The following is a 113,050-nucleotide window of genomic DNA, read 5'->3' as shown; positions in this document are numbered from 1 at the left end:
AGAATGCGGGTGTTGGGGCTGGTGGCCCCTGCAGTCGCTGCAAGAGCATGGTCTTTCAAGGTTGCGCGCGCCATGTCCAGCAGGGCTTCCTTGTCGGCGCGGATCCAGGGCGTTCCGCTGGCAAAAAACAGGGTCGCCAGGCAGCGATTCCCGTCCAGCCCGGTAGGGCCATTCATCAGCCGTTGGTCATTTGCGCGCAAGGTCCCGCGCTCCAACCAGACGCCGGGTATCTCCAGGTGTTGTTCCAGACTGCCTTTCAGAAAAGGCAGTTGCGCGTGGGGCAGGCCCAGCGCTGTCACATCCCAGCCCAGGCACTGCGATCCGGGGGCGAGTTGCAGACGCAGGCGGTTGACCGCATGGCAGGCGTCATAGCAAATCGCCTCCAGCGGCAGCCATTCCAGGCGAGCACCTTCTTGGAGGGTGAGAGTGGTTTCCTGGGTGGCTACCGGACCTTCGGAGCGGTAAAATCGGGTGGCGCCCGGCGTAGTGACCAGGCCGTGTGCGCCGCTGCCCACCGTGATGTCCAAGTTCAGTGTGTCACCACCGACCAGTCCACCAGGCGGGTGTACCAGTACGTTGTGGCAAATGTCGTCGCCTTCAGGGTAAAGGCTTTGCAGGATACGCAGCGGGCCGCTGTGCTCGTAGCGGGCCACGCAACGCTCTGCTTCGAGGCGGTAATCCAGTTGTAAACGTGCGTGCCAAACCATGGCTCAATTGTTGTGTGCGTTGCTGGCGCTTCAGCGCTGCCAGAAGTGTTGATGCAAGGCGGCGATGGCTTCTTCGACTGCCGGCACCGGCCCGATGACGGTGACCTGCTTCTGGCCTGCCGCCAGCACCGTGCGGCTGGGCAGGTCCATCGTCGGGTTTTCTTCGTGGTTGCCGGTCAGCTCCAGGAGGCGGCGTTCCGTCATGCCGAACACCAAGGTACCGATATTGGCCCAGTACTGCGTGCCCGCGCACATGGCGCAAGGTTCCACGGTGGTGACCAGTGTGCAGCCCCACAGGTAATCCGGGGTGAAGTTGGTGGCTGCCGTGCGCGCCAAGGTGGATTCGGCGTGGTTGACCGTATCCACATTGCCTTGCTCCGCCAAGACGGTTTCCCCATTCGGCGCCACCAGAATGGCGCCGAACGGGTGTTTTCCTAATGTCAGCGCGCGCTGCGCCACCGCGTTGGCACGCAGCAGGTGGCGGGCTATCTGTTCAGGCGTCATCAGTGGTTCTGCGAGCCGCGATGCGCCCAGGCGGTAGTGTGCTTTTCAATCGCGCTGAACAGCTCGTACATCACCATGGCCATGGCGCCCACCACCACCAAGCCGGCAAATGCCAAGCCCATTTGCATGGCCGAGCCTGCACTGATCAGCAGGTAGCCGATGCCTTCGTTGGCGGCTGTCATCTCGGACACCGTGGTACCCACAAACGCCAGGGTGATGGCGACTTTGAGCGAGCCGTAGAAGTAAGGCATGGAACGGGGCAGGCCCACCTTCACCAACACATCCCAGCGCTTGGCGCCCAGCACCCGCAGCACATCTTCCAGCTCCGGCTCCAGGGTGGCCAGGCCGGTGGCAATGTTCACCATGATGGGGAAGAAGCTGATCAAAAAGGCTGTCAGGATGGCCGGGCCCACGCCGATGCCGAACCAGACCACGAGGATGGGCACAAACGCAGCTTTGGGCAGTGCATTGAATGCCGTCATCAGCGGGTACACCGCCGCATAGGCCAGTCGCGAACTGCCGATCACAAAGCCCAGCAACACCCCCACCACAATGGCAATGCCGAAGCCCGCCATGGTCACCCAGAAGGTGCGCCAAGCGTGGCCGGCAATGATGCCCTTGAACTCCCAGAACTGTGTCCAGATACGTGCCGGGCTGGGGAAGACGAACTCTGACACTTCAAATACGCTGCACAGCAATTGCCACAGCAGAATGAAGACCACCAGCAGCACCCACGGTGCCCAGGTCTCGATTTGTTTTTTGCTCATGGGCAGCCTTTATTGGGTAATCGCGCCAGAGGCTGCCGGGGCGTTCGAGCGCATGGCGCCGATGTGCCCGCGCAACTCGTGCACGATGTCGGTGAACTCTTTGGTGTAGGTGATCTCCAGGTCGCGCGGGCGCGGCAGGTCGATCTCGCGCTTCACCACAAAGCGGCCTGGGCTCTTGCTCATGACATAGACCGTGTCGGCCAGGAACACCGATTCACGCAAGTCGTGCGTCACCAGAATCACGTTGAACTGTTGTTCGGTCCACAAGTCGCGCAAGATGCACCACAGCTCCTCGCGGGTGAACGCATCCAGCGCGCCGAAGGGCTCGTCGAGCAGCAGCATCTTGGGTTCATGGATCAGTGCGCGGCATATGCTGGCCCGCTGCTGCATGCCCCCCGAGAGCTGCCACGGGAACTTGTCTTCATAGCCGCCCAAGCCCACTTTTTGCAGCAGCTTGCGCGCACGCTCTTCGTATTCTTTGCGCTTGGCTTTGAAGTTGCTGCGGTAGGGCTCCACGATTTCCAACGGCAAGAGCACGTTGTCCACGGTGGTGCGCCAAGGCAACAGGGACGGCGCCTGAAATGCCATGCCGGAAATCTTCAACGGGCCGGTTACCGGCTCGTTGTCAATCAGGATCTTGCCCTTGGAGGGCATCTTCAGACCGGTGGTCAGCTTCATGAAGGTGGACTTGCCACAGCCGGACGGGCCGACGATGGCAATGAATTCCCCCTTGCGCACCTGCAGGTCGATAGCTTCGACCGCAAAGTGGTTCTGCTTCAGCAGCTCATCGTTGTAAGCAAGCCAGACATCCTGGAAATCGACAAACCAGGGAGATGCTGACTCATGGATGGGCGCACTCATGCTTACTTCTTGGGCAGTACGCTCAGCTCGGCCTTGGAGGGCAGGAAGCTGCCGTTCCACACCACATCGGGGTTCACACGGGTTTTGGTGTTGAAGGCGTCCGACACTTGCGATGCCATCAGCGACAGGCGTGGGCCGTTGACCTGGCCGAAGCCTTCCGCACGGGCGTTAGCACTGTTGATGGCGGAGTCGATCGCCATCTTCAGGCGGCGAGTTTCCAGCTCGGCGTTGATGATGCCGTCGCGGGCCTTCACATCCCCTACAGCAGCTGCGGGGTTGCCGATCACGTCTTTCATGCCCTTGGCAAACGCAACCAAGAAAGCTTTGATTGCAGCCGGGTTCTCTTTGATCATCTTGGGCGAAGCAATGATTGCGTTGCCATAGAGCTTCACACCGAAATCAGGGTAGGGCAGGACTACGATGTCCTCGGCCTTGACGCCACGCGCCTCCAAGTTGAGCACTGAGGTGAAAGTGAAGCCGGTGATGGCGTCGATGTCGCCACGGGCCAGCATGGTTTCACGCAGGGGAGGGTCCATAGCGGTCCACTGCACACCACTGATGTTGTTGGCTTTGGCAAAGATGGGGAAGGCGCGGCGGCCGGCGTCAAACACGGGTGCGCCCAGCTTCTTGCCGTTCAGGTCGGCCGGAGTCTTGATGCCGGACTTCTTGAGCGCCATCACCGAGGCGGGCGTGTCGTTGTAGACCATCATCACCGCCACGGGCTTGTTGGGCGCGTCGGGGTTGTTGGCGTGGAACTCCATCAGCGCTGCCAGGTCAGCAAAACCCATGTCGTAAGCGCCGGAGGCCACACGGGTGACCGTGCCGCCGGAGCCGTTGCCCGCGTCGATGGTCACGTCTAGCTTGGCATCCTTGAAGTAGCCCTTGGCAGCAGGTGTCAGAAACAGGGCCGCAGGTCCTTCAAAACGCCAGTCCAGTTGGAACTTGATCGGTGTACTTTGGGCCATAGCCGAACCGGCGGCCAAGGTAGCGGCGGTCAATGCGATCGCGTGGAGAAACTGTCGTTTTTTCATGGGAGCTCCTGGAAAGTGTTGGATGAACCGGTTCAAGCAAGAAAGATGCCCAAATTTGGGGCGTGTATACAAAGTTGCTGACTTCATTCTCTTGCGCTCCATGGGCACGCGGGGCAGTAAATACCCTTTAACGCCGAGCGGAATGCTCGTTGCAGGGGTGTTGACAGGAAAAGGGCCCTTGAGGGCCCTGTGTTTGTTTTGCAGCGGGTTGCTTCAATGGGAATCGGCTTGCTTGGCCGCATGGATCGCCGCAGCGTCATCCTGCCGGGTGCCATTGAAGTAGACGTTCAGGAGTACCGCACTGACCGAGGCCAGCAGGATTCCGGACTCGATCAGGGGGTGGATGTTGTGCGGCATCCATTGCAGGAATTTCGGCGCAATCAGGGGGATCATTCCGAAACCGATCGAGATGGCCACGATAAACAAGTTGTTGCGGTTTTTTTGATAGTCCACAGACGCCAGGATGCGAATGCCTGTGGCCGCGACCATGCCGAACATCACCAGACCTGCGCCACCCAGTACAAAGGTGGGCAAGGACTCTACAAGGGCCGCCATTTTGGGCACCAGGCCCAGCAGAATCAAAATTACCCCGCCAGCCACACAGACAAAGCGGCTCTTCACGCCAGTGACGCCCACCAAGCCTACGTTTTGCGAGAAGCTGGTGTAGGGGAAGGTATTGAAAATGCCACCGATCAGGGTGCCCAAACCATCGGTGCGAAGACCGGCTTTCAACATCTTTTGATCGACTTTTTTGGATGTCATGTCCCCCAAGGCGAGGAACATGCCGGTGGACTCGATCATCACCACAATCATCACCAGTGTCATGGTCAATATCAGGATCGGGTCGAACACCGGTGTTGCAATTTCAAAGGGCAGCACCAGATCAAACCAGCCGGCCTTGGCCACGCGGCCAAAGTCCATCAGGCCGGCGGCAGTGGCGACCACTCCCCCCACGATGATGCCGAGCAACACGGAGATGTTGGCCACAAACCCTTTGGCATATTTGGCAATCAACAGAATGGAAACCAGCACGATGGCGGCAATGCCGATGTGCGGGAGCTGCGCATACTGGGGGTTGGGCACCGTCCCCACCAGATTGAGGCCGGCAGGTACCGGAGGGATGGCGCCGGCACCGGCAGCTTGTTTTGCTGCATCCAGCCACGCCAGATGTTCCGGGTTCGGAATGCTGGGAGCGGTGGGGCCGAAAGGGTTGCCGAAAATCCAGTTGATGCCTACACGCATCAGGCTGATGCCGATCACGGCAATGATGGTGCCCGTGACCACCGGCGGGAAAAAGCGCAGCATGCGGCTGATCACCGGCGCAATCAGGATGGACACCATCCCGGCGCCAATGATGGCTCCAAATATCAAACCAGCACCTTGGGGGCCGGGGTTGCTATTGGCCATGGCGACCATGGGAGCCACGGATGCGAACGTAACGCCCATCATCACCGGCAGCTTGATACCGAACCACTGCGTAGCCCCCAGTGATTGGATCAAAGTCACGATGCCGCAGCAAAACAGGTCGGCAGATATCAGCATGGCCACTTGCTCGGGGCTGAGCTTGAGCGCGCGACCCACGATCAGGGGCACCGCGACGGCACCCGCGTACATCACCAGTACATGTTGAAGGCCCAAGGCCGAAAGTTTGCCTGCGGGCAGGACTTCATCCACCGGGTGGACGATCTGTGACATAGCGCATTCTCCAGATGAGGGCGTCTCAGCCTTGAGGCTTAGACTGGTCTACGGGTTTAAAAACTGTATACAAATTTTGTATACAAAATTTTCAAGCCCTCAGCGGGGAAACCCTCGTCCCGGGAAAACAACGCGTCTCAGTGGGCCTGCAACAAGTCCAACAGTGTTCGCGCTACCACCTTGGTGGCTTTGCGCAGGTCGTCCAGGCTCACGCGCTCATCCGCCCGCTTGGCGTGCGATTCCAGCACGGTGCGGGGACCTGCGCCGTAGATGACGCCGGGAATGCCGCGCTCAGAGAACAGACGCATATCGGTATAGAGCGGGGTGCCCATGGCGGGGATGGGTTCGCCAAACAAGGTTTCGCCATGTTTTTGCAGCGCATCCACCAATGGCTTGTTGCCCGCCAGCGGGCGCATGGAATTGGCCAGCAGCAGGCGTTTGATGTCTACCGAGATGCCGGGCACCTGGGATGCGGCATCTGCAATCACTTTGCGGATAGAGGCTTCTACCTCCATGGGGTTCTCCTCGGGGATCATGCGGCGGTCCAGCTTGAAGACCACTTTGCCGGGAACCACATTGGTGTTGGTACCGCCTTCGATGCGGCCCACGTTCAGGTAGGGGTGATTGATACCGTCCACCTCGGAGGTGACTTGCTTGTACAGCGTGTTCTGGGCGTACAGCGCGTTCAGGATGTGCACCGCGCCTTGCAGGGCGTCCACACCACTTTCGGGAATGGCGGCGTGCGCCATCTTGCCGTGCACGGTCACCTCCATTTGCAGACAGCCGTTGTGTGCGGTGATGACCTGGTAAGAAAAGCCCGCCGCCAGCAGCAGGTCGGGTTTGGTGAGGCCCTTTTCCAACAACCAGCCGGGGCCGAGTTCGCCACCGAATTCTTCGTCGTAGGTAAACAGCAGTTCCACACCGCCCTCCAGCGGCAGTCCCAGCGATTCGAGGGCGCGCACCGCAAAGGTGTAGCTGGAAAAGTCGCTCTTGCTCACCGCAGTGGCGCGGCCGTACATGTTGCCGTCGGCAATCTCACCGCCGTAGGGGTCATGCGTCCAGCCTTCGCCGGGGGGCACCACGTCGCCGTGGGCATTCAGGCCGATGGTGATGCCGCAGCGGCCCGCGCCGTCTGCGGCGCTTTGCCCGTACTGGCGACGCACCACCAGATTAGTGACGCTTTGCATGCCGGCGGCCTGCACTTCGCTGGCGGGCACGCTGTGTTTTTCGGCCTGCAGGCCCATGGCGGCCAGCAGCTCGGCGGTGCGGTCTGCGTGCGGGGCGTTGTTGCCGGGCGGGGTGTCGGTGGGCACGCGCACCAGTTCTTGCAGAAAGCGCACTTGCTCGTCAAAGTGCGCGTCAATCCAGGCGTCGAGTTGTTCGTAAGGGGTGGTCATGGCGGGGCAAACATTCAGGCCGCGTGGGCCAGTTGGTGCAGCAGATGGCGGAAAGCATCGACGGCGAGTTGCATGTCGTCGCTGGTGGTGGATTCCAGCGGGTTGTGGCTGATGCCGGAGTTCAGGCCGCGCACAAACAGCATGGCTTGCGGCAGGATGGTATGCAGCTTCATGGCGTCGTGCCCGGCGCCGCTGGGCATGCGGTGCAGGGGTACGCCCAGGGCGGTGACTGCGGCTTCCCAACGCTGCTGCCATGCGGACGCGCTGGGCGCCGCGCTGGCTTGCATGGTGCGGGTGAGGCTGTGGTGCAGACCACGCCGCTCGCAGATCAGGCGCAGGCCGGTGAGTATTTTGGCCTCCAGTGCATCGCGCTGCGCATCCGACGGAGCGCGCAAATCCAGCGAGAAGGTGCAACGCCCGGGCACCACATTGATGGAGCCATTGGGCACTTGCAGCTGACCCACGGTGCCTACCGAGTCACCATCTTGAGCGGCGCAGTGTTCGACCAGCAAGATCAGCTCGGCCACCGCAGCAGCGGCGTCGCGCCGCTGGCCCATGGGCGTGGTGCCTGCGTGGCTGGCCATGCCGGTGATCTCGCCTACATAGCGCACGCTGGCGTTGATGGAGGTGACCACGCCCAGTGGAATGTCCAGCGCGTTGAGCACCGGGCCTTGTTCGATATGGACCTCCACAAAGCCTTGGTAATCGGCAGGGTTGCGGCGGATGGCGCCAATCGCATTCACGTCCAACCCCGCTTTCGCCATGGCGTCGCGCATGCTGATGCCGTCGGCATCTGTCTGGTCCAGCCAAGCGGGGTCAAAGTCGCCGGTGAGTGCGCCCGAGCCCAGAAAGGTGGCTTTGTAGCGCTGGCCTTCCTCTTCGGCAAAGGCCACCACTTCCAGCGCGTAGGGCAAGCGCTTGCCTTCCGCTTTGAGCGCTTGCACGCAGGCCAGGGGCACGTAAATGCCCAAGCGGCCGTCGTACTTGCCACCGTTGCGCACGGTGTCATAGTGACTGCCGGTGAGTAGGGTTTTGGATGAAATAGGGCTCTGGCGCTCGTCGGATGTGCGCGGGTAGCTATCACTTTCATAGCGCCCCACCACATTGCCCACCGCATCGATGGTGGCGCTGTCGCAGCCGGCAGCCAGCATATCGGCTTGGATCTGGCGGGCGCAGGCCAAGTGCGCATCCGTGAGGTAGGTCACGGTAAGTTGGCCGGTCCCCACATAGCCTGCGTCAGTGTGTTGGGCCAGCGCCTCTTGCCAGTCCCACACCTGATGGCCTTGGGTCGGGGTGTAGCCAAACTTGTCGTTCAGCCGGATTTCGGCAATGCGGTGCACATTGCGCAGGCACTCGGCCAGTTCAAAGTCCGGGTGACCTTGCACGCGGCGCTCCAGCGTGGCGATGATCTCCGCTTTGGACAGGCCCGTGCCGCGCGGGCCGCGTACTGCAAGGATGAAGGGGAAACCGAAGCGCGCGTTGTACTCCGCATTCAGGCGCTGAATCTTGTCAAACTCGGCGGGCGTGCAGTGCGTCAGGCCGGCCTTGCTTTGCTCGTTGCTGCTCTCGGCGGTGAGGCTGTTGTCCACCATGGCCTTGCCGGCCAGCTCGGGGTGGGCCCGCAAGAGCGCGAGCTGGGGCTCGCGCCCTGCCGCGGCCACCACTTGCACCATGCGGTATTTGAAGGCTGCGAGTGACACAAAGGGCCGCTGCTGCAAAGCCGTTTCCACAATCCACGGAGAGTGCTCGTACAAGCCGTCCAGCCGCTCTGCAGCTTCTGCCAATGGCAGGGTGTTGAGTTGTTCCAGAGTCAGTGTGCTCATCACTCAGCCTTGATAGGGATGCGTGGCTTTCCAGTGCCGCGCAATGTCGATGCGTCGTGCCACCCACACGTTTTTGTGCTGAGTGATGTGGTCCAGAAAGCGCTGCAATGCGGTGATGCGGCCCGGGCGGCCCAGCAGGCGGCAGTGCATGCCGATGCTCATCATCTTCGGGGCGTTCAGGCCATCTGGGTCGCCTTCGGCGTAGAGCGCGTCGAAGGTGTCTTTCATGTACTGGAAGAAAGGGTCTGCGTGCGAGTAGCCCTGGGGCAGGGCGAAGCGCATGTCATTGCAGTCCAGGGTATAGGGCACGATGAGTTGGGGCACCACGCTGCCGTCGGTTTTTTGCACCTTCATCCAGAAGGGCAGGTCGTCGCCGTAGTAATCACTGTCGTATTCAAAGCCGCCGTAGTCGGCCACCAGGCGTCGGGTGCGCGGGCTGTCGCGGCCGGTGTACCAGCCCAACGGTCTTTCACCGGTGAGCTTTTCGATGGCGGCCATGCCCAGCTGCATGTGTTCGCGCTCCTGCGCTTCGTCCATGTTCTGGTAGTGGATCCAGCGATGGCCGTGGCAGGCAATCTCGTGGCCCAGCTCCACCAGGCGTCGGGTCAGCTCCGGGTAGCGCTCCAGTGCCATACCGACACCGAACACCGTCAGCGGCAAGCCACGTTTTTCGAACTCGCGCAGGATGCGCCATACACCCGCACGTGAGCCGTATTCGTAAATGCCCTCCATGCTGATGTGGCGGTCAGGGTAGCTGGCCGGGTTGAACATTTCTGAGAGGAATTGTTCAGAGCCCGCATCACCGTGCAGCACGCTGTTCTCGCCACCTTCTTCGTAGTTGAGGACGAACTGCACAGCCACGCGGGCTTGTCCGGGCCACTGCGCGTGGGGCACGTGTTCGCCATACCCCATGAGATCGCGGGGGTAGGCTTGGGTGGTGTCGTAGGTGTGATTCATGTCGATTCGTCGGGGGGCAAAGTCAGGCCGGCTTCTACGTGTTGAAGGTGCTCGTCCATCAAACGCAGGGCCAAAGTTTCATTGCGGGCTTCCAGAGCATCCACCAGAGCAGCATGCTCCTCGTGCGAATGGGCCGCCGAGGCGCTCGATTGGTACATCAGGGTGATCAGGGAGCATCGTGAGAGCAAATCCATCAGCATCAATGCCAGCACTTCATTGCCCAGCAACTGGGCCATGCGCACATGGAAGTCGCCCAGCAACTCGGTTCGGTTGCTGATGGTGCCTCCATGGACGGCGTTTTGTTCTTCGGCAATGTGCTGGCGCAGGGCATCAATGTGTTCGGGGTTGGCGGCTGCGATGAATGCACGGACCATGCCGGCCTCCAGCATGCGGCGTACCGCAAACACCTGTCTCGCCTCGGCCACTGAGGGGGCTGCCACAAAAGCCCCGCGTGCAGGCTCCATGCGGATCAGGCGGTTGCGCGAGAGCTGGAACAAAGCCTGCCTGATCAGCGTGCGAGATACGCCAAACTGGTCCGCAAGCTTTTGCTCGGCCAGTTTGGCGCCGGGGGTGAGCTGGTGGTCCACGATGGCGGCGGTGATGGCCTCCACGATGAAACCGGTCGTTGTGGTTTCCATCAGGTCATGATACCGAGATTGCGTAAAAGTGTATACACTTTGCATTTTCAATCGACAAGGATGCGCCATGGGCTTGAGCACGCACGTACTGGACACCATGCACGGCACCCCAGCAGCGGGCATGTCGGTGTCGCTTTACACCACGCAGGGCGAGGCAGCAACGCTGGTGAAAAGCTTTGTGCTGAATGCCGACGGCCGCAACCCGGACGGCCCGCTGTATGACAACGCAAGCCTGGAAAAAGGCACCTACAGGCTGGTGTTTGATGTGGCCGGCTATTTCAAAGCCCGCGGCGTGACCCTGCCGGAGCCGACCTTTTTGAACCGCGTGGCGCTGGATTTCGGTGTGGCCCACACCGACCAGCATTACCACGTGCCTTTGCTGGTCAGCCCGTGGAGCTACTCCACCTACCGCGGTTCTTGACAGGCTACATCTGGCCTTCGGTCAAGGTATCCAATTGAAAACGTCCGCTCTTGTGCCAGAGCCAGGTGTCCGTGTAGGTGACACGGCCCATGCGCACCGGCGCGGGGTAGGGGGCAGCCGCGCGCACCGAGCGTTCGATGTCGGCCATGACTTCCGGGGCGTGGCTGGGCGCACGCATCCAGCGTATGTCGGTCACCTGGCCCATGCGGTCAATATCCACCTGCAAGACACCGACTGCGTAGAGCAGTGGGGGCATTTTCCCGCTGTAGATGCGGTTGGAGTTTTTGGCATACAGGTGGTTGGCCGCGTCACGGCGGTAGTCCCTCGGGGTAGCTGCCTGGGACAGGAGCGCGGGCTGTGGCTCGGGCTTGGCGGCTACCGGGGGCGGAGCCACGGGGGGCGCCACGACCACGGGCGCCGGAGCGGGTTGCGGCGCAGGTTTGTTGACGCTGCAGGCGCTGATGGCGGCCAGCAGCGCCAAGCTGAAAGGCAGGCGGGTGTTGCTCCAACGGGTGGCAACGGATGCGGTGGCAGGGATGGCCATGGCGTGTCTCCTTGTTTTTTCGCGCCGGTGTACTGTGCCGCAAATTATGCGGTTCCTGTCGGGCTCCGGTACAGAAAAGGTATCCGTTTGTGAGCAGCCTTCGAGATCTCTTGAATGCCCTGGAACAGGGGCCTGCGGTGCTGGTCACCGTGTTGGCAACCCGCGGCTCTGTGCCCCGGGATGCCGGTGCCTGGCTTGCGGTGTCAGCGGACGGCTTCGTGGGAACCATAGGGGGCGGTCGTCTGGAGCTGGACGCCCTGGCGCTGGCCGGAGAGATGCTTGCCTCTCATCAAGCGGGTCGGGATACCCCCGCAACGGAGCGGCGTTTTGCCTTGGGCCCCAGTCTGGGGCAGTGCTGCGGTGGTGAGGTGCATCTGCGCTTTGAGCTGGTGCAGGTGGGCGATGCGCCTGCTTTGCAGATGCGCTTGGCCCCCCGGCACTGGCCCTTGGGCTTGTTCGGGGGTGGACATGTGGGTCAGGCCTTGGTGCAGGTCATGGAACGTCTGCCTTTTGACGTGACGTGGGTGGACAGCCGGGACGGCGTATTTCCAGAGTCTTTACCTGCGAATGTGCGCTGTGAGCACTCCGATCCGGTGCAAGCAGCGGTCGCTGATTTGCCGCGGGGCGCCCGTGTACTGATCATGAGTTTCAGCCATGCGGAAGACCTGGACATCGTGGCGGCCTGTTTGACCCGCCAACGGACCCGGGGGGATCTGCCCTACGTAGGGCTGATCGGCAGCCATACCAAATGGGCAACTTTCAGCCGTCGCTTGGCCGAGCGTGGCTTTACTGCAGGTGAGCTGGCGCATGTCACCTGCCCTATCGGTGTGCCGGTGGTCAAGGACAAACGGCCTGAAATCATTGCGGTCGCGGTGGCGGCCCAACTCTTGCAAGTAACGGACGACACGGTGCCCATCCCGGCCCCTGGCGCTGCCGGTTGATTGGACTATTGAGGAGAACTCCGGATGGAAAGCTATGTACTGGACTGGGCGAACCTATTGCTGCGTTGGGTGCACGTCATCACCGCCATTGCGTGGATCGGATCGTCGTTTTACTTTGTGTTTCTCGACAGCAGCCTGACCCCGCCGGAAGATGAAGACCTGAAAAAGCAGGGCGTCAGCGGCGAGTTGTGGGCAGTGCACGGAGGCGGTTTCTACCACCCCGTTAAATTTGCCGGCGCGCCCCCCAAACTGCCGGGGAATTTGCACTGGTTTTACTGGGAGAGTTACAGCACTTGGCTTACCGGCTTTTCGCTGTTCACCATCTCCTACCTGTGGAGCGCGGGCACTTACCTGATCGACAAGTCGGTCATGGCGTGGCACCCGCATGCAGCCATTGCGGTAGCCCTGTCATTCCTCGTCGTGTTCTGGCTGGCCTATGACGCGATCTGCAGGATCTTTGGCCAGCGCAAGAACGGCGATGCCATCGTTGGCGTTTTGGTGGCGATCTTGGTGTGCGTGGCCTCTTTTCTGGCCTGCCACTGGTTCGCTGGCCGGGCGGCCTTCCTGCTGGTAGGCGCCATGATGGCCACTGCCATGAGTGCCAACGTGTTCTTCTGGATCATCCCTGGCCAGCGCAAGATGATTGCGAGCATGAAAGCAGGTGAGCCGGTGGACCCCATCCACGGCAAGCGCGGCAAGCAGCGTAGCGTGCACAACACCTATTTCACCTTGCCGGTGTTGTTTGCCATGTTGAGCAACCATTACAGCTTTACCTACAGTCACCCGCACAACTGGCTGGTGCTGATCGTGATGATGGCTGCGGGCGCCGCCATTCGCCAGTTTTTTGTGCTGCGGCATGGCTACAAGCTCGGTCGCAATGCCCACCCCTGGCCCTACGCGGCAGTGGGCGTGCTGGCCATCATCGGCATGCTGGTGTGGTTGAAACCTGCGCCGCAAACTTCTGCTATGAATTCAGGAGCTGCTCCCGCACAATCCACGGGCGCCAGCAGCACAATCGGCTATCAAGAGATAAAGCCCGTGCTGGAGCAGCGTTGCTACATGTGCCACGGCGCTGCCGTGCAAATGAAGAACGTGCGGCTGGACAGCCCCGAGGCTGTGGCCAGCCACGCCCAAGCGATCTACCAGCAAGTGGTGGTGAGCAAAATCATGCCCATGAACAACGCCACCAACATCACCGACACGGAGCGCGACGTGATCAAGCGCTGGTTTGAGGCAGGCGCAAAGACCGAGTAATGGGGTTGTCCGGATCTGCTGGGGGTGGAATGTTCTGCCCCCTGCTTATTTAGCGTTGCGCCGTCGCCAGACGCAGCGCCAGGCCCACAAACACGACGCTGGCGACCCGGTTCAGCACGCGTTGGGCGGTATGCGATTGTTTGAAGACCTGTCCGAATCCGGCTGCAAACCAGGCCACCGCGCTGAAAGTTAAAAGCGCCGCGAGCATGAACACGGCGCCCAGTTGCACGATTTGCAGTGCCATGGAGCCTTGGGTCGGATCTGCAAATTGCGGCAAAAAGGCCAAAAAGAAAATGGCCACTTTGGGGTTGGTAATGTTCATTATGACACCGCGCAGGTAAGTCTGCAGGGGTGACATCTCGCTTTCAGTTGCTGTGTCTGCAATGCCCACTGGCGCATGCCACGCACCCCAGGCGAGGTACAGCAGATAGCCCGCACCCAACAACTTCAGAGCCGTGAACGCGGTTGCCGATGCTGCGAACACGGCCGCCAGACCCAGTGCCACGGCTGCGGTGTGAAACAGCAGACCACTGCACAAACCCAGCACCACCAGCAAGCCGGCCTTGCGCCCATGCACCGCTGAATGCAGCAATACGAACACGTTGTCGGGTCCGGGCGAAAGGGCGAGCAGCACAGAGGCTGCGAAAAAGGTCAGTGCGGTGTCAAAGTGGAGCATGGCGTGGTGCCGCAAGTACGGCGGACAAGTGAACTGCCTGTCATCCTAACGCCCCGCTGCTCTCAATTGCTGATGATGCTCAGCAGCTCTTCGCGAGTGCTCGGATCGTTCATGTACTTGCCGTACAGGGGGGACATGCGACGAACCATGGGCGCCGGATCCTTGAGCCGCACAAATTGCACGCCCTGTTTGGAGGCCGTCTCAATCGCAGAGGCCACGCGCTTGTTCCACAGTTCGCGCATGAGTGCAGCTGATTCCGCTCCGGCCTTGCTGAAGGCCGTTTTGTCGGCAGCACTCAGGCTGGCCCACAGCTTGGTGGACACCACCAAGGCTTCGGGCGAGATGACGTGGTTGGTCACGTAGACCGACTTGGCCACCTTGTAGTGCCCGGTCGATTCGAAGGAGGGCATGTTGTTCTCAGCGCAGTCCACGTCGCCTTTTTCGAGCGCCCCCATCACTTCTTTGAAGGGTAGCGCTACGGGTGTTGCGTCCAGCAGCTTCACCATCTCCAGATACACCTCGGATTGCTGCACCCGGATCCGTGCACCGGCGAGGTCCTTGAAACTGTTGAGCGGGCGGTTCACACAGTAGAACGAGCGGCCTCCGCCGTCGTACCAGCCCAGCACCACAAAACCGGCTGCCTGCAGTTTGGCGGCGAAGCGTTCACCCAGCTTGCCGTCCAGATGTTTGAACATGTGGGCGGAATCGGTAAACAAAAAAGGCAGGTTCAGCGCCTTGAGACCCGGTGCGGCATCCGACAAGGGGCCGGAACTGAATTCGGCCAGGTCAATTTCGCCGGACTTGAGCATTTGCACCGCCTTGGGCTGGTCGCCCAAGGTGGCGTTGGAAAAAATCTCAACCTGATACCGTCCCTGGGTGCCTTGCGCCACCAAGCTGGCAAAACGTTTCATGGCCTCGGTGACCGGGTAGCCGTCAGGGTGAATATTCCACGCACGCAATTTGGTTTGCGCATGGCCGGTGGCCCCCACCAGCAACAGGCAGGCGATCGCAAAGCATCGCCATGGCGTGCGCGGCATCATCGCGTCAGCCTTTGGCGACTTCGTGGGCACCCATGATCTCCAGGGCGCGCACCAAGGCGGAATGGTCGAGGCCGGCCATGTCGTTGGCGGCACAAACTTGCATCAGCTGTGCAGCGCCGGCGGTTTGGGGCAACGCCAAGCCCATGGCTTTGGCGCCACTGAGGGCCAGGTTCAGGTCCTTCTGGTGCAGGCTGATACGGAAGCCGGGGTTGAAGGTGCGCTTGACCATGCGCTCGCCATGCACTTCCAGAATGCGCGAAGCGGCAAAACCACCCATCAGTGCCTGGCGCACTTTGGCGGGGTCCGCACCGGCTTTGCTCGCAAACAGCAGGGCTTCGCCCACGGCAGCGATGTTGAGCGCCACGATGATCTGGTTGGCCACCTTGGTGGTCTGGCCGTCGCCGTTGCCACCCACCAACGTGATGTTTTTGCCCATGAGTTGCAACAAAGGCAGCACGGCGTCAAACGTGGCTTGCTCACCGCCTACCATGATGGTCAGACTGGCGGCTTTGGCCCCGACCTCTCCGCCGGATACCGGTGCGTCGAGATACTGGCAACCCAGCGTATTGACTTTTTGTGCGAATACTTTGGTGTCCATCGGCGAGATGGAGCTCATGTCCACCACGGTCTTGCCCGCGCTCAAACCCTCTGCCACGCCGTTCGCGCCGAACAGCACCAGCTCCACATCGGGGGTGTCTGGCAACATCAGGAAGATGATGTCAGCCTTTTGCGCCACCTCTTTGGCGCTTGCGCAAGGTTTGCCGCCGGCTTGCACCAGGGCTTCGGGCACATCGCCCTTGGTGTTCAGGTAGACGGTGTGGCCCGCAGCCAGCAGGTGGCCTGCCATAGGGTTGCCCATGATGCCAAGGCCGATGAATCCGAGAGTAGTCATAGTGTTAAAGACAAGTAGTTAAGGAGAGTGGGCGGCAGAGTGTTCTGCGTAAGTCAAGGAGGAGCCCGAAGGGCGGGGGACATGGAGCAGAACGCTCTGCCGCCCAGGCTCGTTGTCCGGATAAAAACTAGCCGAGGTAGCGGTCCCGCAAAGCCTGCGTAGCGTTGCGGAACAACCCCAAGTCGCTGCCTACCGCTACAAAGGTCGCGCCCATTTCCATGTAGCGGCGCGCGTCAGCTTCCACCGGAGCGAGGATGCCGGTGGGCTTACCCTGGGCTTTGGCCTGGGCAAACACGCTGGCAATGGCTTCTTGCACCTCCGGATGGTTGGCGTTGCCCAGGTGCCCATAGCCAGCAGCCAGGTCAGACGGACCTACAAAAATGCAATCCACACCGGGTACGGCGGCAATCTCAGCAGTGGCCGTCACGGCTTGCCGGCTCTCAATTTGAACCGCCACACACATGTGCTGGTTGGCTTCCTGAAAGTAATTGGCCACTGTGCCGTAACGGTTGCTTCGCTGCGCGACGGACACACCCCGCATGCCCTCAGGCGGGTAGCGTGTGGCGGCCACGGCCTGGCGGGCTTCTTCGGCGGTCTCGACAAAGGGCACCAAGAAGTTATAAAAGCCGGCATCCAGCAGACGCTTGATCTCGATGGCGTTGTTGCTGGTGGGACGCACGAAGGGTGCACTCACACTGTCCTTGAGCGCCATGAGTTGAGGCACAAAAGTGATGACATCGTTGGGCGAGTGTTCGCCGTCCAGCAGGATCCAGTCAAACCCGGCCACACCCAGCACTTCGGTGCTGATGGCGCTGGCCAGGGAGGCCCAGCAGCCGATCAGGCGTTTGCCGGCCAGAAGGTCTTTCTTGAACTGGTTGGGAAAAGGGCGGTAAGGGGTGGGGTAGCTCATGGCAGGCCTTGGTGGATTCGGGGGTCAGGTAATGGGAGCCGGGTTGAACAGCACGAGGGAGTTGTGCAACTTCCAGTGCTCAGCCCAGGTTTTTTTGCGGCCGCTGGCGACCTCCAACATCAGGTGGAAGAGTTCCCAGCCCATGTCTTCAATCGTGGCTTCGCCATCGGCAATGCGGCCGGCGTTCACGTCCATCAGGTCGTGCCAGCGCCGGGCCAGATCGGTGCGGGTAGCCACCTTGATCACAGGTACTTCGGCTAGACCGTAGGGTGTGCCGCGGCCGGTAGTGAACACGTGCAGGTTCATGCCCGCAGCCAATTGCAGCGTGCCGCAGATAAAGTCGCTGGCCGGAGTGGCTGCGTAGTGCAAGCCCTTGTGCTGCAGCTTCTCGCCGGGCGACAACACACCGCTGATAGGCGCGGTGCCGGACTTGATGATGGAGCCCATGGCCTTCTCCACAATGTTGGAGAGGCCGCCAGCCTTGTTGCCGGGCGTGGTGTTGGCACTGCGGTCGGCCTGACCGCGGCCCAGATAGGCGTCGTACCAGGCCATCTCACGGGCCATGGCATCGGCGATCTCGGGGCTGGTGGCGCGCGCGGTCATCTGTTCGATGGCATCACGCACCTCGGTGGTTTCCGAGAACATGACGGTGGCGCCGGCGCGTACCAGAAGGTCGGTGCAAAAGCCTACGGCAGGGTTAGCCGTGACTCCCGAGAAAGCATCGCTGCCACCGCACTGCACACCCACTACCAGCTCGCTTGCCGGTACGGTTTCGCGGCGGCGCGCGTTCAGGCGCTCCAGGTGCGGCACCGCAGAGGCCAGCACGGAATCGATCATGCTCATGAAGCCCACATGCTTGTCGGCTTGCAGGCACACCACATCCAGTTCCTCGTTCGCCTGCAAGGGTATGGCGCCAGGTGGCAGCAGGCGCTCGGGTTGCAACTTCTCGCAGCCCAGACTCACGACCATCACTTCACCACCGAAGTTGGGGTTCTTCGAAATGTTGCGCAGGGTCCGTATGGGAATGATGGCATCCGGTGCATCGATGGCCACACCGCATCCGTAGCTGTGCTCCAGGCCAATCACATCGTCCACATTCGGGTAGCGGGGGAGCAGCTGCTCTTTGATGCGCTGCACGGCACAGTCCACCACGCCAGCCACGCATTGCACGGTGGTCGTGATGGCCAGAATATTCCGGGTGCCCACGGACCCATCCGCGTTGCGGTAACCCTCGAAGGTGAAGCCGGTGAGCGGCTCGGCATTCCATGCCGGCGCAGTCGCCTTGGGCAGGTTATTGAGTGCCCGCGCTTCGGGCATGTGGAGCAAGCGCTCATGCACCCAGGCACCGGCTGGTATGTCCTTGAGTGCGTATCCGATGGGTACGTTGTAACGCAACACGGCCGCGTCTTTGGCAATCGCGGTTAAGGCCACCTTGTGGCCCTGAGGTACGCGATCCACCAGAGTCACGCCGTCGGGCAATACGGAGCCGACTGGCAGGCCGCCGTCGTTGACCACAATGGCCACGTTGTCCGCCACGTGCATCCGAATGCTGCGCGGCAAATCCGGTGGAGATGAAGGGTTCGAACTCATGAAGGCTTCAATCGGCTTTGATGTTGCGAGCGCTGATTAGCTTCTGCCAGCGGGCATATTCGGCAGCCTGGTAGCTGGCAAATTGCTCGGGGGTGTTGAGCACCAGCTCAAAGCCCAACTCCAGCAACTTGGGGGCTACGGCTGGGTCTTTGATAGAGGCCACAATGGCATCGAACATTCGCTTCTTGATGTCAGCCGGCAGGCCTTTGGGTGCTGCCACCGCTTGCCAGGAGTTGACGTTGGCTTCCTTGACACCGCTTTCTTCCAGGGTAGGAACGTCGGGCAGCAAGGGGGAACGTTTGGCACTGGTAATTGCCAGGGCGCGCAGCTTGCCGACCTTGATCTGGGGCAGCGCGGTGTTGATGTTCATGAACGAACAATCCACCTGATTACCCAGTAAGTCGGTCATCACCGGGCCGCCGCCTTTGTAGGGGATATGCACGCCACTGGTACCGGTTTGCAGCCAGAACAATTCAGCGGTCAGGTGGTCGCTGCTGCCGTTGCCGGAAGAGGCAAAGCTCATCTTGTCCGGATTGGCCTTCAGATAGGTGATGACTTCCGGCACCGACTTGCGTGCCGAAGCCGCAGGCACCACCAGCACATTGGGCGCTTGCGCCACGATGGTGATGGGGTCCAGGTCTTTGAGGGCGTCGTAGTTCGCTTTGATCAGGTGTGGGGCAATCACGAACGGCCCGAGAGACGACACCAGAAAGGTATAGCCATCCGCCGGCGCGCGCGCGACCTGTGCTGCGCCTATGGTGCCGGTGGCGCCTGCCTTGTTGTCCACGATGAAGGTAAAGCCCGGGCCCATCTTCTCGGCCAGCTTGGTCGACAATGCCCGCGCAATCAGGTCGGTAGAGCCGCCGGGGGGGAATGGAACCACCAGAGTGATGGGTTTGGCCGGCCAGGTGTCGGCCCAGCACCAGGTTGGAGACGTGGCGGCCACTGCCAGCCCGGCTTGCAGAATTTGTCGACGTTGCATGGTGTGCTTTCGGTGGAGTGTTTAGTGACCCAACACGAAGTTGGGTAGCCACAAGGAGAAAGCCGGCACGTAGGTGACCAGCATCATGCAAGCCAACAAGGCGCCGTAGAACGGCATGATGGTACGCATGACCTGTCCGATCGAAATGCCGCCAATGGCGCAGCCGACAGCTTGTGTAGTCCCTACCGGCGGGGTGTTCAGACCCAGTGCGCAGTTCAGGAGCATTACCACACCAAATTGGGTGGGGTCCATGCCGAATTTCTGTGCAATCGGCAGGAAGATGGGCGTACAGATCAGCAGCGTGGGCGCCATGTCCAGGAAAGTGCCCAAGACAAACAAGGCCACATTGATCATCAGGAAGATCATCCATGGGTTCTGGCTGATGGTGCCCATCAGCTCACCGGTACGCTCGGGTACGTCGTACATCGCGAGGAAGTAACCGAAAGCGTTGGAGATGCCGATCAGGAACAAGACCACACCGGTCGTTTTGCTTGCTTTTGCGCAGGACTTGATGAAGTCCTTCCAGGACAACGAACGATAAGCCACCGCTGTGATCAGCAGTGCCCAAAGCACGGCAGTGGCTGCGGACTCCGTGGCGGTGAACACACCCGACAGGATGCCCACCAGAATGATGACCACGATCAACAAGCCCGGGAGGGCAGCAATGAAACTGTTGAATACTTCGCCCCAACCGGGAAAGACACCGCGTGTGGGGTAACCCCGTTTGATGGCTACACCGTAGGCGGCCAGCAAGTTCAAGGCGGTCAACAGCAGAGCAGGCACCACACAGGCGAGCATCATGTTGAGCACACTCACTGATGCAATGCCTGCAGTGGCCAGGGTGTACAAAATCAGGTTGTGACTGGTCGGCATCAGGGCTCCGACCAACGATGCGTGCGTGGTGACGTTCACCGCGTAGTCGGTGTCGTAGCCTTCTTTTTTCATCAGGGGAATCATCACCGAGCCCATGGCAGATACGTCGGCGACTGGCGAGCCGGCCACACCACCGAACAAGGTGCAACCCATCACGTTGGACATCCCCAGACCTCCACGCACATGGCCGACGAGGCTGTTGGCAAACCTCACGATGCGCTGGGCAATGCCGCCGTGCAGCATCAACTCTCCGGCAAAGATGAAAAACGGAATCGCCAGAAAGGAGAACACCTGCATGCCCCCCACCATCTTCTGGAATACGACGGCGACCGGCAATCCGGCGGTAATGATGGTGGCGACAGACGCGAGGCCGACTGCGAACCCGACGGGCACCCCGATAATTAAAAGCAAGCCGAAGCTCACGCCCAAAACAGTCAGTTCCATGACGGCACCACTTCCTTGCCCTGAACGAGGGCGATCACATGTTCAATCGAAAAAAGCACCACCAGTACGCCGGCGATGATGAGTGGCACATAGTCCATGCTGGAGGGGATCGGCAGCATGGGTTTCTGGTCGTTCCACTTTAGGACGGACCAGATGTAGCCGTAGTAGCCCATGAGTGCGCCGAAAATGCCCACCAAAACATGGATGATGATTTCCAGTTTCAAGCGCAGGCTCTCAGGGAGCAGGCTGATGATGGAGTCCATGCCGATGTGGCCGGCATCGCGTACGCCGACTGCCAAGCCCAGTGCGGTGACATAGAGAACAAGCAGCAAGGCCAAAGCCTCTGCCCAGGTAGGTGTGTCGTTGAACACATAACGCCCTATCACCTGGTATTGCACGCAGGCGATGAGCACGATGAGGCCTGCCACCGCAAGCATCAGACTGAGCTTGGATAGCGTGGCACAGAAGCGGGTGTACATGGTGAGCTCCGGTGAAGAATGAAAACCTCCCGACCGTCAGGCCGGGAGGTAGTGCAGACGCGAATTACTTCGTGTCTTGCACGGCCTTCACGAGGCGCTTCATGTCAGGGGTATTGGCAAACTTGTCATACACAGGCGCCATGGCGTCCTGGAAAGACTTCTTGTCCACTTCCACTATCTCTGTACCTGCAGCCTTCACCATGTCAAATTCTTTCTTTTCATAGGCTGCCCACGCGGTGCGGTTAAAGGCTACCGATGCCTTTGCTGCTGCGCGGATCTGGTCCTGCTCAGCCTTGGGCAGTTTGTCCCATGCGATCTTGGAGAACAACAAGACTTCAGGCGCCATGGAGTGCTCGGTCTTGTTGTAGTACTTGGCTGCTTCGAAGTGACGGAAGCCGGAACCGTAGGAGGGGTAGTTGTTTTCCGCTGCGTCTACCAGGCCCGTCTTCAATGCGGTCAGCACTTCGCCGGCTGGCATGGGGGTGGGGTTGGCACCCATGGCGTTCGCCACGGCGACCCATAGGTCGGACTGCTGCACGCGGATCTTCATGCCCTTGGTGTCGGCAATGCTTTTGACGGGCTTCTTGCTGTAAATGGAGCGGGAGCCGGAGTCGTAGTAGGCCAGCAGCACAAAACCTGCGGCTTCGCAGTCTTTGGCGATTTCTTCGCCGATGGGGCCGTCCAGCACTTTGTGCAGGTGGTCCACCGAGCGGAACAGGAAGGGCAGCACAGGAATGTTGGTCTTGGGGCACACCGAATTCATCGGGCTGATGTTCACACGCACCATGTCCAATGCGCCGATCTTCACCTGGTCAATGGTTTCCTTTTCAGTTCCCAAAGCGCCCTTGTTGAATACCTTGATGCTGTGCTTGCCGCCGGAGGCCTTCTTGAGTTCTTCACTCATGAACTTGACCGCGGTGACGGTGGGGTAGTCGTCCGAATTGTGGATATCGGCGGACTTGAATTCCGCGGCGTGCGCTGCGAAGCTCAAGGCAGTGATCGCGGCGGCCAGGACGGTAGGTACCAGTTTCATGTTGTCTCCTCTATGGGGATTGGTTGGGGGTTAACGGACGGGAAAACGGGAAAACAAAGGTTCAGGCAAGCCCTGCACACCGGGCTCCAAGACCAGCAAAGCGCCGTCCAGCGTGGCATCGAAGCCGGGTGCCGGGCTTGCAGGGCGGATGGATGTGACAAACAAGTGGCGGAGTTCCGGGCCGCCGAAGGCGCACATGGCCGGTTTGCTGACCGGTACAGCGATGGACTGCAGCAAGTCGCCCTGGGGGCTGAAGCGGTGAATCCGGCCTGCGTCGTTACCGCAGATCCAGTAGCAGCCTTCTGCATCCACAGCCGCACCATCAGGCCGGCCGGGCAGGGCTTGCATATCGACCCAGGCGGCTTGAGGGCCCCAGGTTCCAGTGGCAGCGTCGAAGGAGTGCTTCCAGATTTGTTGGCGGCTGGGGTGCGAATCGGACAAATAGGCGGTGGTGCCATCGGTGCTGAAGGCCATACCGTTGGGGGTGATGTAGCCGCTCAGTACCGGACCTTGCAGCCCATTTTCATCCAGGCCATAGATGCCTCCGGCGGGACTGGCAAGCCCCATGTCCCGCACCATGGTGCCCGCCCAGAAGCGGCCCTGCGGGTCGCAACGGCCATCATTGAATCGCATGCTTGCCTGTGGATGGGTCACGCTGGCCAACAGGCTGACGTGTGCCACTGGCGGTTCACTCAAGGCGACTTCGAAAATGCCAGTCTCCATGGCCGCTATCAGGGTGCCGCGGTTGCTCATGGCGATGCAGCCCACGCGCTCCGGCAGTGTCCAGGTGCTTTGGTGGCGATTGGCCCAGTTCAGCCGGTGAATGAAAGGGCCTTCTATATCGACCCAGTAAATGCACTGGTTGGCCACAGACCATACGGGGCTTTCGCCCACTCTGTCGCGGCTGATGCTGATGGCCTTTACGGCAGGGGTGTGAACGGACACGTATGCCTCAGGCCGTTTTTTTGGTGGGCAGGTGGGCGGTCATGGGCTCGCCTTGGAACAGGAAGCCGCCGCCCTGGTAGATCACGGCCGGATCCGTCACATCGGGTTCGGGTGTACGGGCGTAGACAGCTTCGCGGAACGGATCGGAGCTGTCTTGCGGCACGTAGCCCACGTGGCGGGCCGCGCTGTTGTCGTACCAAGCGACCGCGTTATCGGAGATGCCAAAGATGGCGGTATGCCCCAGCACAGGGGTTGTCAGGCATGCCGTTACCAGGCGGTGCAGATCGTCAAAGCTCAGCCAGCTCGCCAGCATGCGGCGGTCGCGTGGTTCGGCAAATGAAGAGCCGATGCGTACGCAGGCCGTCTCGATGCCGTAGCGGTCAAAGTACATGCGGGACAGGTCTTCCCCGAAGGCCTTGCTCACGCCATACAGGCTGTCCGGACGGGCAGGGTGGTTCAGGGTGATGGTTTCGCTTTGCTTGTAATAGCCGGTCACGTGGTTGGAGCTGGCGAACACCACACGCTTGACGCCATGTTTGCGTGCTGCTTCGTACAAGTTGTAAACGCCCAGGATATTGGCTTGCAGGATGGGCTCGAACGGGCCTTCCAGTGAGATGCCGCCGAAATGGACGATGGCGTTCACGCCCTTCACCATGGCGTCCACGGCTGCGGCGTCTGCCAGGTCCGCCAGCATCACTTCTTCACCAGCGCGAGCGGGGCCGAAATCGCTCCGGTCGGAGAGCCGCAAGACCTCGCAATTGGCCTTCAAACGATCGCGCATTGCTGTGCCCAAGCCGCCTGCGGCGCCGGTCATCAGCAAAGTGTGGTGTACTTTGATTGTCATGAAATAGAGAGCTGAATTGTCAGTTGTATGTTGTCTGATGTGTTAAATTGTGGTCATCGTCTCAGACCGCGTCAAGGACTTTTCCATGGACCTAGTGCAAACCCCTAGAACAATTGCGGCGTCAAGTGCAACACCGGAGTCGGCCGATGCATTGCGCCCGCGCCGCTCCAAGGGCCTGGTGAATGAGGTGGTCGAAAGTCTGGCTGCCAGCATCCGCGATGGCGCCATCAAACCCGGCGACAAGTTGCCCACTGAATCGGAAATCATGGGTCGTTTTGAGGTCAGTCGCACTGTGGTGCGTGAAGCCATTTCGCGCCTGCAAGCCAACCGTCTGGTGGAGACCCGTCACGGTGTAGGCACCTTTGCACTCGCACCGCAAAGCAGTGGAAATTTCCAGATCGCCGATGTGGATTTCGCCACCGTCGCCGATGTGATTGCCCTGCTGGAGCTGCGGATTTCGCTGGAAACCGAGGCTGCGGGCCTGGCGGCACAGCGCCGTACCGAAGCCAACTTGCAGGCCATGCAGGCCATGCTGGACGCGTTCCAGAAGTCGATTGAGGAAGACTCGGATGCAGTGCCTTCCGACTTCAGTTTCCACATGGAAGTTGCCAAGTCCACGGGTAACCGCCACTTTGCCGACCTGATGACTTATCTGGGCACCATGATCATTCCGCGCACCCGCATCAACACCGCCAGCAGTGCGCCGGAAGGGCGCTTGGCGTACCTGCGACGTGTGCATGGCGAACACGAATACATCTTCAACGCCATCCGCAATCAGGATGCGGATGCGGCCCGCGCCGCCATGCGAACCCATCTTGCCAACAGCAAGGATCGCTTGAGAAAGTCGCAGGCTGACGCAGTTTAGTTGTATGATGTCCTATATGTAGGGGCGCCACACATCCTTTCATTCCGAGCGCCCCGCTAAGGAGATTGACCATGACCCCGTCTGAAACTACCTCTGTGCGCGGCGCCCCTGTGGTGACGGCGCTACGCGTCATTCCGGTTGCCGGACATGACGGCATGCTGATGAACCTGAGTGGCGCCCACGCGCCGTTTTTTACCCGCAACATCGTCATCCTGACCGACAGCAGCGGCAACACCGGTGTGGGTGAAGTGCCCGGCGGCGAGAAGATCCGCCAGACGCTGGAAGATGCTGCCTCCTTGGTAGTGGGTCAATCCGTCGGCAACTACAACGCCATCCTCAACCGCATGCGCGAAGCCTTTGCCGCCCGCGACAGCGAGGGCCGTGGCCTGCAGACCTTTGACCTGCGCGTGGCGATTCACGCAGTGACCGCCGTGGAAAGTGCCTTGCTCGATTTGCTGGGCAAATTCCTGGGTGTGCCGGTGGCGGCCTTGCTGGGCGATGGCCAACAACGCAGCAGCGTCGCGGTGCTGGGCTACCTGTTCTATGTGGGCGACCGCCAGCAGACTGACTTGCCCTACCTCAGCGAGCCGGATCAGGCCGATGACTGGAAGCGCCTGCGCCACGAAAAAGCCATGGACGCAGACGGCGTGGTGCGTCTGGCCGAGGCCGCTTTTGCGCGCTACGGCTTCCAGGACTTCAAGCTCAAGGGCGGTGTGCTACGCGGCGAAGAAGAAGTGGAGGCCATCCGCGCCCTGCATGCCCGCTTCCCGCAAGCCCGCATCACGCTGGACCCGAACGGTGGATGGCTGTTGAATGACGCGGTGCGCCTTTGCCGCGACTTGCATGGCGTGATGGCCTATGCCGAAGACCCCTGCGGGGCCGAAGGCGTGTTTTCCGGCCGGGAAGTCGTGGCCGAGTTCCGCCGCGCCACTGGCCTGCCCACTGCCACCAATATGATTGCCACCGACTGGCGCGAGCTGGCCCATTCGCTGGCCTTGCAGTCCGTGGACATTCCCTTGGCTGACCCGCATTTCTGGACCATGCAGGGCTCCGTGCGGGTGGCGCAGGTCTGCCAGACCTGGGGCTTGACTTGGGGTTCGCATTCCAACAACCACTTTGACGTGTCGCTGGCCATGTTCACCCATGTGGCGGCTGCTGCACCGGGCAAGGTAACGGCCATTGATACCCATTGGATCTGGCAGGACGGCCAGCGCCTGACCCAAGACCCGCTGCAGATTGTGGGCGGGCAAATTGCCGTGCCCACCACGCCCGGTTTGGGTGTCGAGCTGGACATGGTCGAAGTGGAAAAAGCTCACCAGCTCTACTTGCAGCACGGTTTGGGCGCACGTAATGATGCGATGGCCATGCAGTACCTGATCCCCGGCTGGAAGTTCGACCCCAAGCGCCCCTGCCTCGTGCGTTGAGGCTTGAATTGGCCTTTGGCGCCCGTCGATATTGCGCGAGCAGCTCCCATTTCAGGAGCAAACTCGCGTCATTCAGGTGTGATGCTGGGCGGTTGAGGTCAGTGGACTGCAGCCGCAGCCAGCTGCAGCGCCAACCGGTTGTGGCGCTCCATCAGCGGGCCAAGGTCTACCGTTTCCAAGTGGCCCTCGCGCACCACCACCTTGCCGTTGACGACCGTGTAGTCCGCCTGCGGACTGGCACACAGCAGCAGGCTGCCGACAGGGTCGTGCACCGCGCCACCGGCAAAGCCCAGCGTGTCCAGGTCAAAGAGCACCAGGTCCGCACACATGCCCACCGCCAGGTGGCCGATGTCCTTGCGGCCCAGCACTTGCGCGCCGCCCCGGGTGGCTACGCTGAGGGCATCCCGCGCGGTCATTTCGGCCGGGCCCAAATCGCAGCCGAAGAAGGTGCGGCGCTCGCCAGTGGGCAGCACACGCTCTTCCGGTGGCTGCATGGCGCGGCCCACGCGGGCCAACAGCAGGGCCTGGCGGGCTTCGTTCACCATGTGGGCCGCGTCATTGCTGGCGCTGCCGTCCACACCCAGGCCTACCGGCACGCCGGCGTTCAGCATTTTGCGGATGGGGGCGATGCCGCTGGCCAGGCGCATGTTGCTGCACGGGCAGTGCGCCACGCCGGTGCGGCTGGCGGCAAACAGGCTGATGCCCTCGTCGTCCAGCTTCACGCAGTGGGCGTGCCACACGTCCTCACCCAGCCAGCCCAGGTCCTGGGCGTATTGGGTGGGGGTGCAGCCGAACTTTTCGCGGCTGTAGGCCAGGTCGTGGTCGTTTTCGGCCAGGTGGGTGTGCAGGCGTACGCCCTGACCCTTGAAGCTGCGGGCCAGCAGGGCGGCTTCGCGCATCAGGTCGCGGCTCACGCTGAACGGGGAGCAGGGCGCCAGCGCCACATTCAGCATGGAGCCCCAGCTCGCATCGTGGTGTTGCTCGATCAGCCGTTGGCTTTCTTTGAGAATGAAGTCTTCTTGTTCTACCACCCGGTCCGGAGGCAGGCCGCCCTGGCTCTGGCCCACGCTCATGCTGCCGCGGGTGGCTACGAAGCGCATGCCTATCTCGGCGGCTGCGCCAATGCTGTCGTCCAGCCGCACGCCATTGGGGTAGATGTAGAGGTGGTCGCTGCTGGTGGTGCAGCCGCTCATCAGCAGTTCGGCCATGGCGATCTGGGTGCTTACCTGCACCATCTCGGGCGTCAGCCCGGCCCAGAGGGGATACAGCCCGCGCAGCCAGCCGAACAGTTCAGCGTTTTGCACACCGGGTATGGCCCGCGTGAGGCTCTGGTACATATGGTGGTGGGTGTTCACCAGACCGGGGGTGACCAAAAGGCGCTGCGCGTCAATCACCTCGTCAGCCTCCAGCGCGTGTGGCGGCAGGTCGGCGGTGGCACCCATGAAAGCGATGCGGTTGCCTTCGATGTAGATGGATGCGTCACGCAGCTCGGTGGATTGCGTAGGGTCGGCGTGGTCGAAAGTTGCGACCGCGCGCGCGTTGTGGATCAGCAAAGTGCCCATGTGAAAGTCTCTCCGTCAAACAAGTCGCCCACCTGCAAGGGTGGGTCCTGCCGAGGCCGAATCCCGCTGGCGGGCTGCAAGAGCCACCAGAGGCGAGCACCACGTTGCCGAGCATCCCGGGCTGTGCTTGCGCTACGCGCCCCTAAATTTTGCCCCATTTACTTTTGCATCAAGCGATGAACATGCCAAGTACTGAAACCCATCCCCAAGCCCCTGCGCATTTCTCTGACATTGCCCCGCGCGAGTTGCTGAGCCAGCTGTACTGGGCCGCAGTGCGCCAGGCGCTACCCGCGCATACCCTCAACCACTACCTGCCTGAGCCGCCCAAGGGGCGCACGCTGGTGCTGGGCGCAGGCAAAGCAGGTGGCGCCATGGCCCATGCGCTGGACGCGCTGTGGCCCCAAGACCTGCCAATGTCGGGTCTGGTCGTTACCCGCTACGACCACACCCCGCCGCTACTGGCAGACGCAGCTCCAGCCCGCATAGAAGTGGTGGAAGCCGCCCACCCGGTGCCTGACGCTGCCGGCTTGGCCGCAGCCCAGCGCATCCTGGCCTTGACCCGTGGGCTCACCGAGGACGATTTGGTGATCTGCCTGATCTCCGGTGGCGGATCCTCCTTGCTGACGCTGCCCGCGCAGTGGGAGGTAGACGGCGTGCAGGGCGGCATCAGCCTGGAGCTCAAGCAGCGCATCAACAAGCTCTTGCTGGAGAGCGGCGCCAGCATTCAGGAGATGAACTGCGTGCGCAAGCATCTGTCCGCCATCAAGGGCGGGCGCTTGGCCGCAGCCTGCTATCCCGCCAAGGTGGTGACGCTACTGATCAGCGATGTGCCGGGCGACGACCCGAGTGTGATCGCCAGTGGGCCGACGGTGCCGGACCCCAGCACCTGCGCCGACGCGCTATCAATTTTGAAGCGCCTCGCGCAAGATGCACCTGCACTGGAGGCCGATTTCGTGCTCAAAGCGCTGGAGGCCGGTGTGCTCGAAACGCCCAAGCCCGGCGATGCCGTATTTGCCAACAACTCAGTGCATTTGATTGCCACGCCCCAGCAGTCGCTCGAAGCTGCTGCCGATCTGGCCCGCAGCATGGGCTTGCATGCCTACATCCTCAGCGATGAGCTCGAAGGCGAGTCCCGCGAAGTGGGCAAGGTGCACGCCGCCTTGGCGCGTACCGCCTCGCTCAAACCGGCTTCCGCCGTGCAGCCCTTCGCCAAGCCTTGTGTGATTCTGAGCGGCGGCGAGACCACCGTGACTGTGCGCCCGCGTCGAGAAGGCGCTTTAAGAGGTCGGGGCGGGCGCGCGGGGGAGTTTTGCATGGGCCTGGCCCAGGGCCTGCAAGCGCAGCCCAAGGTGTGGGCGCTGGCCGCCGACACCGATGGCATTGACGGCGTGGCAGACAACGCCGGAGCGCTGGTCACCCCCGACACCTTGGCGCGTGCTGAGGCCGCCGGTGTGTCCTTGGCCGATTGCCTGGACCGCAATGACGCGGTGGGCTTCTTCCAGCCGCTGGGGGACCTGTTCACCACCGGCCCCACGCACACCAACGTGAACGACTTCCGGGCGATTCTGGTGTTGTAAACGGCGCAAGCCCTGTGGTCGGGCACGCAAAAGTTTGATCTGTCTCAAGGCGGCGACTGCCAGCGGCGGGCACAGTGAAGTCCATGTTGGCACCTGTACCTACCGCAATTCAATCGCTTTTGACCCACAGCAACCCCGAGCGCCGGGTCGCTGGCAGCGTGTTGCTGCGGCGCGGTGATGCGACTGCCGCAGCCTGGTATCTGGAAAGCGGGCATGTGGTCTTTGGCATCAGCGGTACCCCGGGTAACCGGGATGAACTGCTGGAGCACCAGCTCGGCCAGATGCAAGGGCCCGGCTGGGTAGACCCCACAGCCGCCGTGCTGGAAATGCCCGCCGCCATGGACGTGGTCGCCCAGACCGATGTGGTGCTGCGCCGCGTGCCCATGGCCGAGTTTCAGGCCGCGCTGGCAGCCAACCGCCAACTCAGCACCACCATGCTCACCGGCGTGGCGCAGGCGCACCGCGAGCAAACCGAACTGGCAGTGAGCCGATTGGCCAAGGGTGCCGAGGCGCGTTGTGCCGAATGGCTGCTGCAACATGCCGAGTCGAACGACAAAGGCGGTTGCGCGGTGCAGCTGCAACAGCGCAAACGCCTGATCGCGGCCCAACTGGGCATCGCACCCGAGACACTGTCCCGCGTGCTGCGCCACCTGCGGGAGCGCAGCCTTATCAGCGGCTCAGGCCGCACGGTGAATCTGGTCGACCCCGGCGGTTTGCGTTCGCTGGCCGGGGTGTAGTTCCACCCTGTAGGCGCTCAGTCCTTGAGCGCTTTCAACACATTCTCAGCCGTGGCCGGCGCCGTGAGTTGCACGGCGGCACCCGGGCCCTTGGCTTGGGCTACCGCATCGCGCAAGGCTTCAAACACGCTGATGCCCAGCATGAAAGGGGGCTCGCCCACGGCCTTGCTGCCGAACACGTTGTCCTCAATGTTGGGTTCGTGCCAAAGGTCCACCTTGAAGTGCTCGGGCACATCCGCCGCGGTGGGGATTTTGTAGGTGCTGGGCGCGTGGGTGCTGAGGTAGCCCTTGTCGTTCCAGACCAGTTGCTCCGTGGTGAGCCAGCCCATGCCTTGCACAAAGGCGCCTTCAATTTGCCCCACGTCGATAGCGGGGTTGATGCTGCGGCCCACGTCGTGGAGGATGTCCACTTTGAGCACCTTGCTTTCGCCGGTCAGGGTGTCGATCACCACTTCGGTGCACGCTGCACCATAAGCGAAATAGTAGAAAGGCCGGCCGGTCAGCGTCGTCTTGTCGTAGTGGATCTTGGGCGTACGGTAAAAGCCGTCACTCCAGAGCTGGATGCGGTTGGCATAGGCCATTTTCACCACGTCGTCGAAGCTGCGGGTGGTGGTGGGCGAGAACACTTCGCCATGCTTGAAGCGCACGGCACCTGCACCGCAGCCATCGAGCCCGGCCACAAAGGCGGCCAGGTTGTCGCGCACATGGCGGGCGGCAAACTGGGCTGCGCGGCCGTTCAGGTCGGTACCCGCACTGGCCGCGGTGGCGGAGGCGTTGGGCACTTTGCTGGTGTCACTGGCAGTGCTGAGCACCCGTGTGAAGGGAATGCCCAATTCGTCCGCCACGATCTGGGCGACCTTGGTGTTCAGGCCCTGGCCCATCTCGGCGCCGCCATGGTTCACCTGCACGCTGCCGTCGGTGTACACATGCACCAGCGCGCCAGCTTGGTTAAACAGTGTGGCCGTGAAGCTGATGCCGAACTTGACCGGCGTAATGGCGATGCCGCGCTTGAGTACCGGGCTGGTCTGGTTCCATGCCGAAATGGCCTCTACCCGCCGTCGATACTGCGCGGACAGCTCCAATTTTGATAGCAAGGGCTGGAGGATGTTGTCCTCCACCTTCATCTGGTAGTGGGTGGTGTCGCGGCGGTTCGCAGTGCCGGGGATGGCCTCATCGCTGTAGAGGTTGCGCATGCGCACGTCCAGCGGGTCCAGCTTGAGCGCACGGGCAATGTCGCCCATCACCGCCTCAATCAGCACCACACCCTGCGGGCCGCCGAAGCCACGGAAGGCGGTATGGCTCTGGGTGTTGGTTTTGCAGCGGTAGGAGGTGATGTCCACATCCTGCAGGTAGTAGGCGTTGTCGGTGTGGAAGATGGCGCGGTCCGCCACCGGGCCGGACAGGTCGGCGCTGAAGCCACAGTTGACTGCCATTTGCAGTTTCAGGGCGGTCAGGCGGCCGGTTTCGTCAAAGCCCACGCTGTATTCATACGCAAAGGGGTGGCGCTTGCCGGTGACCATGAAGTCGTCGTCCCGGTCCAGCCGCAGCTTCACGGCGCAGCGGTTTTTGGCCGCCGCAATGGCCGCCCACACGGCCAGATGGCCGGCCTGCGTTTCCTTGCCGCCGAAGCCGCCTCCCATGCGCCGGCACTCCACCTTGACGGCGTGGTTGTCGATGCCCAATGCGTGGCTCACCCAGTGCTGCACTTCGCCGGGGTGCTGGGTGCTGCTGTAGACCAGCCACTGGTTCTGCTCTTGCGGCAGCACATAGGCAATCTGGCCTTCCAGGTAAAAGTGCTCCTGCCCGCCGACTTCCAGCGTACCGTGCAGGGTGTGGGGCGCGCTTTTCAGGGCCGCATCCGCATCACCGCGCCGAACGTTGACCGGTGGCAGCACAAAGCTCTTGGCGCGGATGGACTCTTGCACCGACAGGATGGCCGGCAGGGGCTCGATCCTGAGTTGCACTTTGCGGGCGGCATGGCGGGCCTGCATCACCGTTTTGGCAAGCACCACGCCCACCACTTGGCCCACGAACTGCACGGTGTCCAAGGCAAACACCGGCTCGTCGCCGGCAAAGGCGGCCAGCATGGGGTCGCCGGGAATGTCTTCCGCCAGCACCACGTCCACCACGCCGGGCATGGCGCGCGCTGCCGTGCTGTCCACGCCCAGCAGCTTGCCATGCGCATGGGTAGAAAGAATGGGCGCGGCATACAGGGTGCCGCGCACCTCGGGCAGGTCGTCGATGTAATGCACCGCGCCGGCCACCTGGGCCACGGCGCTTTCATGGAACTGATTGACGCCGGCGGCCGGGCCACGGGAAGTGGGCACGGCGGCGGCCACCTCGGGGGAGAGGGTGGGAGTCAAAGACGGGTTGAAGGGTGTGGCGCTCATGCAGCTTCTCCTTCAGGCACATAGCTCTCTAGATTGATGGCGGTAAGGCCTTGGCTCTCCAGCCAGTAGCGCTGCAGCAGATTACCCAGCACCTCCACCCGGTAGGCGCTGCTGGCGCGCATGTCGGAGATCGGGCTGAACTCGCCTCGCAAGGTGGCCTGGGCGGCTTTCACCGTGGCAGCACTCCAGGGTTTGCCCAGCAAGGCTGCCTGCGTCTTGAGCGCACGCACAGGCGTGGCCGCCACACCACCCACCCCGATGCTGGCGTGGGTGACTATGCCGCTTTCGATGTGCAGGTTCAGCGCGAGGCAGACGGCAGAAATGTCGTCTTCAAAGCGTTTGGAAATCTTGTAAACACGTGACCGCTCATGGGGCACGGCCTTGGGCACTTTGATCCAGGCCAACACTTCGTCCGGTGCCATGACGTTCTGGCGGTAGCCGGTGTAGAGGTCCTCGAGGCGCAGTTCGCGGTGCACTGCTTTCGCCTTGTTGCCTATGCCGCGCCAAGCCATCAGCACCACGCTGGCGCCAAGGGCAATCAGCAGCGGCATGGAGTCCCCGATGGGCGAGCCATTGGCCACGTTGCCGCCCAGCGTACCTGCATTGCGCACCGGAAGGCCGGCAAAGCGGCTGGCAAAAGTGGCCAACTGCGGCCGGTCGGCCACTAGGGCGGCAAACGCATCCGTCAGGGTGACGGCGGCGCCTATGGCGATGTGGTGCGGGTACTGCTCCACGCGCCGCAGTTCGGCCACTTGGGTCACATCCAGCACGCGGGGGAAATCCTTGTGCATCTTGGTGACCCACAGGCCTACGTCGGTGCAGCCAGCGACGATTTGTGCTTGCGGGTACTGGGCCCGCGCCGCCAGCAAGCCGGCTAGAGAGGTAGGCGAAATGTAAGAAGAATCGGTCGAAGGCGCCCGTCCCTCCTGCGCGAGGAGCTCCAATTTTGATAGCGTTTCGGCTTCGCGCAGGTCCACGGCGGGCTGGCCCAGCATGGTTTGGGCAGCATCCAGGATAGGGCGGTAGCCGGTGCAGCGACACAAATTGCCACTCAGGGCGTGCAGGGCGTCGTCCCGGGAGATGGGTTTGCCGGCATGGGCGTGGTGGCGGTACAGATCGAACAGGCTCATCACAAAGCCGGGGGTGCAAAAGCCGCATTGGGAGCCGTGGCACTGCACCATGGCTTGCTGTGCGGGGTGCAAGCGCCCGTCGTCGGCGGCAATGTCTTCTACCGTCCACAGTGCTTTGCCATTGAGGCTGTGGGCCATCTTGATGCAGCTGTTGACCGCTTTGGTCTTCAGTTCGCCGTTGACGGATTCGCCCACGACCACGGTGCAGGCACCGCAGTCGCCTTCGTTACAGCCCTCTTTGGTGCCCGTGCAGTGCAGGTCTTCGCGCAGCACCTCCAGCAGGGTGCGGGTGGGGGGTACATCGTGCAGCGTGACGATTTCGCCGCGGCGTACAAACTTCAGGGGAGTGGTGGTCATGGAGTGTTTCCTCGTGCGGGAGGGTAATCCGGGTGTTGTTCCGTTTCCATACGCATTAGCATATGGGTCCAATTGAACGCTGTGTATGAGAGACCAATCCCTTTTCGACAAGATAGACCTTCATTTGATCAGGGTCCTTCATACCGTGTTAACCGAGCGTAGCGTTTCGAAAGCCGCCATCCGTCTGGGCATGCACCAGCCGGCGGTCAGCGCATCGCTTAAACGCTTGCGGGACTTTGCCGGCGACCCCTTGTTGGTGCGCTCCGGCTCCGGCATGGTGCCCACCGAGACGGCGCTGCGCATGCTCGAGCCCAGTGCCAGCATATTGCGTGCCGCAGAGATGTTGTTCTCGGACGCGCGGGGTTTTGAGCCCGCGGCGGCACGTAACACCTTTCGCTTGGCAGCCAGCGACTACCTGGATCCCCTGTTTCTGCCCCGTCTGGTGGCGCAGATCAAGGAGCAGGCCCCTTTTGCCGAGATTGAAATCCACCCCCTGAGCGGCGCGGCGGATTACCGCACCCAGTTGGCGCAGGGCGATATCGATGTGGTGATCGGCAACTGGCCACAACCCCCGGACGACCTGCATCTGGGCCGTCTGTTCGGGGACGAAGTGGTGTGCCTCGTGTCCAACAAGCATCCGGCCGTGCGCCGCGGCTGGGACCAGACCCAGTGGCTGGAAGCAGAGCACATTGCACCGGGCGCGACCCATCCGGGTGCCAAGGGCGTGATCGATGACCACCTGAGCGGTCTCGGCTTGCAACGCCACATCGTGGCCCGTTGCCCGCATTTCAGCCTGATTCCGGGCATGGTGGCATCAACCTTGCTGGTGTTGACTACCGGCCGCCAGTACTGTGAACGTTTTGTGGACACACTGCCGGTCACCCTATTGCCTTGCCCTGTGGAGTTTCCCCGCATGATGTACTACCAGCTCTGGCATGCCCGCACCCACACCAGTGCGTCCAATAAGTGGCTGCGTGAGCGCATCAAATCGGTGGCCGCAGAGCTCCGAAAAGAATAATTAAAGAAGACAACACGCCTGTATGGAATCCACTTCGCCTCCGACTGCCGTGCCGCGGCTGCAACTCACCGGCATCACCAAGGCCTACCCCGGCGTGATCGCCAACAGCGACGTATCGCTCACCGTGCTGCCCGGCCAGACCCATGCCGTGCTGGGCGAAAACGGGGCCGGCAAGTCCACCTTGATGAAGATCATTTATGGATCCATCAAGCCCGATGCCGGCCAGGTGCTGTTCAATGGCAAGCCCGCCCATATCCGCAACCCCAAAGAGGCGCGGGCCTTGGGCATCAGCATGGTGTTCCAGCACTTCAACCTGTTTGACACCATCACCGTGGCTGAGAACGTCTGGCTGGGTCTGGACAAAGCGCAAAGCCTGGAGCAGGTCACCGCCAGCATCACCGCCAAGGCGGCCGAATACGGACTGGACATCGATCCCAGCCGCCCAGTCCATACGCTGAGCGTGGGCGAGATGCAGCGGGTGGAAATCATCCGCGCCTTGCTGACCAACCCGCAGTTGCTGATTTTGGACGAGCCCACCTCGGTGCTGACACCCCAGGCGGTGGAGAAGCTGTTTGTGGTGCTCAAGAAGCTGGCCTCGCAGGGCTGCAGCATTTTGTACATCTCGCACAAATTGCATGAGATCCGTGAGTTGTGCAACGCCTGCACCGTGCTGCGCGGCGGCAAGGTCACCGGGGTGTGCAACCCGGCCGAAGAGTCCAACGCATCTTTGTCCCGCTTGATGATCGGTGCAGAACCGCCCCAGCTGGAGCACCGCCCTCAACAGGCCGGCTCCCCGGTGCTTACCGTGAAAAACCTGAGCCTGGCCCGCGAAGACCAGTTTGGCGTCGACCTGAACGGCATTTCGCTCACGGTCCATGCGGGCGAAGTGGTGGGCATTGCAGGTGTGTCAGGCAATGGCCAGAAAGAACTGCTGTACGCCCTGTCCGGCGAAGATGTGCGCGCACCCAAGGGCAGCGTCACCATGGGACGGGCGGATGTGTCTTCCCTGCACCCCGGCGGCCGGCGCAAGTTGGGTCTGCACTTTGTACCTGAAGAACGTTTGGGGCGCGGTGCGGTACCCACACTGAGTTTGGCCCAGAACATGTTGCTGACCCGCACGGAGTCCATCACGGCACCAAAATTTGCCGGCGGCTGGATCCGGGTGCGCCAGTTGGAAGACCATGCCGCGCGCATCATCAAGGCCTTCAACGTCAAGGCCAATGGCCCCACGGCTGCGGCGCGCTCGCTCTCCGGCGGCAATTTGCAGAAGTTCATCGTGGGCCGCGAGATCGACGCGGCGCCCAAGCTGTTCATCGTGTCCCAGCCCACCTGGGGCGTGGACGTGGGGGCTGCGGCCCAGATCCGCGGCGAGATTCTGGCCCTGCGCGATGCCGGCTGCGCGGTGCTGGTGGTAAGTGAAGAACTCGACGAATTGTTTGAGGTCAGCGACCGGCTGCATGTCATCGCGCGCGGGCGCTTGTCGCCTTCCGTACCGGTGGCGGAGGCTACGGTGGAAAAGATCGGGGAATGGATGAGTGGATTGTGGGAAGGTTCCGGCGCAGCTGCAGCCGCCTCTGTGGAGGTGGCCCATGGCTAAAGCCGGTTTGAAACTCGAAGCCCGCCCCCAGCCGTCCAAGGCCTGGGGCTACGGCTCCCCGGTGCTCGCGCTGCTGGTGACGGTGCTCATCGGTATTGTGTTGTTCATGGCACTGGGCAAAGACCCTGTGCGGGGTCTGCTGGTGTTCTTCTGGGAACCCATCAAAAGCGGTTACGCCCTGGGTGAACTGGTAGTCAAAGCCACGCCTTTGCTGGTGATTGCGTTGGGCTTGGCCGTGTGTTTCCGCTCCAACGTGTGGAATATCGGTGCCGAAGGGCAGTACATCATTGGTGCCATTGCAGCAAGCGGCGTCGCCCTGCTGGCAGAGAAGACCACCGGGGGCTGGATCGTCGTACCCGTGGTGCTGGCCGGCATTGCCGGTGGCATGGTGTGGGCCGGACTCACGGCGTTCTTGCGTGACAAGTTCAACGCCAACGAGATTCTGGTGAGCCTGATGCTGGTGTATGTGGCAGTGCAAGTACTGGGCTATCTGGTTTACGGCCCCTGGAAAGACCCCTTGGGTTACAACTTCCCCCAGACCAAGACCTTTGAGGCAGCGACCCGTATTCCCCGCTTGTTCCAGGGCTCGCGCATGAGCATCGGCGTGTTGTTCGCGCTGGTAGGTGTGGCCGGGGTGTGGATTTTCCTGTTTCGTACCCGCGCAGGTTTTGCCCAGCAGGTGGGTGGCTTGGCGCCAGCAGCTTCCCGCTATGCAGGTTTTTCATCCCGCAAGGCGCTGTGGACGGCTTTGCTGGTGTCCGGGGGTATGGCAGGTTTGGCGGGAGCGCTGGAGGTGGCTGGCCCCATCGGGCAACTCACTCCGTATGTGCCGGCCGGTTACGGTTTTGCCGCGATCATCGTGGCGTATGTGGGGCGTTTGCACCCCGTGGGCATGGTGTTCTCGGCGCTGCTGATGAGCATGTTCTACATCGGCGGCGAATTGGCCCAGTCCCGATTGGGCTTGCCCAAGTCGCTCACCGGCGTGTTCCAGGGCCTGTTGTTGTTCAGTCTGCTGGCCTGCGACACCTTGGTGAATTACCGCCTGAAATGGGTCTCCGCTGCAGGAGGTAAAAAATAATGGATGCATACGCACTGCTGATCGCAGCGACTTTGAATGCCGGCACCGTGCTGGCCATCGCCTCGCTGGGCTTGTTGATCAATGAGAAAGCCGGCATCGTCAACCTCGGTGCCGAAGGCATGATGCTCTGTGCTGCCATCGCGGGTTTCGCCGCCGTGGTGCATACCGGCAGCGATGTGGCAGGCTTTGCGGCCGGCATTGCCGCCGGAGCGGTCATGGCGGCAATCTTCGGGTTGCTGGTGATCTGGCTCAACACCAACCAGTACGCCACCGGATTGGCGCTCAGCTTGTTCGGCGCGGGCTTCTCGGCGTTTGCAGGCATTTCGTATGTGCAGGAAAAAATGCCGGAGCGGCCGAGCTTTGCCATTCCAGGCCTGTCGGACATCCCCTTCATCGGCCCGGCCTTCTTCAAGCACCACCCCATGGTGTACCTGACGGTGCTGTTCGCCTTGGGATTGATCTGGTTTTTGTACCGCACCCGCGCCGGCTTGATTCTGCGCAGCGTGGGCGAGAGTCCGGAGTCGGCCCATGCGCTGGGCTACCCGGTGCGCGCCATCCGCTTGGGCGCGGTGGTCTGCGGCGGCGCGCTGTGCGGCTTGGCAGGTGCCTATATTTCGGTGATTTACACGCCCCTGTGGGTGGAGGGCATGGTGGCCGGCAAGGGCTGGATTGCGCTGGCCCTGACCACTTTCGCCACCTGGCGCCCGGCACGGGTGTTGCTTGGTGCTTACCTGTTCGGGGGCGTGACCATGTTGCAGTTCCACCTGCAAGGTATCGGGGTAGAAGTGCCAAGCCAGTTCTTGACCATGCTGCCCTATATTGCGACCATTGTGGTTTTGGCCCTGATTTCGCGTAATCCGCGCTGGATACGGATTAATATGCCGGCTTCCATCGGCAAGCCGTTTTATCCGGGCTCGTGATGCGCGATTGTTTCGTTTCCATCCCTCGTTTTTTTATAAGGAAGTGACATGACAGATTTGCAAAAACGCTCCTTGCTGAAGGTAGCGGCCCTGACAGCCGTTGCCGGCGCAGCACTTGTCGGCTGCGGCAAGAAGGAAGAACCGGCGCCTGCGCCCGCACCGGCTCCCGCAGCCTCTGCGCCTGCTCCCAAGCCAGAGCCCCTGAAAATCGCGTTTGCCTACGTAGGTCCTGTGGGCGACGGCGGCTGGACCTTTGCACACGACAACGGCCGCAAAGCCCTCGAAAAAGAGTTCGGCGACAAGATCGTCACTTCCTTCGTGGAAAACGTGCCCGAGTCTGCTGACGCTGAGCGCGTCATCCGTGAAATGGCCAGCAGCGGCAACAAGCTGATTTTCGGCACCACCTTCGGTTACATGGAGCCCATGCTCAAAGTGGCGCCCGAGTTCAAGGACGTGAAGTTCGAACACGCCACCGGCTACAAGCAAGCCGAGAACATGCGCACTTACGACAGCCGCACCTACGAAGGCGCTTATATGGCTGGCGTGATCGCAGGCAAGATGACCAAGTCCAACACGCTGGGCGTGGTGGCTTCCATCCCAATTCCTGAAGTGATCCGCAACATCAACAGCTTCACATTGGGCGCACAAAGCAGCAACCCCAAGGTCAAGACCAAAGTCGTATGGGTGAACGGCTGGTTCGACCCACCAAAAGAAACCGAAGCCGCGACCTCCCTGATCAACGGCGGAGCTGACGTTCTGTTCCAGAACACCGACTCTCCTGCCGTCTTGAAGACTGCAGAAGCCAAGGGCAAGCGTGCCTTCGGTTGGGATTCCGACATGACAGCCTATGGCCCCAAAGCCCACTTGGCTTCTTCCATCATCAACTGGGGCCCTTACTACATCTCTGCAACCAAGGCAGCATTGGATGGTTCCTGGAAGGGCGGTACCGGTTCCTGGTTGGGCGTGAAGGATGGCGCGATCGACATCGTTTCCATTGCTGAAGACGTGCCTGCTGAAACCAAAGCCAAGATTGATGAGATCAAGAAGGGTCTGACCGACGGTTCCTTCGCGATTTGGAAGGGCCCCCTGAAAGACAACACCGGCAAGGAAGTCTTGAAAGACGGCGAAACTGCTGACGACAAGTTCCTCTCCGGCGTGAACTTCTACGTCAAGGGCGTGGAAGGCAAGGTTCCCGGCGCCAAGTAATGGTGACCCGGTAAGTAAAAGGGCCGCCCCGTGCGGCCCTTTTTTGTTCCTGTGCAGTGGTGCACATGGCATGAGACTGGAAAGCAGACCTTTGAAAGAACATTCACTCTGGCACCCTGTGATGGCTGCCAACGGCCTGACCGACGCACCGCTGGCAGTCACCCTGCTGGAGCAGGAACTGGTGCTTTGGCGCGATGCCACGGGTCTGGCACATGCTTGGGGCGACCAGTGCCCGCACCGTGGTGCCAAGCTCTCCCTGGGCCGCGTCTGCGCCGGCCGCTTGGAGTGCCCGTACCACGGCTGGCAGTTTGAAGCGGGAGGCCAGTGCGTGCATGTGCCCGCGGTGCCGTCGTTTGTGCCGCCCGCCAGCCATGCGGCGCGCACCCATGCGGTGGTAGAGGCTTATGGCCTGATTTGGGTGCAGTTGTTGCCGGATGCGGTTGTGCCATTGCCTGCTTTTGCTGCCGAGACCGACGCACAATTGCGCAAAGTGCTGTGCGGCCCGTATGACGTGGCGACCAGCGCGCCGCGCATTGTCGAAAACTTTTTGGACATGGCGCACTTCGGATTTGTGCACGAAGGCTGGTTGGGCATGCGCGAAGCCACCTCTATCGACGACTACCGGGTCGAGCCCACGCCTACCGGCTTGCTGGCCACCCAGTGCCGAGCCTGGCAGCCGCAAAGCAATGTGCACTCCACCGCTACAGCGCATGTGGAATACACCTACGAAGTCGTCGCCCCGTATACCGCTGTGTTGACCAAGGTGCCGGATGCTGCCAGTGTGGCGCTGCAGGGCTTTCGCGAGTCCATTGCGCTGTTCATTTGCCCGACTACACCTGAAACCAGCCGCGTCTGGTTCCGCCTGGCCATGGCGGACTTTGACTCGCCCGACAACAAGCTGCAGGATTTCCAGCACACCATCTTCATGCAAGACAAGCCTGTGCTCGAATCCCAGCGGCCGCGCCGCCTGCCTTTGGATGTGCGCGCCGAAGTACACACCACGGCGGACAAAGCTTCGTCCGCCTACCGCCGCTTTTTGAAGCAAGAAACAATCACTTTTGGAGTCTGCTGATGCGCACCCATCCCAACGTTCCCACCGTCGCCGCTGATCGCATGCCCGCTCTGTTGCGCGCCATGCCCAAAGCCGAACTGCACATGCACATCGAAGGCTCGCTGGAGCCTGAGCTCATGTTTGCACTGGCCAAGCGCAACAGCGTGCCCCTGCGCTTCCCTAGCGAGCAGGCGCTGCGCGACGCCTATGTGTTCAACAACCTGCAAGAGTTTCTGGACATCTACCACGAGGGCACCATGGTGCTGAAGACCGAGCAGGACTTCTACGACATGACTTGCGCGTATCTGGCCAAAGCGCAAGCCGACAACGTGTTGCACACAGAAATCTTCTTCGACACCCAAACACACACTGGCCACGGCTTGAGTGCCGAGACGGTGATCAACGGCCTGTACCGCGCCTGTGCGGATGCGCCTGCCAAGTTCGGCATGACAGCCTCGCTGATTTTGTGCTTTCTGCGCCACCTGAGCGAAGAGGAAGCCTTTGAATGCCTGGAGCAGGCGCTGCCACTGCGCGACAAGATTGTGGGCATAGGCTTGGCGTCCAGCGAAGTCGGGCACCCGCCTGAAAAGTTTGCCAAGGTCTACGCCCGCGCCCGCGAGTTAGGCTTCCGGCTGGTGGCGCACGCAGGTGAAGAGGCGCCCCCCGCCTACATCTGGAGCGCGCTGGATGTGCTCAAGGTCGAGCGCATCGACCACGGCGTGCAAGCCATTCACGACGCAGCCCTGATGCAGCGCCTGGCTGCCGACAAAATGCCGCTCACCGTGTGCCCGCTGTCCAACCTGAAGCTGCGCGTGTTCCCCACACTTAGCTCACACAACATCGGCACCATGCTGGATGCCGGCATCATGGCTACTGTCAACTCCGACGACCCGGCGTACTTCGGCGGCTACCTGAACGAAAACTTCACCCAGACATTTGCCGCCCTGGGCCTAAGCGCCCAGCACGCGTATGCGCTGGCACGCAACAGCTTTGACGCCAGCTTCATCGACGCATCCCTGCGCCAGAAGTATGTGCAGCGCTTGGATGAGGTGTTTGAAACCTTTCGCTAAGCACCCGCCAAGCACTCTGGACCGCCCCGGGGCGGCGTTTGAGTGCCAAATAGGCCTCAAATTCCCGCTATGTCTGCGCGGGCAGCTATCAAATAGATAGTATTTGCTGCGCTGTATACCGTTGGCAGAGCCGCACGCTAAAATCCAACCCAAGGCCCGCTGCTCCGGCGGGCCTTGCCTTTTGTGTTCCGGAGCCATGTAGAGGACTACCATGTACAAAAACCTCGCCGCCACGCCTGTGGCCGCTTGTTGTTTCTCCCGCTCATTCGCTGTGGCTGCGTAACGGCCATGGCATACCAAGTCAAAGAAATTTTCTACACACTGCAGGGCGAAGGCTCGCACGCAGGGCGCCCCGCCGTGTTTTGCCGCTTTGCGGGTTGCAACCTGTGGTCCGGCCGGGAGCAGGACCGCGCGACCGCTGTCTGCCAGTTTTGCGATACCGACTTTGTGGGCACCGACGGCACGCTGGGCGGCAAGTTCAACACCGCGCAGGGGCTGGCTGAGCGCATTGCGGCGCAATGGCCGGCTGGCGACACAGCGCACCGCTTTGTGGTGATGACCGGCGGCGAGCCGCTGCTGCAAGTCGACACCGCGCTGATAGCCGCGCTGCACGCATTAGGCTTCCAGATCGCGGTGGAAACGAACGGCACCGTCTTGGCGCCCGAAGGCATCGACTGGATTTGCGTGAGCCCCAAAGCCGGCTCGCAGTGGATCCAGCGCCAGGGCCATGAGCTCAAGCTGGTGTGGCCGCAGGCCGGCATCACCCTGGAGGAGTGCGAGGCGGCAGACTTCAAGCACCGCTACCTGCAGCCCATGGACAGCCCGCAGCGCGCGGCCAACACCGAGACCTGCATCACCCAGTGCATGCAACGCCCGGCGTGGCGCCTCTCCCTGCAAACCCACAAGATCACAGGCATCCGATGACCCAAGCACCCGCCATTCCGCTCCCCCGCAGCTGCGAGGTCAGCCAGAAGTTCTTCTTTGACGCCGCCCACACGTTGAAACGCACGGTAGATGACGCTGAAGAGATCGCCGGAAGCCGCCGCATCCACGGCCACACCTACCATGCCGAAGTGACCGTCGCCGGCAGTGCCGATGCCGACACCGGCATGGTGGTGGACCTCGGTCATTTGCGTAACGCCATTCAGGTGCTGCGACCTCAGTTGGATCACCACCTGCTGGACGAAGTGGAAGGCTTGGGCCCCGGAACGCTGGAGAATCTGGCTGCATTCATCTGGCGCGCCATGGCGGCTGAATTTTCGGGCCTGTCGCAAGTGCGCGTCTGGCGCGATGGCATCGGCGACAGCTGTACGCTGCGCGCCCACTGATTGTCAACGCTTGGTACAGACATTGCTGCTACGCCACCTCCTGCGTCTTTGAAGCTCGCCACCATGAACGCCTACCGCGCCTCTCTCCTCTGGTTTGCCCCCCGCAGCGAGGGCGTGGCCCGTGCCCTGTATGAGCAGGATGGCCTGCTGGTTGTCGGCCCCGACGCGCAGGGCCGGCAGGTGGTGCAGGCCATCGGTGCGTACAGCACCGTGTCACGGCAGTATCCGCAGGTGCCCGTGCAGCATTTTCCCGGGCGCATCATCGCGCCGGGATTTATTGACCTACACATCCACTACCCGCAGATCGACGTCATCGGTTCGCCCGCCAGCGGCTTGTTGCCCTGGCTGGAGAACTACACATTCCCTGCAGAAAATCGCTTCTCCGCGCCCGACCACAGTGCGCAAGCAGCTACTTTTTTTATAGCAGAGCTGCTGCGCAATGGCGTGACCACCGCACTCACCTTTGCCACTTCACACCCCGAGTCGGTGAACGCCTTGTTCGCGCAAGCGCAAGCCAGGCACATGCGCCTGATCACCGGGCTGGTGCTGATGGACCGCCATGCGCCGGACTACCTGGTGAACCAGGGGCAGGGCAGCCTGAGCGGCACCGAGCAAAGCCTGCGCGATACCGAGTCGCTGATCCAGCGCTGGCACGGCGTGGACCGCCTGGGCTACGCCATCACCCCGCGCTTTGCGCCCACCAGCACCGATGCCCAGTTGCGTGGCGCGGGCGAGTTGGCCAAGCAATACGGTGACGTATGGATCCAGAGCCACGTGGCCGAGAACAAGGACGAAATCACCTGGGCGCGAGAGCTGTTTCCGGCGTCCCGCTCCTACCTCGCCACCTACGACGACTTCGGCCTGATGCGCGAACGCGCCATCTACGCCCACTGCATTCATTTCGATGACGACGACCGCGCCTTGATGCGCGACACCGGCGCGGCCGCGGCCATCAGCCCTACCAGCAACCTTTTCTTGGGCAGCGGCTTTTTCGACTACGAAGGTGCCGACCGCGTGGGCTACCAGTACGGGCTGGCCAGCGATGTGGGGGGCGGCACATCGTTCAGCCCCTTCCACACCATGCTGGCTGCGTATTACGTAGGCCGCGAAGGCCAGACCAAGCCCGGCCTCTCGCTCACACCCCAACACCTGTGGTGGCAACACACTGCCGGTGCCGCAGGCGCTTTGGGGCTGGACGGCTCAAATGGTGGGCCTGCGGTAGGCAACTTGCTGCCCGGTTGCGAGGCCGACTTTGTGGTCCTCAACCCCCAAGCCACACCGCTCCTGGCCCGCAAGACGGCGTTGGCATCCAAGCTCGACGAGCTGCTGTTTAGCCTGATCGTGCTGGGCGATGACCGCCTGGTCGAGCAAACGGTGATTTCCCAAGCTATTTAGGCCCCTGGCGCCCGTGGATGTTGCGCGAGCAGCTCCTGTTTTTGTAGCGACTGCGCTCCTGCACCTCGCACTGTTCCCAAGGAATTCATGCATTCAAAAGAAGACGCCACCCCGTTGACACGGTTTCAGGTGGTACTGGTTATCCTGGCACTGGCTTGCGGGGGCTTCGGTATAGGTACGGGTGAATTCGCCATCATGGGCTTGTTGCCGGATGTGGCCGCCACGTTTCAGGTCAGCACGCCGCAGGCGGGTTATGTCATCAGTGCCTACGCTTTGGGTGTGGTGGTGGGTGCGCCGCTGATTGCCATTGCCGGCGCCAAGGCGTCGCGCCGTTCGCTGTTGCTGATTCTGATGTCGGTGTTCACGGTGGGCAATCTGGCCAGTGCACTGGCGCCGGATTTCCTGAGCTTTACGGTGCTGCGGTTTCTGACAGGGCTACCGCACGGTGCGTACTTTGGCGTTTCGGCGCTGGTGGCTGCCTCGCTGGTGCCGGTGCAGATGCGCGCACAGGCGGTGGGCTACGTGATGATGGGCCTCACCGTCGCGACGCTCCTGGGCACGCCGGTGATGGCGTTTTTCGGGCAATCCTTGAACTGGCGCGTGCTATTCCTGTCGGTGGGTGCGATCGGCGCGCTGACCGTCACGCTCATCTGGCTTTACTTGCCGCACGACAAGCCCACCGAGGGCGCGGGTGTGATGCGTGAGCTGGTGGCGTTCACCCATCCCCAAGTCTTGCTGACCCTCACCCTGGCGGCAACCGGCTTCGGCGGCATGTTCTCCATCTTTTCGTACATCGCCGGGACCGCTACCGAGGTAGCACACATGCCCGCGGGCATGATTCCGGTGATCATGGCTTTGTTCGGTGTGGGCATGAATGTGGGCAATGTGGTCGGTTCCAAGCTGGCAGACATTGCCTTGATGGGCACCATAGGCGGCATGCTGGTGTTCAACATCGTCGTGATGAGCTTGTTCAGCCTGACAGCAGGTTCACCCTGGATGCTGTGCACCTGCACGTTTTTGATCGGCTGCACCTTCGCCGCCGGCCCGGCCATTCAGACCCGCTTGATGGATGTGGCTGCCGATGGCCAGACGCTGGCCGCAGCTTCTTTGCACTCTGCATTCAATGTGGCCAATGCGTTGGGTGCGTGGCTGGGCGGCTTGGTGATTGCCTTTGGTTACGGCTACGCCGCCACCGGCTATGTGGGCGCGGTGTTGTCATTCTTCGGTTTGTTTGTGTTTGCGGCGTCTGTCATGCTGGAGCGGCGTGCCAATGGCAGCTTGCGTCCAGCCTGATTGGAGGCGTCAGCCACCGGAGCGACGTCAAGCCATGCGGTGCTAGACTGACAAAAACCACTGCATGCTATGAAAAACGACTCTCTGATTCACTGGCATTCCATGTTCATGGGCGTGGCGCTTCTGGCAGCCGCCCGATCCAAAGACGCCCGCAAGCGCAATGGCGCGTGCATCGTCGGCCCGGACAACAAGATTTCCGGCGTGGGCTACAACGGCCTGCCGCGTGGTTGCGACGACCACGATGAGCATTACTGGCAGGACGACGACAGCGATCCGCTCAACTCGCGCCACAGCTACATCGTGCATGCCGAGCAGAACGCCATCCTGAACTGCACGTCCTTGCCGCTGCATGGCTCCACCATCTATGCAACCCAGTACCCCTGCCCGCGATGCGTGCAGTCCATCATCCAGGTCGGCATCAAGCGCGTGGTGTACCTGGACAAAAAAGCACACCAGGAGCGCGTGAACGCCGCTTCCGAAAAGATGCTGGCTGATGCCGGCGTCGAGATTGAATCCCTGCAAGCCTTGCAACCCGAGTCAGCGGAATGGTCTGCGGAGCTGGCGCAGTTCATTGAAACCTCCACAACAAACCGTTAACCACTGCGGGCGAAAGACAGAACATGAAATGGGAAGGCAACCGCGAGTCCGATAACGTGGAAGACCGCCGTAATGGCGGTGGCGGGGGCTTCCGTGGCGGCAGTGGAGGTGGGCTCGGTCCCCTGGGCGCACTGCTGAGCGGACGGTTGGGGGTAGGCACCATCGTGATCGCCCTGCTGGGCGGATGGGTGCTGGGTATCAACCCCTTGACGATTTTGAGTGCCTTGAGCGGCGCAGCGCCCACGGCGCAGGTGCAGCAGGCACCGGCCCAACGGCCGCCGGCCGATGACAAGATGGCCAAATTTGTGTCCACCGTGCTGGCGGATACGGAAGATGTGTGGGGTGAGGTCTTCTCCAAAGGCGGCGGCACCTACCGCAATCCCAAGCTGGTGCTTTTCCGCGGATCCACGCCCACCGCTTGCGGCCAGGGTCAGAGCGCCATGGGGCCCTTTTATTGCCCTGCGGATCAAAAGGTCTATATCGACCTCGGTTTTTACGAGACCCTGCAAAAACAATTGGGCGCGCCGGGTGACTTTGCGCAGGCCTATGTGATCGCCCATGAGGTCGGCCACCACGTACAAAACCTGTTGGGCATCAGTGCCAAGGTGCAGGAAGCCCGTGGGCGCGCCAGTGAAGCCGAAGGCAACGCCCTGAGCGTGCGCCTGGAGCTGCAAGCCGATTGCTTTGCCGGTGTCTGGGCGCACCACGCCAACAACGCCCGCCAGCTGTTGGAAGAGGGCGATGTGGCGGAGGCCATGAATGCGGCCGCCAAAATCGGTGACGACGCTTTGCAGCGCGGCGCAGGGCGTGCCGTAGTGCCGGAGAGCTTTACCCACGGTAGCAGCGCGCAGCGCCAGCGCTGGTTCGACAAGGGCCTGAAAACCGGCAGCGTCAAGGGCTGTGACACGTTTTCCAGCCGGTCCATCTAGCCCCCAGGCTCCGCCGCTTTGCGGGTCGCTCCCCCCAAGGGGGCGGATTCCCCTTGGGGCGGCCCGGCGGGGAATCTAGCCCCCACACTCCGCGGGTGCGCGTAGTGGAAATCGCGAACTAGAGGATAATCGAGGTTTGCCCTGACTTCCTTTGGGCGACCCGCTATCGGATGGATAGCACTCTTTATGGCTATGCCTTACCGATTTGATCACTGAATTGACTCCCACTCCCGTGACCTCCAACGAGCTCACCGCGGACACGCCCACCATGGCTTTTGCCCAGCTGCAGCTGGCCAATCCTCTCGCCCGCGCAGTGGCGGAGATGGGCTACACCACCATGACGCCTATTCAGGCGCAGGCCATCCCTGTCGTGCTGACCGGGAAAGACGTGATGGGCGCCGCCCAGACCGGTACCGGCAAAACTGCCGCATTCGCACTGCCTTTGCTGCAGCGCCTGATAAAGCACGAAAACGCTTCCACCTCTCCCGCCCGCCACCCCGTACGCGCTTTGGTGCTGTTGCCAACCCGCGAGCTGGCTGACCAAGTGGCTCAGCAAGTCAAGCTGTACGCCAAGTACACCAACCTGCGCAGCGCGGTGGTGTTCGGTGGCATGGACATGAAGCCCCAGACCCTGGAGCTCAAAGCCGGTGTGGAAGTGCTGGTGGCGACCCCCGGCCGTTTGCTGGACCACATCGAAGCCAAGAACGCGGTGTTGAACCAGGTCGAGTACGTGGTACTGGACGAAGCCGACCGCATGCTGGACATCGGCTTCCTGCCGGACCTGCAACGCATCCTGAGCTATCTGCCCAAGACGCGGACCACCTTGCTGTTCTCGGCGACCTTTTCGCCCGAAATCAAGCGACTGGCGAGCAGCTACCTGCAAAACCCGATCACGATTGAAGTGGCGCGCTCCAACGCCACAGCTTCCACCGTGGAGCAGCATTTCTACCGCGTCAACGACGACGACAAGCGCCACGCCCTTTTGCAGATCGTGCGCAGCAAAGACATCAAGCAAGCCTTTGTGTTTGTGAACAGCAAGCTCGGTTGCGCCCGCCTGACCCGTGCCCTGGAGCGCGATGGTCTGCGTGCTGCGGCCCTGCACGGCGACAAGAGCCAGGACGAGCGTCTGAAAGCACTGGAAGCCTTCAAAAAAGGCGAAGTGGACTTGCTGGTCTGTACCGATGTGGCCGCCCGCGGTTTGGACATCAAGGACGTGCCCGCCGTGTTCAACATGGATATTCCGTTCAACGCAGAAGACTATGTGCACCGCATCGGCCGTACCGGTCGCGCCGGCGCCTCCGGCCTGGCGGTGAGCTTTGTCGGTGGCGGCAACGATGCCCGCTTGGTGGCGGACATCGAGAAGCTGATCAAGACCAAGATTGAGCTCGAAGCCGTGGAGTTTGACGAAGACCGTCCGGACATCCGCAGCCAAGGCCGCATCAATGATGGCCGCCGCATGTACGCCGAGAACGGCGAGCAAGCCCGGGGTCCCCGCAGCGAAGGCCGTGGAGACAGTCGCGGTGAAGGCCGTGGCCGCAGCCATAGCAATGAGCGCGATGACGCCTACCGCACCCGCGCACCCCGCGAATACAGTCGTCCCGCTCCTGCGCCGCGTGATCCCTTCTTTGACAAGCCCTACGAGCCCAGCGCCCCTGCGGCTGAAGCACCTGCTCCTTCTTGGGAGTCTGCGGCCAAACCTTCCAGCCGCGGCATCTCTGCCAACATCAAGCCCAAGCGCAAGGTCGCGGCACTGTTCAAGTCCGCCTGACCGGAAGTTTCGTGCTCAGTCCCCGGGAGCCTGGGACTGGGCGCACTTCACTTGCAGCAACTCGGCGTCCAGCCCGCCCGATGCAGCGGGTGCGACACGCAGTGCACTGAGGCATCCGCCCCACACGCAACCACTGTCCAAGGCAAAGGCATCAGGGCGGTTCAACCAGCCCAGCGTGGACCAATGGCCGAAGGCCACTACATCGCCTGCGGTTTGGCGGTTCGGCGTATCGAACCAGGGCACATAGCCCTCAGGCGCCTCTGTTAGCCCTCCCGAATGCGCGAACTCCATGGTGCCCTCGGGCGTGCAGTAGCGCAGGCGTGTGAGCGCGTTGACGATCAACCGCAGCCTTTCTGCGCCTTGCAAGCTGTCATCCCAGGTGTCAGGGCCATTGCCGTACATCTGGCGGAAGAAGCCTGAGGCATCCGGACCTTGAAGGGCGGCTTCGACTTCTGTGGCGAGTGCTATGGTTTTGGTAGCTGTCCACGCAGGTAGAACGCCGGCATGGACCATTAATAGTTTTGTATCCCCCACTTTCTCCAACAGAGCCAGCTTCTGGTGATGCAGCCAGTGCAGCAGGGCAGGGGCGTCGTCGGCCTGCAGCAAATCGGTGAGGGTGTCTTTCTTTCCGGGTTTGCGCACGCCGTAGCTCACGGCCAACAGGTGCAGGTCGTGGTTACCCAGCAGGCAGCGGGCTGAGGCGCCGTAGCGCATCAGGCGGCGCAACACGTCCGCCGACTCGGGGCCACGGTTCACCAAGTCGCCCAGCAGGTACAGGGTGTCGCGGCTGGGGGAGAAGTCGATCAGTCGGGTGAGTTGTTCCAGTGCGCTGTCGCAGCCCTGGATATCACCGATAAGGTACATTGCCATGGTCTCGATTCTCGCTTGGCTTTCATGGATTTCCTGCTCATTCTTGTCCTTACCCTGTTGAACGGCGTGTTCGCCATGTCGGAACTGGCGCTGACGGCCAGCCGCAAGGTCAGGCTGCAAACCATGGTCGAGACCGGAGACAAGGGGGCCAAGGCAGCCTTGGCCCTGCTGGACAACCCGACGCAGTTTTTGTCCGTGGTGCAGGTGGGCATTACCTCCATCGGCATGCTCAACGGCATTGTGGGTGAGGCCGCGTTCAGTGACGGGGTTGCGCAGTGGTTGTCTCACCACTTCACCATGTCACAGCGGGTGGCTGAGGTGTCTGCCACCGCATTGGTAGTGACCGGCATTACCTTCATCACCATCCTGTTCGGCGAACTGGTACCCAAGCGCATCGGGCAGCTATACCCTGAGACTGTGGCGCGTGCACTGGCTATACCCATGACCTGGGTTGCCACCGGCGCCAAGCCTTTTGTGAAACTGCTGGCGTACGCCACGCAGGCCACCTTGCGCTTACTGCGCCTGAACGCCACCGACAACCGTGCGGTGACTGAAGAAGAAATCTCGGCCAGCCTGGAAGAAGGTGTGGACGCCGGCATCATTGAAGAGCACGAGCACCAGATGGTGCGCAATGTGTTCCACCTCGACGACCGGCCCCTGACCAGCATGATGCTTCCCCGTGTAGACATTGCGTGGATGGAGGCCAATCTCAGCGTCAAGGCGGCGCTGGAGCTAGCAGGTGATAGCCGCGAGCACCATGGTCACTCCTGGTACCCCGTGTGCCGCGGCTCGCTGGACAACGTGGTGGGTGTGGTGAGCGTGTCCCGCCTGTTGGCCATGGGGCCCGGTTACACCGGCACTGTGGATTCCCTGGCAGAGCAGGCGGTATTCGTGCCGGAGACGCTGACCGGTATGGAGCTGATTGAGCAGTTCCGCGTCAAGTCGGCGCGCATGGTGTTTGTGGTGGACGAGTACGGTGTGGTGCAGGGTTTGATGACGCCGCACGACCTGCTGGAAGCCATTACCGGAGAGCTGCAGCCCGATGCGCAGGAACAGGCCTGGGCCACCCTGCAACAGGACGGCCAATGGATGCTCGATGGCCTGATGCCGGTGGGTGAACTCAAAGTCCGCCTGGACATTGAGGACGAGTTGCCGGACGAAGAGCGCGGCCGTTACAACACCCTCGCTGGCTTGTTGATGGCGGTCACCGGCCAGCTACCCCAGCCCGGTGCCAAGATTGTGGTGGGCGAGTGGACCTTTGAGGTCGTGACGCTGGAAGGCCGCCGCATCGATCAGGTGCTGGCGCGCAAGGTCATCCCGGCTTAAACCGCGCGGATCTACAGCCGGCCCGTGAGGCGGTATGCCGCCAGACCGACCAGCTCGTTGAGCACCAGCTGCCAGTCAGAGACACCGCCTAACAGGGAATAGCGGGTCCAGATCGTCACGTCTTCGGCGCGGTAGTCCACCGGATACGCAGTGACATTCCAGCCCGCTTTTTCAAACGTGGCCATGGCGCGAGGCATATGCCAGGCGGAAGTCATGAGCAGCCAGCGGTCTTGCGGGTTCACTCCGGGGACCTTGGCGGTAAGCACGGCGTTTTCGTAGGTGTTGCGGGACTCCGCTTCATAGCGCACTTGTGTGGCAGGAATACGAAAGCTCTCATAAAACTGCCGGGCACGCGCTGCTTCACTCGGGCCACCGCCTGCCGGATCGCCTTCACCACCGGTATAGACCAGGGGCAATGCCGGGTGACGTAATGCCAGCGCTGCAGACACCGCCAAGCGTTCCCCGCCATCATTGATCAACGGTTGCGAGTGGCTTTGCTGCAAGCGCCCGGCCGCCGTACCCCCGCCCAGCACCACCACGCCTGCGTAGGCGGACAAGTCGGCTGCCGGCGCAATTTCCGGGTAGCGGGATTCCAGCTTCCGTATCAACAACTCGGGCAAGGGTTGCCAGCCGATCAGCGCCAGTAGAAGCCCGCCAAACCCCAACGCACGCCGGGCCAGCAGAGGCCGCTTCGCGGAGAAAAGCCACGCCAGCGCCAAGCCCAGCAGCAACCAGGTCAGTGGCTGCGTGAACCAGCCCACGATTTTTGAAAAGATGAACATAAAAGCTATTGATTCGAACTGGTGATCTAAAAAATCAATCGAAATGAGTGATCACAGCTAGTGTAAAAATTCGAAATATTTATTAAAGTCTTCAAATGCATTGATTTGAATAAATGAAATGAAAAAGACAATTTTGTCCGTTGAGGACGGGGTGGGGCTGCGACGATTAATCCGGATGACTCTGGAATATATGGGCTTTCACGTATTGGAGGCCGCGGATGGAGAGGAAGGCTTGTCAATGGTGCGTGAACATCGCCCTGACCTTGTACTGATGGATGTCCGAATGCCGGGCATCTCTGGTCTGACTGCATCAGCCGTTATGCGTTCAGATCCGGAGCTGAGCTCCATCCCAATTGTTATGTTGACTGCCGCAGGCGCCACATCTGACATCGCAGCTGGCATGGCGTCCGGTGCCAAAGCTTATCTAGTTAAACCATTTCAGCCGGTTGAACTTATCGAAGTTGTCACTCGATTGATCGAAGAGGCCGATCCCGCTTTTGCGGCACTACCCGGCATTGAGTATTGATCCCTTCGTAATTTTGCTGTTTATGGGCTGCGCATGTTGAAAGCCCCATCTTTTGTCAAACCATTGGAGTCAATTATTTGATTATTTTGGTTTTTGCATTCATAATTGATTAAATGATTCGAAATATCAATTTCGTTTGTTTGTGTGCTGAGTTTGGCATGCTTTGCAGATCAAATTGCAACTGGAGCACCTAGATATGACCGTAGAACGCGACGTTTTGACGACCCAGCAGGCGGCCAAGCTCTTGGGCTTGTCGACCACCTCCGTCCAGAAGATGGTGATCAACGGGGAGCTGGACGCCTGGATCACCCCCGGTGGCCACCGGCGCATCTTCCGCAGCAGCGTCGATCAACTGCTGAACTCGCGCAATGCCGGTTTGGCGGGGGTAACTGGCAATCGTCCCCTGCGTATCTTGCTGGTCGAAGACGACCCGGTGCAGATTGCTTTTTTCAAGGCACTGCTGGCCCGTATAGGCCACTCGGTGCAGCTCACCATCATCAATCAGGCAGAGCAGGCGCTAGACCACATTCGCGCCCTGCGGCCTGACCTGCTCGTGACCGATCTGGTGATGGAGCCCATGGATGGCTTTACTTTGGTACGGGTTTTGGGTGAAGAGCCGGGCTTGGATAGCCTTGATGTGATTGCACTGACTGCCATGTCGCAGCAGGAGATCACCGCCGATGCACGCCTGCCTACGCGCGTGGTGCGATACCAGAAACCATTGAGTGCCGACCGCCTTTGCGGCTATCTCGATGCGCTCACGGTAAAGCTGCTGGAACAGGAGGCACTTTGCGTTTGAGGATTGCTATTATTTTGATAGCTTCTCGCGCATATTCCACGAGCGCTATGCATTGATTTGACTATAACTACTGATCTGCAACCCACCGGCACCTTTGCCATGACACCTGTCTGCCCCCATAGCATTTCCAGCCCTTTGCAGGGTGCAGTAGATGCTGGCCTGCTGCTGTGTGAGCAGCCCGAGGTCCATGCTGAAGTGGAGTCTCTGCGTGCGCAAGTACGGCTTGTGCAGAGCCTGCTGGATGCCTGCGACCACGCGGTGCTGACGATGTCCAGCGCCGGCGAATGTGTACCCGCCAATTCCCTGGCAGGCATATGGTGGCCACAAGCCTGCGGGAAAGAGCGGGATGAGTTGCGGCAGTGGGCCTTGTCAGCACCCGGCCTCATTGCGGAGTGCACACGCATCTGGACCCATGGTGGCCGCAAGGTCTTGGCTGTCAAGCGTGTGCACGTGGAGCCCTCAGTTGCAGCGATCTACCTGCGCGACGTCACCCAAGCCCACGATATAGACCGCATGAAGTCGGACTTCTTGTCCGCTGCGGCCCACGAGTTGCGCACCCCCTTGGCCAGCATTTACGGTTTTGCGGAGCTGATGCTGGTCCGCACTTTGGGGCCTGAAAAACAGAAAGAACTGCTGGGCACTATCCACCGGCAGGCCAAGTCCCTGATCGATTTGATCAATGAGTTGTTGGACTTGTCCCGCATCGAGGCCCGTCAGGGCAAAGACTTGAACATCGTGAGTTGCCCCTTGGCAGCGCTGGTGGAAAGTACGGTGAGCGGGCTGCATTACAAAGCCGACAAGCACCGTCTTGTGTGCGACCTGCGTCATGGCGCATTGAGCGTGTTGGCTGATCCGGAGAAGACCCGCCAAGCCCTGCTCAATGTGCTTTCCAATGCGGTGAAGTACTCCCCTCAAGGGGGTACGGTCACCATCTCCACAAGCTTGAGGGGCCTGGCAGGGCAGCAACAGATAGGCGTACAGGTGCGGGATGAAGGTATGGGCATGGATGAGGCCCAATGCCGCCGTGCATTCGAACGTTTTTACCGCGCCCAGCCGCTGGGCGATATTCCGGGCACGGGTTTGGGCCTGAGCCTGGTGCAGGAAATCATGCAGTTGCAGCAAGGTGAAGCCGAGCTCAGCAGTGTGCCTGGTGCCGGTACGACTGTCACCTTGTGGCTCCCTGCGCAAGCGCTGTTGCCGGATGACGCGGCGACAGCCGACCCCCATTTGATGCACTAAAAGGCCATGCGAAAAATCCCGAGCAACGATGAACTCATGACCACCCGCGAGGTGGGCGAGGTGCTGGGTGTGGCCGTGCGCACGGTGCAGCTGTGGGTGGAGTCCGGCGTGTTGCCGGCCTGGCGTACAGCCGGTGGACACCGTCGCATTGCCCGTAGCGCTGTGGAACGGCTGACCCGCGAGCGGGCGGACATGCTGGCGCCCGTGGTGCACGGCGCGACTGCGCCGCCCACGCGGGCTTTGCGCCTCTTGGTGGTGGAAGACGACGCAGACTTGCGGCAACTCTTTTCCATGATGGTGGAGGGCTGGCGCTTCCCCGTAGAGCTCAGTACCGCCAACGATGGTTTTCAGGGCTTGGTGCGCATCGGGCAATGGATGCCGGACATGGTAGTCACCGACCTCAACATGCCGGGCATGAACGGTTTTGAGATGGTGCGCTCGCTCAAGATGGCGGGCGCCGAATACGCCAACCTCCAGGTGGTGGCCGTCACCGCACTGAGCGCGGGCGATGTGGCAGACCGGGGAGGTCTGCCGGAAGGCACCGTGGTGTTCCAGAAGCCGGTGGATTTTTCGGCGATAGAAGACTTGGCCCGTAACCGGCAGATGACCCTGCGCTAGCGGCTGTATCAGTCATCAGCTGCCGCCGCGCTTGCTGCGACAGTGCCGTCAGACCTCAGCTGCTTTGTCTCAGGGGGTCTTAAGCCTCAGCCAAGGGGATCCACAAACTGGCTGTGGTGCCTTCGCCGAAGGTGCTTTGCAGCGTGGCGCGGCCCTTGTGCAAGTCAGCGATTTCTTTCACCAGGCTCAGGCCCAAACCCGTGCCCGGAATATTGCCCGAGGCATCGGCGCGATAGAAGCGCTCGAAGGCGCGCTCCAGTTGCTCCGGTGTCATGCCTATGCCCTGGTCACGCACATCAATGACGGCATAGCGCACACCCTCATCCTCTTCCGTGCGTACAGAGAGTGTCACGTCCCCGCCTTGCGGGGAATATTTGAACGCATTGGCCAGCAGGTTGGTCAAGGCCTGTTGCATCTTCTCGGGGTCCATCAGGACTTGCAGGGGAGGCAGGGTGTCGTACAGCACCGGGCGGTCAGTGTCCTTGAGCATCAGTCCCTTGATGCAGTTTTCCACTGTTTCATTCAGGGGATGTGCTGCAATCTGCATGTCGAGACCGCCGCGGGACTCAATGCGCGCCAGGTCCAGCAGTTCGTTCAACATCTTGACCAGCAAACCTGATTGGCGGTGAATGGTCTGCAGCATGTCGGTCTGCCGCTCCGGCGTGAACTTGCGGCGCGTCAACAGCTCGGAGAAGCCGAAGATGCTCACCATGGGCGTACGCAGCTCGTGCGCCGCTGCAGTAAGGAACTCGCTCTTCATGCGGTCCACCTGGTCTTCGTGCGTCACGTCGCGGAAGTAAAGAATGGTCTCGCGCCGTCCAGCTTCGTTCCGGCGTGACCGCGCTTGCACCACGCGGCGTTGCGGTCGGGCCAGTTGCAGCTTTTCTTCCCAGGATGCATCGGGTTGGTCGCCCCGCATGGTTGGGAGGGCCTGGTTCTCATCGCACAAGGCGAGCAGTTGTTGTTCAAACTGCGAGAGGCTTACAGGTGTGGATGCATGTTTGCCCAGACCGGTCATGCGCTCAAACGCAGGGTTGGCAAACACCAGCTGGTCTTGCGCATCAAACATCACAAAGCCGTCGGGGCTCAGGCTGAAGATGGCGTCCAGCTGGGCGCGCCTTTCGGCCATGGCCTCCTCGGCACGCACCCGCGCGGTGATGTCCGACACGATGCCTACAAAGTGCGTCAACGTGCCTTTGTCTGACATCACTGGCGACAAGGACACCTCAGCAATTTGGACATCGCCGTTTTCCAGCTCGCGGTGGATGGTGACATTGGCGTTGCGGTGTTCGCGCACGGCCTCCATCAGTTCGCGCACACCCGGGTCGTCTGCATTCTTGCCGCGCAGCAGCGCCAGGCTTTCGCCCAGAATGTCCCATCGGGGCAGGTTCACAAACTTCTGGAACGCATCGTTGATATAGACGATGGGCTGGTGTTCCATCTTGCCATTGGTAATGAACACGGCGTTGTGGCTACTGGCCAGCGCACGTTCGTAGAGTTCGGAGGTTTCTTGTGCGGCCCGCTCGTCGGTCAGGTCGCGGACGATACAGGCGTAGCGCAGGGTTTTGTCGTTCTTGACTTCTCCCAGACAAATTTCTACCGGGAACAAGGTTCCATCTGCTCGGGTGCCCGTGAAGTCATGGCGTGTGACCCGGCTGATACTGAGGATGTGTTCCATGCCCTGACCGAACATTTCGTGCAGGGCTTGCTCATTCAGACCGGGAACGCAGCATTCGATGACTTGACCGAGCAGCTCGTCTTCCGTACGTCCGAACATGCTGGAGGCAGCCGGGTTGGTGGTGCTGACGCGGCCGAACTCATCCAGCCCGATGATGGCCTCTGCAGCCGTGTTCACGATGGCCTGCACGCGGTTGACCTGCAAGGCCATGCCACGGCTTGCCTGGTTGATGGCTGCTTGAAGCAGGCTTACCTCTACGCTGGCTTTGGGCAGGTGGACCTCGTCACCCATTCGCAGGGGAATCTGGGCTGCAAACTCGGTAAGTTCGCGCACCGGAGCCAAGGCCTTGCGAATGATGAGGTGCAGGCACAGCATGACGACCCCCATCAGGATCAACGCCATCCAGAAGGACTGCAACCACAGGCGTTGCAACTCGGCGTCGCGATTCTCCAGGCTGTAATCAACGCGAACCCAAACGTTATTCAGCGTGTTGTCTTTGTCGACTTCCTGCCAGGCTACAAAGTGGTCACTGTCTAGCCCGCCAGTGGGCAAGCCGCCGGCCACTACCGAGTTGCCCAGGCTTTTGCCAGTGTCCACATGCACGCCGTCATGCGCACGGGTCACTTCCATCAAGTTCACGCCATCGGGCTTGTATATGCTGATGCGATCGATGCCAGGAAGCTGCACCGCATCAATCGCATTGGACTGCAGTGCATTGAGGCGCTCGGCAATAAGTGCGGCCGAGCTGCTGCCGGCCACCATGCGCGCCACGGAAGTGGCATTGGTCTGCGCGACTCGCAGGGTCTCGTTCGCGATTCGGTGGTAGGTGTAGGCGTTATACGCCACGGTCAACAGCACCATGACAGCCAGGGTGGCTCCCATGATGATGGTGCTGATGCTGTAAGGGGCCGTCAGATGACGGCGGACCCTTGGCAACCAATCCGGATGGCTCATGGCGCAGCGCCCTTTGCTTATGGGACCAGGCGGTCTACGGTATCGAGCAGTTCGATCGGACTGAAGGGTTTGACCAGGTAGGCGTCACAGCCGGCTTCGTGTCCACGCTCAATGTCCGTTTTCTGGCCCCGTGCAGTAAGCAGGATGACCTTGGTGTTGCCGGCCAGTGCGGGGTCTGCTTTGACCTTCTCGCAGACCTGGTAACCGTCCAAGGCGCCAGGCATCATCACATCCAGCAGGATGAGCTGGGGGCGCAGCTTCTGGGCCACGATCCACGCGGTCTCACCGTTGTCGGCTTCATAGAGATCGAAGTCCTCGCTCTCCATGGTCATCAAGATGAGTTTGCGGATATCGGGCTGGTCATCCACGATCAGGGCTTTGCGTTTCATGTTGCGTCTTCCTTCTTGCGACGTTGCATCAACTGGGCGAGGTCTGCGGCGTAGCGCTGGGCCTGTTCCATATCCAAATTGGCTTGTCCGCGCTGGGGTGCGCCCGTGGGGAACTGGATCATGACCCGGGTGTCCTCGCCGTCCACAATCGACATGCGCATGCTGCCTCCATGCAACCCGACGATGCGGTTCACCAAGGGTAGCCCGAGCCGGCCGTTGGCTTGCGTGGGGCTGCGGGCAGCGAACAAATCGCGGGTTTCAATGCCTTTGTCTTCGGGGGCGATGGCGCCCTGGTTGCGAACACTGATCAGTACATGCTCACCAGTCAGGGTGTAACTGATCTGTACAGCGCAATCCACGCCAGCCTTGACCTCACGGCGTGAGTGGGTCAGGGCATTGTCAAAGCATTCGTACAACGCGCGCTTGATCAGTCGGGCATTGCCGTAAATGGGGGGCAAGGTGCCATTCGGGGGCTTTACTTCAAACCGAACGCGGGCTTGCATTGCCTTGGGTTTAAGGTCCGTCAGCGTTTGCTCTACCAGCGCGCCCAGGTCCATGCGGTCATCCATTAACATGGCTTCTTCCCCGAACACGGCGAGAAGGTCCGCCAGGCGCCGTAGCCGCTCTTTGAGCTCGTCTGCGGCCAGTTCCAGCCGGTTGCCCTCTTCGCTTTCGGGAAGCGATCCCAGCAAGCCTGTCAGCTTGCGGATGGGAGGGCCAACTTCGTCTTGCAAGAGCTCAATGATCTGGTGCAGCCCCATGCGGCTCTGCGCGCCCGGGCCAGCCTGCGCTTCGTCTTTTTCTTCCGGCAACGCCACGAAAGCGATATCCAGGCCGGACGGGCCTGCCATGAACTGCCCTTTGAGTTTCTTGCCGTCTGCCACTCCAACCTCGGCGGTATAGGGGAGTTTGACCCTGCCTAGCGTGATGGCCTGGGCCAAGTTCTTGATCACGATGCGCCCGCTCATCGCTTCGACCGGCTTGCCGGGATGCAGACGCGCTGCGCGGTTGGCAAAGGTCGCCACACCGTTGACTCCGAACGTAATCATGGGCAAGGGCATCGCGTCAAAAAGTGCGTTGACCGACGGTTGATGGAAGTTGGTTGCCATGGTCAGGATCTCTTGAAGCAGACTTGGTTTTTTTCTAATGTATCAAATTTATCAAAAAATACAAGCAAAATAAAAATAAACGTTTTTACTTGTAGGGGTCGATCTTGCGCTGAAGCGATGGTTGGCTTCTTTATGTAATTGTTGTTTTTTTGCGTTTTAAATATTTATACCAATTAAGTTGTATTTATCGTATTATTGGATATATTTCGTAAAAAGGAGTGATTGCATGCATACCTTGATATCCCGTTTTGTCACCTTGTCCTTGTCTGCAGTGTTGGTGGCTGGTGCCGCCTCTGCGCAGGCCTTGGAACCTGCCAAGGGCAAAGTCATTCTGACCATTTCTGGCAAAGTTGGGGAGAAGAATTCCCCCGGCGGCGCCGCGTTCGATCTGGCCATGATCGAAAAACTGCCCCAGCAGAAGTTCAGTGCCCAGACTCCCTGGGACAAAAAGCCCATCGCTTTCCAGGGACCTCTGCTCCGTGACGTGCTTGCCGCAGCCAAGGCCAGCGGCACCACGTTGAAAGCCGCAGCACTCAATGACTACCAGACCACCATTCCCGCAGACGATGCCAACAAGTTCGACGTGATCCTTGCCTACAAGATGAACGGGGAATTGATTCCTGTTCGTACCAAGGGCCCGTTGTTTATCGTCTACCCGTTTGACAGCAAAGCAGAACTGCGCTCCGCGACTTACTATGAGCGCTCTGCTTGGCAACTCAAATCCCTGACGGTCGAGTAAGCGGCGTCAGGCCTGCATCAAGGAAGGAGCCCCCGTGCTCAAGCCCACCCCCATGCATCTCAGGCGTATCTGGCTTTTGCTGGCTACAGTGCTGTCGGTTGCGATCGTGGGCTTCCTGATAGTTCAGGCAAGCAATGAACTTCGGGATGCGCGCAAGCGCCAAGCGGAGTTCACGGAATCCTTCGTACCTTCAGTTTTTCAGCTGGAGCGGGAGTACTTGCGATTTGCTCACCAAGTCGAATTGGCATCCCATGAACACGGCACGCCCAACACCGATGCGCTGAGCATGGCTCTGGACCTCGTCCTGAGCCGCTTGGAGGTGGTCGACAAGTCGCTGGCCGCGACAGAGTTCCGTAAGACAGATGCGTATGTCATGGCCCATGCCGAGTTGCAGCGTGTTCTGCAACAGGCGGATGCCGCTGTCGGCAAGGTACCCCAGAGTGCGCAAGTCTGGGCTGCACTCTACAAGGAATTGCAGGCACTCGCACCCGCCATGAATGCGCTCACCATGCGCTCGTCCCTGATGATGAGTAATCAGCAGGAGGTCGCACTTGGCCGAAGCGTGGACAGTGCGGTGGCCAAATTGCGTTTGATGGCCGGCTTGCTGGTGCTCTTGCTGGTATCTGCGGCGGTCATCGGAGTGCGCCAGGGTCGGGTGGAGCGGGAGCGCCTGCGTCTGGAGCAATTGCATGAGCAGATGCGCGCCGCCAATGAAAAAGCGGATGCTGCCAATGCCGGCAAGTCCCAGTTTCTGGCCAACATGAGCCACGAGCTGCGCACACCACTGAACGGCATGCTCGGTATGTTGAGTCTTTTGGAGGCCACACCGGTCAATGCCCAACAGGATGACTATATCCAGACAGCCAACCGTTCAGCCAAACATCTCCTGAGTTTGCTGAACGATATTCTGGATGCATCCGCCCTGGAGGCCGGGAAGATGACGCTCAAGCCCGAGAGCGTGCACCTGCCCTCGTTGGTGAGCGATGTACAAGCGTTGATGCGCCCTGTGGCGCTGGAAAAGCGTCTGGTGTTGAGTGTGAAGGCTGACAAAGACCTCCCCCGTTGGGTGATGGCCGACGGCACGCGGGTCAAGCAGATCATGCTGAATCTGGTGTCCAACGCACTCAAGTTCAGCGAGCACGGTACCGTATTGGTGGAAGTGTTTTCACCATCCGTTGACGGCCTCAAGATTGGCGATGATGTGGCCGTCAAAATCCGCGTCACCGATGAAGGCATGGGCATGTCGGCCGATGTGCTGGCCAAGTTGTTCCAGCGCTTTGAGCAGGGCAATGCCAGCAGCGCACGTCGCCATGGCGGCACGGGCTTGGGGCTGGAGATTTCCCGCAACCTGGCGCGCCGCATGGGGGGCGATATTGAGGTCAGCAGTGTGGAAGGCAAGGGCAGCGTGTTTACTGCCATCTTGTGCCTGCCGCTAAGTAACCCGCCCAGCGAGCAAACCACCGACGCTGTGACCGCGCGACGGGAGCCGGGTACTCCAGGTTTGAATCTGGTGGTCGCCGAAGACAATGCCATCAACCGCAAGTACATGTCGGCCCTGTTGGGCAACATGGGGCATTCCGTCCGTTTTGCAGAACATGGCGGCATCGCCCTGCAAGAAATCCAGAGAGAAATGCCCGATCTGGTGCTTATGGATTTGCATATGCCGGAGGTGGATGGCCTGCAGGCCACCGAGGCCATCCGGCAATTGCCAGCACCCTTCTGCGAGCTGCCCATCATTGCCCTGACAGCGGACGTGTTTGAAGAGTCCAAGGACCGCGTAACGGCTGCTGGCATGGACGGCTTTTTATCCAAACCGGTCAATGTGCATGAGCTGGAAAAACTGCTGGTGCGGCGCTTCGGGTTGCGAGGCGCCTCGTTGGCCATGCCGGCAGCAAAAGCGGCAGCCAAAGTACAGCCCGCGGCTGCAGCAGCGCCAGCAGCAGCACCTCAGGCTGCGGACATCGCCACACCCATGCAAGCGGAGGCATCGTCTACCGCCTCTGCACCTGTGGCTGAGGAAGCTGTGCCCGCGCCAGCACCCGCACCGCGTCAGCCGCGCCGGCGCTTCCGACCCGGGGACGTGGCCGAGCATTTGAATATGGCCATGATCGGAGAGCTGTGTGTCGGGGTGACCTTGCAGGGCTACCAGTCGCTGCTGGACGGCGCCATGCGCACGGACGCCCATTGCTACTCGGACCTGCTGGCGGCCCTGGAGCAAAACAACACGGGAGATTTGCTTGAGCTGGGTCACTCTTTCAAAGGCGTGACCGCCAGTTTGGGCCTGGCTGCTCTGTCGCGCTTGGCGCTCACCATCGAGAAGCAGGGCCACGGATTCAGCGCCGACGAATGCAAGCAGCACGCAGAAAGTCTGCGGGAGTGCTGGAACACCACCCACGCCATCTGCGCCCGCATGGGCCTGATTGTTTCTTCCTGAAAGCGGGGTCGTTGTGAGCGCGGTTTTGGCGGGTGCGCGTGTGCCCACGATTCTGGTGGTGGATGACAGCGTCTCTGTACGCCAGCTGACCGCCAGTGTGCTGCGTCGCGAGGGATTTATCGTGCTGGAGGCGGGCGACGGCCGCGAGGGCCTGGATACGGCTTTGCGTGAACAGCCGGACGTGATTTTGTGTGACATCCACATGCCGGTGCTGGACGGTTGGGATCTGGTACGGGAAGCCCGGAGCAGCGAATCGCTAGGGACCACGCCGGTACTGATGCTCACCTCCGACAACGACCGCGTCAGTGTGCGCCGCGCCATGGCTGCGGGCGCAGACGACTACCTCACCAAGCCTTGGACGCAGGCAGAGTTGCTCTCCGCAGTTGCTTCCTTGCTAGAGAAAGCGAACCGCTATAAGGCAGATGCAGACCGGGCCCAGGAGCAGCTGCGCTCTGCGGTACTGGCGACCATTCCCCATGAACTGCGCACGCCCATGGTCAGTATTTTGGGCTCTACCGAACTGTTGTTGACCCGGCGTGACCGCTACTCGCCCGAGCGCGTGCAGGGCATGCTGGAAGACGTGCACAGAAGCGCCAAGGCACTGGCGCGCATCATCAGCCGCATGATGGACTGGGCCGAACTCAGCGCCGCCCAGAGCCATGCCGATGCCGGCAGCCCCTCACACCGGCTTGATATCGCCTATGCGGTGCAGGAAGTGTTGGCCAGTCAGGCCTTTGCGAGCGAAGTGCAAGCCGTACTGAAGGTGCCGGCGGAAACGGCGTCTGGCGTATTTGCGGGGCATGCGGTGCAAACCCGCCTGGAGCCCGGGCATGTGCAATGCTGGGCGCCGGACTTCCACAAAATCCTGACCGAGCTGCTGGTGAATGCCCTGCGTTTTTCCAAGCCGGGCCGGCCGGTCGGCATCACGGGCAAGCCCTTGGGCCACGAGGCTTACCAATTGGAAATCGCCAACCTTGGTGTGGCCATGCCCGAGAAGTTCATGGCGCAGATCGGCGCACTCTCACAGGCGGACCGTGAAGTGCATGAGCAGCAGGGCATGGGTCTGGGTCTCGCGATCGGCCAACTGGCAGCACGGCGCAATGGTGCATTGCTGCAAGTCACCCGCTTTGATGGCATGCCCACCGTGGTGCGACTGACATTCCTGCAGCACGGGGTTGAGCAGAAAAACCTGTTCTAGCGCCCGCGTAATATGCGCGAGCAGCTAGCAAAAATATAGCAAACGTTCTGACTCAAGTCTGCGACATCGGGGCGCTTTGGGCCACGCGTGGGCTGCTGCCTTCCACGACTTGCACGACCACCTTGTGAACCACATAGCCTTCGGGCAGGTCCAGATAACCGCGGGTGTTCAGCAGGCGTGACACTTCCACTTTGGGCTTGGCGTCTGCCAAGGCGGCAGGTTGGTCCAGCGGCATTTCGCGCAGCTCGCCGTTTTGTTCGCCCAACACCATGAATTGCAGTTTGCCCACGAGCTTGCGGCCTTTGTTGCTCAAGCCCAGTTCGTAACGCAAGCGGTTGGGATAGCCCGAGACTGCGCCAATCCGGAAATTGTCGATACGCAGGCCAGCCGGGTCTTCAGGGGGCAAGGCCCTCAGCACCACAAATAGCCCGCAGCGGTCAGGGTTTTGCTTGTGTCCGCATAGACACCGTGGGCACCAGAAAGCGCTCCACCGCGGGGTTCACGCGTGCGTGGGCCAGCTCGCCGCCCACGTAGACCCGGAGCTCGCCGGTTTGGAGTGCTGTCCAAGGCTCATCGACGGTGAGCGGCTCCGTGGCGACCACCACCATGCGGTCGTTCGTGCCATTCACGGCGCTGAGGTCCATCTCCACATCCACGTCCACCAGCCGTGCTTTGGGGAAAGGATGTTGCCGGTTCACCTCGTACAGCGAGCTGGAGCAATGCACAAAAAGGGCGTCGCCGTTGGTCAGGGTGAAATTGAAGTTGCCATGCCGCGTGATGGGCGCTATGGCCTCAAACAACACTTCGGCAACCTCCGTCCAAGCCGGAGGGCGCACGCAATCCTTGAACGCCCGTGACAGTACCTGCATCAGGTAGCAGAAGGCACGCTCGCTGTCGGTGCTGCCGATAGGGAAATAGGGGCCGCTCAGCTCGGGGTAGTAGTTGCGCAGATCGCCGTTGTTGGCAAAAAACCAGGTCTGCCCCAGCCACTCGCGCTGGAAAGGGTGGCAATTGGCCAGGCCCACTTCGCCCTGGGTTGCCTTGCGGATGTGGGCCACCACGGTTTTGCTTTTGATCTCATAGCCCTTCACGAACCTCGCCAAGGGGGATTCATAAGCCGGCTTGTCGTCGATAAACAGCCGGCTTCCCGTGGGCTCGTAAAACGCAATGCCCCAGCCATCCACATGGTCTGAGGTGTGCCCGCCGCGCTCGGAAAAACCCGTGAAAGAAAACTGGATGGAGGCGGTGGAGTTGCAATTCATGCTGAGCAGCTGACACATGGAGTAAGAACGCTTTCTGAAAATCCAGGAAAACGCAATTTTCTGGTTGCTGCTAGGGCATGGGAGTTATCTTTGTCCCGATATTTCGGGTTTTTGCAGTATCGATGTTTCGTTTGTGCGAGGTTCGTAGAACATAAGTTCTGCAAGCAAAGAAAAAGCCCCTGGTCTTGCGACAAGAGGCTTTATGGAGGTGGTGCCGGAGAGATGAATCGAACACCCGACCTTCTCATTACGAATGAGCTGCTCTACCGACTGAGCTACACCGGCAAACCGAGCCCGACATTATATCGGGCGGGGGTGATCAAGCCGTGTGTTCGGCGTGGTAGCGGACAACGCGTTCCACTTCGTTTTTCGAACCTAACACCACACTCACGCGCTGGTGCAATTGGGTGGGCTGGATGTCCAGAATGCGCTCGGTGCCGGTAGACGCAACACCGCCAGCCTGTTCGATCAGCCAGCCCATGGGGTTGGCTTCGTACATCAGACGCAGCTTGCCGGGTTTGCCGGGTTCGCGCTTGTCCCAGGGGTACATGAAGATGCCGCCACGGGTCAGGATGCGGTGCACATCAGCCACCATGCTGGCGATCCAGCGCATGTTGAAGTCTTTGCCGCGCGGGCCTTCCTTGCCTTCCAGGCACTCGTCGATATAGCGCTTCACCGGGGGAGCCCAGTGGCGCATATTGCTCATGTTGACGGCGAATTCCTGGGTGTCTTCCGGCACGCGCACGTTTTCCTGGGTCAGCACAAAAGAGCCTTGCTCGCGGTCCAGGGTGAACATGGCGACGCCATCGCCCACGGTCAACACCAAGGTCGTTTGCGGCCCGTAAATGCAGTAGCCCGCAGCAACCTGGCGGGAACCGGCTTGCAAAAAGTCCTGTTCGCTCACGGTAGGGCCTTCCGGGTCCTTGAGCAGCACGCTGAAAATGGTGCCGATGCTGACGTTCACATCGATATTGCTCGATCCGTCCAGCGGATCGAACATCAGCAGGTATTCGCCTTGCGGGTAACGGTTGGGCACGGTGTAAATGCCCTCCATCTCCTCGCTGGCCATGGCGGCCAGGTGTCCGCCCCACTCGTTGGCCTCGATCAGCACTTCGTTGGCGATGATGTCCAGCTTCTTCTGGATTTCGCCTTGCACGTTTTCGCTCTCTGCCGCACCCAGCACGCCGCCCAGGGCGCCTTTGGTCACAGCCAGGCTGATACTTTTGCAGGCGCGCGCCACCACCTCCAGCAAAAGGCGCAGCTGGGGCGGAATGGTGCCCTGGCCGCTTGCGCCCTGGCTGCCACGCTGCTTCTCGATGAGATAGCGCGTGAGCGAAATGCGTTGTGTCATGAAGAGTCCCTAAGTTGTGTAAATCAGTCGGCCAGCGCGCGGTCCACGACTTCGCGCACGTCGTTGCTCAAGTCGGACTTGGCAGCCACGCGAGCCAGCGCTTCACGCGCAGCGCTGCGGTAGGGCTCGGCCAGCTTCTTCCAGCGGTCCAGCGCGCGCGCCAGCCGGGCAGCCACCTGCGGGTTGATGGCATCCAGCTCGATCACCCGGTCCGCCCAGAACACATAACCGGCCGCATCCGCACGGTGGAATCCACCGGGGTTGGCATTGCAGAAGCTGAAGATCACGCTGCGGGCGCGGTTGGGGTTCTTGAGGTTGAAGTCCGGATGGGCCAGGAGCTGGCGCACGGCGGGCAGCACTTGGCCACCGCGGTCGCTGGTGCCAGCCTGCAGGGCAAACCACTTGTCCAGCACCAGCGCCTCGTCCTTGAACAAGGCGTGGAATCGTGCGAGTGCGTTGGCAGCCAGTGCATGGCCACAGTTCACCAGTGCCTGCAGGGCGTTGAAGCGGTCGGTCATGTTGCCGGCGTCCTTGAAGCGCTGCAGCGTCTTGCCGGGCCAGATCTCGTCGCCGCTGTGCGTGGCCGCCAGGCACAGGAAGTTGAGCGCCATGCCTGCCAGTGCACGGCGGCCGCTGGAGACCGGGTCGGGGCGGTAGCCACCGTTGTTCTCGTGCACAGTAAAGGCCCATTCCCAATCAGCGTGCAGGGCCGTGGCCAGTTGCATGCGCATGGTTTCGCGCACCGCGTGAATGCGCTGCGGGTCCACCATGTCCAGCTGCTCGGCGATGTACGTCTCGGACGGCAGTGTCAGCACCAGTTCCTTGAACGCAGCATCCAGCGTGGGGTGACGCAGCACAGCGCGCATGGCGTCAACGTAAGCATCATTCAGCGGCTTGGCGCCCGTGGAATCTGCGGGAGCAGCTATGGAATTAATAGCACTGCGCAGGGCCAGGCGTTGACCGGCTTCCCATCGGTTGAACGGGTCAGGGTCATTGGCCAGCAGTGCCAGCAACTGGGCGTCGGTGTAGTCAAAGTCCAGCACCACCGGTGCGGAGAAACCGCGCAGGATGGAGGGCACGGGCTCTTCCACCACGTTCTGGAAGGTGATGCTCTGGCTGGTTTCAGTCAGCACAAACAGGTGGCTGTCGCCCACGGCCTGGCCGTCCAGTGTCAAAGGCAGGGCGGCGCCGCTGGCAGCACCCACCAGACCCAGGCTCACGGGAATGACCAAAGGCTCTTTGACTGGCTGGCCCGGCGTGGCTGGGCAGCTCTGGTTGAAGTGCAGGGTGTAGGTCTGGGCCGCAGCGTCGTACTCGGCGCGGGCTGCCACGCGGGGCGTGCCGGCCTGGCTGTACCAGCGCTTGAACTGGGGCAACAGGTTCGCCAGTGGCGAGCCGGGGTTGGCATCGGCAATGGATTGTGCGAAGTCGTCGCAGGTCACGGCCTGTCCGTCAAAGCGCTCGAAGTACAGCTTCATGCCGCGCTCAAAGCCTTTGCGGCTGGTGAGCGTTTGCATCATGCGCACGACCTCGGCACCCTTTTCGTAGATGGTGACGGTGTAGAAGTTGTTGATCTCGATGTAGCTGTCAGGCCGCACCGGGTGGGCCATGGGGCCCGCATCTTCGGGGAACTGGGCGGTGCGCAGCACGCGCACGTCCTCAATGCGTTTTACCGCACGGGCGCTGGGCTCGGCGCACAGGTCCTGGCTGAATTCCTGGTCGCGGAACACGGTCAGGCCTTCCTTCAGGCTCAGCTGGAACCAGTCGCGGCAGGTGATGCGGTTGCCAGTCCAGTTGTGGAAGTACTCATGCCCGACCACGCTTTCGATGTTGGCGTAGTCCACATCGGTGGCGGTGGCCTGGTTCGCCAACACGTATTTGGTGTTGAAGATGTTCAGGCCCTTGTTCTCCATGGCGCCCATGTTGAAGTCGGAAGTCGCCACGATCATGAAGCGCTCCAGGTCCAGCGGCAGGCCGAAGCGGGCTTCGTCCCAAGCCACGCTGGCCATCAGGCTGTTCATGGCGTGTTCGGTCTTGTCCAGATCGCCGGGGCGCACAAACACTTGCAGCAAATGGTCTTTACCTGCGCGGCTGGTGATGCGCTGCTCGCGCGCCACCAGTTGGCCGGCCACCAGGGCAAACAGGTAGCTGGGCTTTTTGTGCGGATCTACCCACTTGGCAAAATGACGTGCACCATTGGGGCCATCTTCCAGGTCGCCACTGTCCACCAGGTTGCCGTTGGACAGCAGCACCGGGTATTTGGCCTTGTCGGCACGCAGGGTGACCGTGTACATGGCCATCACATCCGGGCGGTCCAGGAAGTAGGTGATGCGGCGGAATCCTTCAGCCTCACACTGGGTGAAGAAGGAGTCGTTGCTCACATACAAGCCCATGAGCTTGGTGTTCTTCACCGGCACGCAGGTCGTGAAAATCTCTAGCGCAAAAGGCTCGTTGCCTTCAGGCAGGTTTTCCAGCACCAGCTGGTTGCCATCCATCTTGAAGCTGGTGCCCTGGCCGTTGACCAACACGCGTGCCAGGTTCAGCTCCTCGCCGTCCAGGCGCAGCGGCTGGGCCTGCACGTCGGGGTTGCGGCGCAAGGTCATCTTGTTGAGCACGCGGGTTTTGGAGGGGTCCAGGTCAAAGCTGAGATCGACGGTGTCGATCCAGAATGCGGGGGCGGAATAGTCGCCGCGGTGAATCACGGCGGCAGGGCCCGAGGCCTCACGAAGATGCAACATGGTGGGTCTCCAAAAAACGGGATGCGATCAAGGCGTTGTAATCAGGAACGATGGCCAGCACGTGCGGGCCCGTCAGTTCATCCGGGTGGTGGCTGCTGGCAATGCCTACGGCGCGCATGCCTGCGCGTCGGGCCGCTTCGATGCCCAGTGGCGCGTCTTCAAACACGATGCAGCGCGCAGGCTCCACGCCCATGCGGCGCGCAGCTTCCAGAAAGATGGCGGGCTCCGGTTTGCCCGGCAGACCTTCGTCGCCACCCACAGTGGTAAGCGGCGCAATCGGCATTTGCAGGTGCTGGTAGGCAAAGGCCTGGTTGTGGCGGTCGCCCGCCGTACCCACGCCCAGCTTGAGGCCGCGGCCATGTGCTAGGTTGAAAAACGCTTTGAACCCCGCCACTTCCGCAAAGATGGGCGAGAAGATTTCGCGGTACACCGCCTCCTTCTCATGCACATGGGCCATGGCGGTGGCCTCGTCCATCTCCGGGTGGTCAAACAAGTCGCGCATGCACTCAATGCCGGTGCGGCCGGTCGTGCGGCGCATCAGGTCATCAATGTCTACCTGCAACTGCTTACGGCGCGCGAACTCCACCCAGCTGTGTTTGTGCGAGGGCATGGAGTCGATCATGGTGCCATCCATGTCGAAAATCAAAGCGTCCAACATGCTCAGATACCCTGCTTGAGGGATGCCTGGATGAACACATCCAAGTCACCGTCCAGCACCTTCTGGGTGGCAGACACTTCGACGTTGGTGCGCAGGTCCTTGATGCGGCTGTTGTCCAGCACATACGAGCGGATCTGGTGGCCCCAGCCTACATCGGTCTTGGTGTCTTCCAGCTTTTGCTGTTCTTCCTGGCGCTTGCGCAACTCGAAGTCGTACAAGCGGCTGCGCAGGCGCTTCCAGGCTACGTCCCGGTTGCTGTGTTGGCTGCGTCCGTCCTGGCATTGCACCACGATGCCGGTAGGGATGTGCGTCAAGCGCACCGCAGAGTCGGTCTTGTTGATGTGCTGACCACCGGCGCCGGATGCGCGGAAAGTGTCGGTACGCACGTCGGCGGGGTTGATGTCGATCTCGATCGAGTCATCAATTTCCGGATACACAAACACCGAAGCAAACGAGGTGTGGCGACCACCGGAGGAATCGAACGGGCTCTTGCGCACCAGGCGGTGTACGCCGGTTTCGGTGCGCAGGTGGCCGAAGGCGTACTCGCCGTCGATCTTGATGGTGGCGCTCTTGATGCCGGCGGTATCGCCGTCGGTCAGGTCTTCCACATTGGCGGTAAAGCCCTTGCGCTCGGCGTACTTCAGGTATTGGCGCAGCAACATGCTGGCCCAATCGCAGGCCTCGGTGCCGCCAGCGCCGGCCTGGATATCCAGGAAGCAGGGCAGGGGGTCGGCCGGGTTGTTGAACATGCGTCGGAACTCCAGGCCTTCAACGATTTCGGTGAGCTTGGCGGTCTCAAGCTCGATGGTGAGCAGGCTGTCAACGTCGCCTTCTTCCTTGCTCATCTCGAACAACTCGGTGTTGTCAGAGAGGTTGCTGGTCAGGTCGTTCAGGGTGACGACCACGCCATCGAGCATCTTCTTTTCTTTGCCCAGCTCCTGGGCTTTCTTGGGGTCGTTCCAGACTGAAGGATCTTCTAGCGATGCGTTGACGGTGCGCAGGCGCTCGGCTTTGGCATCGTAGTCAAAGATACCCCCTGAGTTCCTGGGTCCTGCTGGTCAGGTCTGCCAGGGTGGTGCCGATGAGGTTGATGCGTTCTGCTTCCATGGTGCGGGTCCTGCTTGCTGTGTATGTGGTTAACCCGCTATTTTAGTTGCCATCACCCCGGTGGGCTTTCGCTGGCAAACGTGACCACGTGGTCCACCTCCGGCCGGATGCCAATCCACTCGCCGATGCGGTGGTCGTGGTGGCTGGGCACATGGGCCATGACCAGCTCGCCGGTGCGCAGTTCCAGGGTGTACAGAAACTCGTTGCCGCGAAAGGCCTTGCTGACGATCCGGGCCTGCACCTCCGCCGTATCGTCGTGGACGATGTCATCCGCCCGCAGCAGGATGTCGCAAGGGCCAAGGCTCAGCCGGTCCTGCTCGTGCTGGTGGATTCCGTGCAGTTCGCCCAAGGGCGTGACCACGTGTTTGTGGGTGATGCCGTGTTCCTCGTGCAGCTCGACCCGGGCGGAGGTAAACACACCATGGCCGATGAAGTCGGCCACAAAACGCGTGGCCGGCCGGTGGTAGAGCGTGTAAGCATCGGCCCATTGGTGCAGGCGCCCTTGGTGCATCACCCCGATCAGGTCGCCGATGGCGAAAGCCTCCATCTGATCGTGGGTGACAAACAGCGCTGTGGCACCGGCCGCCTTGAGAATGCTGCGCAACTCCTGGGCCAGACGCTCACGCAAATCCACATCGAGGTTGGAAAAGGGCTCGTCCAGCAAGAGCAAGCGGGGTTGTGGGGCCAGCGCCCGTGCCAGCGCGACCCGCTGCTGCTGGCCGCCCGACAGCTCATGGGGATAACGCGAGGCATGTTCCTCCAGTCCCACCAGATTCAGGACCTCCTGCACCCGTGCCTTGCGCTGGGCCGCAGGCAGGCTATGAATGCCAAAGGCAACGTTTTTGCTGACATCCATGTGGGGGAACAGTGCGTAGTCCTGGAACACCATGCCCATGCGCCGCTGCTCTGGTGGCAGCGTGTGTCCATCACCACTGACGGTGGCCCCATCCAGCGAAATGCGTCCGTCGTGGCTTGCTTCCAAACCGGCAATCGCTCGCAGCAATGTGGTCTTGCCACAGCCGGAGGGGCCGATCAGCACACCGATTTCTCCCGCCCGCAAGCCAAAACTCACCCTCTCCACGGCAAGGGGCTGGGAAGGGCGGTAGCGCACACTAAGGTTTTGGAGTTCGAGGTACATGGGCAAAATTGTAGGTACCTACAATTCTCACTCGCAGCCGTGGGGTTCACCGGGCTGTTCCCTTGTTTTGCAGCACGCTCGTGTCAGCCCCTTCCATCCCAATGTTTTCCCCGTTTGTACGTCTCGTTTCCGGCAGGCTAGCCTTGCTGTGGGTGGGGGCGTTCGTGTCGCTTCCGATCGTGGCATTGATCGTTGCCGTGCTGCAGTGGGATGCCGTGGCGATGGCGCTCCTGCGCGAAATGGCTGCTTCGGTGCTCCCCGGGTACGGCTGGACCACTCTGGTGCTTTGCGGGGTGGTGGCGCTGGGCGTGGGCGTGGTGGGAACGGCCAGCGCCTGTGCCGTGAGCCTGTTCGATTTTCAGGGCCGCCGCCAATGGGAATGGGCCTTGCTGTTGCCCCTGGCCATGCCTGCTTACGTGGTGGCGTATGCCTACACGGACTTTCTGCAGTTCAGCGGCCCGGCCCAAACCTGGATGCGAGACACCTTCGGGTTGGAAGGGCGCTTGTTCCCGGAAGTACGCAGCCTCGGAGGCGCAGCCCTTGTTTTCGTTTTTACCCTCTATCCCTATGTGTATCTGCTGGTGCGGGTCGCCTTGTTGGAGCGTGCTGCGCACTTGATGGATGCGGCCCGCCTGATGGGGGCGTCTCTCGCGCGGCGGGTGGCGGTCATCGCAGTTCCCTTGGCGCGGCCCGCCATCATGGCAGGGGTGGCATTGGCGCTCATGGAGACGCTGGCTGACTACGGTGTCTCCAGTTATTTCGGTATCCAGACATTGACCGCTGGCATTTACAAGGCCTGGCTCGTGCTGGATAGCCGTATCGCCGCGGCCCAGTTGGCCACGCTTCTTTTGGTCGTGATGGCGGTGTTGCTCAGGCTTGAGCTACACGCGCGGCGCAAGCTGCGTTTTGCCAACGCCAAGGGACGCAGGGTGGTGGCCCAGCCTGTTGTTTTGCGGGGTATGCGGGCAGTGGGGGCGACCCTGGTGTGTGGCGTTCCGGTGTTTCTGGGCTTTGTATTGCCGGTCTTTTTCATGGCGCGGCCACTCTGGCAGGCATGGGGCGTGGAGGACAGCCCCTTGCCCTGGAGCAGCTTTGTAGGTTGGAGCGTAAACAGCTTCAAGCTCGCTGCCATCACAGCCTTGCTCGCCAGTGGGGTGGCGCTTGCGCTGGCGTTTGCAGCACGCCGTGTGCCCGACCGGTTGACTCGGATTGTCGTCGGCCTGGCCGGCATGGGCTATGCCGTGCCCGGTGCTGTCATCGTGGTCGGCCTGTTGATTCCCGTGGCATGGCTGCAGGCCACCCGGCCGGATTGGCAGGTAGGCTTCTGGGTCAGCACGACCATCTTCGGCGTGATCTGGGCGTACTTGGTACGCTTTACTGCAGTGGCCTTGCATACCGTGCAAAGCGGCTACAACCAGGTGCCTGCGACCTTGGACGAAAGCGCCCGCATGCTGGGCGTGACCGGTTGGGGCCTGTGGTGGCGTGTGCACCGGCCTCTGCTGGTGCGCAGCACTCTGGTGGCAGGGCTGCTGGTGTTTGTGGATGTGATGAAAGAGTTGCCGGCCACCCTGGTGCTGCGCCCTTTTGACCACGACACGCTGGCCGTTGTCGCCTTTCAACTGGCCAAGGACGAGCGCTTGGGAGAAGCGGCATTGCCGGCCCTGGTGCTGGTGCTGGTGGGCTTGATCCCGGTGATCTTTTTGAGTCGTACCCTCAACAAAAAAGCGGCCTGACCGCAATGTGCAGTCAGGCCGCTGGCGGGTAGGCGGAGTGACTTACTTGTAGCTCACACGGTCCAGCATCTGCTGCACCTTGACCTGGTTCATGCCGACGATGCTGACCGGAATCGTCTCTGACTTGAAGCCACCGGCGCTCATGCTTTCCAGTGCAGGATTGCTGATCTTGATGCCTTTGGCCGTTGGCCACTCGTTGTTGCCATTGGCGAAGTACTCTTGTGCCTGGGGGCTGGCCAGAAACTCGAGGAACTGCTGGGCATAGGCCGGGTTCTTGGTGTTCTTCGCCATGGCGCCACCGGCAATGTTCACATGGGTGCCCCAGCTGCTTTGGTTGGGGAACACCACGCCGACCTTGTCCATCACCGCGCGGTCTTCGGGCTTGTCGCTGCGCATCAGGCGGGCGAGGTAGTAGGTGTTGGTCAACGCCACGCCGCATTCGCCGGAGGCTGTCGCCTTGATCTGGTCGGTATCGCCGCCCACGGGATTGCGCGCCATGTTGCTCACCAGGCCCTTGAGCCAGGTTTCAGTGGCTGCGCTGCCCAGGTGCTCGTTCATGGCACCGAACAGGCTCAGGTTGTAGGGGTGCGAGCCGGAGCGGGTGCACAGCAAGCCCTTGTTTTTGGGATCTGCCAGTTCTTCGTAGGTGTCCACGTTCTCTTTGGACACGCGGGCCTTGTTGTACACAATCACGCGGGCACGGGTGCTGAACCCATACCAGTAAGTGCCTTCAGCACTGGTCTTGCCGCGCAACTGGGCAGGAATGGCGTCATCCAGTACCTTGGATTTCACGGGGGCAAACAAGCCGTCCACCTCGGCACGCCACAGGCGCGAAGCATCCACCAGCAGGATGACGTCGGCGGGAGACGCAGTGCCTTCGGCTTTCAGGCGCTGCAGAATGCCCGCATCATCGGCATCCACCCTCTTGATTTGGATGCCCGTAGCCTGGGTGAATGCGGAGTAGAGCTGCACGTCACCGGGGTAGTGGCGGGCGGAATACACATTGAGCACCTTGTCTTGCGCCTGGATAGCGGGTGAGCAAACGCCGAGAACGGCAGCGGCGAGCACAAGGCGGCGGGCAGAGAGATTTGTCATGGGCATGAAGCGTAGTGGTTGCGAATCAAAATGAGAGACGTTCTCATTTTAGTTGCAGTAATTCAGCCCTACAAAATCAGCGGATAAAGCGTTCGATCAAGGCTGCCAGCACCTCCGGTTGATCGTGGTGCATCATGTGGCCGGCGTCGTCGATGCGGGCGATTTCCACCTGCGGAACCACCTTCAGACGCTCGTGGTATTCGGCCAAGGTGAACTTGCCTTTCCACCACAGGTCCAGGCTGTTGTCCGAGGCTTCCACGGCCAGCACCGGCATGGTCAGGCGCTGGTAAATCGCGAGCACTTCTTCCACGCGGTACAGCTGTGCGCTGGTGACCTTGTGGGCCGCATCGCCTTGGATGGACCAGCTGCCGTCGGCGTTCTCTGCCGCCCAATGGCGGGCCAGCCAGGTGGCTTTGTCGGCCCCCAGGCGCGGGTTGGTTTTCATGAGGCGGCGGGCCACCCCGTCTGCGCTGTCATAAGCCTTGAGCTCCATCTCACCGGCATGCAGCTTTTTGAGTTCATCCATCCAGGTGGCAAAGCGGCCGGGCGCTTGGGCAGGAATGGTGGCCGGCATGCCGAAGCCTTCCAGATTCACCAAGCGGCGTATGCGCTGGGGCCGCACGCCCCCGTAGAGCATGACAACATTGCCGCCCATGCTGTGGCCCACCAGGTTCACTGGTTGGTCCGGGGCGTAATGGTCGAGCAGAAAGTCCAGGTCGGCCAGATAGTCGGGTACCCAGTAATTGTCCGTTTTCGGCACTTTGGTTTTGCCGTAGCCCCGCCAGTCGGGGGCAATGATGTAGTGGTCCTCGCTGAAGGCATCCACCACAAATTGGTAGCTCGCGGCCACGTCCATCCAGCCGTGCACCATCACCAAGGGCGTTTTGCCCGGGCTGGGCTCTCCCCACACTTGCACGTGGTAGTCCAGATTGCGGATGGGAATGAATTCGCTTTGATGCGGGCGTCGGGCTTGATACATTGTGCAAATCATAAAGACAGAAGAGGAGACAAGGCATGGCCGCCAGTCAAGGCAGAGACACACCCCGCAACGCACAACGACCCGCAGGCTACGCAGCCTTGCACAGCCAATTCCGCTGGGAGGTGCCGCAGCACTTCAACATGGCTCAGGTGTGCAGCCGGCGTTGGGCAGAGTTGCAGGATGCTACAAAAAGAGTAGCTATCCGCGCATATTCCTCGGGCGCTAGCGATACTTTTTATACTTATTCGCAGCTGCAGGAGCAGGCCAACCGTCTTTCCAACGCGCTGGCCAAGCTGGGCGTGCAACGCGGGGACCGCGTGGGCATCGTGCTGCCCCAGCGGTTTGAGACCGCGGTGGCCTACATGGCGGTGCTGCAGCTGGGTGCGGTGGCCATGCCCCTGAGCATGTTGTTCGGGCCGGAGGCGCTGGAGTTCCGCTTGCAGGACAGTGAAGCGGTTGTCGCCATTTGCGATGCCGGCTCACTGCCAGCGTTGGCCAGCGTGCGCCAGACTTGCCCGCAGTTGCGCGCGGTCTTGGGTGTGGGCCTGCAGGACGCAGACGCAGCCTTGTTGACCGGGCCGCAAGATGCCCGCTTTGAGACTGTTTTGCATGCGCAGTCCGCCGTGTTTGCGCTGGTAAACACCTTGGCCGAGGAACCCGCAGTGCTCATTTACACCAGTGGCACCACCGGCAACCCCAAGGGTGCACTGATTCCCCACCGCGCGCTCATCGGCAACCTGAGTGGTTTTGTGGCCAGCCAAAACTGGTTTGGCTTCGACGGCAAAAAGAACCGCAGCTCCAAGGCCGTGTTCTGGTCGCCGGCCGACTGGGCGTGGACGGGCGGTTTGATGGATGCCTTGCTGCCCACGCTGTACTTCGGCCGCCCCATCGTGGCCTACCACGGCCGCTTCAGCCCGCAAACGGCGTTGGAACTGATGCGCGACTGTGGTGTGACCCACACCTTCCTGTTCCCCACGGCCCTCAAAGCCATGATGAAGGCCTACCCCGGAACCAAGAGCCAATCAGTCCGCCAGCAATTCAAGCTTCAGCTCGACGCCATCATGAGCGCGGGCGAGGCCGTGGGCGACGCGGTGTTCGGCTATTGCGAGCAACAGCTCGGTGTGCGCCCCAACGAAATGTTCGGCCAGACCGAAATGAACTACATCGTAGGCAACTGCAACCTCCATTACCCGTCCAAGCCCGGCAGCATGGGCATGGGTTACCCCGGCCACCGCGTGGCGGTGATTGACGAGGCCGGCAACGAATGCCCCGTAGGCGTGCCCGGCGACGTGGCGCTCCACCGATTTGATGTGCACGGCCAACCCGACCCCATCTTCTTTTTGGGCTATTGGAAGAACCAGAAAGCTACGGATGCCAAGTTCACCGGCGACTGGTGCCGCACTGGTGATCTCGCGGTGCGAGATGCTGATGGCTACCTCTGGTACCAGGGCCGGAGTGATGATGTATTCAAGGCAGCGGGCTACCGCATCGGCCCCGGGGAGATCGAGAACTGCTTGGTCAAACACCCTGCTGTCATCAACGCCGCTGTGGTACCCAAGCCCGATCCAGAGCGGGGTGCGCTGGTCAAAGCCTATGTGGTCATTGCTCCTGATTTCATAGCTGCTTGCGCAGATGATACGGGCGCCAGGGCCCGATTACATGCCCAACTGACCCTGGACCTGCAAGCGCACGTCAAAGGCCAGTTGGCACCTTACGAGTACCCCAAGGAGATCGAGTTTGTGGACTCACTGCCCATGACCACCACCGGCAAAGTGCAGCGCCGCGTGCTGCGCCTGCAAGAGGAGGCGCGCGCCAGGGGGTTAGCTGCTTAAAAGGTTTCCCAGTCATCATCCCCTCCGGCCTTGGCAGTAAACGTCTTGGCGGGGGCAGGGGCTGGAGCTGCAGGTTTGGGCAGTGCTTGGGCGACTTTGGGAGCCGCAGCCGGTGTGGGTTTGCTGGCAGGCTTGGCAGGAATAGCACGCCGCTCTTCGCCTGCAAATGGCTTCTGGGCGGACGCTGGCGCACGTACTTGAACTTTGCGCGCGCTCTGGGCGCCATCGAGCTTGAAAATGGAAACGGTGCTGACCAACTCGGCCGATTGCGTTTTGAGGCTGCTCGCCGCGGCGGCAATCTGCTCCACAAGGGCCGCGTTCTGTTGGGTGGCGCGATCCATGTGGGTCACTGCCTCGCCCACTTGCGCCACGCCCAACGACTGTTCGTTGCTGGCGGAGCTGATCTCACCCATCATGTCCGTCACGCGGCGGATGGAAGTCACCACCTCAGCCATGGTGCTGCCGGCCTCGTTCACCAACGCAGAGCCCTGTTCCACGCGCTCCACGCTGGCGTTGATCAGGGACTTGATCTCTTTGGCGGCCTCGGCGCTGCGCCCGGCCAGGGCGCGCACTTCGGAGGCCACCACCGCAAAACCACGGCCTTGTTCGCCTGCGCGGGCTGCCTCTACCGCTGCATTGAGCGCCAGAATATTGGTTTGGAAGGCGATGCCATCGATCACGGCAATGATGTCCGAGATCCGCCGTGACGAATCGTTGATTTCCTTCATGGTGTCCACCACACGGCCCACCACATCGCCACCCCGCGCTGCCACATTGGATGCGCTGGCCGCCAGTTGGTTGGCCTGCAATGCGTTCTCTGCATTGTGCTTGACCTGGGCGCTGAGTTGTTCCATGGAGGCAGCAGTTTCTTCCAGTGAGCTGGCCTGCTGTTCGGTGCGGGCGCTCAGGTCATGGTTGCCCTGGGCGATCTCGGAGCTGGCGGTTTCCACGCTCTCCGAGCCCTGACGCACAGTTTGCACCACCCTGGACAGGCTCTGCCGCATGGACTCCAGAGACTGCAGCAGCACTGCGATTTCATCCTTGCCTTGAGATACGAGCGCGCGGGTCATGTCACCGGTGGACATTTCCTGAGCCGCCTTGACCGCTTCTCCCACCGGCGTAGTGATGGCTCGAGAGATCAGGATGGCCAACAAGGCTCCTATCACCAAGGCGGCCACCATCGCGCTGATCACCGTGATCCGGCCGCTGGAAACCACGGCTTGGGTCTCACTCCAAGCCTCTTCGCCCTCTTTGGCATTGAAGGCCGACACTGCGTCCAGTTCCTTCATGGCAGCGTCAAACGCCTTGCCCACCTGGTCCCGAAACATTTCTTCGGCCATGGTGGCGTTGTTAACACCGGAGAGTTCCAACATCTTGGCGTCTGCTGCGGACCACTCCGCAAATGTTTTTGGAAGTTGGCGATCGCCTTGGATTCCACCTCGGAATCCAAAACGGAGCCTGCCCTCGCAACGATGGCATCCACCGACTTGCGAGCGTCAGCGATCAGTTTTTCCTGGACTTTCTTGACGGCGGGGTCCGAGGTCAGCAGGTGCATGGCTTCGGCCCTTCGGATGGCGCCAAGCAAGTTGTTGAGGTCGGCGGTGAACTGAACGCTAGGAAGGTTGTTGGTTGCGATTCTTTCGGTTTTGACCGACAAGTTGGAGAGCTGCAGCAAGGCCATAACGCCCAGCAGAGTGGTCAAGGCCAGCACGCTGGCGAAACCCAGCATGAGTTTGGTGCCGATTTTCAGATTCGAGAGGTTCATAGCGGTTACACCTTGCTAACGTGGAGGGTTGCAGGGGTTATTGTTTTCACGACGAACAAATGCTAGCGCGTTGCGACTTCCCGCACGCAAGGGTTATCCCTGCACCGAATGACGTTGCGTGGGATACTGCGCGCGCTGGCATTTATCCAACCCTTTTTACTTCGGCATTTCCCATGAATCTTGTACCCCTTGGTCAAAGCGATCTGCGCGTAACTCCCATCTGCCTGGGCACCATGACATTCGGAGAGCAGGTCGATGAACCCACCTCCCACGCCATCCTGAGCCGCTCGCTGGAGCGCGGTGTGAACTTCATTGACACGGCCGAGATGTACTCGGTGCCCCCGCGAGCGGAGACCTTCAACCTGACCGAAAAAATCATCGGCAATTGGCTCAAAGCCAACCCCGGCGTCCGCGAAAAGCTGGTGATTGCCACCAAAGTGGCCGGCCCCTCGCGCGGCATGAACTGGGTGCGCAACGGCAGCAGCAACCTGACTGCAGAAGACATCGTGGCCGCCTGCGATGGCAGCTTGAAGCGCATGAACATCGACGTGATCGATCTCTATCAGATCCACTGGCCGGTGCGCCACGTGCCCATGTTCGGTGGCATGTACTTCAATCCCGCCAATGAAAACGTGGGTGGTAGCGCCATTGAAGAGCAACTGCGCGCCATGGACACGCTGGTCAAGGCCGGCAAGGTGCGCGCCATTGGCTTGTCGAATGAAACGCCGTATGGCGTGCACGAGTTTGTGCGCCTGGCAGAGCAGCATGGACTGCCCCGCGTTGCCTCCGTCCAAAACAACTATGGCTTGCTGGCCCGCACCGTGGAAAACGGCCTGGACGAAACCCTGCACCGACTGGGTGTGTCGCTCTTGCCCTACTCGCCGCTGGCGTTTGGCCTTTTGACTGGTAAGTACGACGAGGAAGGTCTGCTCGGCGAGAACGTGTCGCCCGAGGTGCGCTTGCGCAAGTTCGAGTCCACCCGCAAGCAGCGCTGGGGTCGCCCCGACGCGCTCAAGGCTGCGCGCAGATACAACGCCCTGGCCCGCGAATACGGCTTCACGCCCAGCCAGATGGCGCTGGCCTTCTGTTACACCAAATGGCAGGTGGCCAGCACCATCATCGGTGTGCGCACCTTGGAGCAACTCGATCAGAACATCGACGCCTGGGGCACGGTGCTACCTGAAGAGCTGCTCAAAAAAATCGACGAAGTCCGCTGGGAAATCCGCGATCCGGCGGTGTAACGCGATCAGAGGCGCGAGGCGTATGAAAATACGCCCCTATGGCCAAAAAAGACCACGTCTCTGAAACCCCTGCCACCCAGCTGCTCAAAGCGAATAAGGTGGCATTCACCGAGCACCCCTACGAATATCTGGAGCATGGCGGCGCTCAGCACAGCGCGGCGGTGCTTGGCTTCGATCCGTTTACCGTCGTCAAAACCCTGATCATGCAAGACCAGGACGCCAAGCCCCTGGTGGTGCTGATGCATGGCAACCGCAAGGTGTCCACCAAGAATCTGGCGCGCCAGATTGGCGCCAAGTCGGTAGAGCCTTGTGCTCCGGAGGTGGCCAATCGTCACAGCGGTTATCTGGTGGGCGGAACCTCCCCATTCGGCACGCGCAAGACCATGCCTGTGTTTATTGAGTCCACCATCCTGGAGCTGCCCCGTATCTGCATCAATGGTGGGCGGCGTGGTTATCTGGTCGGTATTGACCCCCAAGTCTGCGTGCAACTGCTGGGCGCCAAGCCTGTACAGTGCGCGCTGGAAGAGTGATTGGAGAACCTGTTTTGAATTCTGTGCTGTACCCCTTGCTGGCTACCGTAGCCTCTTACCTGATCGGCTCCTTGTCCTTCGCCGTCATCGTCAGCCGTGTGATGGGCCTGAACGACCCGCGCACCTACGGCAGCAAAAACCCCGGTGCCACCAATGTGCTGCGCTCCGGCTCCAAGGCCGCCGCGGTGGTCACCTTGCTGCTCGATGCCGTCAAAGGCTGGTTGCCCGTGGCGGCCATCCAGTGGTGGGGCCAGCCTTATGGCCTAGGCGAGGGCTCCATGGCCCTGGCAGGTTTTGCGGCCTTCATCGGCCACCTGTATCCGGTGTTCTTCAGGTTTGTGGGTGGAAAAGGTGTGGCGACTGCACTGGGTGTGTTGGTCGCCACCAGCGGCTGGCTGGCGCTGGCGACAGGCCTCACTTGGCTCATCGTGGCCTATGCTTTCCGCTACTCGTCTTTGGCGTCTTTGGTGGCGGCTCTGTTTGCGCCTGCGTATTACGCCTTTGGCGATGGTGTGGCGTGGGTAACGGACCGCAACCTATTGCTCTCCACTGCAGTGATGTCTATCTTTCTGATTTGGCGCCACTCGGAAAACATCTCCCGACTGGTCAAAGGCACAGAGTCCAAACTGGGCAAGAAGAAAGAAGCGGCCAAGTAAGCCGCCGCAGCCGCGAGGCAGGTTCAGGCCATGCTCAGGGCTTGGCTACCCAGCTGAAGCAGATAAAAGTGGTTCAGCGGTGTGCGCACCGCCACCGAAGGCAGGGCCGAACGGATGCGCGGGGGAGTGTCGCCCGTGGCATGCAAGCGCGGGCTGTTGTGGAATTCCCCATTGGCCTTGCCGATGATCACTACAAAAGGCTGATTGGCCTTGATGCTGCGCCGTACCACCACTGCCAGTTCATCATTGTCCAGCCGTACATAGGTTCCGGGCGGGCACAAGCCCACCGCACGCACCAGCGCCTGGCCGATTTCGTCAACCCCTGCAGTGGCACGTGCCATCACCGAGCGGGCTGATTCAATGGCGCTACGGCCAGTACGGGAAGCACGCGGGGAGATCATGGCCGCGTAGCGGTCCACCACTTTCAAAATGCGCGTGAGGTGCAAGGCGCCGTTGTCGTTATCCGGCGTGTTGCGGTCTACCGCCTCGTCATGATGGCTGGAGACGATGTCCAGCCAGTCATCATCTGCCACTCCCAAATTGGCCAGCATCATGGCACCCTTGATGGGGTGGGCACGAATGGCATCCTGCTGCGCCTGGTTGGGGCGTTCGGTTTGCGTGGCTAACTGGTCCTGCAGCGCCGTCATGGCCACGTTCATGGTCAATGCCGCATGCACCAAGCTGTTGCGTTGCTTGAGGGGTAACCTCAATTCGTTCGCTACCAAGTGGCACAGTACGGCGCACACCAGCGCGTGGGAGGCGCTGTAGCCCACCGGTGAATTGCTCGCGAGCTGGAATAAAAGATACAGACCCACATCCGGGTCCCGTTGCAGCAGACCTTGCATCCAACGGTCGTACTGCAGCACCCGGTGCGCAAATTGCTGGGTCGTATTCGGGCTGCCCAGAATCACCCCAAGGCCGGACTCCAGGTCTGACCATTGGCCCAAGAGGTCTTCGTAAGCGTTTTCGTCCTGCACGTCCATGCTGTTGGTCAAAAGCGTTTTTCCAGCACCATCTGGTCATTGGTCCGGTTCATTTGGAAGCGGCTCAAAAAACTGTTGCCTAGCAGTACATAGGGCATGGATACCGGCGAGACGATGGCGTCCACCCCGCCCACCAGCACATCACCCAAACGCACGTTGTCGAGCGTCATCTTCCAACCTTGCACTACGCCGTTGGCGGTACTCATTTGCACGCGGTCACCGTTCTGGTATTTCAAACCTATGCGCTCTGCTTCCGCCACGCCCATGGACACCGCGGTTGCTCCCGTGTCCACCATGAATCTGACCACGCGGCCATTGATCTGGCCTTCACTGGTGAAGTGACCGCCGGGGCCCGCCGTCAACACGACGCGTGAGCCGCTTGATTGCTGACCGGCGGTGCTGCCCACACTTGCCGGCGCATCGCCCACCCGCAGCGTCATGCGTTTGCCGGCAACTTCGATGACCACCGAGTCTCCTTGCATGGAAACCACCTTCACGCCCTGGTGCGTGGCGCCGATGGCCACGCTTTTGGGGAAGCCGCCATCCACAATCAGCAGCGCCTTGTCGCCCAGCGTTCCGTTAATGGCTACCGTCTGGCTCCATACAGCAGGGGCCAGAAGCAGGGCGAACAGAAAGCGGGCGGCGGTGCGCATCAGTCGCGGAAGTTGTTGAAATCCAGGGGCGTGTCTTTGAGCGCGCCCTTGTCACCGGTCATCTCTTTCTTCATCAGCGCGATCGCGGCTTGCAGGTCGTCCCGCTTGGCGCCTGTGACGCGTACTTTCTCTTCCTGAATCGCGGCTTGCACCTTGATCTTGCTGTCCTTGATGAGGCGTTGAATCTTTTTGGCCAGCTCGGCCTGAATGCCGTCCTTCACCTTCACGACGCGTTTGACCTTGTCGCCACCCATCTTCTGCATGTCGCCGATGTCGAGGAAGCGCACATCCACGCCTTGCTTGGTGAGTTTGTTGCGCAGCACGTCCAGAATTTGTTCCAGTTGGAAGTCTGCGTCACCAATGATGGTGATTTCCTTGTCCTTGATTTCAATGCTGGCAGAGGTGCCCTTGAAGTCAAAGCGGGTGCTGATTTCTTTGGCAGAGTTTTCTACGCCGTTCTTGACCTTGACCAGGTCGGCTTCGCATACGGTATCAAATGAGGGCATGGGCTCGCTCTAAAAAATGCAATGAGACAATCTGGGAATGGTAGTCGAGAAAAACATTCCCCTGCAGGCGTTTAACACGTTCCGTATCGTCGCCAAGGCCCATGCCCTGGCCCGAATCACCCACGAACAGGACGTCCGGGACCTGTTGGCCGACCCCGAATGGGCCGCCGCGCCCAAGTTTGTGCTGGGTGGTGGCAGCAATATCGTGCTGACCGGTGACGTGAAGCCTTTGGTGCTCAAGGTCGAGGTGCCGGGCCTCAAAGTGGTGGGCGAAACCGCCAAAGCGGTGATTGTGGAAGCCGGCGCTGGCGAAAACTGGCACGACTTCGTGACCTGGACGCTGGACCAGAACCTGCCCGGCATGGAAAACATGGCCCTGATTCCTGGCACGGTGGGCGCCTCGCCAGTGCAAAACGTGGGCGCCTATGGCGTGGAGCTGCAAGACCGCTTTGACTCGCTGGACGCCATCGACCTGCAAACCGGCCAGGTCTTCACCCTGAATGCCGCGCAATGCGCCTTTGGCTACCGCGACTCGGTGTTCAAGCACGCCAGCAGCGGGGAAATGGACATGCACCAGCCGCTTGGCCTGAAAGACCGCGCTTTGATTCTGCGGGTGCGGTTTGCCTTGCCCAAGGTGTGGAAGCCCGTGCTGGGCTATGCCGACATCGAGCGCAAGATGGCTGAACATGGTGTTGCCGAGCCCACCCCCCGCCAGATTTATGACTGGGTGTGCGAAGTGCGCCGCGCCAAGCTGCCGGACCCTGCGGTCATCGGCAACGCTGGCAGCTTCTTCAAAAACCCCACGGTCACCGCCGAGCAGTGCGAAGACATCATCGCCCGCGACCCCAAGGTCGTGCATTACCGGCTGGACAACGGCTCGGTCAAGCTGGCCGCCGGCTGGCTCATTGATTCGTGCGGCTGGAAAGGCAAATCGGTGGGGCAGGCCGGCGTCTATGAAAAGCAGGCGCTGGTGCTGGTGAACCGTGGTGCCGGGGTGGACGGCAACGGAGCCACCGGCGGCGAAGTCATGACCCTGGCCAAAGCCATTCAAACCAGTGTGTACGAGCGCTTCGGCATCCTGCTGGAGCCGGAGCCTGTGGTCATCTAAACCCCTGGCTTGCAGTCAGATTCGCTTAAGGGCTACCCTGTCTGCATGAAAAACATCTTTGTTCTCGGTGGCACCGGCTTCGTCGGGCGCCACGTGGTCCAGAAACTGGTCAAGCAAGGCTACACGGTCACAGTGGCCACACGGCGCGCCGTCAATGCGCGTGAGCTGCAAACCCTGCCCACGGTCACGGTGGCCGAGCTCAATGTCCATGATCCCCTGGCCTTGCAGCAGGCGCTGGCCGGGCACGATGCGGTGGTGAATCTGGTCGCCATCCTGCATGGCTCCGAGGCTGCATTTCAGAAAGTCCATGTGGACCTGCCCGCCAAGCTGGCCCATGCTGCAGTGGCTGCCGGTTTGCCGCACGTGGTGCATGTCAGCGCGCTGGGTGCCAACCCCCAGCAACCGGACGCAGCGCCGTCGCGCTACCTGCGCAGCAAATCCCGCGGCGAGCTGGCCTTGAGTCACCCTGCCTTGGCCGTGTCAGTGCTGCGCCCCAGCGTCATCTTCGGGGCGGAAGACAAGTTTTTGAACATGTTTGCCAAGCTGCAGCAAGTGTTTCCCTTGATGCCGCTTGCAGGTACCCATGCGCGCTTTCAGCCGGTGTGGGTGGAAGACGTGGCCAGTGCTGTAGTGCGCCTGGTGCAATCACGTGCTGCGGCAGGGGCTACCGGTGTGTGGGAGGCTTGCGGTCCGCAGGTCTATACCTTGGGCGCGCTGGTTCATGGCGCCGGGGTGTGGGCCGGCATTGCTGAGGGACGTGGTCGCCCGGTGATTCCGCTGCCTGAATGGGCGGGCCGATTGCAGGCCGCCTTGATGCAGCTCGCCCCCGGCGAGCCGCTCATGAGCGGCGACAACCTCGATTCAATGAAGGTGGATAACGTGGCTAGCGGCATCGAGGCCGGGTTGTCAGAGCTGGGCATTCAAGCCGCCGCGCTGGAGCCCATTGCCATGGACTACCTGCAGCGCGGCCGGCCCGGCCACGGCTTGTTAGGCCTGCGCCGCCGCACCTGACGGCGCTGCATTTGCAGCAGCCAAGCACTTTTGCATGGCTGCTTGCAGCTGGCCGATTTGCACCGGCTTGGTCACAAAGTCGTTCACCCCGGCGGCCAGCGCCTGCTCTTTGGCGTCGTTCATCACGTCCGCCGTCAGCACGATGATGGGCACCTGCGCCATCGGGCCGTTCATCGCGCGGATGGTGCGGGTGGCCGTCAGCCCGTCCATGATGGGCATGTGCACGTCCATCAGCACGAGGTCAAACATTTCGCGCTCGGCGGCTTCCACCGCCAGCTGACCGTTTTCGCAGAAGGTGGCTTTGCAGCCCATCTTGTCCAACAAAATGCCCACAAACTTGCGGTTCACCGGGTGGTCTTCTGCCACCAGCACGCGCAGCGCGTTCAAAGGCGGCGGTGCATCGGTTGCTGGTGCGCTTGCCTCGCTTGTAGACGCATCGGTGGGCGCGGCCACGGGCGCGGGCTTGGTGAACGATTGAATGTTCACCGGCGCTGCGGCCGCAGGAGGGGCAGGGCAAGTGGTAAAGGGCAGATGCAGGGTGAACACCGAGCCCTTGCCCAGCGTGCTTTCCACCTCAATCGCGCCCCCCATCATGCGGGCCAGGGTTTGCGAAATTTCCAGTCCCAGGCCAGTGCCGCCAAACTTGCGGGCCAGCCCACCGTCCACCTGGTAAAAGCGCTGGAACAGGCGGGACAACACATGGTCATCCATGCCGATACCGGTGTCTTCCACCAAAAAGGCCAAGCCGGTGTTGCCATCAGTGCGCGGGCGGGAGACGACGGTGAGCGTCACACCACCGTGGTCGGTGAACTTCAGTGCGTTGTTCACCAGATTGAACAGAATCTGCTTCAAGCGCGTGGCGTCCGCCAGCACCCAGGCCGGCAACTCCGCTTGCACGATGATGGAGAACTTCAGCTGCTTCTCCACGGCCAGCGGGTTCATCAGCGCGTTCACCTCGTTGAGCAGTGCTGACAGCTGCACCGGCTCGGGGTTCAGCGTCATCTTGCCGGACTCCAGGGCTGATACATCCAATATGTCGTTCAAGAGCGTCAGCAAGTGGTTGGCGGAGCCTTTGGCCGTTTTGATGTAGTCGGCCTGCGCGGTGGTCAGCGGGGTGCTTTCCAGCAGGCTCATCATGCCCAGCATGCCGTTGAACGGCGTGCGCAGCTCGTGGCTCATGTTCGCCAAAAACTGGCTCTTGCCCCGGTTGGCGGCTTCAGCGCGGAAGTGCGCTTCCCGCAGTTCGTGGGTCAGGTCCTCCAGGGCCTGGCGCTCCTGCTCCTGCCGGCGTTGGCGCAAGGCCAGGGCCGCAGCCGCAATCAGCAAAAAAATCAGCTGGGCCAGTGTCAGGCGAATGATCTGGTTGTTCTGCTCCAGCATCGTCTTGTCCTGGCTTTCCAGCAAGGCGGCAATCTCCGAGGTGGCCGCCAGGCTCAGCGCCTGCACATCCACCCCTACGGTGTTGAATTCCTTCAGCAGTTCGGCCAGGTCTTTTTTGTTCAGGGGCGTTGCCGCCATCACCTTGTCCGCCATGGCAACCACCTGCTCCACATGGGGCATGGCCTTTTTGTACTCAGCCCGGTGGGTAATCAAGTCGGTGGTCGGGTTGTCACGCAGCAGGTTGAGGCGGCTCAAAAACAGGTCATAGCGCAGGGTCAGGTTGTCAGTGTCCGGGGCGCCGGTTCGGATCACATTGGCCTCCAGCGTCTGGCGAAAGCGCAAAAACTCCCGCTCAAACTGGAACACCAGCGCCGTGATGGAGTCTGCCCGCAGGTCGTTGGCCCGCTCGATCGCCCGTTTCTGGGTGATCTGCAAGGCCAGCAAAATAGCCATGGCCACCGCCAGCACGCCCGTGCCCACGGCAAGCCACAACAGGTAGCGCTTGTTTTTGCTGGAGCCGTTCAATGGAAGCCCTTATTCCACCGCAATCGACTTCAACTGCCAGGCCGAGCGCTCGTAGTACACGTTGGAGCGCAGCTCTGCCTTGGTATCAAAGGGGTAAACAATGAACAGCGGCCCCTTGGTGCGCACCGGAATGGCCTGGTCGTTCATCTGGTGGGCCACGATCACGTCGAACTTGGTGGCGTCGTCAAACGGAATACTGGTCTGGTAGTCGTTCAGGGCTGCCGCCTTGAGCGTGGTGCCGCTGGCCTTGGCTGCGGCCAATACGTCGCGCAGCAAGGGGCCTTTGAATTTGATGGGATTTTTGTCCCAGGGAGTTTTGGTGCTGAAAGTTTGCTGCGGCAGCTTTTCCAGCATGGCCAGGTCAAACGCGGCGCCCTCGGCGCTGTTTTTTTCAGCCACCTTGCCGGTGATGGTCAAGATCACTTTGCCCTTGGCGGGCTCCAAGGCGAAAGCACACGTGTGTGCTGCCATCCATACACAAGCTGCGGCAATGAGGGGTCGTCTGGCAATGGTCATCCTGAAACTCCTAGTGTGTGAATAGGCTGGGCTAGTGTAGTCCACGAGCCCTCGGTTTAACAATTAAATCGGCATTTTTGGTGGATTCATAAATTGTGCTGCGGTTATAGGGGGCAATACTTGCAATTCACTATTATTTTGATAGCAGCTCGCGCAGATTGAACGGGCGCTGGAGTCTGTTTTTGCATAGAGACGCAGTATTCAACCTTTCGGGTAGCTGATGAGCTATTCAAGTCGTCTTTCATCCTTGCCTCTCGGTTTAAAGAATGCTTTAATTTGATGAGATCGTATTAAAGACATCTTTCACAACATGCGCGCCACAGGAACCTACTTACCTTCCACCACCATGGGCGAACTGGTGCAGGCCTTTGTGCCACACCCCTTGCCACCTGCCCAACCTGTGTTGGCCCCAGAGAGCTATACCGAGGCCAACCGGGCGGCTGAGCTGGCGCTGGCACGCCTGTCCGGCGTGGCCGGGCTAGTGCCCTCGGTGGACTGGCTGCTCTACAGCGCCATCCGCAAAGAGGCGCTGCTCACCACCCAGATAGAAGGCACCCAGGCCACGCTGGACGATCTGTTTGACGAAGAGGCTGGCTTTACGGTGAGCAATACCGACGATGTGGAAGAGGTCACCAACTACCTGCGCGCCTTCAGGCTCGTTCAATCGCAGCTTCGTGACCCGGCGGGCCTGCCCCTCAGCGTGCGCCTGCTGTGCGACGCCCACCGCCTGTTGCTGGATGGTGCCCGCGGCAACGGAAAGCAACCCGGCGAACTGCGCCGCTCGCAAAACTGGATTGGCGGCACCCGCCCCGGCAACGCCGTGTTTGTGCCTCCACCACCCGAACATGTGCCTCCATTGCTGGCTGATCTAGAGCGCTTCATCCACGACGAAAGCCAAGCTTTGCCACCGTTGGTGAAGATCGCGCTCATCCACCAGCAGTTTGAGACTATTCACCCGTATCTGGATGGCAACGGCCGCATTGGCCGCTTGCTGATTGCCGCGTTGCTGGAGCATTGGAGCCTGCTGCCAGAGCCCTTGATGTACCTCAGCGGCTACCTCAAGCAACACCAAGCCGAGTACTACCGCCGGCTGTCCAACGTGCGCATCGAGGGCGACTGGGAAGGCTGGGTGGCGTTTTTCTTGGAAGGCGTGTCAGTGGCTGCGCAGGATGCCGAGCGCAACATCGTGGCCATCGCCACGTTGCTGGCTACTGATCGCCGCAGTTTGCTGGCTGCGCCCAAAGCTGGGCCTAGCAGCTACCGCTTGTTTGAAATGCTACCCATGATGCCGCGCTTCACCATCGACCAAGTACGCCAGAAGCTGGCCACCACATTCCCCACCGCCACGGCGGCGGTGAAGGTGCTGGAAGACTTGGGTATCGTGGCTGAGATTACGGGGCAGAAGACAAATCGTAGCTATAGCTATAAAAGCTACGTGGACTTGTTGAGCCAGTAAGTCGCTAGGTGCAGTAAATCAACAAAGGTGTTCATGACTAAAAGTCTTGGCCGTAGGTGTTGCCCACTGCAAGACTCGCCATGTGAACGGTTAAGTCAGTCAAAAATACATAGCAAAAATGTGTGATACATTTAAAAAATGTAGTTCCATCAGGAGTGTCTATGGATTCAAAAACAAATAATGCGTTGGCGCGTAACAAGCGTGCGAAGTTTGTAGAGCTTGCCAACAAACGTGTTAACCGCGCGATCAAGGACCTAGAGTTAGTAGCGAATTTAGCGAATCGTCGAAATTATGATTTTGATGAGGAGCAGGCCAAAAAGATAATCAAAGTTCTGCAAAATCAAATGGATTTGCTGAAGCAAAGCTTTCTAAATGGGAACTCGTCCCGGCAAATCACTTTTGAACTCTAAGATGGAAAAAAAACAAGATACCTTAAAAGCAGGTGCGCTTTTCGCTGGAATTGGTGGATTTTGCGTTGGATTTCAGCAATCAAGTATTCCTACGGTTTGGGCTATTGAGAATGATCTCGCTGCCGTCGAGACATATAGTGCGAATTTGGGTAAAAAAGTATTGTTGGACGATGCAGGGTTACCCAAGAGTATCAAAGACATATCAATAGAAAAGGATGGATTATGTCCAGTAGATGTACTGCATGCAGGGTTCCCATGTCAAAGTTTTTCTGTCGCGGGTGAGCGTAAGGGATTTGATGATCCGAGGGGACAGTTATTTTATGAAATCATCCGTCTAGTAAAAGAGTTTGGTGAAGCTAGACCTAGTGTTTTACTGCTCGAGAATTCGCCGAACTTACGGATTGGAGAGGGTGGTAGTTGGTTTATTGAACTCACTAATCAGATTAAAAAAGCTGGATATTGGTTTCGTGAGAATAACGCCTTCGAACTGGATTCGTTCGATTACACCTATGTCCCCCAAAGGCGGAAGCGACTTTTTATGGTCGCTTTTGCTACCAATCGATTTCGAAATGGGAAGATTTCTCTCAATTTTTCTTTAGCCAGTTCGCAAAAGGATCTCTCGGAGTTTATAAATTTTGATGGCAGCTTAGAGGATGACTCATATTATCTAGATCCAGATAATAAATATTACAAGATGCTAACGGAGAAGGGCTCAACCCCAAGGTCAATTCTTCAGCTGCGAAAATATGAGGTCCGAGATAAAGGTGAAAATGTAGTTCCGACTCTTACTGCAAATATGGGGCAAGGTGGTCACAACGTGCCATTTTTAATGGACTCCAAGGGGCTACGCAAACTTACTGAATATGAGTGTTTGAAGTTACAGGGCTTTCCCATTGATTACAAGTTTCCAGAAGGCGTGCCAAGAGCAAAAAGGTACCAGCAAGTAGGAAATTCTGTAGTTCCACCGTTAATTGCACTGCTTGCCGGCGCGATTAAGGAAAAAATTGTTCAGGAGAGGATTTAATTATGATTTCTTGGTGTCACCCAATTGATGGAGCAAATCAATGGGATGGTTTTAATGAGCCTGGTGTAGAGCATTTCGCAGGAAGTCCTCTAAAAAGTTTGGCTCGTGAGATTGTCCAGAACTCACTTGATTCGCATGACCCCTCCAAGCCGGGCCCTGTGCGAGTGGAGTTTGAAGAGATTTCAATCAAACCCAAGGATATTCCGGGATATCTTGAGCTCTTGGAGACCGTAAGCCTTTGTCTCGCTGCTGCACCCGCCGAAGGAGAAAAAGCGGAGTTGTTCTTTTCCAATGCTCTTGCGGAGTTGAAAAAAACAAGGATCAAGGCCCTTGTAATTTCTGACTTCAATACTAGAGGTATCGAAGGGCCCGCTGAGAACGGAACGCCTTACTTTGCTTTCATGAAAGCAAAGGGGCAGAGCAAGAAGATTGATTTAACTGCAGGCGGGTCATATGGGATCGGTAAATTCGCGCCTTTTGCCACATCGAATTTGCGCACTGTATTCGTTTCGACGGCCTTTGTTGATGACGTAGGTAATGTTCAGCAATATACACAGGGAAAAACGATCTTGATGTCGCACGATGATGTACATGGTCATCGGCATCAGGGAGTAGGTTTTTGGGGAGTCACCGAAAAATGCCAACCTGTAGAAGGCCATAGTGAAAAAATCCCCAGTTGGTTAAGTCGTGGTGTGGCGAAAGGCACGCCCGAGATTGGTACAAAACTCGTTATCGTCGGATTTGATTCCAAGCCGGGTTGGCAGCATGTCCTTGCTGCTTCAATTATTGAAAATTTCTTTGGTGCAATCCAGCAGGAAAGACTGGAAGTAGTCATAAACAAGACGCAGAAAATTTCTTATACGGAACTTCAGGAAACATTTGCGAGTGCGCCACTGAGGGTGGCCATTGAGAATGAAGCTGGAGAGCCAGAGCATTTTGATAACTGCAAAGCGTATTCATATTGCCTGAAGTCGCATCAAGAAGCATTCATCGAGAGCAGACAAGATCAAGATTTAGGTTTGTGTGAGGTAAAGATTCTTGTGGGGGAAGGATTGCCCAAGAAGGTCGCCTTTCTGAGAAATGGCATGTTCATTTCAGATTCACTTGATTTGCCGGGCTTGCGTCGATTCTCAGAGTTCAAAGACTTTGTCGCTGTCTTTCAATGTCGTAGCGATAAAGGAATTGCACTACTAAGGAAAATGGAGCCACCCAAGCACGACAGCTTTGAGCCCGACAGGCTGTTTACTCGCGAAGAGCAGGCTCGTGGCAAGCGCGCACTTAAGGAAGTTGCCAACTGGATTCGCGAAATGTTGCGCAGAAATGCAAAAGACCCTGTTTCAGAAGTTACAACTTTGGATGAGCTTAAGGAGTTTTTTGCTGATGAGTCGGCCGATGGGAAGGGCAAAGGCACGGAAGAAACCAATCCATTTGGCAAAGTGTTTATTACAGCAAAGCCACTCCCTCAAAAGAAACAGACGACGCCCAGTACCGTTAGAGGGGTAGCAGATCAGGGTACTGATGACACCACTGAAGAAGAAGGAGGGGGCGGTGGCGGCAAAGATGGCGCGGGTGGCGGAGACGGCAAGGGTGGTGTGGGTGACAGCGCCGGTGGCTCTGGTGCTGGCGGGCAACCCGAGCTGCAGGTATCCCTATCAAATCCTCGCGCAGTGATATTGACACCGGAAACTCGCAGAATCGGCTTTACATCGTCACGATCCGGGAAAGTGAGCATTGCGCTGTTTGAAGTCGGAGCTGATAGCGATTACCCGCTGAATGTTAAGAAGACTTCAGTAGGCGAAATATCCAATGGGAAAATTTTGTTGGACCTCACAAAGAACTCGCGCTCCATCATTGAAGTGGAGTTGGCTGAAATGTTTTCTGGTGCGTTGAAGGTGGTGGCACATGAAGTTTGATCGTTCAAAGACCTTTCCATATCCAGTATTGCGTCCATATAGTGACGATTATGTCGATGGCGAGTTCCAGGCTACAACCGAGTTTGCGATTGACGAGACCTCAATCTCAGTGAAGTGCAGCTATCAGACCTCCTCAATTGAGTTGTTGAGACTGGTTGAGCTAGGTCACGCAAAATTCGCTTCAATTATTTCGTGCCGAGAGACCTACTTTCGACGAACTTTTCTTTCTGACAACGAATCGTTGATCACTGAGTTGCCTTTTGACGCAGTCCGTGGCGAGGTTCTCACAGAATCGTACATAGTTGCGACTCGCGACATAAAAGGCTATTCGTCGCCCGACATCAACCCAGAGTTTGGACAAAAGCGATTCAACTTTGCGGCGGGTCAGATTCTTGCGCAGGATGACACCACAGTCGTATACATCGACCGTGAATTATTTCAACCTGTCTCGGTGGTCCTCGAACTGGTAAGCAATGAGTCGCTTCCTGCTGGCGATTGGCGCGTCGATCTCGACCAAAATCACATACAGATTCAGGTACATCCGTCTATGAAAGAGAGCATTGACAACTCTCGCAGTTCAGCTCAATGTAAGAGCGTACTGATGAATTCAATTTACTTTGGAGCTGTCGTTCATGCGATTCAAGCGCTAAAGGACGAAGACACAGAAAGTGACCTCCGTTGGGTGCGGGTTTTCGAAAGGCAAATTCACAACAGCGGACTTTCCATCGCGGCAGATGACTCATATGTCATAGCGCAACGTCTGATGAAGTCACCACTCAATTTGTTGAATACGTATTTTTTCACGAGGGTCGAAAATGCCTGACGTCAAACTCTTTAAGTCTTCGACTGTCCGATCGCTATTTGACTCGGTCGAAGAAAACCTTGAGAAGTACCGTAGTGGCGATTTCTCTGATCTTCTTCATGACTCAAACCTATTTTTAGGCGCGGCTTGTGATTTCTCCGCTGAACAGAGCGGTGGTCTAGCTTGTACTGCCACTGATGACAATGAAGTCGCTTGCTGTCTAGCGATTTTCAATGCCCTGCCCGCAATCTCTGCATCTCTCGCTAGAGATGAACGCCTTTGGGTGCGCTTGTCGCACATCGAGTTTTGTGAATATGCGCGCACTCGTTGGAAAATTCCTGCGGACAACACTGCAGCAGTTGCTCACATTCGCCGCCACTTTTTTGCTCGTGGTGCGCGCGGAGTCGAGCGTGACAACGCGATTTCTCGCCTTTGGTGGATGACGGAAATTTCTAAGCGCGTTGAAGGGCTAAGTATTGAAGATTCACTAAAGACACTTCTCTTCAAGGCGGACGTTCGTGCCAGCATAGTGGAGCGTCCTACAACGTCACAAAATTCAGTGGTTTTGTCTGCAGTTGTAAACGAATTTCATAAATCATTGTTGGGCGACAAGACCTTGTACGAGCGTGAGACTTATCGCGAATTCATGAAGCGACTAAACCTCGAGGGCGGTACTCGGTTGCTTGAGGCACTGACGCCACAACAAGTAAGTGGCATCATCACTCATATCACCTCGACTTAGCTTCCTAAGCTACTTAAAAGCCCGTCAGGCTTTCATCTGACGGGCTTTGCTTTTTGGGGTTTAAAAGGGCTTAATTACCCAGTTTCAAGAAATCATCCCCCTTGCCCAGCTCCAGCAACCCGGCGTTGCTGTAGATGCCCAGCTTGGCGCGGGTGTCGGTGATGTCCAGGTTGCGCATGGTGAGTTGGCCGATGCGGTCCAGCGGGCTGAAAGGCGCGTCTTCCACTTTTTCCATGCTCAGGCGCTCGGGCGCGTAGGTGAGGTTGGGGCTTTCGGTGTTGAGCAGGCTGTAGTCGTTGCCGCGGCGCAGTTCCATGGTCACGGTGCCGGTCACGGCCTTGGCGACCCAGCGCTGGGCGGTTTCGCGCAGCATGATGGCCTGGCTGTCGAACCAGCGGCCTTGGTACAGCAGACGGCCCAGCTTGCGGCCGTTTTCGCGGTATTGCTCGATGGTGTCTTCGTTGTGGATGCCGGTCACCAAACGCTCGTAGGCGATGAACAGCAGGGCCAGGCCAGGGGCTTCGTAGATGCCGCGGCTCTTGGCTTCGATGATGCGGTTCTCGATCTGGTCGCTCATGCCCAGGCCGTGGCGGCCACCGATTTCGTTGGCCTTGAGGATCAGGCTCACCAGGTCGTCAAAGCGCTGGCCGTTAAGGGCGACGGGGCGGCCTTCTTCAAAGGTGACGCTCACTTCTTCGGCCTTGACCACGCAGTCTTCACGCCAGAAGGGCACGCCCATGATGGGGTTGACGATCTTGATGCCGGAGTTCAAGAACTCCAGGTCTTTGGCTTCGTGGGTGGCGCCCAGCATGTTGCTGTCGGTGCTGTAGGCCTTTTCGGCGCTCATCTTGTAGCCAAAGCCGTTGGCGGTGATGAAGGCGCTCATCTCGGCGCGGCCGCCCAGTTCGTCAATGAACTGCTGGTCCAGCCAAGGCTTGTAGATTTTGAGAGCGGGGTTGGTCAACAGGCCGTAGCGGTAGAAGCGCTCGATGTCGTTGCCCTTGAAGGTGGACCCGTCACCCCAGATGTTCACGTCGTCCTGCTTCATGGCGGTCACCAGCATGGTGCCGGTCACGGCGCGGCCCAGCGGTGTGGTGTTGAAGTAGGTTTGGCCAGCGGTGGTGATGTGGAAGGCGCCTGCCTGCAAGGCGGCAATGCCTTCAGCAGCCAGTTGGGGGCGGCAGTCGATCAAACGGGCCTTGATGGCGCCGTATTCCATGGCTTTGCGGGGGATTTCGTCGTAGTCGGCCTCGTCGGGCTGGCCGAGGTTGGCGGTGTAGGCGTAGGGCTGGGCGCCCTTTTGCTTCATCCACAAGAGGGCAGCGCTGGTGTCCAGGCCGCCGGAGAAAGCGATGCCGACCTTTTGGCCGACGGGGATGTTTTGCAGGATGGTGTTAGACATGGTTTTGGCCTTAATCGGGCTGTAGCGCCCGCCGAATGTGCGCGAGCAGCTATGAAATTAGGAGTAAATCGCTCTGCGGATGAACCGGTAAGGAAGCCGCGAATCAGCCAAAGTGGCAGATGTAGTGGTAAGCCTCAAAGCCTTCAGTCACGCGAATCTGGAACTTGGCATTACCGGGTACGTTGAACTTGTCGCCTTCGCCGCTGGTGACCCAGACGTCAGTGCCGTCGAGCTTGTAGTCGCAGCTGCCGCCCACGCATTCCATGATTTCTGGTGCGCCGGTGTTGAATGTCAGGGTGGCGGGCAGGATGACGCCGACCGACTTTTTGGTGCCGTCAGCCAGGGTGAAGCCGTGGCTCACGCACTTGCCGTCGAAGTACACATTGGCTTTGGTGGTGACGGAAACGTTGTCAAAGTGGGTCGTGGTCATGGTCAAACGTGGAAAAGTAAAGAGAAGAGGGCGGTGCCCCGCGCGCCACAGCGCAGCAGGGCAAAGGCGGGATTTTAGGCCACCCGGGTTTGGAAGGCCGCGTCCGAGAAGCCCACGGTCACGGTGCCGTCGGCCCACACCACCACCGGGCGCTTGATGACGCTGGCATTGGCCAGCATGAGTTGGGCGGCCGAGGTGGCGTCCACCACGGCGGCTTGGGTGGCAACGTCGAGCTTGCGCCAGGTGGTGCCTTTGCGGTTTACCAGCGTTTCCCAGCCTACGGCGCGTATCCAGCCGGGCAGCAGGTCGGCGGGCACGCCCTGCTTTTTGAAATCATGAAACTCGTGGTTGACATGGTGCTCGGTCAGCCAGGTGCGGGCCTTTTTTACCGTGTCGCAGTTGGGGATGCCGTAAAGAATGGTCATCCCTCTATTGTGGCAGTGCATTGCCGGTGGGCGACAATGGCGCCCGCTATGGAACACACACCTGCTATCTCCTCCCTGACCGCGCAATCTTCTCTGGCCGACTGGCTGGCCTACATCGAGTCCATGCACCCCAAAGGCATCAACGGCATTGAGCTGGGGCTGGGCAAGGTGCAAGAGGTAGCCAAGCGCTTGGGGCTGCGGTTTGACTGCCCGGTGTTCACCGTGGCGGGCACCAACGGCAAGGGCTCCACCTGCGCCATGTTGGAAAGCATTCTCGGGCAGGCCGGGTACAAGACAGGCGTGTACACCTCGCCCCACCTGGTGCACTTTGAGGAGCGCATGCGGCTCTTGGGCGAGGCGGCGCCTGCTACTAAATTTGTAGCTGCTTTCGCAGAGGTGGAGAGCGCCAGGTGCCAAAAAGACGCCGAAATCTCGCTCACCTACTTTGAATTCACCACGCTGGCCATTCTGTGGGCGCTGTCCCAAGAGGAGCTGGATGCTGTCATTCTGGAAGTGGGCCTGGGCGGGCGGCTGGACGCGGTCAACATCATCGACACCGACTGCGCCATTATCACCAGCATCGACTTGGACCACATGGAGCTGCTGGGTAACGACCGCGAGACCATTGGTTTTGAGAAAGCCGGCATCATGCGCACCGGCCGGGCTGTGGTGGTGAGCGACCCGGTGCCGCCGCAAAGCGTGCTGGACCGTGCGCTGGAGATAGGCGCAGACCTGTGGCAGGTGGGCACGGATTTCAATGTGTCCGGCGACAAGCAGCAGTGGGGCTGGGCCGGGCGCGGGCGCCGCTACAGCGGGCTGGCCTACCCGGCGCTGCGCGGCGCCAACCAGCTGGTCAACGCCGCGGGCGTGTTGGCCGCACTGACGGCCATGCGCGAGCGCCTGCCGGTCACGGCACAGGCGGTGCGCAACGGCTTGGCTTTTGTGGAGCTGCCCGGGCGCTTCCAGATCATTCCCGGCCAGCCCAGCCTGGTGCTGGACGTGGCGCACAACCCGCACTCGGTGGCGGCGCTGGCGGCCAATCTGGACGCCATGGGCTTCTTCCCTACCACCCACGCCATTTTTGGCGCCATGGCCGACAAAGACCTGGCGCCCATGCTGGCCAAGGTGGGCCCCATGATCGACCGCTGGTATTTCACCGATCTGCCCAGCCCGCGCGCCGCCAGTGGCGCCAGCCTGCAGGCCCAGTGGCGAGCCCAAAACACCCGCAAAGACGCATCGGCCACCGTCCATGCCGACCCCATGCAGGCACTGGACGCTGCCATCGCTGCGGCAGACCCGGCTGATAGAATCGTGGTCTTTGGGTCGTTCTACACCGTGGGCGGCGTTCTGCAACAGGGCACACCACGCCTGCAAGCCAAACATCTGAACCCTTAAGTCTTCCGCTCATGGCTTTTTTCAAGTTCCGCAAAGGTGGCGACGAACAGCCCACCCCACCCACCGCGTCAGAGAGCGTAGAGGCCATGCGCAGGCGCGCACGCCACCGCTTGGTGGGTGCTGCCGTGCTGGTGGCCATTGGCGTGGTGGGCTTCCCGCTGCTGTTTGACAGCCAGCCGCGCCCGATTGCGGTGGACATTCCGATCGAAATTCCGGACAAAGGCAAAGTGCGTCCCTTGGGTGCGCCCCCCTTGCCTGCAGCCACCCAAGCCGGCGGTGCCATCATTGAGGAGCGCGAAGAGCCCGCAGCCCCTGCCGCCAGCGCGCCGGCCCCCAAAGTGGCCTTGGCGGAAACCAAGACCGCTGCCGACAAGCCCGAGGCCAAACCCGAATCCAAGCCCGAGGCCAAGAAGCCCGAGGCCAAGCCCGCCGAGAAGGTGGCAGAGAAGCCTGCCGAGAAACCCGCAGCCGCCAAACCCGATGCCAAAGCTGCAGACGCTGCCAAAGCGCAGGCCCTGCTGGAGGGCAAGCCGACCGCAGATGCCAAACATGCCGAGCACAAGGCCGATAAAAAGCCCGCAGCCGATGCAGGCCGCTTCGTGGTGCAGGTAGGCGCGTACACCGAGGCAGGCAAGCTGCAGGAAGCCCGCTCCAAGGTAGAGAAAGCCGGCTTCAAGACCTACACCCAAGTGGTGGGCACCAAAGACAGCCAGCGCACACGGGTGCGCATAGGCCCCTTTGCCACCAAGGCGGATGCCGAGAAAGCGGCAGACAAGATCAAAAAGCTGAGCCTGCCTGCGGCCATCCTGGAACTCTAAAGCGAGCCCGGCATGCCCACCGTGGACTGGATTTTTCTGGCCGTTTTGCTGGTGTCCCTGGTAGTCGGGGCGTGGCGTGGGCTGGTGTTTGAGGTGCTGTCGGTGTTGAGTTGGGCGGTGGCCTTTGTGCTGGCCCAGTGGTTTGCGCCCGATGTGGCGGCCCACCTCTCGATGTCGGGGGCGGGCGAAGCAATCCGCTATGCAGCCGGTTTCGTCATCGTGTTTGTGGCGTCCATTTTTGCAGGCGGCCTGGTGGCCTTTCTGGTGAAAAAGTTGATCGCGGCGGTGGGCCTGCGACCTGCGGATCGCATGTTGGGGGCCGGGTTCGGCCTGGTGCGCGGGGTGCTGCTGCTGTTGGCAGTGACCGTGGTGGTCGGCATGACGCCTTTGCACACCAGCGCGTGGTGGACGGAGGCGACTGGGCCGCACATCACCGGCGCCGCGCTCAAGGGCTTGAAGCCCCTGTTACCGCAAGATTTTGGCAAGTATTTACCTGAGTGAGTGAAACCCTATGTGTGGAATTGTTGGCGTTGTCAGTAACGCACCCGTAAACCAGTTGATCTATGACGCGCTGTTGCTCTTGCAGCACCGCGGGCAGGACGCGGCCGGCATCGTCACCCAGCAGGACCGCAAGTTCTTCATGCACAAGGCCAAGGGCATGGTGAAGGACGTATTCCGCACCCGCAACATGCGCGCTTTGCTGGGCAACTCCGGCTTGGGGCAGGTGCGCTATCCCACCGCAGGCAATGCCTTTAGCGAAGAAGAGGCGCAGCCCTTCTACGTGAACGCGCCCTTCGGCATCGTGCTGGTGCACAACGGCAATCTGACCAACGCCAAAGCCCTGAAGGCGGAGCTGTTCAATCTGGACCACCGCCACATCAACACCGAGAGCGACTCTGAAGTGCTGCTCAACGTGCTGGCCCACGAAATCGAAGTCTCCACCCGCGGCCTGCCTTTGCAGCCACAGGACATTTTTGCTGCGGTGTCCCGTGTGCACCAACGCATCAAGGGCTCGTATGCGGTGATCTGCCACATCGCTGGCCACGGCTTGCTGGCATTCCGCGATCCCTTCGGCATTCGCCCGCTGTGCATCGGCAAGGGTGCAGACGGCACCCACATGGTGGCCAGCGAATCCGTGGTGCTGGAAGGAACCAGCCACCAGTTTGTGCGCGATGTGCAGCCCGGCGAAGCCGTGTTCATTGCGCTGGACGGCACGGTGCACAGCCAGCAGTGCGCGGTGAACCCACAGCTCATGCCTTGCATATTTGAGTTTGTGTACCTGGCCCGCCCGGACTCGGTGATGGACGGCATCTCGGTGTATCAGGCGCGTTTGAACCTGGGCGAGACGCTGGCCAAGCGCGTGATCTCCACCGTGCCACCAAACGAAATCGATGTGGTCATTCCCATCCCCGAATCCAGCCGCCCCAGCGCCGCCCAATTGGCCCAGTTGCTGGGCTTGCCCTACCGCGAAGGTTTTGTGAAAAACCGATACGTCGGCCGGACCTTCATCATGCCCGGCCAGGGCGTTCGCAAGAAGTCAGTGCGCCAGAAACTGAACGTGATTGCCAGCGAGTTCAAGGGTCGCAACGTGCTGCTGGTAGATGACTCCATTGTCCGCGGCACGACGTCCAAGGAAATCGTGCAGATGGCGCGCGACGCCGGTGCCCGCAAGGTCTACATGGCCAGCGCTGCACCACCTGTGCGTTACCCCAATGTATACGGTATCGACATGCCGACCAGCAGCGAGCTGGTGGCCCACAACCGCACTGTCGAAGAAGTGCGCGAAATCATCGGTTGCGATGCGCTGATTTACCAGGATGTGGATGGCATGAAAAAAGCGATCGGCGCGCTGGGCAAGAACCTGGCGGGCTTTGATGCCTCCTGCTTTGACGGTGTGTACGTCACCGGGGACATTTCCTCCGACGATATTGTCCGCCTGAACGAAAACCGCGTAGGCGCTGAAGAAGGCCAGGAAGACACCTCCCGCCTGGCGCTGCCCAACCACGCTGACTGACCCTATGAAGCAAACCCACTTACCCGAAGGCCTGCACAACGACACCCTGGCGGTGCGTGCGGCCCTGGAGCGCAGCCAGTACGGCGAAAACTCCGAAGCTCTGTACTTGACCAGCGGCTATGTGCAAAACAGCGCGGCCTCCAGCGCCGCGCGCTTTGCCATGGAGGAAGAAGGCTTTACCTACTCCCGCGTAAGCAACCCCACAGTCACCAGCATGGAAATCCGTCTGGCGGCGCTTGAAGGTACTGAAGCAGCGATTGCCACCTCGTCCGGCATGTCGGCCATTCTGTTGCTGGGCATGGCGCTGCTGAAAGCGGGCGACCACGTTATTTGTTCGCAATCGGTGTTCGGCTCGGTCATTCCGATGTTCAGCCGCGAGTTCGCCAAGTTCGGTGTGGAAACCACCTTCGTGTCGCAAACCGATGTTGAAGCTTGGAAGGCCGCAGTGCGTCCCACCACCAAGCTGCTGTTTGCAGAGACGCCCACCAACCCGCTCACGGAGGTGTGCGACATCCAGGCCTTGGCCGACATTGCACATGGCGCAGGCGCCTTCCTGGCCGTGGACAACTGTTTCGCCACACCGGTGTTGCAGCGTCCGGCCAGCTTGGGCGCTGATTTCATCATCCATTCCGGCACCAAGTTTTTGGATGGCCAGGGCCGCGTGATGGCGGGTGCGATTTGCTGCACCCAGAAGCAACGCGACGACATGTTTTTGCCCGTGATCCGCACCTGCGGCATGGTGCTCGCACCCTTCAATGCCTGGGTGTTGCTCAAGGGCATGGAAACGCTGGCCTTGCGCGTGAAAGCGCAGTCAGAGACGACCTTGGCCTTGGCCCATTGGCTGGAAGCCCAGCCGCAAGTGGCGCGCGTTTATTACCCCGGATTGGCCAGCCACCCGCAACACGAGTTGGCCATGCGCCAGCAGTCCGGCTGCGGAGGCGCCGTGTTGTCCTTTGAGGTGAAAGCACCGGACGTGGAGTCCGCGCGCAAAAACGCATTTCATGTGCTCGACAGCATGCAGGTGCTCTCGCTGTGCACCAACCTCGGCGATACCAAAACGCTGGCGGCGCATCCTGCCAGCACCTCGCACGGCCGCTTGTCGGAAGTGCAGCGTCAGGCGGCCGGCATTGGCCAAGGCCTGATTCGCGTGGCCGTGGGCCTGGACCATATCAATGACATCACCGCCGATCTGGCGCGTGGTTTGCAAACTATCTGACATGAGCAAAATCCGCACTCGTATTGCCCCTTCGCCCACCGGATTTCTGCACCTGGGCACTGCCCGCACCGCGCTGTATTCCTGGGCCTATGCCCGCCACTTCGGTGGTGAGTTTGTGCTGCGCATTGAAGACACCGACGTAGCCCGATCCACCCAGGATTCGGTGGACCAGATTCTGGAATCCATGCGCTGGCTGGGGCTGGAGTACGACGAAGGCCCGGTGTACCAGATGCAGCGCCTGGAGCGCTACAAGGCCGTGGTGGAGCAGCTGATTGCAGAAGGCAAGGCCTACTACTGCTACAGCACACCCGAAGAACTGGATGCCGTGCGCGAAGCCAAAAAGGCCCGCGGGGAAAAGGCGCTGTATGACGGCACCTGGCGCCCCGCACCCGGCAAAACCTTGCCGGCCATTCCCGAAGGCGTCAAACCTGTGGTGCGCTTTTGCAATCCACAAGAGGGTGACGTGACCTGGAATGACCTGGTCAAAGGCCCCATCACCATCAGCAACCGCGAGATTGATGACCTCATCATTGTGCGCACCGATGGCATTCCTACCTACAACTTTGCTGTGGTGGTGGACGACTGGGATATGCAAATCAGCCATGTGTTCCGTGGCGATGAGCACATCAACAACACACCGTGGCAGATCAATATTTTTAATGCGCTCGGTGCGCCTTTGCCTGAGTTCGGCCACTGCCCGGTGATTCTGGGTGATGACGGCCAGAAGCTGTCCAAGCGCCGTGGCGCAGTGAGCGTGACTGCCTATGAAGAGGGCGGTTACCTGCCCGAAGCCATGTTGAACTACCTGGCCCGCTTGGGCTGGAGCCATGGCGACGAAGAGCTGTTCAGCCGCGAGCAGCTGGTGAGCTGGTTCGACGGTACCCACCTGAACAAGAGCCCCGCACAGTGGGACCCCGCCAAGTTGCTGTGGGTCAATGCCCATTACATCAAGCAGGCGGACAACACCCGCCTCGCCAAATTGGTGGCGGTGCAACTGGCCAAGCTGGGCGTGGAACTGCCCGCAGAGACGGTGAACACCCACTTGCCCCAACTGTGCGCCTTGCTCAAGGACCGTTGCGACACCACCGTGGCTTTGGCCCAGTGGGCGTCGAAGTTCTATGCCGATGTGCAAGTCGACGCTGCAGAACGGGCCCAGCATGTGACCGACGCCGTCAAACCCGCCATCGCCACGCTGGCAGAGAAACTCGCAGCGTGCGCGTGGGACAAGGCTTCCATTGCTGCAGTCATCAAGGAAGTGTTGGCCGCACACAGCCTGAAGATGCCGCAACTGGCCATGCCGGTTCGTGTGCTGGTCATGGGTACTGCGCAAACGCCTTCGCTGGATGCCGTGTTGGAACTCAGCGGCAGAACAAAAGTTTTGGATCGGCTTGCTAAAGCCTGAAAAACTTGTATATAATTTGAGGCTCGGAAGTTGAATGCAAAGCCAGACAAAATTTGGCAGTGTGTTCAGGAAATTGGGGGTATAGCTCAGCTGGGAGAGCGCTTGCATGGCATGCAAGAGGTCAGCGGTTCGATCCCGCTTACCTCCACCAATTCTTCTGAAACGGATACGTTCCAAGGTTTTGACCCTATCGTCTAGAGGCCTAGGACATCACCCTTTCACGGTGAGTACCGGGGTTCGAATCCCCGTAGGGTCGCCAGGTTTTACCGCAAGGTAAACGGCAACAAGTCGGTAACAGCTTCTGCAAGGAAGCGACTTGGCTCTCGGTCGAAAGACACAGAGCGAATGGTTACCGCTACCAGGAGTGGTAGTTCAGTTGGTTAGAATACCGGCCTGTCACGCCGGGGGTCGCGGGTTCGAGTCCCGTCCACTCCGCCAAATTTGATAAAAAGCCGTTGAGCATTCAACGGCTTTTTTCTTGAAGAGTTTTCTAGGTTTTGACCCTATCGTCTAGAGGCCTAGGACATCACCCTTTCACGGTGAGTACCGGGGTTCGAATCCCCGTAGGGTCGCCAGGTTTTACCGCAAGGTAAACGGCAACAAGTCGGTAACAGCTTCTGCAAGGAAGCGACTTGGCTCTTGGTCGAAAGACACAGAGCGAATGGTTACCGCTACCAGGAGTGGTAGTTCAGTTGGTTAGAATACCGGCCTGTCACGCCGGGGGTCGCGGGTTCGAGTCCCGTCCACTCCGCCACATTCCGAAAGCCGTTGCATGCAGGTGCAACGGCTTTTTTGTTGTCTGCCTCTGATCTCCTTCGCGTTGCACAATCAAGCCATGTGGATCCACCGACTTTCCCGCACAACCGGTCATCAACGCCTCGTAGTGGGTGCCTGCGTGGGTGCAGGCGTGGCTGCGATCCCAAGTCCTTGGACCTTGGAACTGCAAGTACTCGTAGCTTGGATCGCAGGCGCCACGGCCTACCTGGTGTTGGCGTGGCGCTTGGCCATGGTGTTTGATGCGGACAGCACGCGCTCACGTACACAGTCTCAGGACCAGCCCAGCGTGATCTGGTTCAGCCTCTTGCTCTTGTCTGCGTTTGCGAGTGTGGCGGCCATCGCCATGCTTTTGTCCAACAGCCGTGAGATGGCCTTGCTGGCCCGTGTGGGCCATGTGCTGGTGTCTCTGCTGGCGCTGGTGAGCTCCTGGTTGTTGATGCAATGCATCTTTGCCTTCCGCTATGCGCATCTGTATTACCAGACCGAGCTCAAAGGCCACCCCGCGGGTGGTGGGCTGCAGTTTCCGGGTGTTCTGCCACCGGACTATTTCGATTTTTTGTACTACGCCCACGTGGTGGGCATGACGTCCCAGGTGTCTGATGTGGTGGTGACCTCCCGGCCCATGCGCCACCTCACCCTGTTGCACAGTCTGGCGGCCTTTGCCTTCAACATGATGGTCTTGGCCTTGAGTGTGAACGTCATGGCCGGACTGCTTTAGTCCCCCGGCGGCAAGGGCGCTTTACCCCACGACAATAAGCCCGTGGAGAGCGAAGTGCCCAGCATGATGACCGCCCCGCACAGGCCCATCCACAGGGTGACCGATTCACCAAGCAGCACGACGCCGTACAGGATGGCGAACACCGGAATGGCATAGGTGACGGACAGTGCGCGCGAGGGGCCAGTGCGCTCGATCAGCCTGAAGAAAATCACATAGGCCAAGCCGGTGCACACCACGCCCAGCGCAATCACTGCGCCCCAGGCCTGCAAGGGCGCGGGGTCCGTAGGCCACGCCCAAAGGGTCAAAGGCAACAAGGCCAAAGAAGCCCCCAATTGGCTGCCGGTTGCGAGGACCAAAGACGGCACGCCCGGCAAAAAGCGGCGGGTGAAGCTGGCTGAAATGCCATAGAACAGGCAGGCCGTTAAACAGGCGATCACGGCCAAGGCGCTGGAGCCTGCCCCGGAAGCACCGGCGGCATCACGGTTCAGTGCCAACAGGGCCACCCCCACAAAGCCAACCACCAGACCCAGCACGCGGGAGCCCTGCAATTTGTCTCCCAACCACCACCATGCGATAGCGGCACCGAACAAGGGCACGGTGGCGTTGAGCAGGGCCGACAAGCCGGTGGAAATGGACAGCAGCGCCCAAGAAAGGCAGGCAAAAGGTATCGCGGAGTTCAGCACCCCCACCGTAAAGCACAACTTCCAATGGCGGCGCAGAGCGGGCAACTGGCCTCGCAGCGTGAGCAAGGGCAGAAGAAACAGGCTGGCAATACACACACGCAAACCCGCAGTGGGCAATGCACCAAACGCCTTGCCGCTGGTGCGCATGAACAAGAAGGACGCGCCCCAAATGGCGGCCAGCAGCACAAAATCGAAAACCCACGTCTTGGCGGCGGGCGAGGGTGGGGTGGTGGGGTTGACGCTCACTCAGGGCTTTCGTTGTTCGAGGTTCAGTAATGCTGCCTTGCGGTCCAGGCCACCGGCATACCCGGTCAAGCTGCCGTTGCTGCCCAGCACGCGGTGGCAGGGCACCACGATGCTCAAGGGGTTACGCCCCACCGCAGCAGCCACCGCACGTACGGCGGCAGGCTTGCCGATCTGCTGGCTCAAGGTGGAGTAGCTGATGGTAACGCCGCAGGGAATCGCCAATAGCGCTTGCCAGACGGTTTGCTGAAATACGGTCCCGCTGCTGAAGTCCAGCGTCATTGAAAAACGGGTTTGCTCACCGGCGAAGTAGGCGGCCAGTTGCGCCTGCGCTTCCTTGGTACTCGGGTGAGGAGCGAATGGCAGTTCGGCGATGTCCGGGTAGTGCTTCTGCGCATCGAACCAGACGCCGAGCAGTCCGGCATCATGGCCCGCGAGCAGCATGGGGCCCAAGGGGCTGATCCAGCGGGACAGGCGTGCGGTAGTGGGGATTTTCATGAAATAGGCCTCTGGCGCTCGTGGAATATGCGCAAATAGCTATGTTTTTGATAGTGAATGCCACGCCCTTACGGTGGCATAACCCCGCCAGGGGCGCCAGCGTTGTGAGAGCGCATCTGCCGCAGCGGCCGGGTTGCTGGCTTCTCGCACGCCCAATGCGGACTGCAGAGCCACATCGCCTGAAGGGAAAGCATCCGGCCAGCGCAGCGCCCGCAAGGCGATGTAGTGCGCGGTCCATGCGCCAATACCGGGCAGAGACTGAAGCTTCGCCATGGTGGCCGGTACATCACTACCAGGCTGTAAGTTCAGGGCGCCCGACTGCACCGCCTGCGCCAGAGAGAGGATGGCTTGCTGACGTTGTTTGACGATCCCTAAGCTGCCCAAGGCATCGGGCGACATGGCGGCGAGCGAGGCAGCGTCGGGAAAGCAAAGCGCCAAACCTTGGGGCGCATTCGTTAAGGTGGCGCCGCAATGCGACACCAGCCGTTCGGTCAAGGTGCGGGCTGCTTTGACGGTGATCTGTTGGCCCAGGATGGCGCGCACCGCCAATTCCAGGCCGTCCATGGTGCCGGGTACCCGCATGCCTTCGGTGTGGGGGAAGTCCGCGCACAGCAGCACGTCCACCGCAGCCGGGTCGGCATCCAGATCCAGCCAGGCGTGCATGCGCTGGAGCACCACCGGTAAGGCGCTGGCCAGTGACTCGCTGATGAGTAGCTGCACGCGATGCTGATCAGGCATCCACCGCGCTTCGACCCAACCGCGAAGCGTGGTGCTCTTGTGCTGGAGGCTGATAGTGCGCCGGATCACGCCTTGTTCCGGGTCCACCCACTCCACGCCTGCAACGGAACGTTGCGCGAAAAAGTTCAGCAGGTGCTGGACGTTGAAGGGCGGGCGGTAGGCCGCTTGGAAACGGAAAACTGCAGCCTCAGTCGCCAGACCATGCTGCGCATCGGAACCTTTTCGGGTTCCAATTTGGGTGGCGTGGGAGTCGGAACGCATCGCCTTGCGCAGTGCCGTGGGTTGCAAGCGGTAGTGCTGCACAAAGGCCGCATTGAAGCGGCGCACGCTGGCAAATCCGCTGAGGGCGGCCACATCGGCCACGGGTAGCTGCGTGTCGGTGAGCAGCTGCTTGGCAGTCAAAAGGCGGCGCGTTTGCAGGTAGCTCAGCGGTGTGAGGCCCCAGTGCGCCTCGAAGATGCGGCGCAAATGCCGGTCGCTGATACCTAGCCTGTCCGCTATGACAACGATGCTGGGGCTGTCGTCAGCTTGAGTGGCGTGCTCGATCAGGTCCGCCGCTTGCAGGGCGAGCAGGGCACTGGCGTCCTGCGTAGTCCAGTGCAGGGCAGCACTCTGCGCAGGTGCAAGTTCGGGGCGGCAGCGCAGGCAGGGGCGAAAGCCTGCAGCTTCGGCCTGGGCCGCACGCTCAAAAAAGCGGCAGTTTTCCACTTTGGGCGTGCGCACCCGGCACACCGGCCGGCAGTAAATGCCCGTGCTCGTCACCCCGGTGAAAAAGCGCCCGTCAAACCGCGCATCCCGCGCCTGCAACGCCAGGTAGCGGCCGGCGTCGTCTGCGGTCGTCACTGGCGTGGGTTTGGCGGTGGGCAAGGCGGAGGGCATGTGGGGGATGATACGCATCGAAGCGTGCCAAAGTAGCCATTTCCGGACATGTGCCTGCCGCCTACAATCCAGCCCACCCGCCAGAGGGCGGTGTTGGCTTTTTCCCTAACCTTGCGCTGCATGCACCTGTCCCCCCGAATTTTCAAAGCCTACGACATCCGCGGTACCGTGCCTTCCACGCTGTCGCCGGAGGTGGCGCATTTGCTGGGCCGTGCCTTCGGTGCGCTGGTGCGCGAGCAGGGTGGCGGTGCGGTGGCGGTGGGCCGCGATGGGCGCTTGAGCAGCCCTGCTTTGGCAGAGGCTCTGATTTCTGGCCTGTCAGTGGCAGGCATGCAGGTCATTGACATCGGCCTGAGCACCACGCCCCAGCTGTATTTCGCGACTCACACCCTGTGCCCGCACGGCATCCAGGTGACCGGCAGCCACAACCCCAAGGACGACAACGGCTTCAAGATGGTGCTGCACCGCCAGGCCTTGTATGGCGACGCGGTGCAGGACGTGCGCCAACGCATGGAGGCGCTGCTGGCGAGCGCGCTGGACAGTGAGACAGCCTTGCCCGCAGAGCCTCTGCAGACGACCGATGTGCTGCCCTCGTACCTTGAACGCATAGTCCAAGACATTCAACTGGCCCGCCCCATGAAGGTGGTGCTGGACAGTGGCAACGGCGTGGCCGGCGCCAGCGCGCCTGCGGTGCTGCGCGCTATTGGCTGCGAGGTGCAGGAACTGCACAGCGCGGTGGACGGGCATTTTCCTCACCACCACCCTGACCCCAGCCGCCCCGAGAACCTGACGGACCTGGTGCGCGCTTTGCGCGAGGGCGATGCCGAGCTGGGCTTGGCCTTGGATGGCGATGGCGACCGCGTGGCCGTGGTCACTCGCGATGGAACAACCATCCATACCGACCGGCAGCTGATGCTGCTCGCCCCCGATGTGCTGACGCGCCACCCCGGTGCGGCAGTCGTGTTCGATGCCAAATGCAGCCAAGGCCTGGCGCCTGTGATTGAAGCCGCTGGCGGCGTGCCGGTGATGGACCGCACCGGCCACTCGCTGATCAAAGCCAAGATGCGCACCTTGAATTCGCCCCTGGGCGGCGAGATCAGCGGCCACCTGTTTTTTGGCGACCGCTGGTTCGGCTTTGATGACGGTACTTATGCCGCTTGTCGCTTGCTGGAAATCTTGAGCCGCAGTGCAGACGCCAACGCCGTGCTGCACGCGCTGCCGGACAGCCACATCACCCCCGAGCTGCACATCGCCTGCCGGGAGGGCGAAGCCCATGCGCTGGTGGAGCAGATACTGGCCACACTCACATTGGATGCAGATGCCCGCCTCCATACCGTGGACGGCCTGCGCGTGGACTGGCCCGATGGTTTCGGCCTGCTGCGCGCATCCAACACCACCCCGGTGCTGGTGATGCGCTGCGAAGGCCGCACGCCCGAAGCACTGGCCCGCATTCAGACGCTGCTGATGGAATGGGTGCGACGCATCCAGCCTCATGCCGCATTGGTGGAGGCTTCGCATTGAAAGCGCCGCACAAGATTTTGATCGTCAAGCTCTCGTCCCTGGGCGATGTGGTGCACACCATGCCCGCAGTGCAAGACCTGAGGGCGGCATTTCCCCATGCCCGCATCGACTGGGTGGTGGAGCGCGGCTTTGCGCCCTTGGCGGCGCGCTGCGAAGGCGTGGCGCGTGTGATTCCGTGCGATATCCGCGCTTGGAGCAAAAGGCCATTGGCCGCTGCGACCCGCGCCGCCTGGCGCACCTTCAAGGCCGACCTGCAGCAAGACGCCTATGACGCAGTCATTGACCTGCAGGGTCTGAGCAAATCCGCACTGGTGGCCTGGCTGGCTCGCACTACGCCGGACGGGCGCCGCTATGCCATGGCCAACCAGACTGAAGGCTCGGGCTACGAGGCGCCCACGCGCTGGGTGGCAGACACGGCCATTGCGCTGGAAGCCCATGTGCATGCAGTGGAGCGCGGCCGCTTGCTGTGTGCCAAGGCGCTGGGCTACACACCCGCGGATGCACTGCGTTTCGGGCTGGTAGGCCAATCCAAGGCCCTGAGCGCGCCGCTGCCCAAACACCTGGGTCATGCCGACAATCCCTTCGTGCCCCGCAAGCCGCTGGTGGCGCTGGTGCACGGCACCTCGCGGGTTGACAAGGAGTGGCCGCTGGAGCACTGGATTGCATTGGGCCGCCGATTGAATGATGCCGGCTTTGGTGTGGCCTTGCCCCACGCGGGCGCCCGCGAGCTGGCCACCAGCCAGGCCATTGCAGCCGGGCTCGACGAGGCCTGGGTGCTGCCCGCCGTGGGGCTGGATGTGCTGACCGACACCTTGGCCCACTGCGCGGGCGTGGTGGGTGTGGATAGCGGGGTGAGCCATATCGCTGTGGCGCTGGACTTGCCCCACGTGCAGATTTACAACTTTGATACCGCTTGGCGTACCGGTCCGGCGGCGCTGGATGCACGCGGCAAGCCCGCGCGGCAATGCAGCGTGTACGCAGAGCCCTGCCCCGACGTGGAGTCCGTGTGGTCGGCCTGGGAGGCGCTGGCGACACCGGTGCTCAGCCGCTAAATCAGCGCGAACAACCATGATCACGCGTGCCCTCTATTCCCTGTTGACCTATGCCGCCCAACCATGGGTGCGGCGCAAACTGGCCCGCCGTGCCCAGGTAGAGCCGCTGTATGGCCAATGGATTGAAGAGCGCTTTGGCCATTACGCCGATGCGGTTGACCTTGCCTCTTGGCCAGCAGGCGGCGCAAGTGGTGCACCAGTGGTCTGGCTGCACGCAGTGTCGCTGGGCGAAACCCGCGCTGCTGCGGTGTTGCTGGCCCGTTTGCGCGAAGCTTTGCCCGGCATGCGCCTGGTGCTCACCCACGGCACCGCGACGGGTCGTGAGGCCGGCAAGGCCTTGCTGCAGCCGGGTGACGTGCAGGTCTGGCAGCCCTGGGACACGCCTGCGGCGGTGGGCCACTTTTTGGCGCGGTTCCGGCCCGATGTCGGCTTGCTGATGGAGACCGAGGTCTGGCCCAATTTGGTGGCCGGCTGTGCACAGCGCGGCGTGCCCCTGTGTTTGGTCAACGCCCGCATGAGCGACAAAACCTACCAAGAGTCTTTGCGCCTGCGTTGGCTGGCCGGCCCTGCGTATCGTGGCCTACATGCGGTGTGGGCCCAGAGCGAAGCGGATGCGCAGCGCCTTAGCTCCTTGGGTGCGACTGTGCAGGGTGTGCTGGGTAATTTCAAGTTCGACGCTACGCCCGATGCCGCGCTGCTGGCCCAAGGCCGCGCCTGGCGCGCTGGCGCGGGTCGCCCGGTGCTGATGTTTGCCAGCTCACGGGAAGGCGAAGAGCAGATGTTGCTCGATGTCTTGAAGGAAAAATGGCCCCTGGCGCCCGCAGAATATGCGCGAGCAGCTCCTGAAACCATAGCAAATCAATCAGGCCAAAGAACCGGCTTGCCGTTCCAGCTGCTGGTGGTACCCCGCCATCCGCAGCGTTTCGCAGAGGTCGCGCAGCTGTTTGCCGATGCCGGCTACACCGTGGCCCGCCGCAGCCAATGGGGCGAAGCGCCAGAGACAGCGGACGTGTGGGTGGGCGACTCGCTGGGCGAAATGGCGCTCTACTTCGGCATGGCCCATGTGGCTTTGCTGGGCGGCAGCTTTGCACCACTGGGCGGGCAGAACCTGATCGAGGCGGCGGCCTGCGGTGTGCCGGTTTTCATGGGCCCGCACCTTTTCAATTTCACCGAAGCCTCCACGCTGGCTGCCAAGGCAGGCGCCGCGCTGCGGTGCGAAGACATCGCCCACGCAGTGGCTGAAGCAGCGGCGACGGCGGGGGATACCGCCCGCTTGCAAGGCATGCAGGACGCCGCCTTGGGTTTGGGGGCTGCGCACCGGGGCGCGGCAGAGAAAACGGCCACCGAAGTGGCCGCTGTGCTTACGCGCACACGGCGCTGAGCTTCTCCGCGAAGTACTTGAAGTCCGGGGTCGCTTTGCCGGGCACCTTGGCCTGGTCGTCATAGCGGCGCAGGCGCACCGCCTCTTCGGCAAAGGGTTGGGCGATAAAGCTTTGCAACTCCGCTTCGCTGAACGGGCCACCT

General features: G+C 60.7%; 103 protein-coding genes, 6 tRNA genes and 1 pseudogene (2 of these 110 cut by a window edge). 57 read left to right on the top strand and 53 right to left on the bottom strand.

Features of this window, described 5'->3' with window-relative positions:
• The 10 genes from RAN89_RS17135 to RAN89_RS17090 form a co-directional block, all read right to left on the bottom strand.
• Window positions 1-707: the 5' portion of an urease accessory protein UreD gene (locus tag RAN89_RS17135; RefSeq protein ID WP_313867430.1), read on the bottom strand. Its footprint begins 124 nt before the window's first position; only the first 707 of its 831 coding nucleotides appear in the window; the start codon lies at window positions 705-707; its stop codon lies beyond the left edge, outside the window.
• A 30-nt stretch (window positions 708-737) separates the two neighbouring features.
• Window positions 738-1,211 carry a nucleoside deaminase gene (locus RAN89_RS17130; protein ID WP_313867429.1) on the bottom strand — a complete coding sequence of 158 codons (474 nt, stop codon included), beginning with the start codon at window positions 1,209-1,211 and terminating at the stop codon, window positions 738-740.
• Window positions 1,211-1,978 (bottom strand): ABC transporter permease, encoded by a 768-nt coding sequence (locus RAN89_RS17125; protein WP_313867428.1) that lies wholly within the window; start codon window positions 1,976-1,978, stop codon window positions 1,211-1,213. Before RAN89_RS17125 ends, RAN89_RS17130 begins: the two co-directional genes overlap by 1 nt.
• Before the next feature lie 9 nt (window positions 1,979-1,987).
• Complete coding sequence (locus RAN89_RS17120; RefSeq protein WP_313867427.1) at window positions 1,988-2,839, bottom strand: ABC transporter ATP-binding protein; 852 nt, start codon at window positions 2,837-2,839, stop codon at window positions 1,988-1,990.
• A 2-nt stretch (window positions 2,840-2,841) separates the two neighbouring features.
• A complete protein-coding gene (locus tag RAN89_RS17115) occupies window positions 2,842-3,870 on the bottom strand; it encodes an ABC transporter substrate-binding protein (RefSeq protein WP_313867426.1) in 1,029 nt (342 codons plus the stop codon).
• A 213-nt stretch (window positions 3,871-4,083) separates the two neighbouring features.
• Window positions 4,084-5,565, bottom strand: a complete 1,482-nt coding sequence (locus RAN89_RS17110) for a nucleobase:cation symporter-2 family protein (protein ID WP_313867425.1) — start codon at window positions 5,563-5,565, stop codon at window positions 4,084-4,086.
• A gap of 137 nt (window positions 5,566-5,702) precedes the next feature.
• Window positions 5,703-6,962, bottom strand: coding sequence for a M20 family metallopeptidase (locus tag RAN89_RS17105; protein WP_313867424.1), 1,260 nt, complete (start codon window positions 6,960-6,962; stop codon window positions 5,703-5,705).
• Window positions 6,963-6,976: 14 nt separating this feature from the next.
• Entirely contained in the window at window positions 6,977-8,785 is a 1,809-nt protein-coding gene (gene uraD / locus RAN89_RS17100; protein ID WP_313867423.1) for a 2-oxo-4-hydroxy-4-carboxy-5-ureidoimidazoline decarboxylase, read from the bottom strand.
• A 3-nt stretch (window positions 8,786-8,788) separates the two neighbouring features.
• Window positions 8,789-9,742 (bottom strand): allantoinase PuuE, encoded by a 954-nt coding sequence (gene puuE / locus RAN89_RS17095; RefSeq protein ID WP_313867422.1) that lies wholly within the window; start codon window positions 9,740-9,742, stop codon window positions 8,789-8,791.
• Window positions 9,739-10,380 (bottom strand): GntR family transcriptional regulator, encoded by a 642-nt coding sequence (locus tag RAN89_RS17090; RefSeq protein WP_313867421.1) that lies wholly within the window; start codon window positions 10,378-10,380, stop codon window positions 9,739-9,741. The genes puuE and RAN89_RS17090 overlap by 4 nt, the downstream gene beginning before the upstream one ends.
• A 67-nt stretch (window positions 10,381-10,447) precedes the next feature.
• Here RAN89_RS17090 and uraH point away from each other — a divergent pair, with 67 nt between their 5' ends.
• Complete coding sequence (uraH, locus tag RAN89_RS17085) at window positions 10,448-10,801, top strand: hydroxyisourate hydrolase (RefSeq protein ID WP_313867420.1); 354 nt, start codon at window positions 10,448-10,450, stop codon at window positions 10,799-10,801.
• A 4-nt stretch (window positions 10,802-10,805) separates the two neighbouring features.
• On the opposite strand, the gene RAN89_RS17080 is transcribed toward uraH, so the two are convergent.
• Window positions 10,806-11,345, bottom strand: coding sequence for a hypothetical protein (locus tag RAN89_RS17080; RefSeq protein WP_313867419.1), 540 nt, complete (start codon window positions 11,343-11,345; stop codon window positions 10,806-10,808).
• Between the two features lie 89 nt (window positions 11,346-11,434).
• On the opposite strand from RAN89_RS17080, the gene xdhC reads away from it, so the two are divergent.
• On the top strand, window positions 11,435-12,286 hold the full coding sequence (xdhC, locus tag RAN89_RS17075) for a xanthine dehydrogenase accessory protein XdhC (protein WP_313867418.1): 852 nt from the start codon (window positions 11,435-11,437) through the stop codon (window positions 12,284-12,286).
• 24 nt (window positions 12,287-12,310) lie between these two features.
• A complete protein-coding gene (locus RAN89_RS17070) occupies window positions 12,311-13,540 on the top strand; it encodes a urate hydroxylase PuuD (RefSeq protein ID WP_313867417.1) in 1,230 nt (409 codons plus the stop codon).
• Between the two features lie 49 nt (window positions 13,541-13,589).
• Here RAN89_RS17070 and RAN89_RS17065 read toward each other — a convergent pair whose 3' ends face one another.
• The 11 genes from RAN89_RS17065 to RAN89_RS17015 all read right to left on the bottom strand — a co-directional run bounded on the left by RAN89_RS17065 (window position 13,590) and on the right by RAN89_RS17015 (window position 24,248).
• Window positions 13,590-14,216: a LysE family translocator gene (locus RAN89_RS17065; protein ID WP_313867416.1), complete on the bottom strand. Its 627-nt coding sequence runs from the start codon at window positions 14,214-14,216 to the stop codon at window positions 13,590-13,592.
• A 62-nt stretch (window positions 14,217-14,278) separates the two neighbouring features.
• Entirely contained in the window at window positions 14,279-15,253 is a 975-nt protein-coding gene (locus RAN89_RS17060; RefSeq protein ID WP_428984508.1) for a TRAP transporter substrate-binding protein, read from the bottom strand.
• A gap of 7 nt (window positions 15,254-15,260) precedes the next feature.
• Window positions 15,261-16,148, bottom strand: coding sequence for a 2-hydroxy-3-oxopropionate reductase (locus tag RAN89_RS17055; protein ID WP_313867414.1), 888 nt, complete (start codon window positions 16,146-16,148; stop codon window positions 15,261-15,263).
• Window positions 16,149-16,275: 127 nt separating this feature from the next.
• Entirely contained in the window at window positions 16,276-17,058 is a 783-nt protein-coding gene (gene garL / locus RAN89_RS17050; RefSeq protein ID WP_313867413.1) for a 2-dehydro-3-deoxyglucarate aldolase, read from the bottom strand.
• A 24-nt stretch (window positions 17,059-17,082) separates the two neighbouring features.
• A complete protein-coding gene (garD, locus tag RAN89_RS17045) occupies window positions 17,083-18,648 on the bottom strand; it encodes a galactarate dehydratase (RefSeq protein ID WP_313867412.1) in 1,566 nt (521 codons plus the stop codon).
• A gap of 7 nt (window positions 18,649-18,655) precedes the next feature.
• Window positions 18,656-19,630, bottom strand: coding sequence for a Bug family tripartite tricarboxylate transporter substrate binding protein (locus tag RAN89_RS17040; RefSeq protein ID WP_313867411.1), 975 nt, complete (start codon window positions 19,628-19,630; stop codon window positions 18,656-18,658).
• A gap of 21 nt (window positions 19,631-19,651) precedes the next feature.
• Window positions 19,652-20,947 carry a TRAP transporter large permease gene (locus tag RAN89_RS17035; RefSeq protein ID WP_313867410.1) on the bottom strand — a complete coding sequence of 432 codons (1,296 nt, stop codon included), beginning with the start codon at window positions 20,945-20,947 and terminating at the stop codon, window positions 19,652-19,654.
• Window positions 20,938-21,426, bottom strand: a complete 489-nt coding sequence (locus tag RAN89_RS17030) for a TRAP transporter small permease (protein ID WP_313867409.1) — start codon at window positions 21,424-21,426, stop codon at window positions 20,938-20,940. The genes RAN89_RS17035 and RAN89_RS17030 overlap by 10 nt, the downstream gene beginning before the upstream one ends.
• Before the next feature lie 64 nt (window positions 21,427-21,490).
• The gene (locus RAN89_RS17025) at window positions 21,491-22,459 is read right to left on the bottom strand and encodes a TRAP transporter substrate-binding protein (protein WP_313867408.1); all 969 of its coding nucleotides are present in this window, start codon (window positions 22,457-22,459) and stop codon (window positions 21,491-21,493) included.
• A gap of 30 nt (window positions 22,460-22,489) precedes the next feature.
• A complete protein-coding gene (locus RAN89_RS17020) occupies window positions 22,490-23,404 on the bottom strand; it encodes an SMP-30/gluconolactonase/LRE family protein (RefSeq protein ID WP_313867407.1) in 915 nt (304 codons plus the stop codon).
• A 7-nt stretch (window positions 23,405-23,411) separates the two neighbouring features.
• Window positions 23,412-24,248 (bottom strand): NAD-dependent epimerase/dehydratase family protein, encoded by an 837-nt coding sequence (locus tag RAN89_RS17015; protein WP_313867406.1) that lies wholly within the window; start codon window positions 24,246-24,248, stop codon window positions 23,412-23,414.
• 85 nt (window positions 24,249-24,333) lie between these two features.
• Here RAN89_RS17015 and RAN89_RS17010 point away from each other — a divergent pair, with 85 nt between their 5' ends.
• Complete coding sequence (locus RAN89_RS17010) at window positions 24,334-25,113, top strand: FadR/GntR family transcriptional regulator (protein ID WP_313867405.1); 780 nt, start codon at window positions 24,334-24,336, stop codon at window positions 25,111-25,113.
• A gap of 71 nt (window positions 25,114-25,184) precedes the next feature.
• Window positions 25,185-26,537, top strand: a complete 1,353-nt coding sequence (gene gudD, locus RAN89_RS17005) for a glucarate dehydratase (RefSeq protein WP_313867404.1) — start codon at window positions 25,185-25,187, stop codon at window positions 26,535-26,537.
• A gap of 98 nt (window positions 26,538-26,635) precedes the next feature.
• On the opposite strand, the gene RAN89_RS17000 is transcribed toward gudD, so the two are convergent.
• On the bottom strand, window positions 26,636-28,099 hold the full coding sequence (locus RAN89_RS17000) for an 8-oxoguanine deaminase (protein WP_313867403.1): 1,464 nt from the start codon (window positions 28,097-28,099) through the stop codon (window positions 26,636-26,638).
• Between the two features lie 176 nt (window positions 28,100-28,275).
• Here RAN89_RS17000 and RAN89_RS16995 point away from each other — a divergent pair, with 176 nt between their 5' ends.
• On the top strand, window positions 28,276-29,676 hold the full coding sequence (locus RAN89_RS16995) for a glycerate kinase type-2 family protein (RefSeq protein ID WP_428984465.1): 1,401 nt from the start codon (window positions 28,276-28,278) through the stop codon (window positions 29,674-29,676).
• Between the two features lie 83 nt (window positions 29,677-29,759).
• On the top strand, window positions 29,760-30,413 hold the full coding sequence (locus tag RAN89_RS16990; protein ID WP_313867401.1) for a Crp/Fnr family transcriptional regulator: 654 nt from the start codon (window positions 29,760-29,762) through the stop codon (window positions 30,411-30,413).
• Window positions 30,414-30,430: 17 nt separating this feature from the next.
• Here the strand turns inward: RAN89_RS16990 and xdhB are convergent, their stop codons facing one another.
• Together xdhB and xdhA are read right to left on the bottom strand one after the other, a co-directional pair.
• Window positions 30,431-32,803: a xanthine dehydrogenase molybdopterin binding subunit gene (gene xdhB / locus RAN89_RS16985; RefSeq protein ID WP_313867400.1), complete on the bottom strand. Its 2,373-nt coding sequence runs from the start codon at window positions 32,801-32,803 to the stop codon at window positions 30,431-30,433.
• Window positions 32,800-34,290, bottom strand: a complete 1,491-nt coding sequence (gene xdhA, locus RAN89_RS16980) for a xanthine dehydrogenase small subunit (protein ID WP_313867399.1) — start codon at window positions 34,288-34,290, stop codon at window positions 32,800-32,802. The genes xdhB and xdhA overlap by 4 nt, the downstream gene beginning before the upstream one ends.
• Before the next feature lie 85 nt (window positions 34,291-34,375).
• Here xdhA and RAN89_RS16975 point away from each other — a divergent pair, with 85 nt between their 5' ends.
• The 14 genes from RAN89_RS16975 (at window position 34,376) to RAN89_RS16910 (ending at window position 49,540) form a co-directional block, all read left to right on the top strand.
• Complete coding sequence (locus RAN89_RS16975; protein ID WP_313867398.1) at window positions 34,376-35,308, top strand: LysR family transcriptional regulator; 933 nt, start codon at window positions 34,376-34,378, stop codon at window positions 35,306-35,308.
• A gap of 22 nt (window positions 35,309-35,330) precedes the next feature.
• Window positions 35,331-36,905, top strand: coding sequence for an ABC transporter ATP-binding protein (locus tag RAN89_RS16970; RefSeq protein WP_313867397.1), 1,575 nt, complete (start codon window positions 35,331-35,333; stop codon window positions 36,903-36,905).
• A complete protein-coding gene (locus tag RAN89_RS16965) occupies window positions 36,898-37,983 on the top strand; it encodes an ABC transporter permease (protein ID WP_087494767.1) in 1,086 nt (361 codons plus the stop codon). Before RAN89_RS16970 ends, RAN89_RS16965 begins: the two co-directional genes overlap by 8 nt.
• Window positions 37,983-38,903 carry an ABC transporter permease gene (locus RAN89_RS16960; RefSeq protein ID WP_313867396.1) on the top strand — a complete coding sequence of 307 codons (921 nt, stop codon included), beginning with the start codon at window positions 37,983-37,985 and terminating at the stop codon, window positions 38,901-38,903. Before RAN89_RS16965 ends, RAN89_RS16960 begins: the two co-directional genes overlap by 1 nt.
• 48 nt (window positions 38,904-38,951) lie before the next feature.
• Window positions 38,952-40,109, top strand: a complete 1,158-nt coding sequence (locus RAN89_RS16955; protein ID WP_313867395.1) for a BMP family ABC transporter substrate-binding protein — start codon at window positions 38,952-38,954, stop codon at window positions 40,107-40,109.
• Between the two features lie 91 nt (window positions 40,110-40,200).
• Complete coding sequence (locus RAN89_RS16950) at window positions 40,201-41,181, top strand: aromatic ring-hydroxylating dioxygenase subunit alpha (protein WP_313867394.1); 981 nt, start codon at window positions 40,201-40,203, stop codon at window positions 41,179-41,181.
• On the top strand, window positions 41,181-42,230 hold the full coding sequence (locus RAN89_RS16945; RefSeq protein WP_313867393.1) for an adenosine deaminase: 1,050 nt from the start codon (window positions 41,181-41,183) through the stop codon (window positions 42,228-42,230). The genes RAN89_RS16950 and RAN89_RS16945 overlap by 1 nt, the downstream gene beginning before the upstream one ends.
• Before the next feature lie 288 nt (window positions 42,231-42,518).
• The gene (gene queE, locus RAN89_RS16940) at window positions 42,519-43,154 is read left to right on the top strand and encodes a 7-carboxy-7-deazaguanine synthase (RefSeq protein ID WP_313867392.1); all 636 of its coding nucleotides are present in this window, start codon (window positions 42,519-42,521) and stop codon (window positions 43,152-43,154) included.
• A complete protein-coding gene (locus tag RAN89_RS16935) occupies window positions 43,151-43,558 on the top strand; it encodes a 6-carboxytetrahydropterin synthase (RefSeq protein WP_313867391.1) in 408 nt (135 codons plus the stop codon). Before queE ends, RAN89_RS16935 begins: the two co-directional genes overlap by 4 nt.
• A 63-nt stretch (window positions 43,559-43,621) precedes the next feature.
• On the top strand, window positions 43,622-44,953 hold the full coding sequence (guaD, locus tag RAN89_RS16930; RefSeq protein ID WP_313867390.1) for a guanine deaminase: 1,332 nt from the start codon (window positions 43,622-43,624) through the stop codon (window positions 44,951-44,953).
• Window positions 44,954-45,040: 87 nt separating this feature from the next.
• Complete coding sequence (locus RAN89_RS16925) at window positions 45,041-46,246, top strand: MFS transporter (protein WP_313867389.1); 1,206 nt, start codon at window positions 45,041-45,043, stop codon at window positions 46,244-46,246.
• Between the two features lie 69 nt (window positions 46,247-46,315).
• A complete protein-coding gene (locus RAN89_RS16920; protein ID WP_087497232.1) occupies window positions 46,316-46,843 on the top strand; it encodes a deoxycytidylate deaminase in 528 nt (175 codons plus the stop codon).
• A 23-nt stretch (window positions 46,844-46,866) separates the two neighbouring features.
• Window positions 46,867-47,772: a KPN_02809 family neutral zinc metallopeptidase gene (gene ypfJ / locus RAN89_RS16915; RefSeq protein WP_313867388.1), complete on the top strand. Its 906-nt coding sequence runs from the start codon at window positions 46,867-46,869 to the stop codon at window positions 47,770-47,772.
• 268 nt (window positions 47,773-48,040) lie between these two features.
• The gene (locus RAN89_RS16910) at window positions 48,041-49,540 is read left to right on the top strand and encodes a DEAD/DEAH box helicase (RefSeq protein WP_313869428.1); all 1,500 of its coding nucleotides are present in this window, start codon (window positions 48,041-48,043) and stop codon (window positions 49,538-49,540) included.
• Window positions 49,541-49,555: 15 nt separating this feature from the next.
• On the opposite strand, the gene RAN89_RS16905 is transcribed toward RAN89_RS16910, so the two are convergent.
• Window positions 49,556-50,410 carry a symmetrical bis(5'-nucleosyl)-tetraphosphatase gene (locus tag RAN89_RS16905; RefSeq protein WP_313867387.1) on the bottom strand — a complete coding sequence of 285 codons (855 nt, stop codon included), beginning with the start codon at window positions 50,408-50,410 and terminating at the stop codon, window positions 49,556-49,558.
• A gap of 24 nt (window positions 50,411-50,434) precedes the next feature.
• On the opposite strand from RAN89_RS16905, the gene RAN89_RS16900 reads away from it, so the two are divergent.
• Window positions 50,435-51,736, top strand: a complete 1,302-nt coding sequence (locus RAN89_RS16900) for a hemolysin family protein (protein WP_313867386.1) — start codon at window positions 50,435-50,437, stop codon at window positions 51,734-51,736.
• An 11-nt stretch (window positions 51,737-51,747) separates the two neighbouring features.
• Here the strand turns inward: RAN89_RS16900 and RAN89_RS16895 are convergent, their stop codons facing one another.
• Window positions 51,748-52,518, bottom strand: a complete 771-nt coding sequence (locus RAN89_RS16895; protein WP_313867385.1) for a YdcF family protein — start codon at window positions 52,516-52,518, stop codon at window positions 51,748-51,750.
• A 118-nt stretch (window positions 52,519-52,636) separates the two neighbouring features.
• Here RAN89_RS16895 and RAN89_RS16890 point away from each other — a divergent pair, with 118 nt between their 5' ends.
• From RAN89_RS16890 to RAN89_RS16875, 4 genes are all read left to right on the top strand, one after another.
• Entirely contained in the window at window positions 52,637-53,044 is a 408-nt protein-coding gene (locus tag RAN89_RS16890) for a response regulator (RefSeq protein WP_313867384.1), read from the top strand.
• 196 nt (window positions 53,045-53,240) lie between these two features.
• Window positions 53,241-53,843: a response regulator gene (locus RAN89_RS16885; protein WP_313867383.1), complete on the top strand. Its 603-nt coding sequence runs from the start codon at window positions 53,241-53,243 to the stop codon at window positions 53,841-53,843.
• 57 nt (window positions 53,844-53,900) lie between these two features.
• Window positions 53,901-55,082, top strand: a complete 1,182-nt coding sequence (locus tag RAN89_RS16880) for a sensor histidine kinase (RefSeq protein ID WP_313867382.1) — start codon at window positions 53,901-53,903, stop codon at window positions 55,080-55,082.
• Between the two features lie 6 nt (window positions 55,083-55,088).
• On the top strand, window positions 55,089-55,700 hold the full coding sequence (locus RAN89_RS16875) for a response regulator (RefSeq protein ID WP_313867381.1): 612 nt from the start codon (window positions 55,089-55,091) through the stop codon (window positions 55,698-55,700).
• A gap of 79 nt (window positions 55,701-55,779) precedes the next feature.
• Here RAN89_RS16875 and RAN89_RS16870 read toward each other — a convergent pair whose 3' ends face one another.
• From RAN89_RS16870 to RAN89_RS16860, 3 genes are read right to left on the bottom strand one after another with little or no spacing between them, the layout of a single operon-like run.
• On the bottom strand, window positions 55,780-58,332 hold the full coding sequence (locus RAN89_RS16870; protein WP_313867380.1) for a sensor histidine kinase: 2,553 nt from the start codon (window positions 58,330-58,332) through the stop codon (window positions 55,780-55,782).
• A 17-nt stretch (window positions 58,333-58,349) separates the two neighbouring features.
• Entirely contained in the window at window positions 58,350-58,721 is a 372-nt protein-coding gene (locus RAN89_RS16865; protein WP_313867379.1) for a response regulator transcription factor, read from the bottom strand.
• Window positions 58,718-59,830 (bottom strand): sensor histidine kinase, encoded by a 1,113-nt coding sequence (locus tag RAN89_RS16860; protein ID WP_313867378.1) that lies wholly within the window; start codon window positions 59,828-59,830, stop codon window positions 58,718-58,720. The genes RAN89_RS16865 and RAN89_RS16860 overlap by 4 nt, the downstream gene beginning before the upstream one ends.
• Before the next feature lie 226 nt (window positions 59,831-60,056).
• On the opposite strand from RAN89_RS16860, the gene RAN89_RS16855 reads away from it, so the two are divergent.
• Genes RAN89_RS16855 through RAN89_RS16845 form a run of 3 tightly spaced genes read left to right on the top strand, consistent with a single transcriptional unit; the run spans window position 60,057 to window position 64,201 of the window.
• Window positions 60,057-60,569: a putative pterin-binding protein gene (locus RAN89_RS16855; RefSeq protein ID WP_313867377.1), complete on the top strand. Its 513-nt coding sequence runs from the start codon at window positions 60,057-60,059 to the stop codon at window positions 60,567-60,569.
• A 34-nt stretch (window positions 60,570-60,603) separates the two neighbouring features.
• Window positions 60,604-63,003 carry an ATP-binding protein gene (locus RAN89_RS16850; protein WP_313867376.1) on the top strand — a complete coding sequence of 800 codons (2,400 nt, stop codon included), beginning with the start codon at window positions 60,604-60,606 and terminating at the stop codon, window positions 63,001-63,003.
• Between the two features lie 13 nt (window positions 63,004-63,016).
• Window positions 63,017-64,201: a hybrid sensor histidine kinase/response regulator gene (locus RAN89_RS16845; RefSeq protein ID WP_313867375.1), complete on the top strand. Its 1,185-nt coding sequence runs from the start codon at window positions 63,017-63,019 to the stop codon at window positions 64,199-64,201.
• Window positions 64,202-64,253: 52 nt separating this feature from the next.
• Here RAN89_RS16845 and RAN89_RS16840 read toward each other — a convergent pair whose 3' ends face one another.
• From RAN89_RS16840 to RAN89_RS16805, 8 genes are all read right to left on the bottom strand, one after another.
• On the bottom strand, window positions 64,254-64,607 hold the full coding sequence (locus tag RAN89_RS16840; protein WP_313867374.1) for a hypothetical protein: 354 nt from the start codon (window positions 64,605-64,607) through the stop codon (window positions 64,254-64,256).
• A 31-nt stretch (window positions 64,608-64,638) separates the two neighbouring features.
• Window positions 64,639-65,481, bottom strand: a complete 843-nt coding sequence (locus tag RAN89_RS16835; RefSeq protein WP_313867373.1) for a class II glutamine amidotransferase — start codon at window positions 65,479-65,481, stop codon at window positions 64,639-64,641.
• A gap of 191 nt (window positions 65,482-65,672) precedes the next feature.
• Window positions 65,673-65,748: transfer RNA gene (locus RAN89_RS16830), tRNA-Thr, on the bottom strand.
• Window positions 65,749-65,782: 34 nt separating this feature from the next.
• On the bottom strand, window positions 65,783-66,814 hold the full coding sequence (locus tag RAN89_RS16825; RefSeq protein WP_313867372.1) for a class 1 fructose-bisphosphatase: 1,032 nt from the start codon (window positions 66,812-66,814) through the stop codon (window positions 65,783-65,785).
• A gap of 23 nt (window positions 66,815-66,837) precedes the next feature.
• Window positions 66,838-69,552: an aminopeptidase N gene (pepN, locus tag RAN89_RS16820; RefSeq protein ID WP_313867371.1), complete on the bottom strand. Its 2,715-nt coding sequence runs from the start codon at window positions 69,550-69,552 to the stop codon at window positions 66,838-66,840.
• Window positions 69,536-70,210, bottom strand: a complete 675-nt coding sequence (locus tag RAN89_RS16815) for an HAD family hydrolase (RefSeq protein WP_313867370.1) — start codon at window positions 70,208-70,210, stop codon at window positions 69,536-69,538. Before RAN89_RS16815 ends, pepN begins: the two co-directional genes overlap by 17 nt.
• 2 nt (window positions 70,211-70,212) lie before the next feature.
• Window positions 70,213-71,317, bottom strand: a protein-coding gene (gene prfB / locus RAN89_RS16810; protein WP_313867369.1) for a peptide chain release factor 2 whose coding sequence is annotated in 2 segments (ribosomal slippage) — window positions 70,213-71,235 and window positions 71,237-71,317 — 1,104 coding nt in all. Because the reading frame shifts where the segments join, the coding sequence is not laid out codon by codon here.
• A gap of 52 nt (window positions 71,318-71,369) precedes the next feature.
• Window positions 71,370-72,455 carry an ABC transporter ATP-binding protein gene (locus RAN89_RS16805; RefSeq protein ID WP_313867368.1) on the bottom strand — a complete coding sequence of 362 codons (1,086 nt, stop codon included), beginning with the start codon at window positions 72,453-72,455 and terminating at the stop codon, window positions 71,370-71,372.
• A 101-nt stretch (window positions 72,456-72,556) separates the two neighbouring features.
• On the opposite strand from RAN89_RS16805, the gene RAN89_RS16800 reads away from it, so the two are divergent.
• A complete protein-coding gene (locus RAN89_RS16800; RefSeq protein WP_313867367.1) occupies window positions 72,557-74,188 on the top strand; it encodes an ABC transporter permease in 1,632 nt (543 codons plus the stop codon).
• 42 nt (window positions 74,189-74,230) lie between these two features.
• Here RAN89_RS16800 and RAN89_RS16795 read toward each other — a convergent pair whose 3' ends face one another.
• A complete protein-coding gene (locus tag RAN89_RS16795; RefSeq protein ID WP_428984464.1) occupies window positions 74,231-75,283 on the bottom strand; it encodes an extracellular solute-binding protein in 1,053 nt (350 codons plus the stop codon).
• A 76-nt stretch (window positions 75,284-75,359) separates the two neighbouring features.
• The gene (locus RAN89_RS16790) at window positions 75,360-76,262 is read right to left on the bottom strand and encodes an alpha/beta fold hydrolase (protein ID WP_313867365.1); all 903 of its coding nucleotides are present in this window, start codon (window positions 76,260-76,262) and stop codon (window positions 75,360-75,362) included.
• A 35-nt stretch (window positions 76,263-76,297) separates the two neighbouring features.
• Between RAN89_RS16790 and RAN89_RS16785 the strand changes: the two genes are divergently transcribed.
• On the top strand, window positions 76,298-78,094 hold the full coding sequence (locus RAN89_RS16785; protein WP_313867364.1) for an acetate--CoA ligase: 1,797 nt from the start codon (window positions 76,298-76,300) through the stop codon (window positions 78,092-78,094).
• On the opposite strand, the pseudogene RAN89_RS16780 reads toward RAN89_RS16785, so the two are convergent.
• Window positions 78,091-79,859: pseudogene (locus tag RAN89_RS16780) on the bottom strand (methyl-accepting chemotaxis protein). The gene RAN89_RS16785 and the pseudogene RAN89_RS16780 overlap by 4 nt on opposite strands.
• A 173-nt stretch (window positions 79,860-80,032) precedes the next feature.
• Here RAN89_RS16780 and RAN89_RS16775 point away from each other — a divergent pair.
• The 3 genes from RAN89_RS16775 to plsY are packed head-to-tail and all read left to right on the top strand — an operon-like array spanning window position 80,033 to window position 82,286.
• Window positions 80,033-81,100, top strand: a complete 1,068-nt coding sequence (locus tag RAN89_RS16775) for an aldo/keto reductase (protein ID WP_313867363.1) — start codon at window positions 80,033-80,035, stop codon at window positions 81,098-81,100.
• A gap of 38 nt (window positions 81,101-81,138) precedes the next feature.
• Window positions 81,139-81,630, top strand: coding sequence for an aminoacyl-tRNA deacylase (locus tag RAN89_RS16770; RefSeq protein ID WP_313867362.1), 492 nt, complete (start codon window positions 81,139-81,141; stop codon window positions 81,628-81,630).
• A 14-nt stretch (window positions 81,631-81,644) separates the two neighbouring features.
• Window positions 81,645-82,286 carry a glycerol-3-phosphate 1-O-acyltransferase PlsY gene (gene plsY / locus RAN89_RS16765; RefSeq protein ID WP_313867361.1) on the top strand — a complete coding sequence of 214 codons (642 nt, stop codon included), beginning with the start codon at window positions 81,645-81,647 and terminating at the stop codon, window positions 82,284-82,286.
• Window positions 82,287-82,309: 23 nt separating this feature from the next.
• Here plsY and RAN89_RS16760 read toward each other — a convergent pair whose 3' ends face one another.
• The 3 genes from RAN89_RS16760 to RAN89_RS16750 are packed head-to-tail and all read right to left on the bottom strand — an operon-like array spanning window position 82,310 to window position 84,428.
• Window positions 82,310-83,281 carry an HD-GYP domain-containing protein gene (locus RAN89_RS16760; protein ID WP_313867360.1) on the bottom strand — a complete coding sequence of 324 codons (972 nt, stop codon included), beginning with the start codon at window positions 83,279-83,281 and terminating at the stop codon, window positions 82,310-82,312.
• Window positions 83,278-83,922 (bottom strand): retropepsin-like aspartic protease family protein, encoded by a 645-nt coding sequence (locus RAN89_RS16755; protein WP_313867359.1) that lies wholly within the window; start codon window positions 83,920-83,922, stop codon window positions 83,278-83,280. Before RAN89_RS16755 ends, RAN89_RS16760 begins: the two co-directional genes overlap by 4 nt.
• Window positions 83,922-84,428: a YajQ family cyclic di-GMP-binding protein gene (locus RAN89_RS16750; protein WP_313867358.1), complete on the bottom strand. Its 507-nt coding sequence runs from the start codon at window positions 84,426-84,428 to the stop codon at window positions 83,922-83,924. The genes RAN89_RS16755 and RAN89_RS16750 overlap by 1 nt, the downstream gene beginning before the upstream one ends.
• A 37-nt stretch (window positions 84,429-84,465) precedes the next feature.
• Between RAN89_RS16750 and murB the strand changes: the two genes are divergently transcribed.
• Together murB and RAN89_RS16740 are read left to right on the top strand one after the other, a co-directional pair.
• Window positions 84,466-85,536 carry a UDP-N-acetylmuramate dehydrogenase gene (gene murB, locus RAN89_RS16745; protein WP_313867357.1) on the top strand — a complete coding sequence of 357 codons (1,071 nt, stop codon included), beginning with the start codon at window positions 84,466-84,468 and terminating at the stop codon, window positions 85,534-85,536.
• A 45-nt stretch (window positions 85,537-85,581) separates the two neighbouring features.
• A complete protein-coding gene (locus tag RAN89_RS16740; RefSeq protein ID WP_313867356.1) occupies window positions 85,582-86,547 on the top strand; it encodes a complex I NDUFA9 subunit family protein in 966 nt (321 codons plus the stop codon).
• Here the strand turns inward: RAN89_RS16740 and RAN89_RS16735 are convergent.
• Complete coding sequence (locus RAN89_RS16735; protein WP_313867355.1) at window positions 86,524-88,452, bottom strand: ATP-binding protein; 1,929 nt, start codon at window positions 88,450-88,452, stop codon at window positions 86,524-86,526. The genes RAN89_RS16740 and RAN89_RS16735 overlap by 24 nt on opposite strands.
• 9 nt (window positions 88,453-88,461) lie before the next feature.
• Complete coding sequence (locus RAN89_RS16730) at window positions 88,462-88,923, bottom strand: putative pterin-binding protein (RefSeq protein WP_313867354.1); 462 nt, start codon at window positions 88,921-88,923, stop codon at window positions 88,462-88,464.
• A 355-nt stretch (window positions 88,924-89,278) separates the two neighbouring features.
• Here RAN89_RS16730 and RAN89_RS16725 point away from each other — a divergent pair, with 355 nt between their 5' ends.
• The 6 genes from RAN89_RS16725 (at window position 89,279) to RAN89_RS16700 (ending at window position 95,315) form a co-directional block, all read left to right on the top strand.
• Window positions 89,279-90,424 (top strand): Fic family protein, encoded by a 1,146-nt coding sequence (locus RAN89_RS16725; protein ID WP_313867353.1) that lies wholly within the window; start codon window positions 89,279-89,281, stop codon window positions 90,422-90,424.
• A gap of 161 nt (window positions 90,425-90,585) precedes the next feature.
• Entirely contained in the window at window positions 90,586-90,834 is a 249-nt protein-coding gene (locus RAN89_RS16720) for a hypothetical protein (protein ID WP_313867352.1), read from the top strand.
• Window positions 90,797-91,858, top strand: a complete 1,062-nt coding sequence (locus RAN89_RS16715) for a DNA cytosine methyltransferase (protein ID WP_313867351.1) — start codon at window positions 90,797-90,799, stop codon at window positions 91,856-91,858. Before RAN89_RS16720 ends, RAN89_RS16715 begins: the two co-directional genes overlap by 38 nt.
• 2 nt (window positions 91,859-91,860) lie before the next feature.
• Window positions 91,861-93,771, top strand: a complete 1,911-nt coding sequence (locus tag RAN89_RS16710; protein ID WP_313867350.1) for a hypothetical protein — start codon at window positions 91,861-91,863, stop codon at window positions 93,769-93,771.
• Window positions 93,761-94,594 carry a hypothetical protein gene (locus tag RAN89_RS16705; RefSeq protein WP_313867349.1) on the top strand — a complete coding sequence of 278 codons (834 nt, stop codon included), beginning with the start codon at window positions 93,761-93,763 and terminating at the stop codon, window positions 94,592-94,594. Before RAN89_RS16710 ends, RAN89_RS16705 begins: the two co-directional genes overlap by 11 nt.
• Window positions 94,587-95,315: a DUF6339 family protein gene (locus RAN89_RS16700; protein WP_313867348.1), complete on the top strand. Its 729-nt coding sequence runs from the start codon at window positions 94,587-94,589 to the stop codon at window positions 95,313-95,315. The genes RAN89_RS16705 and RAN89_RS16700 overlap by 8 nt, the downstream gene beginning before the upstream one ends.
• A 70-nt stretch (window positions 95,316-95,385) precedes the next feature.
• Here the strand turns inward: RAN89_RS16700 and argG are convergent, their stop codons facing one another.
• From argG to RAN89_RS16685, 3 genes are all read right to left on the bottom strand, one after another.
• On the bottom strand, window positions 95,386-96,717 hold the full coding sequence (gene argG / locus RAN89_RS16695; RefSeq protein WP_313867347.1) for an argininosuccinate synthase: 1,332 nt from the start codon (window positions 96,715-96,717) through the stop codon (window positions 95,386-95,388).
• 103 nt (window positions 96,718-96,820) lie between these two features.
• Window positions 96,821-97,147: a pyrimidine/purine nucleoside phosphorylase gene (gene ppnP / locus RAN89_RS16690; RefSeq protein ID WP_313867346.1), complete on the bottom strand. Its 327-nt coding sequence runs from the start codon at window positions 97,145-97,147 to the stop codon at window positions 96,821-96,823.
• A gap of 74 nt (window positions 97,148-97,221) precedes the next feature.
• Window positions 97,222-97,572: an ArsC family reductase gene (locus RAN89_RS16685; RefSeq protein ID WP_313867345.1), complete on the bottom strand. Its 351-nt coding sequence runs from the start codon at window positions 97,570-97,572 to the stop codon at window positions 97,222-97,224.
• Window positions 97,573-97,620: 48 nt separating this feature from the next.
• On the opposite strand from RAN89_RS16685, the gene folC reads away from it, so the two are divergent.
• The 12 genes from folC (at window position 97,621) to RAN89_RS16625 (ending at window position 105,912) form a co-directional block, all read left to right on the top strand.
• Window positions 97,621-98,967: a bifunctional tetrahydrofolate synthase/dihydrofolate synthase gene (gene folC, locus RAN89_RS16680; protein WP_313867344.1), complete on the top strand. Its 1,347-nt coding sequence runs from the start codon at window positions 97,621-97,623 to the stop codon at window positions 98,965-98,967.
• Window positions 98,968-98,978: 11 nt separating this feature from the next.
• A complete protein-coding gene (locus RAN89_RS16675; RefSeq protein ID WP_313867343.1) occupies window positions 98,979-99,785 on the top strand; it encodes an SPOR domain-containing protein in 807 nt (268 codons plus the stop codon).
• 12 nt (window positions 99,786-99,797) lie between these two features.
• A complete protein-coding gene (locus RAN89_RS16670) occupies window positions 99,798-100,286 on the top strand; it encodes a CvpA family protein (RefSeq protein ID WP_313867342.1) in 489 nt (162 codons plus the stop codon).
• Between the two features lie 10 nt (window positions 100,287-100,296).
• A complete protein-coding gene (gene purF / locus RAN89_RS16665; RefSeq protein ID WP_313867341.1) occupies window positions 100,297-101,799 on the top strand; it encodes an amidophosphoribosyltransferase in 1,503 nt (500 codons plus the stop codon).
• Between the two features lie 4 nt (window positions 101,800-101,803).
• Complete coding sequence (locus RAN89_RS16660) at window positions 101,804-103,015, top strand: O-succinylhomoserine sulfhydrylase (RefSeq protein WP_313867340.1); 1,212 nt, start codon at window positions 101,804-101,806, stop codon at window positions 103,013-103,015.
• A gap of 1 nt (window position 103,016) precedes the next feature.
• Window positions 103,017-104,417, top strand: coding sequence for a glutamate--tRNA ligase (gltX, locus tag RAN89_RS16655; RefSeq protein WP_313867339.1), 1,401 nt, complete (start codon window positions 103,017-103,019; stop codon window positions 104,415-104,417).
• A gap of 75 nt (window positions 104,418-104,492) precedes the next feature.
• Window positions 104,493-104,568 (top strand) — tRNA-Ala (locus RAN89_RS16650).
• A 32-nt stretch (window positions 104,569-104,600) separates the two neighbouring features.
• A tRNA-Glu gene (locus tag RAN89_RS16645) sits at window positions 104,601-104,676 on the top strand.
• Window positions 104,677-104,778: 102 nt separating this feature from the next.
• A tRNA-Asp gene (locus tag RAN89_RS16640) sits at window positions 104,779-104,855 on the top strand.
• 61 nt (window positions 104,856-104,916) lie between these two features.
• Window positions 104,917-104,992 (top strand) — tRNA-Glu (locus RAN89_RS16635).
• Between the two features lie 102 nt (window positions 104,993-105,094).
• A tRNA-Asp gene (locus RAN89_RS16630) sits at window positions 105,095-105,171 on the top strand.
• Window positions 105,172-105,252: 81 nt separating this feature from the next.
• On the top strand, window positions 105,253-105,912 hold the full coding sequence (locus RAN89_RS16625; RefSeq protein ID WP_313867338.1) for a DUF1345 domain-containing protein: 660 nt from the start codon (window positions 105,253-105,255) through the stop codon (window positions 105,910-105,912).
• Here the strand turns inward: RAN89_RS16625 and RAN89_RS16620 are convergent.
• Genes RAN89_RS16620 through RAN89_RS16610 form a run of 3 tightly spaced genes read right to left on the bottom strand, consistent with a single transcriptional unit; the run spans window position 105,909 to window position 108,971 of the window.
• Window positions 105,909-106,841, bottom strand: a complete 933-nt coding sequence (locus RAN89_RS16620) for a DMT family transporter (protein WP_313867337.1) — start codon at window positions 106,839-106,841, stop codon at window positions 105,909-105,911. The genes RAN89_RS16625 and RAN89_RS16620 overlap by 4 nt on opposite strands.
• Window positions 106,842-107,336 (bottom strand): methylated-DNA--[protein]-cysteine S-methyltransferase, encoded by a 495-nt coding sequence (locus tag RAN89_RS16615; RefSeq protein ID WP_313867336.1) that lies wholly within the window; start codon window positions 107,334-107,336, stop codon window positions 106,842-106,844.
• A gap of 39 nt (window positions 107,337-107,375) precedes the next feature.
• Complete coding sequence (locus tag RAN89_RS16610; RefSeq protein ID WP_313867335.1) at window positions 107,376-108,971, bottom strand: DNA-3-methyladenine glycosylase 2 family protein; 1,596 nt, start codon at window positions 108,969-108,971, stop codon at window positions 107,376-107,378.
• A 102-nt stretch (window positions 108,972-109,073) separates the two neighbouring features.
• Between RAN89_RS16610 and RAN89_RS16605 the strand changes: the two genes are divergently transcribed.
• From RAN89_RS16605 to RAN89_RS16595, 3 genes are read left to right on the top strand one after another with little or no spacing between them, the layout of a single operon-like run.
• A complete protein-coding gene (locus RAN89_RS16605) occupies window positions 109,074-110,474 on the top strand; it encodes a phosphomannomutase/phosphoglucomutase (protein WP_313867334.1) in 1,401 nt (466 codons plus the stop codon).
• Window positions 110,471-111,526: a lipopolysaccharide heptosyltransferase I gene (waaC, locus tag RAN89_RS16600; RefSeq protein WP_313867333.1), complete on the top strand. Its 1,056-nt coding sequence runs from the start codon at window positions 110,471-110,473 to the stop codon at window positions 111,524-111,526. Before RAN89_RS16605 ends, waaC begins: the two co-directional genes overlap by 4 nt.
• A gap of 16 nt (window positions 111,527-111,542) precedes the next feature.
• On the top strand, window positions 111,543-112,907 hold the full coding sequence (locus RAN89_RS16595; protein ID WP_313867332.1) for a 3-deoxy-D-manno-octulosonic acid transferase: 1,365 nt from the start codon (window positions 111,543-111,545) through the stop codon (window positions 112,905-112,907).
• On the opposite strand, the gene RAN89_RS16590 is transcribed toward RAN89_RS16595, so the two are convergent.
• A protein-coding gene (locus RAN89_RS16590) for a phosphonate degradation HD-domain oxygenase (RefSeq protein ID WP_313867331.1) crosses the window boundary here: on the bottom strand, window positions 112,888-113,050 show its 3' end. The gene runs 389 nt beyond the window's last position; the window shows 163 of its 552 coding nt (coding positions 390-552); its start codon lies off the right edge, out of view — the gene reads right to left on this strand; it ends in the stop codon at window positions 112,888-112,890. The genes RAN89_RS16595 and RAN89_RS16590 overlap by 20 nt on opposite strands.

It is taken from the genome of Rhodoferax mekongensis (genome assembly GCF_032191775.1).
Classification (GTDB): domain Bacteria; phylum Pseudomonadota; class Gammaproteobacteria; order Burkholderiales; family Burkholderiaceae_C; genus Allorhodoferax; species Allorhodoferax mekongensis.
Note: the sequence above shows the minus strand (reverse complement) of the source record. Positions and strands in the feature narration are given on the sequence as shown.

Bases quoted from the DNA above. Each gene is read 5' to 3' on its own strand.
- RAN89_RS16625 (WP_313867338.1), top strand. From the start codon at position 105,253: ATGTGGATCCACCGACTTTCCCGCACAACCGGTCATCAACGCCTCGTA.
- folC (WP_313867344.1), top strand. From the start codon at position 97,621: ATGGAACACACACCTGCTATCTCCTCCCTGACCGCGCAATCTTCTCTG.
- RAN89_RS16610 (WP_313867335.1), bottom strand. From the start codon at position 108,971: ATGCGTATCATCCCCCACATGCCCTCCGCCTTGCCCACCGCCAAACCC.
- RAN89_RS16705 (WP_313867349.1), top strand. From the start codon at position 93,761: ATGAAGTTTGATCGTTCAAAGACCTTTCCATATCCAGTATTGCGTCCA.
- RAN89_RS16785 (WP_313867364.1), top strand. From the start codon at position 76,298: ATGGCCGCCAGTCAAGGCAGAGACACACCCCGCAACGCACAACGACCC.
- garL (WP_313867413.1), bottom strand. From the start codon at position 17,058: ATGAGCTACCCCACCCCTTACCGCCCTTTTCCCAACCAGTTCAAGAAA.
- puuE (WP_313867422.1), bottom strand. From the start codon at position 9,742: ATGAATCACACCTACGACACCACCCAAGCCTACCCCCGCGATCTCATG.
- RAN89_RS16755 (WP_313867359.1), bottom strand. From the start codon at position 83,922: ATGCGCACCGCCGCCCGCTTTCTGTTCGCCCTGCTTCTGGCCCCTGCT.
- garD (WP_313867412.1), bottom strand. From the start codon at position 18,648: ATGAGTTCGAACCCTTCATCTCCACCGGATTTGCCGCGCAGCATTCGG.
- RAN89_RS16770 (WP_313867362.1), top strand. From the start codon at position 81,139: ATGGCCAAAAAAGACCACGTCTCTGAAACCCCTGCCACCCAGCTGCTC.
- RAN89_RS16815 (WP_313867370.1), bottom strand. From the start codon at position 70,210: ATGTTGGACGCTTTGATTTTCGACATGGATGGCACCATGATCGACTCC.
- RAN89_RS16865 (WP_313867379.1), bottom strand. From the start codon at position 58,721: ATGAAACGCAAAGCCCTGATCGTGGATGACCAGCCCGATATCCGCAAA.
- RAN89_RS16775 (WP_313867363.1), top strand. From the start codon at position 80,033: ATGAATCTTGTACCCCTTGGTCAAAGCGATCTGCGCGTAACTCCCATC.
- RAN89_RS17110 (WP_313867425.1), bottom strand. From the start codon at position 5,565: ATGTCACAGATCGTCCACCCGGTGGATGAAGTCCTGCCCGCAGGCAAA.
- guaD (WP_313867390.1), top strand. From the start codon at position 43,622: ATGAACGCCTACCGCGCCTCTCTCCTCTGGTTTGCCCCCCGCAGCGAG.
- RAN89_RS16920 (WP_087497232.1), top strand. From the start codon at position 46,316: ATGAAAAACGACTCTCTGATTCACTGGCATTCCATGTTCATGGGCGTG.
- RAN89_RS17025 (WP_313867408.1), bottom strand. From the start codon at position 22,459: ATGAAACTGGTACCTACCGTCCTGGCCGCCGCGATCACTGCCTTGAGC.
- RAN89_RS16860 (WP_313867378.1), bottom strand. From the start codon at position 59,830: ATGGCAACCAACTTCCATCAACCGTCGGTCAACGCACTTTTTGACGCG.
- RAN89_RS16910 (WP_313869428.1), top strand. From the start codon at position 48,041: ATGGCTTTTGCCCAGCTGCAGCTGGCCAATCCTCTCGCCCGCGCAGTG.
- RAN89_RS17060 (WP_428984508.1), bottom strand. From the start codon at position 15,253: ATGCCGCGCACGCCATGGCGATGCTTTGCGATCGCCTGCCTGTTGCTG.
- RAN89_RS16885 (WP_313867383.1), top strand. From the start codon at position 53,241: ATGACCGTAGAACGCGACGTTTTGACGACCCAGCAGGCGGCCAAGCTC.
- gudD (WP_313867404.1), top strand. From the start codon at position 25,185: ATGACCCCGTCTGAAACTACCTCTGTGCGCGGCGCCCCTGTGGTGACG.
- RAN89_RS16975 (WP_313867398.1), top strand. From the start codon at position 34,376: ATGAGAGACCAATCCCTTTTCGACAAGATAGACCTTCATTTGATCAGG.
- uraH (WP_313867420.1), top strand. From the start codon at position 10,448: ATGGGCTTGAGCACGCACGTACTGGACACCATGCACGGCACCCCAGCA.
- RAN89_RS17120 (WP_313867427.1), bottom strand. From the start codon at position 2,839: ATGAGTGCGCCCATCCATGAGTCAGCATCTCCCTGGTTTGTCGATTTC.
- RAN89_RS16965 (WP_087494767.1), top strand. From the start codon at position 36,898: ATGGCTAAAGCCGGTTTGAAACTCGAAGCCCGCCCCCAGCCGTCCAAG.
- uraD (WP_313867423.1), bottom strand. From the start codon at position 8,785: ATGAGCACACTGACTCTGGAACAACTCAACACCCTGCCATTGGCAGAA.
- RAN89_RS16740 (WP_313867356.1), top strand. From the start codon at position 85,582: ATGAAAAACATCTTTGTTCTCGGTGGCACCGGCTTCGTCGGGCGCCAC.
- RAN89_RS16790 (WP_313867365.1), bottom strand. From the start codon at position 76,262: ATGTATCAAGCCCGACGCCCGCATCAAAGCGAATTCATTCCCATCCGC.
- ppnP (WP_313867346.1), bottom strand. From the start codon at position 97,147: ATGACCACGACCCACTTTGACAACGTTTCCGTCACCACCAAAGCCAAT.
- RAN89_RS16870 (WP_313867380.1), bottom strand. From the start codon at position 58,332: ATGAGCCATCCGGATTGGTTGCCAAGGGTCCGCCGTCATCTGACGGCC.
- RAN89_RS17040 (WP_313867411.1), bottom strand. From the start codon at position 19,630: ATGCAACGTCGACAAATTCTGCAAGCCGGGCTGGCAGTGGCCGCCACG.
- RAN89_RS17105 (WP_313867424.1), bottom strand. From the start codon at position 6,962: ATGACCACCCCTTACGAACAACTCGACGCCTGGATTGACGCGCACTTT.
- RAN89_RS16700 (WP_313867348.1), top strand. From the start codon at position 94,587: ATGCCTGACGTCAAACTCTTTAAGTCTTCGACTGTCCGATCGCTATTT.
- RAN89_RS16730 (WP_313867354.1), bottom strand. From the start codon at position 88,923: ATGGCAGCACACACGTGTGCTTTCGCCTTGGAGCCCGCCAAGGGCAAA.
- RAN89_RS17065 (WP_313867416.1), bottom strand. From the start codon at position 14,216: ATGCTCCACTTTGACACCGCACTGACCTTTTTCGCAGCCTCTGTGCTG.
- RAN89_RS16795 (WP_428984464.1), bottom strand. From the start codon at position 75,283: ATGACAAATCTCTCTGCCCGCCGCCTTGTGCTCGCCGCTGCCGTTCTC.
- RAN89_RS17055 (WP_313867414.1), bottom strand. From the start codon at position 16,148: ATGACTACTCTCGGATTCATCGGCCTTGGCATCATGGGCAACCCTATG.
- RAN89_RS16905 (WP_313867387.1), bottom strand. From the start codon at position 50,410: ATGGCAATGTACCTTATCGGTGATATCCAGGGCTGCGACAGCGCACTG.
- RAN89_RS16970 (WP_313867397.1), top strand. From the start codon at position 35,331: ATGGAATCCACTTCGCCTCCGACTGCCGTGCCGCGGCTGCAACTCACC.
- xdhB (WP_313867400.1), bottom strand. From the start codon at position 32,803: ATGAGCGCCACACCCTTCAACCCGTCTTTGACTCCCACCCTCTCCCCC.
- RAN89_RS16685 (WP_313867345.1), bottom strand. From the start codon at position 97,572: ATGACCATTCTTTACGGCATCCCCAACTGCGACACGGTAAAAAAGGCC.
- RAN89_RS16995 (WP_428984465.1), top strand. From the start codon at position 28,276: ATGAACATGCCAAGTACTGAAACCCATCCCCAAGCCCCTGCGCATTTC.
- RAN89_RS16960 (WP_313867396.1), top strand. From the start codon at position 37,983: ATGGATGCATACGCACTGCTGATCGCAGCGACTTTGAATGCCGGCACC.
- RAN89_RS16855 (WP_313867377.1), top strand. From the start codon at position 60,057: ATGCATACCTTGATATCCCGTTTTGTCACCTTGTCCTTGTCTGCAGTG.
- RAN89_RS16875 (WP_313867381.1), top strand. From the start codon at position 55,089: ATGCGAAAAATCCCGAGCAACGATGAACTCATGACCACCCGCGAGGTG.
- queE (WP_313867392.1), top strand. From the start codon at position 42,519: ATGGCATACCAAGTCAAAGAAATTTTCTACACACTGCAGGGCGAAGGC.
- RAN89_RS16825 (WP_313867372.1), bottom strand. From the start codon at position 66,814: ATGACACAACGCATTTCGCTCACGCGCTATCTCATCGAGAAGCAGCGT.
- RAN89_RS17010 (WP_313867405.1), top strand. From the start codon at position 24,334: ATGGACCTAGTGCAAACCCCTAGAACAATTGCGGCGTCAAGTGCAACA.
- RAN89_RS16990 (WP_313867401.1), top strand. From the start codon at position 29,760: ATGTTGGCACCTGTACCTACCGCAATTCAATCGCTTTTGACCCACAGC.
- RAN89_RS16835 (WP_313867373.1), bottom strand. From the start codon at position 65,481: ATGTGTCAGCTGCTCAGCATGAATTGCAACTCCACCGCCTCCATCCAG.
- RAN89_RS16935 (WP_313867391.1), top strand. From the start codon at position 43,151: ATGACCCAAGCACCCGCCATTCCGCTCCCCCGCAGCTGCGAGGTCAGC.
- RAN89_RS17125 (WP_313867428.1), bottom strand. From the start codon at position 1,978: ATGAGCAAAAAACAAATCGAGACCTGGGCACCGTGGGTGCTGCTGGTG.
- RAN89_RS16660 (WP_313867340.1), top strand. From the start codon at position 101,804: ATGAAGCAAACCCACTTACCCGAAGGCCTGCACAACGACACCCTGGCG.
- RAN89_RS17015 (WP_313867406.1), bottom strand. From the start codon at position 24,248: ATGACAATCAAAGTACACCACACTTTGCTGATGACCGGCGCCGCAGGC.
- pepN (WP_313867371.1), bottom strand. From the start codon at position 69,552: ATGTTGCATCTTCGTGAGGCCTCGGGCCCTGCCGCCGTGATTCACCGC.
- murB (WP_313867357.1), top strand. From the start codon at position 84,466: ATGGTAGTCGAGAAAAACATTCCCCTGCAGGCGTTTAACACGTTCCGT.
- RAN89_RS16800 (WP_313867367.1), top strand. From the start codon at position 72,557: ATGTTTTCCCCGTTTGTACGTCTCGTTTCCGGCAGGCTAGCCTTGCTG.
- RAN89_RS17070 (WP_313867417.1), top strand. From the start codon at position 12,311: ATGGAAAGCTATGTACTGGACTGGGCGAACCTATTGCTGCGTTGGGTG.
- RAN89_RS16890 (WP_313867384.1), top strand. From the start codon at position 52,637: ATGAAAAAGACAATTTTGTCCGTTGAGGACGGGGTGGGGCTGCGACGA.
- RAN89_RS16675 (WP_313867343.1), top strand. From the start codon at position 98,979: ATGGCTTTTTTCAAGTTCCGCAAAGGTGGCGACGAACAGCCCACCCCA.
- RAN89_RS17115 (WP_313867426.1), bottom strand. From the start codon at position 3,870: ATGAAAAAACGACAGTTTCTCCACGCGATCGCATTGACCGCCGCTACC.
- purF (WP_313867341.1), top strand. From the start codon at position 100,297: ATGTGTGGAATTGTTGGCGTTGTCAGTAACGCACCCGTAAACCAGTTG.
- RAN89_RS16900 (WP_313867386.1), top strand. From the start codon at position 50,435: ATGGATTTCCTGCTCATTCTTGTCCTTACCCTGTTGAACGGCGTGTTC.
- argG (WP_313867347.1), bottom strand. From the start codon at position 96,717: ATGTCTAACACCATCCTGCAAAACATCCCCGTCGGCCAAAAGGTCGGC.
- RAN89_RS17000 (WP_313867403.1), bottom strand. From the start codon at position 28,099: ATGGGCACTTTGCTGATCCACAACGCGCGCGCGGTCGCAACTTTCGAC.
- RAN89_RS17080 (WP_313867419.1), bottom strand. From the start codon at position 11,345: ATGGCCATCCCTGCCACCGCATCCGTTGCCACCCGTTGGAGCAACACC.
- ypfJ (WP_313867388.1), top strand. From the start codon at position 46,867: ATGAAATGGGAAGGCAACCGCGAGTCCGATAACGTGGAAGACCGCCGT.
- xdhA (WP_313867399.1), bottom strand. From the start codon at position 34,290: ATGACCACCACTCCCCTGAAGTTTGTACGCCGCGGCGAAATCGTCACG.
- RAN89_RS17130 (WP_313867429.1), bottom strand. From the start codon at position 1,211: ATGACGCCTGAACAGATAGCCCGCCACCTGCTGCGTGCCAACGCGGTG.
- RAN89_RS16925 (WP_313867389.1), top strand. From the start codon at position 45,041: ATGCATTCAAAAGAAGACGCCACCCCGTTGACACGGTTTCAGGTGGTA.
- RAN89_RS16715 (WP_313867351.1), top strand. From the start codon at position 90,797: ATGGGAACTCGTCCCGGCAAATCACTTTTGAACTCTAAGATGGAAAAA.
- RAN89_RS17090 (WP_313867421.1), bottom strand. From the start codon at position 10,380: ATGGAAACCACAACGACCGGTTTCATCGTGGAGGCCATCACCGCCGCC.
- RAN89_RS16710 (WP_313867350.1), top strand. From the start codon at position 91,861: ATGATTTCTTGGTGTCACCCAATTGATGGAGCAAATCAATGGGATGGT.
- RAN89_RS17030 (WP_313867409.1), bottom strand. From the start codon at position 21,426: ATGTACACCCGCTTCTGTGCCACGCTATCCAAGCTCAGTCTGATGCTT.
- gltX (WP_313867339.1), top strand. From the start codon at position 103,017: ATGAGCAAAATCCGCACTCGTATTGCCCCTTCGCCCACCGGATTTCTG.
- RAN89_RS16805 (WP_313867368.1), bottom strand. From the start codon at position 72,455: ATGTACCTCGAACTCCAAAACCTTAGTGTGCGCTACCGCCCTTCCCAG.
- RAN89_RS16605 (WP_313867334.1), top strand. From the start codon at position 109,074: ATGCACCTGTCCCCCCGAATTTTCAAAGCCTACGACATCCGCGGTACC.
- RAN89_RS16945 (WP_313867393.1), top strand. From the start codon at position 41,181: ATGCGCACCCATCCCAACGTTCCCACCGTCGCCGCTGATCGCATGCCC.
- RAN89_RS16615 (WP_313867336.1), bottom strand. From the start codon at position 107,336: ATGAAAATCCCCACTACCGCACGCCTGTCCCGCTGGATCAGCCCCTTG.
- RAN89_RS16955 (WP_313867395.1), top strand. From the start codon at position 38,952: ATGACAGATTTGCAAAAACGCTCCTTGCTGAAGGTAGCGGCCCTGACA.
- RAN89_RS16725 (WP_313867353.1), top strand. From the start codon at position 89,279: ATGCGCGCCACAGGAACCTACTTACCTTCCACCACCATGGGCGAACTG.
- RAN89_RS16720 (WP_313867352.1), top strand. From the start codon at position 90,586: ATGGATTCAAAAACAAATAATGCGTTGGCGCGTAACAAGCGTGCGAAG.
- RAN89_RS16670 (WP_313867342.1), top strand. From the start codon at position 99,798: ATGCCCACCGTGGACTGGATTTTTCTGGCCGTTTTGCTGGTGTCCCTG.
- RAN89_RS16750 (WP_313867358.1), bottom strand. From the start codon at position 84,428: ATGCCCTCATTTGATACCGTATGCGAAGCCGACCTGGTCAAGGTCAAG.
- RAN89_RS17035 (WP_313867410.1), bottom strand. From the start codon at position 20,947: ATGGAACTGACTGTTTTGGGCGTGAGCTTCGGCTTGCTTTTAATTATC.
- RAN89_RS16895 (WP_313867385.1), bottom strand. From the start codon at position 52,518: ATGTTCATCTTTTCAAAAATCGTGGGCTGGTTCACGCAGCCACTGACC.
- RAN89_RS16595 (WP_313867332.1), top strand. From the start codon at position 111,543: ATGATCACGCGTGCCCTCTATTCCCTGTTGACCTATGCCGCCCAACCA.